Here is a 95,577-nt window from a genome sequence, read left to right as displayed (position 1 = left end):
ATATTTGGCCATAAAAAAACCACACCTCCAATTGTTAGATGGTGTCTAACAATTAGGGTGCAGTTCAATGAGTTCCACCTGCTTTTGTCATACACCGGTTGAGACAAGGGAGTGAGGAAAGTCCTGACGCATCAGCATTTCTGGATGCTCTTTCATCTATAGTTGGGAATGCCTTCTTAATATTTCCTTAAGCTATTCAAAGTGTATTTTGAATAGCCTAATAGAGAGGAAGTGAAAAGGGGGAATAATTTTGACATTGACTCTGAGAGAACTTAAGTTTGAGCATGAATTTTGGCTTCAAGTGCTTGGCGATCATTCAAGATTCATTTTGGAGTCATTAAGCCCTGTAGAGAATCGGGATATTGATCAAGCAAAGGAATTTAAGAGGATTTTCGATGGACTGCTCCTTGAGGCAAGAAGGCTGAATGGTGTAAAAGGTATGTTGTCTTTGACTGAAAGAGTAGCAAAACATGTTATTCAATTTAAGAATTTCAAGCTTTCTTTGTTGGAGAGGAGTTTGGTCAAGCAGATAAAGATTCATTTGTCGTCTACATTTCTTAACCATATGATCAATGAATTGGAGGAATATGAAAGGATAATCGCCTATTTTAAAAAAGGGGAATCGGTGCCTGTTGTCCACGAACTGCATCACCATTTGCTATGGCTGCAGGATGCTTATGGACATTCAGGAGCCATTACTGACAATATGGATGCAGTTGAAAAGAGGCTGATAGAAAAAAGCCGATTATTTACAGAGCATTTTGAGGATTTCTATTTAAAGGCTATTGAGTTTGCAGGGTATTTGCGTACAAAATTGTATGAATTTCCGGCGATGGAGCGGTTAAATAAAGATGCCAGGCTTGAGATTGAAGCTTTTCAGATGTTTTTAAATGAATTGCTTGAACTCGAAATATCAGCCAAAACGCTCGGGACTTTTCCCGCCTTGATGGCTGATCATATGTATAGAGAGGAATGCTATTATTTGTATAAATTGGCTGAGTCCACAAAGGAAAGCGCTCCTTCTTGTAATCCTGCAAAACCGCGAATTAAAGAGTAATTTGTAAGATCAAAAGGAATCGGCAGTTTCCAGCTATATAGCTACAATCTAAAAACTACTAAAAAAGCGTGCCATTACGGCACGCGTGATTTTATACAAATGTTCTTTCCGGTTTTATGGATTCAAGCCTCGTTTTCGTATCTCCATTTTTAATAAACGTATCCAATCGGCACCATGATCATTCTTTTTCGCGTCTCGGTAGGCTGCAACTAACTGTTCATTGGTCATAATTTTCATGTTTGCAAAAACCTCCTCGTGAAATTGAATAAATCTCTTTTCATACCCATTGTACCTGTTTTTGTATATTATTGAAAGCGTTTTATTGAATTTTATCTCTTAAAATATGACATTTTTCGATTAATTTAGTATACAAAAAAATGGAGTTCCCAAAAGGAACCCCATATATGGTTTTATTTCATCGAAATCCACACACTCTTGACTTCCGTATAGTTATTTAACGCATATGATCCCATTTCCCTGCCAAGCCCTGATTGCTTGAACCCGCCAAACGGAGATGCGGCGTCAAAGGCGTTGTAGCAGTTGACCCAAACGGTTCCTGCACGGAGACGGTTTGCCACATAATGTGCATTGGCAACATCACGTGTCCACAGCCCTGCTGCCAAGCCGTAATCGGAGTTATTTGCACGTTCAATCAACTCGTCAAGGTCTTCAAACGGCAATGCAGAAATAACCGGCCCGAAAATCTCTTCCTTGGCAATTGTCATGTCGTCGTTTACATCTGCAAAGATTGTAGGCTCTACGAAATAACCTTGGTCTTGGGCCTTCGCTCCACCTGCAAGGAGTTCTGCCCCTTCGCTGAGCCCCTTTTCGATGTAACTCAATACCCTGTTTTGCTGTTCGGCCGAAACCAGAGGACCCATTTCAGTGTCCTGATTCAACCCGGCGCCTTGTTTAATGCTTTTAGCATGGGAAGCCATATCGGCTACAACATTATCAAAATTTTTCTTTTGAATGAATACACGAGAACCAGCCGAGCATACTTGGCCTTGGTTGAACATAACGCCGTTTAACGCTCCTGGAATCGCCTTTGTCAAGTCTGCATCAGGGAGAATGATATTTGGAGATTTTCCTCCAAGCTCCAGTGTGACACGCTTAACAGACTTGGCGCATTGCTCCATAATTTTCTTTCCAACTTCTGTGGAGCCTGTAAATGCTATTTTGTTCACATCCGGATGGTTTACAAGTGTTGACCCGGCAGGCTCACCAAAGCCCGGAACAATATTTACTACCCCTGGCGGGAATCCTGCTTCTTCAATGAGTTCAGCTAAGTATAATGCGGAAAGCGGCGTTTGTTCCGCGGGTTTCAATACAATCGTACAACCTGTAGCTAAAGCAGCCCCTAGTTTCCACATCGCCATTAATAGTGGGAAATTCCAAGGGATGATTTGGCCGACTACACCAACAGCTTCATGTCGGGTATAGTTGAAGAATGGCCCTGCCACTGGGATTGTCTGTCCAGTAATTTTGGTCGTCCACCCGGCATAATAACGCATATGTTCGATGGAAAGCGGCAAATCCGCATTCAAGGTTTCACGAATGGGTTTTCCGTTATCAAGAGTCTCCAACTGTGCGAGTTCCTCTTTGTTCTCTTCAATGAGGTCTGCAAGCTTATACATTAAACGGCCTCTAGCCGCTGCACTCATCTTGGACCATTTGCCTTCGTCGAATGCTTTTCTCGCAGCCTTGACCGCACGGTCTATATCCTCTGCACCCGCTTCATATATTGTGGCGAGCGTTTCTCCAGTGGCAGGGTTTGGCGTGTCAAACGTTTTACCATCTGCACTTTTAACAAACTCCCCGTTAATATAAAGGTTTTTCGTCCCTTGTAAAAACTTTTCCACTTTCTCATTTACAGCCATTGTTACTTGACTCATTGAACTCCTCCTTAAAAATTTTTTTCCAAGGAAACCGGTAGAAGAAGTAGGTAACCGCTTCCAACTATTAGTCTACTATGAATATATTAAATTTACAAATAAAACGGATGAACAAGTTGTCTTCATAATTTGACAAGCTTTGAGAAAGGACAAGCATTTTTTAATAATTGTCAATTATTTCTTACAATTTTCTTTTAAACATTCTATAATGAAATTAGCTGTATAAAGTAAAGAAGGAGGCGTTGTTATGTTTGATGAAAGGGCCGCTTTACAGCTTAGATTAGAACAAATGAAAGATGCCGAGGAAAGACTTATTAGGGAAATCCAAAAAGAAAGGGCTTTCATTTTTAAACGATTACGTGAGCTGGACAAAGAGGAAAATTCCAATAAGGCTGAACAGGTAGAGCAATTACATTTTTTAGAATCTTTTAATGCTTACTTGGAAGCTCCGGATGATAGCAATGAACAAGAAAACTTGGAGTCATCCAAATCTAGAAGGGCAAGACCATCCAGAAGAAGTAAAACTACCAAAATGCGCGATACCGCTATCAGGATATTGAAGGAACAGCCGACTCCGATCAGGGGAATTGATTTAAAAAGGGCCATTGAAGAGCAGACAGGCTTCCAAATAGCAAACATGACAACTTTTATGAACACAATTTCTAAAGCCGACTCGAAAATTATTAAAATTGGCCGGGGTTTATATACGTATGATGAAGATCGACTAGCCTCGGAAACAATCATTCTCGGCACAGATGAAAATAACCAAGCAATGGGCAGTGAACAATAAGCATGCTGAAACAGCACGCTTTTTTTCTTTGGCGGTGATTTGTTAAAATAGTAATGAATCACGAATTGCAGAAATAGAAAGGATTGTTCATCTTGAAAAACATGGAGCTGCCCGAAGAAATTCAAAACATGATAGAAAAGAGGAAGAGGGCATTCTCTTATTACACAGAGGAATTGGTTGGCGAACAAGGGTTTATCGCAGATGATAAGACAATTTTACTTGATGCTGTCATTGCTCTTTCGCTCGGAAAAAACATTTTGTTGAAAGGGCCGACCGGATCAGGAAAAACCAGGATGGCAGAAACTCTATCAAATTTGTTCGGCCAGCCAATGCACAGCGTGAATTGTTCCGTTGATACAGATACGGAGGCGCTTCTTGGCTTCAAAACGATCACACAACAAGAAGGGGCAAGCAGTATTGAATTTATTCCAGGTCCTGTCATTCAAGCGATGGAAAAAGGTCATCTCTTGTATATTGATGAAATTAATATGGCCAAGCCCGAAACGCTGCCTATTTTAAACAGTATTCTTGACTATAGAAGAATGCTGACAAATCCATTGACAGCCGATGTTGTTCGTGCGAAAGAAACCTTCGGAGTGATTGCGGCAATCAATGAAGGCTACATTGGGACTGTTCCGCTGAATGAAGCATTGAAAAATAGATTCGTCGTCATAGAAATCCCGTATGTCCAAGGGGATAAATTAAGAGAGGTAATCACCCAGGAGAGCAAGTTGGAAAATGAGAGCATGATTGACCGGTTTGTTCAGCTGTCGTCTGACTTGCTAGTTCAGGTCAAGAGCGGGATTATTCCGGAAGAAGCGGCGTCAATCCGGGCTTTGATTGACACTTGTGATCTTGCAGTCTATATGGACCCAATCAGGGCCGTACGCAGGGGAATTTCTGATAAATTGGAGGAAGAGCGGGAGAAGGCGGCAGTATTGAATATTGCCTCAACGCTATTTAATTAGAGGTGTTCTTGATGTATCGCTTTATCGATTTTAATGATGAGAAAGCTGACACTTTTCTTTTGCTGGAGTTGACAGATTTAGCCAAAACCCTGGCAAGCTCCCCGTTGTTTGAGGCTGCTATTCGTGTACATTCTTATTTAAGTATGAATAATCACAAAGTGTACGTCAGTCATTTCTGGAACCACCGACCGGAACAGGACAAAAAGGCTGGTATGAAAAGTGACATTTATTTGCGTGCTTTGGGGAATAAGAAATTCACAGACTTTCAGGTGATTGATACATTTATTAGGAAGGTCCAATCATCTGGATTGTCTAATTTTTCCGCGCAGCTCCTCATGCTTGCAGAAGATTTAAGAATCGAAGAACTGTGCAAAAAAGAGCGTCCGGGAACAGTAAGTGACTTTAATATTCGCCGTAAAATATATAACGAATATTTTTCGTCACAACTAGTGGTCAACTTAGAAAAAAATTTATACCCAGATGCCCTTTTCAACTTGATTTATCTAATATTGAACTCCGGAAACCCGTTTTTTTCAATTCCTTCCTTTAATGAGGAAATTGATAGGGCCATACCAATCATTCGCGGCCAGTTGGAGCTTTTATTTGAAACTAAATCAACCAGGGACTGCATTGATGTTTGTACTAATGTTATTGAAATCACGGCCTCCGTGCTGTCGTCAGATATGATCAATGAATATTTTCATCTTCCAAATCCCGAGCAAAATATGTCTGCCGATGATACCTTTTCAGACCTTGTGAGAAAAGATCCTCTCCAAAACAATGATACAGCTGAGGAAAAAGCCGGTGGAAATGAAGAAGTTCACAGCGATAAAATGAACACATGGCATCGGGAAACAGAAAGCCCAGGAAAAAGCTTTATGCAATTTGAATTGGAGCAGGGGACTAGAACCGATATTAGCGGCGGCAGCGAGAGAGAAGGGGAGGAAGGCGACCAGGCTCTTGCACTTATTCAAGGGCGGAGCAAACAAACGGAGAATAGGGATTATTCGAGGCTTGAAATGTCCGGACAGGCAGATTCCAAGTTTGGCCAAGGAAAAAACAAATATGGCAGTGCCAATAAAAATGCACGAGCGATTTTCTTGGAGGCGAACCGGCCATACCAAGCAGCACTGTCTAGTTATTCGAAACTTGAAAATGAAGTGAAGTTTTACCATAAAAAGCTAAAAAATATCATCAAACGAATGATGGAAAAGAAAGAGACCGATCACCGAACACAATTACAAATGGGACGTCTTGGTAATAATCTTTTATCCTATTTTATAGATGAGCACCCCAAACTGTTTTATAAGAAATTTGAACCAGGCAAGGAAATAAATGCAGCATTTAGTCTTCTAGTTGACTGTTCGGCATCGATGTTTGACAAGATGGATGAGACCAAACGGGGCATTGTATTATTTCATGAAGCATTGAAAGCTGTTAGTGTTCCGCATGAAATTATCGGATTTTGGGAGGATGCGAACGAAGCGGTTACTCATGATCAACCCAATTACTTCTTTCAGGCCATTCCATTTTCCAAATCTTTGTTACATCGTTCGGGTCCGGAAATTATGCAGCTGGAAGCTATGGAGGATAATCGGGACGGGTATGCAATTAGAATTATGGCTGAACGACTCCTTAAACGAAGCGAGAAACAGAAGTTTCTTATCGTTTTTTCAGACGGAGAGCCGGCAGCATTTGATTATGATAATGGAATAGTTGATACGCATGAAGCTGTCATGGAGGTACGGAAAATGGGGATAGAGGTATTTAATATTTTTCTATCCAATTCGGGGCTGGAGCCGGAACAGAAAAGGGTTTTCGAAAATATTTACGGAAATCGTAGTATTGTTGCTCCGTATGTAGATGAGCTTCCGGAAGTGCTATTTCCATTGTTGAAAAAGTTATTGAATCAGTCTATAAATGGATAGCCCGCCAAATGGCGGGCTTTTTATATTAATGAATTAAATATTGTGGCCACTTAAGAGCCCTCGTTGTTTTCCGCTCCAGGCGGACGCTGACCGCTTTTCGTATTGTCCAGTTCTAGGCGGCAGGGGCTAGCAGACTTCGCGGACTAAGGTGCTCCAAGGCAAAGCATTTTCAGGATGCTATGTTACCTTGTCGCAAAGCCGCAGGAAGCATACTCAAGGAAGCTGCTTTCCTACGATAAGTCAACATCGCTCCACTGCGTTCCGCGTGTTTCCTTTATCTCGTCGGAGCCGCTCCAGTCTGTACGTCGATGACCAGGCGCCTCCGCTTTTCCGCGATGTCCAGCTCCAGGCGGCAGGGGCTCGAGGTCGCTTCGAAAAAAACAATGAAGGCAAATGACGCCTTCACTGGTTTTTCCTCCGACGGACAGGAGGTCCTAGTGCCGCCGGCACCACAGGACGTGGCGATTTAAGGCGGCCAGCGCTTGTCGCCCCTAAGAAGCCGCCTTCCGCTTTTCTAATCACCAACCCCTACTCGCACCACCACCACCTGATGAGCCTCCTCCGCCTGAACGGGGACCTCCAAATCCTCCACCTCCACCTCCACCGCCGCCTCTGCTTAAGATAGCAGCAAGCATTCTCAAAATGGTTAAGGTGAAAGCTCCCCCAAGAAAACGGAAATCCAGAAAAATGATGCCGGCAAAAATCATTAATAAAATAAGCATGGTCAGAGGTGAAATATTTTCTTCATTGTTATATTCGATGCCCTCTGCCTCCGCTTGTTTGTCCAGATTATATTCTTTTGAAACCTCATTGAATAGCTGTTTATAAGTATTGGTTAAAGCAAGGTTGATTTCATTCTGTTCCAAATAAGGCAGCGCGTAACTGTCAAGAATGCGCCCCACTTTTCCATCCGGCAATGCACCTTCAAGTCCGTAACCGACTTCTATTCTGATTTTGCGATCCTGAAGTGCCAGCAGCAAAAGGACACCATTATCATTTTCTTTACTGCCAAGTCCGTACTGGCGAAAAGCCTGCAAGGCGTATTCTTCTACTGATTCGTCTTCAAGTGAGTTGACTGTCAGAACAGCTATCTGCGACTGAGTGTGATCTTCCAGATATTGGCCAAGTTCAATCAGTTCATTTTTTTCGCTGTCAGACAGGATATGGGCAAAGTCTTGTACATAAATATCCCCGACAGGATCTGGTATATTTGCGGCTTCAACTTGAGAATTCGCAAGGGGATAGAAAAAAAAGATAAGGAAGGAAAGGAAGAGCAATCCTCTTCTCATTACTCTCCATTCCCTTCAAAATCTACGTTTGGAGCCTCCTCAGCCCCAGCTTGTGCTTTGAAGTACTCTTTTTTGTCGAAACCAAAAATAGATGCGACAATACGCCCAGGGAACTGTCTTACTTTTTTATTATAGATTGTCACTTGATCATTATAGTCTTTTCTTGCGACCGCAATCCGGTTTTCCGTTCCGGCCAGTTCATCCATAAGCTGGGTGAATTGTTTGTCCGCTTTTAATTCAGGATAGTTCTCCGAGATAACCAGCAGCCTGCTCAGCGCACTCGATAACGTGGCATCGGCATCCGCCTGCTCTTGTACATTTTTAGCTCCAATCAGTCTGGAACGGGCATCAGCGATATCACCCAGTACTTTTTCTTCGTGCTTCGTATAGCCCTTGACAGTGCTTACGAGATTTGGAATCAAGTCGGCCCTTCTTTGCAATTGGGTTTCAATCTGGGAATATTTTTGTTCAACATCTTCTTCTGCATTTACAAAGCCATTGTAACTGCCTAATAGCGGCACTAAAACCAGGACTAAAACAACTACAGCCCCTATGATGGCTCCCAATCCTTTTTTCATTCTCTTCACTCCTCACAAATAGTATAACGGATACGGCAGGAAAAAGTTTCAGCATTCTCTCATTTTATTTACCCAAATATTAGATGAAATATATAATACCTGTGTCATAAAGAATGAACGCACAACGGAAAAGTGGTACAATCGGTATAAACCTTGCGGAAGGAACGGATTGGAGCTGAATGAATAGATGAACATTCTTAAAGATGGATTTAACCGCCCTTTGCAAGACTTGAGAATTTCAGTGACAGATAAGTGCAACTTTCGCTGTCAATATTGCATGCCGGCAGACATTTTTGGGCCGGATTTTAAATTTCTGCCCAAAAACGAGATATTAACTTTTGAAGAAATTGAACGCCTCGCGACGGCTTTTAGCAAATTAGGCGTTACAAAATTAAGAATCACTGGTGGAGAACCACTTTTAAGAAAAGATATTGCTAGTTTAATAAAAAAGTTGATTCAAATTCAGGGCATTAAGGATATTGGTTTAACCACAAATGGTGTGCTGCTCCCTAAATTGGCAAAGGATCTCGTTGAGGCAGGCCTTCATAGGGTGAACGTCAGTCTGGATGCGTTAAATGATGATATTTTCAAGAAGATCAATGGCAGGGGAGTCAGTTCAAGTGTCGTCTTAAAAGGAATTGAAGCTGCCCGGGATGCGGGACTTGGAGTAAAGGTAAACATGGTTGTTCAAAAAGGTGTGAATGAAAGCGAAATCATTCCAATGGCTCAGCATTTTAAAGATATGGGTGTGACATTGCGCTATATTGAATTCATGGATGTAGGCAATTCAAACGGTTGGGATTTCACCAAAGTTGTAACAAAAAAAGAAATGTACGATCTGCTGTCAGAACAATTTGAACTTGAACCTGTAGATCCGGGATATTTCGGTGAAGTGGCAAAACGATATAAATATAAAAACGATGCAGAAGTTGGTTTTATCACCTCGGTTTCCGAGTCGTTTTGTTCCAGTTGTACAAGAGCTCGCATTTCTGCAGATGGAAAATTTTATACTTGTCTGTTTGCTTCAAAAGGTTATGACTTGCGCAGGCTGGTCCGAACTCATAATGATGAGGAACCGTTGATCAAGGAAATAAGTACTATCTGGAATCAGCGAACAGATCGCTATTCCGATGAACGGACAGAGGAAAGTGCGAAATCCAAAGAAAAGATAGAAATGTCCTATATCGGAGGATAACATTTGGAAGGAGCCTGATTAAGCAGTGGTGGAGAGAAGGAAGCCGATTTGGATCAAGGAAGCGATTGAAAAAGTTATGGAGTATAAGCTAAGAGGGGAAGATGAACTGGTATCTATTCACGAATGCGATGAAAGATATCTTTCAGAACCTTTAATTGCTGATCACGATGTACCTCCTTTTAACCGGTCTCCATATGATGGTTTTGCATTAAGGGCCAGGGACACGGAAAATGCTTCCCGGGAAACTCCATTATTATTTGAGGTCATTGATGAAATTGGAGCAGGACAAGTCAGCTTGAAACAAGTGGGGCACCAGCAAGCGGTCAGAATAATGACAGGAGCCCAAATTCCCGATGGAGCGGATTGTGTCATCATGCTTGAATTGGTAAGGGAAATTTCAGAGGCCGGCAATAAATATATAGAAGTGAAAAGGCGTCTTCAGGATGGGGATAATATTTCATTTCAAGGGGAAGACACACAAAAAGGCAGCCCGCTAATCGATAAAGGAGAACGGGTCAATCCAGGGATTAAAGCTTTATTGGCTACTTTCGGATACAGTCAAGTAAAAGTTGCTAAAAAGCCTACAGTAGGGATCATTGCTACAGGAAGTGAACTGCTTCGGCCTGAAGATGAGCTTGAGCCTGGAAAAATTCGTGATAGCAACGGTTATATGATTGAATCACAGGTTCTTAGAACTGGTGCGGTTTATAAAAAGTACGAAAACTGTGCTGATGACCTGGAATCGCTGTATGAGGCGATGAAAACGGCTTTGCAAGAATGCGATATTCTTATTACGACTGGAGGAGTTTCTGTCGGAGATTTTGATTATCTCCCTGAGATTTATAAAAGGATGGGAGCAAAGCTTTTATTCAATAAAATTGCCATGCGCCCAGGAAGCGTCACAAGCTGTGCCGAAATAAACGGCCGATTGCTGTTTGGCCTTTCCGGCAATCCGTCAGCTTGCTACGTTGGTTTTGAATTGTTTGTAAAGCCGTATTTACGTTATTGGATGCAGTCTGATCGTCCTTATACTCGCTATATTACAGGGGAGCTGAAAATGGATTTTCCAAAGCCAAATCCGTTCAGCAGGTTTGTAAGAGGTAAGATCAGCTATGAAGACGGTAAGGTATACGCCGAGCCAGTAGGCCTGGATAAATCAGGAGTTGTAACCTCAATCGCATGGGCGGACTCCCTAATTGTGCTGCCTGGAGGCACGAGAGGTTACAGGGCCGGTGACGAAGTGGATCTCATCCTTTTGGAAGACCAGCAGGGAAGCGGTGTGCCATGGCAGGAAAGAAAATTTTCCAAATCGTAGGGTTCCAAAATAGCGGAAAAACTACATTGATGAAAAAGCTGATCGAAGCATGTAAAGATAAGGGACTCGCGGTTGGGACAATAAAACATCATGGTCATGGTGGTCCGCCTGAACGCCTGGTGATCAATAAAGACTCCGAACAACACCGGCTGGCCGGCGCAAAAATTACTGCAGTCGAAGGAGCTGGCACTTTACATATTGAAGCCATTAAGGATCAGTGGGAGCTGGAAAATATTATAGAGATCTATCGCCGGCTCCCCATTGATATAATTTTGGTGGAAGGGTATAAAAAAATGAATTACCCGAAAGTAGTGCTTTTACGCAATGTGCAGGATGAATTCCTCTTGGAGGAGCTTACTAATATCACAGCGGTCATTTCTCGAGAACCTTTAAGGTCCGACAGGCTGTCCGTTCCTTTTTTTGAGACGGTGGAGACGGAAGATTTTGTTCAATGGTTTATAAAAAAAATAAACGAAGACTGAGGACTAAAAGCAGTCCGCAGTCTTCATTTATTTCAGTGAAGTTTTTGTTCTATTTTCTGGCAAATTTCATCTGCAGAAAGACCATTTGCATCGATGACAGGCACCTGTGTTGTCGTAGTTTGCATCCCCATAATATTGGAGTCCATTCCAGTGACCACGCAGCAGTCTACGTTGTTTACATCTGAGGCATTAGAAAGGGTTACAACTTGATAGCCTTTTTCCTCCAGCGCTTGTGATACATTTGACAAACTTTCTTCGACACCGATTCTCATTCCGCCACACCTCCTTGTTCTTATAATTCCTATTTGAATCTTTTTTAAACTGACCAAATAAGCATTTTAATTGGAGAGCTGACAGTCAGAAAGGTATAATAAAATTCGTATTTTAAATATAATCAACAGATCCAGACGACCTGTTGACCAGCGGAAGGTTTTAGTTATTTTAATGCTTGGAGGAAAAAACATGGTTCAAAATTGGGAAGTTATTGTAATGAAAGGTGATAGCGAACCGTGGTGGTTTTTTCCTGAATGGCGGAATGATATTATCGAAATGTACACTTATTCCGATTCGGAAGCTGCCATTCAGAAGTATTTTTCCTTATTTAGGCAGTTAAAAGAGGAATTCGAGCAGCTTAAGGTAAAAAAGACTTCCCTAGCTGCGTTTTGGAATAAGGAAGATGTTTCATTCTGTGAACATTGTGATGAGGATCTACAATTGTATTATGGATTGCTTATTTTATTGAACGGGGAGCCATATCAATTTCCAGATAGTGGCCATTTGGCAAATTACGAGAAAAGAGAGATAAAATGAGTACAACTACACAAATGAAGAAGCCAACACCAGCATCATCAAAACAGATTCAAACAGTTTATGGGATCCTTTTCGCCATCAGCGGGAGCCATCTCATCAATGACTCGATTCAATCGGTTGTACCCGCAATGAATCCAATCTTTGAGCAAACACTGAATTTGTCTTTTGCACAGATTGGCTGGATCGCTTTTGTCCTGAATATGACAGCATCCGTCATGCAGCCGGTTTTTGGTTATTTTTCCGATAAGAGGCCGGCTCCTTTTCTTCTTCCGGTTGGAATGTTTATGAGCACCCTCGGCTTGATTGGTTTTGCTTTGTCCCCGAGCTTTTCTATGATCCTGATGTCGGTATTCTTCATTGGTATCGGTTCGGCCGTATTTCATCCGGAAGGTTCTCGGGTTGCCTACATGGCTGCAGGAACGAAGCGTGGCTTGGCTCAGTCGATTTACCAGGTAGGAGGAAACTTCGGACAATCGCTCGCCCCCGTCTTTACCGCATTAATATTTGTCAGCTTAGGTCAAAAAGGGGCGCTTCTGTTTACAATTGTGACAATGATTGGAATTATTTTATTGCTGAATGTTTCAAGATGGTATAAAAGACAGATTCAAGAAGGATCGTTTAGCCGAAAAAATCGAATGAAAGCTCAGCAGGCCACGGCTCCTATCCATAAAAAAATAAAAACAGCGATGGGGCTCCTCGTTTTTTTAGTTTTTGCCAGATCTTTTTATGTTGCAGGTATAAATAACTTTTATCAATTTTATTTAATTGAAGATTACGGACTGACCGTCAGACATGCGCAATTGTACGTATTTATCTTTATGTTTGCCGGGGTTCTTGGTACATTTTTTGGAGGTCCACTGGCTGATCGGTTCGGTCGAAGAAATATGATCTTTCTTTCGATGGCAGGGGCGGCTCCGCTTACGGTTATTTTGCCATTTGTACCGCTGCCGCTGATTATTCCTGTGTTTTTTATCATTGGCTTTATCATATTATCAAGCTTCAGCGTATCTGTTGTATATGCGCAGGAATTGCTTCCACAAAAAGTAGGCATGGTTTCCGGATTGATTGTCGGGCTTGCTTTTGGAATGGGAGCGGTGGGAGCAGTTTTATTAGGAACATTGGCAGATATTTTCAGTATCCGATTTGTCATGATATTATGCGGGTTATTGCCATTTGTAGGCATCCTGACCTGGATGCTGCCCAGCGATGAAAAAGTACGGGAATTAACGTCAAGTTCATAATATAAAAATCATTGCCCCGGATTTTTCCGGGGTATTTTTGGTTCATTGGAAGGAGGAATAAAATACGAGTTCATCGAATAATGAAGAAAAGATGATAATTTTTTTGGGGGAGTGTTTGATGATTCAATCCGAGCCTCAGTCGACAAAAAGACGAATGAATGTTTTACATATGGATGTTATTAGTATGAAAAAAGAGCTTACGGCTAGGAATATCACTTCCAAGGAAATAACACGATTGTTTATTGAACATTTGCAGCATGTCAATCCAAAGGTAAACTGTCTAGTGGAAGATCGCTTTTCAGAAGCAATGAAAGAGGCGGAAGAGGCTGATCGACTGATTCAAAGCGGGAATGCGCTAGGAAGGCTGGCAGGAATACCGATCAGTATAAAGGAATCCTTCCATGTAAAAGGTATGAAAACGACAGGTGGTTTAAAACATCGGAGTCACATAGCAGAATCGGCAGATGCACGAGTTGTGGAAATCCTAAGGAATGAAGGCGCTATTATTCTTGGGAAAACCAATACACCGACGCTTTGCTTTTGTCAGGAGACAGACAATAAGGTGTACGGGACAACGAATAATCCGTGGGATATCGATAGGACTGCAGGCGGTTCATCGGGAGGCGAGGGGGCGCTGATTGCACTTGGCGGTGCAACAGCTGGTATAGGATCGGATATCGGCGGTTCCATTCGTTTTCCCGCTCATTTTAACGGGGTCATTGGATTTAAATCAGGCAACGAGCGTATAGATGATGAAGGCAGTTATCCTGAAGTAGTCCATCGACTGCAAAAAAGAATGCTGGGAATCGGCCCCATGGTGAAGTCAGTAAGGGACGCCAGGTTTATTTACAAAATGATCGCCAGCCACGATTATGACAGCAGTGTGGAAATGGCCAATTATGTTATTCAGACACTTCCGAAAAATTCTTATATTTTAAGTGAAATAATTGAAAATAAAATTCAAAAAGTCATTGATTTCTTAAACACCAAGCTTCAAGTGGCCACTCAAATACCTCCCTATTTTGAGGAAAGTTCTTTGTTATGGCAAGAAATCATGTCCATTGATGGAGGAAAATCCACCGCGGACGCGGCAGGATTTACTGGGATAGGCAATGTGTTAAAAAATTATTTGAAAGAGAAGCTGACAGGAAAGTCTGATTACCATCACTATATGACATGGGCGCTTATTGGAGCAAGCTTATTCAAGCCGGGGCGGATGCGGGTGGCGGAAATTCGGAGACTGATTGAAGAAGGCGACAGGCAAATTAAAGATTATTTTGACAGAAGAATTCTGATTTTACCGGTCTATCACCGGACAGCACCACATCACGGAGATCTGTATAGTGAAATCTTTTCCATCAAAAAAACTTTTAAGAAATATATGCCTTTTGTAGCTTATGCCAATGTCTGGGGATTGCCGTCGCTTACCGTTCCGGTTGGCATGGATGAAGACAGACTGCCAATGGGAATACAGCTAATCAGCAATAATGGGAACGAAGAGGCACTCTTTCAGCTTGGTGAGTTGATTGAACGGGAATTTGGCGGATATGAACGTTGTGTTTTACATGATAAAGAAATCTACATGTGATTTTTCGTAAATAATATTACTTAAAAAAAGAAGCAGCTGTAAGTACAGTTGCTTCCAAATCTTTATTAAAGTTCTTCTTTAACTTTTCCAGCTACAGGTACCCACTCTGTCCATATCTCTTCATGTTCTTTTAATAATTTAATTGCAGCATCTTGAGCGGAGGCTTTTTCATTCTGCATATAAACTAAGAAGTCATTGGCGATTTCGGTTGTAGTTTTATAATTTTTAGAAAATCAACGACTTCCGGAGCTCGTTCAGGTAATGATTTGCTTGAAATGATGTCGATCTATTGGGGACATATGCTTGATAATGGACCATTTTGAACCTTTTCATTTAATGTTATAGAGGTCAAGTTTAGTATGCAAACGCTGAAAGTGCCCGGTTTGTTTGGCTTAAGGATTTAAAAAAGCGAGTGATAAAAAAGGGTTAATGTAACAGGATAGCATGCCACTGCTTAAACTATATAAATAAGATTGTTTATCAACATATATTGGACCTCCTTTAGAAAATGCACTATTCTACAATTGGTTTTTCATGATAAAATGAAAGTAAAAAACGGTTCTTGCATTTCGTTGCGGAACTAAATATGCATTTTTTTATAAAGGAGAAAGCATCGGGGAGAAATGATTAATAAAAATTTAAAAATAAAAAAAGTGATTCAATCAACGCTGACAGCAGTGGGTATGGATTTGGAAATCCAAGAAGAGCTGTCTGGAATCAACATGAGCTATAATTTCATTCTGCATTATATCGGTTACGATGTGATTCGGATCAAATCAGCGATAAAGGAAGTGCCTGACGCTATCTCGCTTGAAGACTATATAAAAACATTTTCTCTTCATGAATTGGGGCACGCAATTGACAGGGAATCATTATTAGGGTCATTGGACAGAACCATTGAAATATATAAAATGAAGCAAAAGCACTCGATAGAAGAAAAATATCATGACATGAGCCTGCTTTCAATGTTGATTGAAGAGCATCAAATGAATATTGCTTTTGAGGAGACGGCCTGGAGAAATGCTGAAAAATTGAACAGGAAATATGGCCTCGTTGATTGGCTGACATTCAATTTCCTTAGAAACATGGGTTTGAATACTTATATAGAGACTTATGAAAAAGATTTATTGTTACTCGATGACCTTATGAACCGTGAAAGCGGACAGATCGCTTGAAAAAGCTTCAGCAACCATCATCTGAAGCTTTTTTGTCATGTAGATAATAGGCAAGGGCTAGCAGTTTCTTCCAGCAGGCTTTTTTCGATCATTGGAAAAATGATTCTTTCTTCTTTTCTGATATGACTTTCAAGATTTGTCTAATTCAGGCATTTTTCAATTTTGGTGAAGCGTATTGAAATGTTTCCGAAATTAATGTGATCGTATCACCACATGTTCCAATAGTATCTCTTTCTTTCTTGTCTGCAATGGCCGGAAGCCAAATCTCTTCTTCCTCCCGAAAAAGATTTTGTCCGGATGGATGCCAGAAATCATGAAAATCCTTTAAAATTCCTATGGTATACCTGATATTTGCTTCTCCAGCCCTCTTCAATTTTAACGCTGTATGAAGGTCAACCATATGCTGCCGTGATAGATGCTGCAAAGATTCATGCCTATTAAGGCTTTTAGGCTTACTTTCCATTTCTATCCTCTCCGTATTTAAAATTTCACTAATAAAATGAGCCAAATTTCAAAATATAAAGGAGACGTAAAACTTGATTTGCCAAGCATTATAAACGGTAGTATAATCTTAACGCAACCTACTTTTGTATCTTGCAAATATAAAATATTAGGTGGTAGTTCAGAATGACAACAAGTAAAGAGTTTAGAGTGTTATTGTATTATCATTATGTAACGATTGAAGATCCTGAGGAATTCGCAAAACAGCATTTGAAATTTTGCAAAGAAACCGGGCTAAAGGGTAGAATTCTAGTAGCAAATGAAGGAATTAACGGTACTGTTTCCGGAACGGTGGAACAGACGGACCGCTATATTGAAATGATGAATTCCGATCCCCGTTTTGCGGATATGGTTTTTAAAATAGACGAATCAGACAAGCATGCGTTTAAAAAAATGCATGTCCGTCCGCGCAAGGAATTGGTCACTCTCCGTTTAGAGGATGACATTGATCCAAGACAAATGACCGGTAAATATTTAAGTCCAAAAGAATTTTATGAAGCGATGCAAGATGAGGATACAGTCATCCTGGATGCGCGAAATGATTATGAATTTGATCTTGGGCATTTCAGAGGGGCGATCCGTCCGGATATTAAAACATTCAGGGATTTGCCGGACTGGGTCCGTGAAAATAAGGAAATGTTAGAAGGAAAGAAAGTATTGACATACTGTACGGGCGGTATCCGCTGTGAGAAGTTTTCGGGTTGGCTCGTAAGAGAAGGATTCGAAGATGTAGGGCAACTGCACGGAGGAATTGTCTCTTATGGAAAAGATCCTGAAGTGCAGGGTGAGCTTTGGGACGGACAATGCTATGTCTTTGACCAAAGAATTGCTGTTCCTGTCAACCAAAAAGAACATGTCATTGTAGGCAGAGACTATTTTGACGGTGAGCCTTGCGAGAGATACGTGAACTGTGCAAATCCGGAGTGCAACAGACAATTCCTTTGCTCTGAGGAAAACGAGCATAAATATATGCGGAGCTGTACTGACGAATGTCGTGAACATCCTCGAAATCTTTACATCAAGGAAAATAACTTGACTGAAGAAGAGGTAAAAGAACGTATTGAAAAGTTAAATGAAGAGAATACAGTGAACGCTTAATTACAAACCCGTCCATCTTATGGTGGCGGGTTTTTCCCTTTCTTTAAATAGGAAAGTATAAAATCTGACTAAAGTATTCTTTCAGGAAGATATGTTTTTATGTCTAGCTCCAGGCGCCATCGGCTCGAGGTCACAAGGAAGCTTACTCAGGGTGAATATGCTCCTGCGGCAAAGCATATTCGAGGATGCGCATGTTTCCCTCGTCGCAAAGCTGCATGAAGCAAATTCGGAGATGTTTCTCACGATGTGAATGAAACCAGCTGCTTTGCTGTGGTGGCTGAAAAGCTGCCTCCTCGCAATTCGTCTTGTGCTTGTCGCCGATAGGCGGGCGCCTTGTGCTTTTCTTAATATCATTAGTGAATTATTATGTAGATATGCGATAATGGACATATTCCTATATAGAGAGAAGCGAGGAGAATTTATGCTAAAAGAGAAATGGTTCAAAGTAGGAACCGGGCTAATTATGGCTTTCTTGATCATTTATCTGGGGACAAAAGTCAGTTTTATTTTTACTCCGTTAGTAATTATCGTACAAACGTTATTTCCTCCCATTGTCGTAAGTGGAATCCTTTATTATTTATTGCGCCCGGTTGTCAATCTGCTGGAAAAGAAAATGCCGCGGACTCTGTCGATTGCTATTGTTTTCTTAGCAATTGGCGGCTTAATGACAGCAGCAGTTTTCATTATCGGACCTGAACTGCAAAGACAGTACAACCTATTTATGGAAAATCTACCTGCTTATTCCAAAAATCTTCAAGAATGGACTCTTTCGATGATGGATAAAGAATGGTTTCACCGGTTCCAGGAAAACGATTATTTATCTGTTGAAAAAATAACGACTTATTTCGAAAACAATGCTAAAAACTTGCTTCAGGATGCTGGATTGAAAATTGCCAGCACCGTGGGTTTTGTCGCAAATATTATCATGGTGCTTGTATTGGTGCCTTTTGTGTTGTTTTTTATTCTCAAGGATGGTAAACAAGCGCCGACATTTTTATTGAAAATCCTCCCCAAGAAGCACCAGGGAGAAGCGGAAAATATCCTAAAAGATATGGATGAAGCGCTAAGTGCATATATTCAAGGACAAATGATCGTCAGCTTTTGCGTAGGATTGACAGCCTACATAGGATATCTGATTATAGGCCTTGATTATTCGCTTGTACTTGGACTAGTTGCGATGGTAACTAATGTTATACCTTTCATCGGGCCATGGATCGGAACTTTTCCTGCAGTCATTGTCGGATTGCTCGATTCTCCGTTTCAGGCATTGCTTGTAATCATCGTTATAGTCATTGTTCAACAACTGGATAGCAATATTACTTCACCGCTGGTTATGGGAAAAAAATTGAATATCCATCCATTGACAATCATTTTTGTCTTGTTGGTGGCAGGGAAATTCGGAGGCCTTCTCGGTTTAATTTTTGCTGTGCCAGTTTATGCACTTTTGAAAGTCATTGTCAGTCATATGTATCGATACCTTAAACTTGATTAAACCCGCAATTGCGGGTTTTTGTCATTTTTTACATCAAATATTTAGGCTGTTTCATCACAAAATAGTAACGTTCTTGCGAACAATGATTAACGGAGGGGATCGTCAATGACTGTTATTAATAATGTAAAGCAAACACTTACAGGGTTGAAAAGTGCCCAAGCAAGCCTGGAAGGATTTGCGCTTCAAACAGACAACAAGCAGGCAAAGCAGTTGTATGAGATGACTGCACAGCAAACACAGGCCATCATTGATGTCCTTGAACCGCGTGTTCAGGAGATTATGCAGGAAGAGCCGCAATATAACCAATAATAAACAAAAGCATAAGTTTCTGTTCATCGCGTACAGACTTGACCAAATCCGGTAACGCCTTGAACCTCGAGGCGCTAGGCGTTGGATGGATCACGGATTAATAAAAATTTGTCCACAACCAAAGCTATTTCTAAAAAACCTTAAAATAAAAGAGGAACAGAACAAAGTTGCTTCTGTTCCTTTTTGCCAAGCAGGGAGGTCTAACACTCTTGACCGTCATTTCTGATGTTAAAACAACGCTCGCCACAATGAAGGGAATACAAGCTGCTTTTAGTAAGTTAGCTTTAACATCATCAGATGCGCATGCTAAAAAAATATTTCACGAGTGCATGATGGAAACAGAACCGATTATTAACGATCTGAAGCATAGGGTTGAATTTATGATGGCAGAAGAATTGCAGTACAAAAACTCCTAAGAAGGAGGCAGAAGCTTGGATATTCCCCAATGGCTAAATATTATACTACGATCAGTTATTTTAGTTATCGTTTTATTTTTGCTAACAAAATGGCTGGGAAAGAAGCAGTTGTCGCAATTATCCTTTTTTGAATATGTAGCTGGTATTACAATAGGTAGTATCGCAGCTGAAATATCAACAGGGTTGGAAACAAATTTCTTTCACGGCTTATATAGTATGTTTATATGGACAGCCATCCCATTTTTTGCCGGGCTGCTTGCCATCAAAAGCAAAAAAGCAAGGGATTTTATTGAAGGCCGTGAAACTGTAGTAATAAAAGATGGAAAGATTCAAGAGGAAAATTTAACGTCGCAAAAATACACTGTTGAAGAATTGCTTCATCTGTTAAGAAAAAAGAATGCCTTTCAAGTATCCGATGTGGAATTTGCGGTGCTAGAAGCAAACGGAGACTTGAATGTTTTGCTTAAAAAAGAGAAACAGCCTATTACTCCGCAGGATTTAAATCTGGATATTGCGCCTGTAAAGGTACCGGAAACAGTCATATTGGAAGGACAGATTATGGATTCGGGCCTCGCAGCAAGCGGTTTGACTAGGGAATGGCTGGATGTTGAGCTGCAAAAACAAGGTATTGCGCAGGATAATGTATTTATCGGCCAAGTGGATTCCTATGGCCAGCTGACAGTAGATTTGTATGATGATAAAATCCAGTTGCCTGAACCACAAGAAAAACCGCTGTTATTAAGCTCAATGAAAAAATGCCAAGCAGACTTGGAGAGCTACGCGTTGGCGACGGAAAATGAAAAAGCTAAACAAATGTATGAAAAGCATTCCGTCAAGCTTGCAGAAATCATTCGAAAATCGGAATATCTGCTGAAAAACTAAAAAAGGGTCATCCATCAAACGGAGGACCCTTATCTTTTAGTTAAAGCCAACAATAGCATTTATTACCTAGTCCGTGCTTGCTTATGTTAAGCATACATCTGTTCAACCTGTTTTTGCAGATCATCGCTTTCCAAATATTCGTTGTAAGTCATATATTTATCAATAATTCCGGCCGGCGTTACCTCAATGATTCGATTGGCAATCGTCTCGATGAATTGATGGTCATGGGACGTAAAGATCAATGATCCTTTGAAGTTTATCAAGCCATTATTCACCGCTGTAATGGATTCCAAGTCCAAATGGTTTGTAGGTTCATCGAGAAGAAGCACATTGGCGCCGCTCAGCATCATTTTAGACAGCATACACCGCACTTTCTCTCCTCCGGAAAGAACAGATGCCTTTTTCAAAACCTCTTCGCCTGAGAAAAGCATTCTTCCAAGAAATCCTCTTAAAAAGCTTTCTGTTTCATCCTGCGGTGAAAACTGTCTGAGCCAGTCAACAAGGTTCAAGTCGCTGCCTTCAAAGAATTCTGAGTTGTCTTTTGGAAAATAAGATTGTGATGTGGTCACTCCCCATTTGTATGATCCGCTATCCGGCTCCATTTCACCTGAAAGAATTTGAAGCAATGTTGTTTTGGCGATTTCATTTTTGCCCAGAAGCACAATTTTATCATCTTTGTTCATAGTAAAGCTAATATTGTCCAGAACTTTTACACCATCAATGGTTTTAGAGAGATTGCTGACAGTTAGCAAATCGTTCCCTATTTCCCTTTCAGGGGTAAAAGCCACATAAGGATAACGTCTTGAAGACGGCTTAATATCGTCAAGAGTGATTTTATCAAGCAGTTTTTTTCTTGATGTCGCCTGTTTGGACTTTGATGCGTTTGCGCTGAACCTAGCGATGAACGCCTGCAACTCCTTGATTTGTTCCTCTTTCTTTTTATTGGCGTCCTGCGCCAATTTTTGAGCCAATTGGCTGGACTCATACCAGAAATCATAGTTCCCTACGTAGATTTGAATATTGCTGAAATCAAGGTCGGCAATATGCGTACATACCTTGTTCAAGAAGTGTCGGTCATGAGATACAACAATGACGGTATTCTCGAAGTTGATCAAAAACTCCTCAAGCCATTGAATAGCTTTGATGTCCAAGTGGTTCGTAGGCTCGTCAAGAAGCAGAATATCCGGCTTACCAAACAAGGCCTGTGCAAGAAGAACTTTTACCTTTTCGGATCCGGACAGTTCAGCCATCTTTTTAGTATGAAGTTCTTCATTAATTCCAAGCCCTTTCAATAAAATGGCTGCTTCTGATTCGGCTTCCCAACCATTGAGCTCCGCAAATTCACCCTCAAGCTCTGCTGCACGCATACCGTCAGCCTCTGAAAAATCGGCTTTCATATAGATGGCATCTTTTTCCTGCATGATCTCATACAAACGTGTGTGACCCATGATGACCACTTGCAGTACATCAACCTCTTCATATTGGAAGTGATCCTGCTTCAATACAGCGAGGCGTTCACCAGGAGTAATGGTTACATTGCCAGATTGTGCTTCAATCTCACCAGCGAGAATTTTAAGAAATGTCGATTTACCGGCTCCGTTTGCTCCAATCAAACCGTAGCAGTTGCCCGGGGTAAATTTGACATTAATATTTTCAAACAGTTTCCGGTCTCCAAAGCGAAGACCAACATTATTTACAGTAATCAAATTCAAAACCTCCACAAGAAATTCCAGTTTATTATAACACTTTTCGCACCCTAAGGGGAATTTGGCGGAAATAACTTTTCTGCCCGATATCAGCTTCTTTGTTTTTCGTCCAGTGCCACATATAATAAATGTAATATTATTTTTGGAAAATGAGGGTTGATGATGGATAAACCTTGGATATTAATTGTAGAAGACGAAGAAAAGATTGCCCGTGTTCTTGAACTTGAACTCTCTTTTGAAGGCTATAATACCGGGAAAGCATTCACTGGATCGGATGGTCTAAAAATGTTTCACGATCAATCCTGGAATCTGGTCCTACTTGATATCATGCTCCCAGAAATGAGTGGCGTCGAGGTGCTAAGAAGGATACGCGCCAACGACACACATACACCGGTAATTTTATTGACTGCCAAAAATTCCGTGGAAGATAAGGTTTCCGGGCTTGACTTGGGGGCAAATGACTACATCACGAAACCTTTCCAAATGGAGGAGGTACTTGCACGGGTCCGTGCAGCATTAAGGCTGAATCCGAAGCCAATTGAAGATTCCGTTGATGATGGCTGGATCCAGGTTGGAGATTTGAAGTTAAACGAATTATCGAGGGAAGTAAAAAGAGGGAATAAAGCTATAGATTTGACCCAGAGAGAGTTTGATCTCCTTGCGTATTTAATGCAGCATGAAAGGCAGGTATTGAACCGGGAACAGATTTTGAACGGTGTCTGGGGCTATGATTTTTACGGTGATACGAATATTGTTGACGTGTATATCCGGTACCTGAGAAACAAAATGGATAAAGGGTATGAACAACCATTGATCCATACCGTACGCGGCGTCGGCTATGTGTTGAAGGATAGCCAATGAAGCTCAAAAGCAAAATCAACTTATTTTCTGCCGCTTTATTCATTGGGCTCCTGTTATTAATCAATTGTGCGATTTATTTTACATTTAACCGCATGATGTACGACAGTGAATTGGAGAGGATTAAGGTTGAAGCTCGCCAAAAGGTAAAAGGGATGCACGAAGCGGAAACTTCTGTCCCAATCGAAAATTTGCTCAGAGCCTATATGCCGGCCAACGGCATGCTCCAAATAGTCAGATCAGACGGTACCCCTAGGGCGGCAGTAACCTCAGCCGGGAACAGTGATCTTAGAAAAATACCTGTAGAATATAAAAATAAAGAACTGGCCAATATCTTTGAATACGATCATATCCCATATGGATTCGTTTCTATGCCAGTCATTTGGAGCAGCGGCGAAGTATCTGAACTTCAGCTTACTGAAAATCTGGCAACGACAGCACACAATTTAAGGACATTGAAAATCGTCTTAATTGCAATTACTATTATTGCGTGCATTCCCGTGCTCTTAGCGTCCAGCATGCTTAGTAACTTCATCATCTCACCAATCTCCTCACTGATAAAAACGATGAAGGAGATTCAAGGGAGTGGTCGTTATAAACGTATTGACCAGCCTAAACAATCCAAAGATGAATTGTATCAGATGGGCGAAACATTCAACAACATGATTGGGCAACTGGAACAGAACTATGTTAAACAAGAGCAGTTTGTATCAAATGCCTCGCATGAACTAAAAACACCGCTGACAGTAATTGAAGCATACGCCGATCTTTTGAAAAGAAGGGGAAAAGAAACCCCGGAGTTGTTTGATGAATCAATTGAGGCTATTCAGTCGGAATCAAACAGGATGAAAGAGTTGATTGAACAACTCCTATTGCTGGCAAAACACGATGAACAGTGGAAGGTAACAGCAGAGGAAGTACATATAAACGCTTTGATTGGAGAGGCTGTCCGGTCCTTTTGTGCAGGGTATAAACGCAAGATTGAATTTGATGAAAAGGCGGATGTAACTGTAAAATCTGATGCACAGAAATTGAAGCAGTTGTTTTACATTTTAATGGATAATGCGCATAAATACAGCAAAGATACGATCTATGTTAGCGTCGAAAGAAAACGGGGCAAAGCAGTCATTGAAATCATTGACAGGGGGGGTGGCATTCCAACAGCAGAGCTCCCTAAGGTATTTGACCGTTTTTACAGAGTGGAAAAATCCCGTGCAAGAGCGTCAGGTGGCTTTGGTCTTGGCCTCTCGCTCGCCAAAGAACTGGCAGACGCAATTGGGGCAGAAGTCAAGTTGGATAGTGTGGAAGGAGTGGGAACAACCGCACAAATATTGCTTTGAAGCTGACATTCTCATCAATTTCTCATTTTCAGATGGTAAAATGCAAATAAAATTTGATGGAGCGAATCAAATGAAATTCCAAAAACGGATCATATTGATTATGGTGACTGCCTTTATTTTCATTGGTGCGGCTGTCTGGGGGTTTTCAAGCCTGGTGGCTTCAGATACATTGACGGAAACAGAGGCTGGCAAACTTGTTCAGGAAATGTATGGCGGGGAGATTGTAAGAGTAGAGAAAAGTGGAGGGATATACTCAGTCATCATCCAGATGCAATCCGGCGAATATGGGGTTTCTGTCAATGCAAAAAGTGGAGAAGTCATGAACCTCGTCAAACATGAAGATGACTTGAAGAATAAGCTTCTGACAGAGCGAGAAATTGAAAAGCTCGTCCAAGAGAAATATCCCGGAAAAATAACGCAAATTAATCAAAAATTAGAAGACGCCCATTCCTTTTATTTCGTGGTACTAAAAGAAGGAACGACTGAAATCACATTGAAAATTGACGCCTTATCTGGTGTTATAACTAAATCGGAGAAAAAAAAGGCTTTGCCCCAAAATAAAGCGGTTCATAAAATTACCGCAAAGGAAGCAGTCAAAATTGCATTGGAGCAGGTTAACGGGAAAGTGGACGATGTCGATTTGGAGGAATCCGGCGGTTTATCATACTACATGGTAGAGATTGAGCTGGATAATGACAAAGAGGCAACGGTCCAAATCAATGCAATCACAGGTGAAGTGCTTTCCGTTACTTGGGACGACTAAAATGAGCTTTCTTTCATTCTATTCTCATCATTTTCTCATTTTCCTGTAAGTGAAGTCTCATCACGGGGCGCTAATATGTAAATATAACATATCAAGGGAGGAAATTATGATGAAAAAGAAGCTATTGATTGGAAGTATTACAGGACTTCTCATTTTAGGAGGAGCAGTCAGTGCTGGAGCAACTCCGAAAACTAATTCTAAAGGAAATACGCCTTCAGTCATTTCAATGGAAGAAGCAAAAGATATTGCATTGAAAGAATTTGGAGGGAAATTAAAAAATATTGAACTGGATAAGGAAAACGGCCATCAGGTTTATGATATTGAACTTCTGTTGGAAAACAAAGGCGAAGAGATTGATTTGGATGTAGATGCAATATCAGGAAAGATTATGGACGTTGAAAGGGAAATGTATGATACAAATCATGCGTTTGAACAAGAAGATAACAGTATAGCCGTGAAAATTCCACTCTTAGAAGCCATTGAAATTGTACAGAAGGACACCACTGGAGTTGTTAAGGAATCAGAACTCGATTCAGAGGACGGCTATTATAAAATTGAAATATTAAAAGGCCAAACAGAAATTGAATACAAAGTAGATGTGAACAACGGGAATATTATTGAAAAAGAAATCGACAATGATTAAATGAATGATACGGGTAAACGCACTTAAATAGTGCGTTTTTTTATTTGAAATCCTTATATCCTCCATTTAAATACATGATATGAATTTTTCAAACCGTTTTTGAGTTATGGCCGTTATTTATAATGAAACCGTATTTATTTTTGAAAGGAGCTGTAAGCAATATGAGAAAGTCGGTTATTTTTATAGCAGCATTATTGTTGGTAACTGCTTTACTGGGTTTTTCATCGGCCGGAAAATCAAAGGAAAGAGAAACAACGCTGAGCGTATATGGTCCAGGAGGACCATTGGGACCGATCAATGAGCTTGCTGAGCAGTTTACGAAAGAAACAGGGATTAAAGTGTCTGTAACAGCGGGCCCGGAAACAAAATGGATAGAAGCGGCTAAGCAGGATGCAGATGTCATCTACGGCGGCTCGGAGTATATGCTTCGTAATCTCATGCTTAAATATCCAAGGCTCATCGATGAAAAGTCGAAAGCAGAGCTTTATCCAAGAGCAGCAGGCATATTGGTGAGAAAGGGGAACCCGAAAAACATCCAGTCTCTGGAGGATATAACAAAAAATGGAGTTAAAATTATTGACGTAAACGGTGCTGGCCAACTGGGACTTTGGGAAGATTTGGCTGGGAGAAAAGGGTTGATTTCCGGTATCAGCCGAAATATTAATCACTCCGTTTCGTCAAGTGCCGAAGCAATTGAACTGTGGAAGAAAAGCAACAAGTATGACGCCTGGATCACCTATGAATCGTGGCATTACCGTTTGTCAGACGTTACTGAACTAGTTGAACTTCCAGAAGAGGACAAGCTTTACCGCGGTACTCCTATTGCGATTGCGGCGGAGTCGGATCAAAAGAAAGCTGCAAAACAATTCATTGAGCATTTGAAAACGGAATCATCCCATCAAGTTTTTCAAAAATGGGGATGGAAATAAACGGGAAAGGAACGATGGGTCTTGAAAAAAGTGACACTGTTTTTGGCAATCTTTATCACCGCATTATTTTTGGCTGCTTGTGGAAGCGGCAGCAATGAAAGTGTAGACGATGAGCCTGACAGCGTTCAAAAAGACAAGTCCGGAGAAGAGAACATTGTAGCCGAGGAAGAGAGTGAAACCAAAGATGATAGCGGAGAAAAGCCGGTTGAAAACGGAGTTGCAGAAAGTCTTCAGCTTATGGAAAACACAGAGGTTGGAGAATATCTTGCCGATTCCAAAGGAATGACCTTGTACTATTTCGAAAATGATGAGCCGAAAAAAAGCAATTGCAGTGGAGAATGCCTTGGCAATTGGCCGGCATTTTTTGCAAAAGACTTTAATGTTCCATATGGCTTTGACAAAAAGGACTTTGGTACAATTACAAGAGAGGATATTAATGCTAAACAAGTTACATATAAGGGCTACCCTCTTTATTACTTTGCAAAGGACCAGCAAGAAGGAGATGTTAACGGCCAAGGCGTTAAAGATGCCTGGTATATCATCGCAAAAGATACTGAATTTGAAAAATAATTGAGGGGACTGCCGCTTTTTAGCGGCGGTTTTTCCATTTTTTTAGAAAAAATAGTATGGGAGTGCAGGCGCATTTGAAGGACTTAAATGATGAAGAGCTGATGAGAATGGTTAACGGAAAACACCGTCCTGCCCTGGAAGAGATTTATGATAGGTACATAAAAATGATATACGGATTTTCATATAAATTCACCAACGGAAATGTAGAAAAAACAAAAGAGATTGTCCAGCTCGTCTTTCTAAAGCTATGGGTAACAAAAAGCCGGTACCGGCCCGACAAGGGAAGCTTTGTCAATTGGCTTTTGACCATTACAAGAAATGTGTGCATTGATTATATCCGCAAAAATCATCTCTATATGGATAACCGTTTTGAGAGCGATTCCACTAGTCAAATCGATATTCCCGATCCATTTAATGGTATTGAAGACAGTCTTGTCCGAAGTGAAATTTCATTCGCCAAAAGCAAGTTGAGCACCGCACAGAAGAGAGTGATTGATTTGTTGTACTGGAAAGGATATTCTTTGACGGAAATTGCCGTCATTGAAAATGAGCCTGTAGGCACAATCAAAAGCCGGTTGCATGAATCACTAAAGCGACTTAGGAAGTATTTGGAATTGGGGGATATTTAGATGAGAGCGGAATGCGGAAAACTGCTTTACTTTATGGCGGACGAATTAAGTGGAGGGGAAAAACTCAAATATATGAAGCATTTGAAAGAATGCAAACAATGCTCTAAGGAGTTTGAGGAAATGACTGATGTCTGGAATGCATTGCAAATGGATTTTGAAGAAAAAGATGTACCGGAAACGCTGAAAGCAGATGTAATGGACTATGTTTTTAAACATGAAAGCAAAAAGGATCCACTCAAGCGTTCGGCTCATAGGACTGCCAAAATAAAAAGACAATATACTCCTTGGGCAAGCGGATTTGTACTGGTTTTGTCTATCATGGCACTTTATCTATGCTTCCATGTACTTTCAAATCAAAATAGCAATGCGGAAAAACCCTTTCCAAGTGAAATTGTAGAGACCTTCCAGTTGAGCTCGTCTGGAAAAACAAGCAGCCGCTTGACAGGAACTGCCGTCGTTCTTCAAGAGGGGGAATCCAAAAAGCTGATTGTTAGGATGGAACATATGCCTGTACTCCAAGGAGCAGAAGTATATCAAGTATGGCTCCTCAATAACGGAAAGCGCGAAAATGCCGGGATATTCAGGCCTGATGAAAGAGGAACTGGTGTACTGATATTCGAACTTGATCGTGGCATTCAGTTTGATCAAATCGGCATCACCACCGAACCCGACGAAAATAGTGATCTTCCAAGAGGAGAAAAGATTGCAGGGTCTGCCTGAGCATTACCACTTCAAGCCTAAAGGATCTTGTCGATGCATCCCGAACACTCTTTTGACCCGTTCATTTTTTTTATTCCAAAAATGGGGTATAATAGAAAGGATAACAAGAAAGGGGATCTTATTCATGGCTTATAGAAGAGGGCCTCAGGAGCCTGTTCCTGAAGAGGAAACGATTGTTTGGTCATGTACGAATGAGCAATGTTCTTGTTGGATGAGGGATGCCTTTTCTACAGAAAATAAAACTACTTGTCCGATTTGTAAATCAGAAATGACACAGGAAACCAGAGTTTTGCCAGTCATATCATGATTTAACAATGCTGCCGTTCCGCGGATTCCGCCGGAGCGGCCTTTTCATTTTTGCTTTAAAAACCTATTGACTCTAGCAGCGGGGGCTATTCCTGCAAGACAGGAAAGACGCTGGAGGGTTTGATAATAGCGGAGCATCTTGTCTTTAATACAAGATTGAAGCGTTCTGAGAGGCAGGAGCCGCAGGCAGACATGGGAAAAGCGTATTAAGTGAGACCCTAGCAGGAGGAGCGGGAGGAAGATTACCGTCCGCCTGAAGCTGAAATAACCTGTGCCGTTAAACAAAGGAAAATTTACACTAACAGCGAGCTTTTTCATTACTCCAATTCAACCCAATCCTTCTTATCTGATATTACATTTTACACGTACATTTTTCCTGGAAAATGGGGAAACTGAAATATGGATAGAGATAAGGAGGACAAGTTATGAATAACGAGCACTCAAACAATGTTTCTTTGCCAAATAACCCTAAATCATATTGGATCGAATCTACAGAAGTATCTGCCTTTCCGCCTCTAGAAAACGATATCGAAACAGAAGTGGCTGTCGTTGGCGGGGGAATCTCCGGAATTACAGCCGCCTATTTACTTGCAAAAGAAGGATTAAAAGTTACGCTTCTCGAATCGACACGTCTATTGAACGGAACCACGGGACATACAACAGCAAAAGTTACAGCTCAGCATGGTCTCATATATGATGAGTTGATCAATCATTTTGGGAGCAAAGATACTAAGCTTTATTATTCAGCAAACAAAGATGCAGCTGAATTTATTGAAAATTATATTCAAAGCAATACGATTGACTGCGACTTTCAAAAAGAGAGTGCATATATTTACTCTTCCGCAGAAAATGACAGACAAACGCTTGAGAAGGAAGCAAAAGCCTATGAGAAGTTGGGGATAGAAGGCGGGTTCATTGATAACATGCCATTAAAAATTCCGTCTATCGGTGCAGTAGAAATGAAAAATCAGTCTCAGTTCCATCCATTAAAATATTTGGCTCACATGATTAAGGATCTGACCGAAATGGGTGTTCAAATTTTTGAAGAGACAACGGCAATCAATATGGAGCACGGCGACCCTGCGGTCATTCATTTAAGAAATGACATAAGGGTCAAGGCGAAATATGTTATTTCAGCTTCTCATTTCCCGTTTCACGATGGGAAGGGATATTTTGCACGGCTATATCCAAAACGATCCTACGTGATTGCTGTTAAGCCTGCCCAAAAATTTCCGGGAGGAATGTATCTTTCGGCCGATAAACCGACACGTTCCTTCAGAAGTGTCAAGATCGACGGGGAAGAGATGGTACTAGTTATTGGAGATAGTCATAAAACTGGGCAAGGAGTACCTGAAATAGAGCATTATGAAGCGTTGGAAAAAGATGCTGTCAAATTGTTCGGCGCAAAAGAAATTTTATACAGATGGTCGGCGCAGGATTTCGTTACCCCCGACAAAGTACCATACATCGGAAGGATATCTGAAAGTTATAGAAATGTTTTTATAGCAACAGGATTCAGGAAATGGGGAATGGCTCACGGAACCTTTTCAGGAATGTTAATCAAGGATTTGATTACGGGAAAGGAAAACCCATATGAAAGGTTTTATTCGCCATCAAGATTCCCATTGGATCCAAGCCTCAAATCATTTGTAAAGGAAAACATGAATGTAGCTGCCCATTTAATCGGCGGAAAGTTCGATAGGCCAGATAAAGAAATGATGAATATTAAGGACGATGAAGGAGCAGTCATTACAATTAAAGGAAAAAGGGCAGGTGCTTATAAAGATAACAAAGGGCAGCTGTTTGTCGTGGACACAACATGTACTCACATGGGTTGTGAAGTGAACTGGAACAGCGGGGATAAAACATGGGATTGTCCATGCCATGGCTCCAGGTTTTCATATGATGGAGAAGTGATTGAGGGGCCGGCAGATCAACCATTAAAAAGGATTGACCCGGATAAAATTGACTATTCAACATCAACATGAAAGAAAGCAGGCCGTTTTTATCCATGAATAAGAAATCAAAGGGAGTTTAAAATAAGAACAGTCCAAAATCAGGTTTTGGATGAAAACATTATGGGATAAAACAGGAGGCTTGGAAATGAGAAAATTCTGGTCTACAATGATGGCTGCTGCTGGCATTGGAGCTGCAGCTTACGGTCTAAGCAGATATAGGAATGGAAAATATATGCAGCCTGTGCAATCCATGCTGAATAATGCAAAGGATATGTTTCAGAACGCCGGTAGTTCGGCCAACAACAATCCATTGATGGAAATATCTAAGGAACTGGCGCCAAATAATTTGATTAATAAAGGCAAAAAAAATCGAAACAGACACCCCATTAATCCAAGCTAACCGTCGAAAAAACCTCACAAACAGCTCGGTGAGAGACGAATAGTCCCAGCCATCAATGGAGCCTTGCCTTACTGAAAGCCCCCTGAAAAGTAATTCAGGGGGCCTCATTTTTCAATAATAATATTCAGAATTTCAATATTATATGAAACTTTGGTAGAATGAGATAATGAAAGAATGCCCTTAGGAAGGTTGGTGCACTTGTATATCATGAAAGAAACCATACTTTTCCAACAGTTAATTACAAGCAAGAAACGTCTCATTATTCCTATGACGATACTCTTTATTTTTTTTTATTTTGCTCTTCCCTTTTTAATATGGTATCTTCCGCGGTGGATAAATATTGAAGGAAAATCTTTGTTCATTCCTTGGTGGTGGCTCTTTGCCTTTTTTCAGCTTGCGGTGACATGGATTTTGGGTTGGGTTTATTGGTGTAAGGCGAAGCGTCATGATGAATTGGTTGATTATCTAAAACAGAGGACTGTCAAATGAATTATACATATTTTTTCTTTTTTCTATGCATTATTATTTGTACTCTGATCATTACCCACTGGGCTGCAAAGCGGGATCGAACCACTTCGCAATTTTATGCTGCATCGGGTCATTTGACTGGATTTCAAAATGGTTTGGCAATAGCGGGTGATTATATCAGCGCCGCCTCATTCCTGGGGATTACCGGAGCAATCTCCCTCCATGGATATGATGGCTTTTTATATTCAATCGGCTTCTTGGTTTCCTACCTGATTGTTCTGTTTTTGATTGCTGAACCGGTTAAAAATTTAGGGAAATATTCGCTGGGAGATGTTATTTGTGCGCGGTTTCCGAGTCATCAGATTCGGTTGCTGATGGCGGGAGGCACTTTTTTTATATCCATTTTTTATATGATACCCCAATTGGTTGCATCGGGCCTTTTAATCCGCCTGCTTTTAGGTATCGACTATTCCATTTCGGTCTTGGTAATCGGAAGTTTGATGACCGTGTATGTGGTTCTTGGGGGAATGGTTGCCACAAGCTGGGTGCAAATTGTGAAGACGGTGCTTCTTATGTCCGGTACTTTCCTTGTGTCACTTATGGTCCTTGCTCGATTCGATTGGCAAGTCCTACAATTGATTGAATATGTAAAGCAAGGAACTCCATTGGGGACAAGCTTTTTTTATCCTGGAAACCTATTTGATGACTTTCTGGAAATGTTCTCATTGAAGCTTGCATTACTTTTGGGTACAGCTGGCCTGCCTCATATATTAATTCGTTTTTATACAGTGAAAAATACGTTGGAAGTTCGCCGTTCAGTAATAACTGCGACTTGGATCATTGGCATCTTTTACATTATGACTCTTGTACTCGGATTAGGAACGATCGCTTTGGTAGGAATGGAGAAGTTGACACTTGCGGATCCTACCGGCAATTTGGCTGCTCCCCTTTTAGCAAAAGAGTTGGGGGGAGATTTCCTATTGGCTTTCATTTCTGCACTCGCTTTTACTACGATTGTCGCTGTCGTGACAGGTTTGGTCATATCGGCCACCATTTCCCTTTCTCATGATGTCTATCATCATATTTATAAAAAAGGGAAAGCGACAGACAAGGAACAGCTTCGAGTTGCAAAGTGGACGGCTGTTGGAATAGGAATGATAGCTACTTTATTCTCGTTGGGGTTGGAAAATATAAATGTCACTTTCCTAGTTTCATTGACCTTTGTTATTGCTGCATCTACGAATTTGCCCGTAATTTTATTGACTATATATTGGAAGCGCTTTAATCAGCATGGGGTTTTGGTGGGAATGCTAAGCGGGTTTTTATCATCAGTTCTACTTGTGCTTTTAGGACCGCATATTATGAATATTGATAATGGTTGGATTGCCCGGGAGGCCTTATTGCCAATTTATAATCCAGGAATTATCGCTATACCAATCGGGTTTTTGGGCGCAATTCTTGGCACAATCTTTTCCAAAGAGGCGCCTGATGATCAAAAGTATTTTCGGTTGCTTGTCAAAGCCCACACAGGAATTGATACAAGGAGGAACGGCTGGTGGAATTTATGACATATATTCTGGTCCAGCGACTGGGACTGTTATTGATTTTGGCATTTTTAATGACAAGGATCCCAAGCTTCCGCAGCCTGCTTGATCGTGAAATAGATGCAAAGACGGTTATATTGCATGCCATGATATATGGCCTATTTGGGATAGCTGGCACAATTTCAGGTATTGTAATTGAGAATGGTCAAATTGTATCGCAGTATATTCTTTCCCCGGTTCAGGATAATCAGTTGATTGTCAGCTCCAGTCTCGTAGCCACAGTCATCGCCGGCTTATTGGGAGGGCCTGTTGTTGGAATGGGGGCAGGCCTTATTTCCGGCATTCACCTGTATTATCTAAGTGGCATGGGAAACATCGCAGGGTGGATTGTCAATATATTGACCGGTTTACTTGTAGGAATGACAGCACGCTTTTTTTCCCATGAAAGAGTAATCTCCCCATTAAAGGCGTTGTTTATCGGTATATTTCCGCCTATTTTACAAATGGGTCTGCTGCTCATATTTAATCCGCATGATGATTTTATAAAAACTGCCGTCGATCAAATCAGCTTGCCTCTTGTTTTTTCTAATAGTGTAGCAATTGCCATCTTTACAGCGATGATTGCTGCGGCCATTAACGAACAGGAACGGGAAGCGGCATTAGAGACAAGAAGGGCGCTGCTGATCGCCGAGGATGCCTTGCCACATTTAAAAAAAGAGTCTCAATTTGATATGGCGCAGGGAATTGCAGAACTTCTATTTAAACGGTTGAAGGTTGCGGCTGTTTCGGTGTCAAACAGGGAACAGGTGTTGGCATATGTAGGGCTTGGCTCAGATCATCATAAACAGGGTGATCCCTTGCAGACAAGACTATCTCATGAAGTGATTCAAACAGGAAAATTGAAGGTGGCTTATTCCCAGGATCACATATATTGTACGCATGACAAATGTCCATTACAGGCGGCGATTATTGTTCCAATAATGGAATCAAACAAAACCAGCAAATTAATAAAGCTATACTTTCGAAAGTCACAGCATATACGGTCAGTTGAAATTGTCCTGGCGCAAGGACTGGGAAAGCTGCTGACTAATCAGCTTGCAGTCGTACAATCCGAAAAACTGCAAGCACTTATCCGTGATGCAGAGCTTCGGAATCTGGAAGCGCAGATCAATCCGCATTTCTTGTTCAACACACTTCATCTCATAGCCACTTTATTTCGGACGGACCCTGAAAAAGCCAGGCATATCACAGTACAGCTGGGCAGCTTTATGAGATTCAATCTGCGATTGGCTTCCACTTCCCTGGTGGAACTAGAAAAAGAATGCGAGCATTTGCAGTCATATATCGAAATCATTCAAGCCCGATTTTATGGCAGGCTTACCATCTGTTTTTCTCCGAATAATGATTGCAAGGGAGCAATGATCCCGCCTTCGACTATTCAGCCGCTTGTCGAAAACAGTGTTCAACATGGATTGGAAAATGTGATGCAAGGCGGGAGGATTGACGTGGAAATACGGCAAGTGAATGGTAAGGTGCATATTGCTGTCCGGGATAACGGAAGCGGTTTCTCAGACATTGATCTATCTCTTGCGGGCAACTCTCCGATAGAAAGCGAGCGTGGTGGAGGCACAGGACTCTACAATGTTAATCAGCGTTTGATAGGAATGCTTGGCGACCAGTCCCGTCTGCACATTCGAAACTTGCCGTCGGGAGGCAGTGAAGTATACTTTGAAATTCCAGATAATAAAAAAGGGAGGAAAGCGACATGACGATACGAGTAATGGTTGCCGAAGATGAGCGTCTCGTCAGAGAAGAGCTTATATATATGCTTCAGCAGGAAAAAGGCTTTCTGCTCTGTCCGAGTGCGGAATCAGGGGAACAATTGCTTGAGCTTTATGAAAAATATATTCCTGATGTCATCTTTTTGGACATTCACATGCCCAGGCTCTCAGGTGTGGATGTTGCTAAAATATTGATCAAGGAGAAAGATAATCCTCCACTTTTTGTATTTACGACAGCTTATGATAATTATGCTTTAGAAGCATTTGAAGTCGAAGCGGTCGACTATCTATTAAAACCATATGACGAATTACGCTTGAAGGAGGCTTTGGACAGGGTCAGGCGGCGGCTATCCAACTTTTCTCCATTTGCTTCATCGAATGAAGAACCTGAAAAAGCGGCTGTGGTTCCAACCCCCTCATCATCTAAACTGTTAGTAGATGATGGAGAGAAAGTGGTTGTATTATCACCTGAATCTATTTATTATGCAACACGAGTTGATAGATTTGTAGAGATACATACTGCTAATGAATATATCCTAGGAAAAATGACATTACAGGAGCTTGAGGAAAAACTGAAAGGTTTTCCATTTTTTCGTACCCATCGAAGTTATTTGGTGAATTTGGATTTCATCCAAGAAATCACACCATGGTTCAATGGAGCATACAACTTGATTTTAAAGGGCGGAAAGAAAACACGAATCCCGGTCAGCCGCAATGCACAGAAAAAGCTGTTTCAGCTGTTGGGACAATGAATGATACCGCTTACATATGGTTTCGTGCAATTCAGACGAAGTTTCAGACAATTCACGACTTTTTCCAGTTTTTGTTGCACCTCTGGTTTATATTTATTTAAATCAGGTTTTTCGAACTGATTTGATTCCAAACCGGGAGGTGCAATGAAGTGGAAAACTTTGATCAAATTGCGAATTCAAAGGAGTTTGGTGAACTAAAAAGGTCCAAATTACGCTTTATTTGGCCTGTTGTCATTTTATTTTTCTGCCTGTATTTGTCTTTTCCATTGATGGCAGCCTATGCAAAGCCCCTAATGGGAAAATTTGTTTTCGGAAATCTAACCTTTGGTTACCTTTACGGTGTATCTCTCTATTTCGTCGCCTGGGCTCTGGCATTTGTATATTTTGTTAAAGCCAAAGGCTTTGATGAAAAAGCGAAAGAAACCGTAGAGAAATATAGGCAGAGGAAGGGGGCATAGGTATGGGCGCACATGCATTTGGAATATTTTTATTCGTGGCCATTGTAGGAGCGACAATTTATATCACACTTTGGGCTGCAAAAAGAAATAAAAGTACAGCCGATTTTTATACAGCAGGACGTTCTTTAACTGGTTGGCAAAACGGGTTGGCAATCTCAGGCGACTATTTAAGTGCTGCTTCTTTTCTTGGAATTGCCGGGCTGGTGGCTTTAAACGGTTATGACGGCTTTATGTATGCCGTCGGCTGGATGGTTGGATATGTAATTGTACTCTATGTCGTTGCCGAACCTCTTAGAAATTCCGGAAAATTTACGGTGGCGGATGTTTTGGCTTCACGGTTGAAAGAAAGGCCGATCCGGATGATGACTGCCATCGTCACCTTGGTTGTTACGACGTTTTACATGGTTGCACAGATGGTGGGTGCAGGGGCAATCATCAACCTGCTAGTCGGCATCCCGTATGAGCTGGCAGTTATTATTATCGGTGCATTGATGATTATTTACGTGATGCTCGGTGGGATGCTGGCAACAAGCTGGGTCCAGATCATTAAGGCAGTTCTTTTAATGTTCGCTACTCTTATTCTTGTCCTATTAGTCGCATTAATATTTAAGTTCAGTATTTCTGGATTGTTTGGAGAAGTAGTTGACAAAAATGGCAGGGAATTCTTATCACCGGGAGTACTTTATAAAAATCCGGTTGATCTCTTATCACTGGGGATGGCGTTGATTCTGGGTACTGCGGGCCTGCCGCATATATTGATTCGCTTCTATACAGTGCCGTCAGCCCAGGAAGCCCGCAAATCAGTCATTTGGGCAATGGTATTGATTGGAATATTCTATATAATGATTGCTTTAGTCGGTTTTGCCGCTTCTGTTCTTGTCGGTTCCGATGCCATCCGGGCGGCTGATAAAGGAGGAAATATGGCTGCGCCACTACTGGCTCAGTATATCGGCGGCGGCGCAGGGACAATTGGCGGTGAAATCTTTATGTCGCTAATATCGGCAGTCTCTTTTGCTACCATTGTTGCTGTCGTTGCGGGGCTAGTTATCGCGGGATCAGGAGCCTTTGCGCACGATATTTATACAAATGTCATCAAGCGTGGAAAAGTAGACAGCAAGAAGCAGTTCATGGTCGCGAGGAATACTGCATTAGTCATCGGAGCATTGTCTATCACTCTTGGAATTTTGGCTAAGGGAATGAATGTAGCTTATTTGGTGGTATTGGCATTCGCCGTTGGCGCCAGTGCGAACCTGCCCGTTATTATCTTCGCGCTTTATTGGAAGCGTTTTAACACGGCAGGAGCTATTGCAGGGATGCTTGCCGGAATGCTTAGTGCTGTACTGCTCGTCTTCATTGGGCCAAGTGTCATGGGGGAGAATGCGATCTTCCCGCTCGCGAACCCTGGGATTATCAGTATTCCATTAGGTTTCATCACCTCGATTGTCGTTTCTCTTATCACGAAACCGGAAAATAACACAGAGAAGTACAATGAAATGGATGTAAAATCTAATACGGGATTGGGGGCTGAACTTTAATCCTCAACAAATCACAAACATATCCTCGATATTTGAGGATATGTTATTTTTTTAAAGTAATTCATTGTATTTTACTATGTATTGTAGGAATTAAATTTGCTATAATGAATTTTACTATCCGTCAGAAAGGATGTAAACAATGAAAGTAGTAAATAATATTGCTGACCTAATCGGCAATACTCCTTTGGTCAAGCTAAATAGACTTCCAAAACCGGATGGGGCCGAGGTATTGGTCAAACTGGAATATTTTAATCCCAGCAGAAGTGTAAAAGACCGAGCTGCACTCAATATGATAGTAGCCGCCGAGCGTGCGGGTCTCCTTAAGGACGGGGCAACCATCATAGAGCCGACGTCTGGAAACACCGGTATCGGATTGGCAATGAATGCTGCTTCCCGGGGCTACAAATCTATTATCGTCATGCCTGATTCTTCAACTGCAGAACGGATTAATATTTTAAAAGCTTACGGGGCTGAGGTGGTACTTACACCGAGCGAAGAAAAAATGCCCGGATCCATCAAAAAGGCGAATAAATTGGCAGCTTCGATAACAAACAGCTTCGTGCCGATGCAATTTGAAAATCCAGCAAATCCGGACATCCACCGGACAACGACTGCGAAAGAAATAATTGATGTCATTGAAGAAACCGGAAGACAGCTTGCTGCCTTCATCGGAACTTCGGGAACGGGGGGAACAATAACCGGAACCGGTGAAACATTAAAGGAGTATAACCCGGAAATTACCGTCCATGTGGTAGAGCCGGCCGGCTCGGCTGTTTTGTCAGGAGAGGAACCCGGGAAGCACAAGCTGGTTGGTACGAGTCCAGGCTTTATTCCCCCAGTATTAAACACAGGTATTTATGACGAAATATTTAAAATACAAGATAGTGAAGCGTATGAAACAGTACGCCAGCTTGCTTCAAAAGAAGGCTTGTTGCTAGGCCCATCAAGCGGGGCATCTGTTTTTGCTGCTTTACAAGTAGCAGCAAGGCTGACTCCCGAACAATCTGTCGTTTGCATTGCCCCGGACACAGGAGATCGATATTTATCCAGTGATTTATTTATGTAATAATATTTTGAGCCTTGCATAATATGGGGGCAAAGTCCAACGAAAAAACCCACTATTTTTATAAGTTTAATTGTAAATGATCTGGGAGGAGAGTTTTGATGTATCTCTCAATAAAAGGGATTGAAAAAAGCTTTGCGAATGAAAAAAAACAGGTCAAAGTGCTGGATAATATAAGCATTGACGTTGATAAAGGAAGTTTCGTTTCCATCGTAGGTCCCTCAGGATGCGGTAAGTCGACGCTTCTTTATTTAATTGCTGGACTGGAAGATGCAAACAAAGGAGAAATTCGCGTTTCCGGCAAAAAAGTAACCGGTCCGGGGCCCGAACGGGTTGTTGTTTTCCAAGAGTCCGGTCTGTTTCCGTGGCTAACGGTTTTGGAAAATGTAACATACGGCCTGCGCCTGAAAAAAATTCCGAATAAAGAAGCTAAAGAAAAAGCGGCAAGTATTTTGAAAATGGTACATTTAAGTAAATATATGGATGCCTATCCACACCAGCTTTCCGGAGGGATGAAGCAGCGCGTTTCCATTGCACGGGCGCTTGTCATGGAACCGGATATCCTTTTAATGGATGAACCGTTCTCCGCCCTTGACGAGCAAACAAGAATGGTGTTGCACAAGGAGCTGCTGGATATATGGAAAAAGACAAAAGTTACGATTTTTTTCGTAACCCATAACATCCGTGAAGCTGTGCTGCTTTCGGAGCAGGTCATTGTATTTGCTACACGTCCAGGAAAAATAAAAACAGTTGTTTCCATCCCTTCGACGAAAGATGGGATTATGCCTGACAGTGTCACCCTCCATATGGAACAAAGAATTTTATCAGTTTTAGAGGAGGAAATTGAAAAAGTTCTTAAGGAGGAGATGGGCGATGACTACAGCTTTAAGACGGATCGTCTTCATAGCGCTGATCGCAGCGATATGGGAAGTCACATCTAGATTATCCGGACTGCCGGAGTTCATGTTTCCGTCACTCGTTCAAGTGCTGGAAACCCTGTTTAACGGGTTGGTCAGCGGACAGATGAGCGCGGCCATTGTGAAAAGCTTAAGCAGGCTCCTACTGGGTTTTTCAATTGCAATCACTGTCGGACTACTCCTCGGATATTTAATCTGGCGCTTTAAACTTGTCGAAGACACACTTGGCTTTTTGGTCACTGCCTTGCAGTCCATTCCAAGTATTGTCTGGTTTCCGCTTGCAATTATATGGTTCGGTCTGAACGACCTCTCCATTTTATTTATTGTAACCATTGGAGCGACCTGGACCATGACAATCAGTGCTACAACGGGATTTAAAAACGTCCCACAGCTGTATCAGCGAGTAGCTAAAACATTTGGGTCAAAGGGAATACACTTTATCCGAACTGTAATTTTACCTGCATCGGTACCCCAGTTGATTGCAGGGTTGCGAATTGCATGGGCTTTTTCATGGCGAGCATTGATGGCTGGAGAATTGCTGGGTGCCGGTGGAGGGCTTGGGCAACTACTTGAAACCGGAAGATCCCTTGGACAGATGGACCTTGTCATTTCAGTCATGATTATCATAGCTGTCATTGGAACGATCATGGATAATATCATATTTGTTCGGTTAGAAAGATCTGTTCAAAAAAAATGGGGCGTAACCGCCTGACGGAGGAGAAATTAATTGTTTAAAAAACGATTTTTCTTTTTATTAACTGCTATTTTGTTTTCAGGTATTTTAGGAGCTTGTGCCAGCGAAGATTCTTCAGGCAAAAAAGCATCTGGCGATGAAACAGTAAAAATCGGCTACTTTCCAAACCTGACACACATCGCTACGATTGTAGCCTTAGAAAACGGTTATTTTGAAGATGAGTTTGGTGATAAAGTGACGATTGAAACAAAAACTGTGAATAACGGTGGCTTATTTATGGAAGCCATGACGACAAAAGCAATTGATGTTGGAACTGTCGGACCAGGACCTCTGTTGAACTTTTACGTAAAAAACCAAAAATTCCATATCATCTCGGGTGCTGTGAATGGCGGGGCCGTCCTTGTGGCAAGTGAAGGGAGCGAAGTCGAAAAGCTTGAGGATTTAGATGGGAAAAAAGTGGCTATTCCAGTTATTGGAAGCACTCAGGATGTAATGCTCCGAAAAGCCCTTGAAGAAGTGGATTTAAAACCAACTGCCAATGATGGGACGGTTGAACTGTATGCAGCCGCACCAGCTGATACAGCTACCCTATTTGTTCAAAACTCAGTCGATGCCGCTGCTACTCAGGAACCGTGGGGATATATACTTGAATCCCAAGCCAAAGGGAAAATGCTGCTCGATTGGGATGAATTCGCCTGGGGGAAAGAGTCGACAAATACAGTTGTCGCCTCAAGTGAGGAATTTTTGAAAAATGAAAAACATGTTTCCGCTTATTTGAAAGCTCATAAAAAAGCGGTGCAATTCATCCGAGAAAATCCAGAAGAAGCTCAAGATCTTGTTATTTCACACATCAAGACTTTGACAGGGAAAGAAATTAATAAAGATGAAACTTCAGCAGCTTTCAAGCGCTTGGAAGTAACGACAAATGTCAACGAAAAGGTTATTCAAGAAATGGCTGATATCAGTAAAGAAGCGGGTTATGTCCCGAGCAATGACATTGACGGCATGATAAGAATGGAGTTTTTAAAGGAAATTGAGAAATAGGGATTGTCTCGAAGGGGCTATTTACGGGCATGTCCTTTTATAAATAAAAGCAAAAAGACCTTTCCCATTGATGAAAAGTACATTCACGCTTATAATAGGTGGTATTAGCTTTTTCAGCAGGAGGGATTTCATTGCCAATTAACATTCCTAAACAAATGCCGGCCCGGGAAGTGCTTGAAAAAGAAAAAATATTTGTAATGGACGAAGAAAGAGCAAGCACGCAAGATATCCGTCCATTGAATATATTAATTTTGAACTTGATGCCTGAAAAAGAAAAGACGGAAGTTCAACTGCTTCGGCTGCTCGGAAACTCGCCCTTGCAAGTTAACATTACGTTTCTGCACATGGAAACGCATCAATCAAAAAATGTCAGCAAATCGCACCTTGAGCAGTTTTATAAAACGTATTCTTCTGTGAAAAATTATTATTTTGACGGAATGATCATCACAGGTGCCCCGATTGAACATTTGGCTTTTGAAGATGTCAATTATTGGGAAGAACTGACAAAGATCATGGAATGGACAAATGACCATGTTACGTCAGTCATGCATATTTGCTGGGGTGCGCAGGCCGCGCTCTATCACCATTATGGAATAGGTAAGTTTGAGCTTCCATGCAAATGTTCAGGAATCTACAAACATACAATTAACGACCAAACGATTAAACTTGTCCGCGGCTTTGACGAAGTGTACTTTGCGCCACATTCACGTTATACAAGTGTGAGCCGCAAGGAAATTTTGGAGCATCCAAATCTGCTTCTGTTATCCGAAGGGGAAGCCGGCCCATTCATCATCATCTCAAAGGATGAGAAGCATATCATGGTCACGGGTCATTTGGAATATGATACTGATACACTGGCAATTGAATATGAAAGAGATTTGAAAAAAGGATTGGACATTCAAATGCCGGAAAACTACTTTCCGAATGATAATGCAGGCGAACAGCCTATTAACATGTGGAGATCACACAGTCATCTATTATTCTCCAATTGGCTGAACTATTATGTCTATCAGGAAACACCTTATGAGCAGGATCGTAAAGTAAAAGTCGATGTTCCTGCACCAGAGGAACACAAATAAATCGCACGGGATTTTTCTTCGTGCGGTTTTTTGCGTACAGGTAATGATAAAGTGCTAAGGTTGTGAATAACTTTGTTATCCATTATGCTGCGTCTAGCTCCGACGGACAGGAGGTCCTAGTGCCAGCGAAGCGACAGGACAAGTCGGTATCGTTACATAGGAAAAGCGTCAGCTTGTACGAGGATGTAGCGCATTGAGGCGGCCAGAGTCTAGCTCCGCAAGGACCAAGCCTGCTCCTGCGCACTGATTGTGCATTTGGATATTATAATTAACAGACTTATATATAGTCATGCTATATTGTTTTTTAAAAGAGGAGGAGTTGAGCCAATGGCCATTAAGCTGAGAAAAAAGACAGAATCATTCATTTTTTATAATAACGACGGAGAAAAAATTGAACGGGAAACAGAAATTCGTCTAGATCCGTTGACAGGGGAGTCATCCCGGCTTGTATATGATGCTGGTTTGGCGATTGCTCCTACTGATTACTCCGAAGCTGCGGAAAAGACGAAAGGTGCCAACTGCCCTTTTTGTCCGGAAAACATATTCAAACTCACTCCTGTTTTTCCGGATAAGATTTCCGAGGAAGGAAGGATTATTGAAGGAGAGGCGTTGGTGTTTCCGAACCTATTTCCTTACAGTAAGCATAATGGAGTGGTTGTTTTCTCTGGAGACCATTTTGTCCGTTTAAATGAATTCACTCCTCAATTTATTATTAACGCTTTTAAGGCAGCCCAAAGATACATCCACAAGGTAGGCATAACTGATTCCCAAGCTAAGTTTGCCTCTATTAATTGGAATTATCTGCCCCTTTCAGGTGGAAGTATCATCCATCCCCATCTCCATATTATTATTTCGGACAGCGGTACGAATTATCAGACATTGACATATGAAAAAGCAAGACAATTTGAGATGGAGACAGGAAAAAGTTATTTCTTGGAACTCTATGAAACTGAAAAATCAATCGGTGAGAGATGGATTGCGGAAGCTGGAACAATAGGGTGGCTGCATGCATTCGCACCGAAAAGTCATAATGATTATATTTCGATATTCCAAAACGCCACTTCAATTGAGGATATTGAAGATGCCGATTGGCATCATTTTGCAAATGGTCTCCAAAATATTTTCTCCCTGCTTATTGAACAGGGTTTTCCAAGTTTTAATCTTGTCTTGTCCATTGATCCAGAAGAAAAAGAACCCATCCATGTACGGCTCATTCCAAGGATGACATTAGGAGCACTTGATACGAGTGACATCAACTTTTTTCAGGTACTGCATCAAGAACCGCTTACGTATAAAGCACCGGAGGTAATTGCAGCTTTGGCACGCGGCCAATTTTAAGCATGATATCAGATTCAATAATTCCACTCTCCAATAATAGAATGAAAATGTAGTAATTATGGAGGTGGTATCATGGCTGTAGTAAAAGCAAGATCATCAGATATCGACTTGTTGGCAAGGCTGCTGCGGGCCGAAGCGGAGGGGGAAGGCACACAGGGGATGCTCATGGTAGGTAACGTAGGGGTCAATCGGATCAGGGCCAACTGCTCTGACTTTGTCGGTATTCGCACCATCCCGCATATGGTTTACCAGCCACATGCGTTTGAAGCCGTGACACATGGATATTTTTATCAAAGAGCAAGAGAAAGTGAAAGAAGGCTGGCAAGACGGTCAGTAAAAGGGGAAAGGCTCTGGCCGGCCAAATACAGCCTATGGTATTTTAGGCCGCCGGGAGACTGTCCAGCCACATGGTATGACCAGCCTTTTGTCGGAAGGTATAAATTACATTGCTTTTATGAGCCGACAGGCGAAGAATGTGAAAATGTATATAAAACGTTCTAATCCTTCTTGCAAACAAGCGAAAGTCGCTTGTTTGTTTTTTTATTCAGTCACAGCTTGTTTTCTTAAAACATTTTTATATAAGAAAGCAATCCCATTTAGTAGAAAGGGTGGAAGTTTTTTGGGAAAGAAGGGCTTGATATAAAAATGATAAAAAGCATTTTTTAAGTCATCCCATTGGTCACATTTTTTCTTTTGACGAAAGCGCGCAACATCAATTATTTTTATTTCTCCATCCTGTGTTTTAAATATATTCCTTAAATGAATATCTGAAGGATTCAATCCATTTTTACGAGCTGAAGATAAAGCAAAATCAACAGCTCTAATCTCTTTTTCTGAGATAGGTATTCCATGGGTCAGACAATCAAAAAATGTATAGCCCTTAACATAGTCTATGACAATATAATTTTGCCCGCATTCATATAATGAAGGGTACGAGTCGATATGCTGGACGACTTTATACACGCATGCCTCTTCGCGTGCAATATGGCTAAGTTCAGGGAAGAATACTTTGATTACTTTGTTTGTATCCTTAATCTTGAATACAAAGGCACTTCGTCCCATCCCCACTAACAATAAAGAATTTGAATGCCCAATGACTACAGGCTTTTTGTTCCTATAAGTTATCTCTACGCTTTCTGCTAAATTTTTATATAAGTCCAAAATAGATACTCCTTTCAATGAAAAAGACGTCAATCCCATTTTTTGGTCTGACGTCTTTAAAAACAGAAAAGACCTTACCAAAAATTGGTAAGGTCTCGCAAACAACGAATATGCGTTGCCAACAGAGCCGAGGAACTTGTCCTGTATTGACGACTTTGTTGTACAGCTACTCCCCTTAGTGGAAGGAAAAACAATATTTTATTGGTTTATTATAAGGCTTATGTATACTCAAGTCAATCATTAAATAAGAGAGGTTACTGGTATAAAAGATATATGATAAAAATTTTGTATGATTATTTTTTGGAGAATCTAATAAAGCCCAATTTTTCTGAGAGATCGGGCTTTACTATTGCAATTTTCTAATGCAATTCATTTTAAGGAATGAAGTCTTCTTTACCAAAATATTCTTCAAAAAACACTTCAGCTCCTCCGGCTGCGGCAATCAATGCGCCGACTCCCTGCAACAAATCTCCTGTAATTACAATGCGCTGGCCCTCAATGATAATGTCTATATTGTCCGTCGCTACTTCTCTTGATACACCCAATGCCTCCAAAATTTGCCCAGTGGCTTGGATCCATGTTCCTGTCAATAATGTTTTCTCAGCTTCTGATTCCGGATTATCACTTATAAAATAAAGCCTCGAAAGGAGGACTGCCTCGCTAATTTGTCCGACCGCCTGAAGCCAAACCGCCGCTTCGATTTTCTTTTTAAGACTTTTTCTCAGCGCCTCTGTCTCTTGACGAGTTTTTTTTTCGTAGACTTTCTTTTTCACTTTTTCTCACTCCACAGCAACAATTGGGTTAATATTATACCTATTCCTGACGGAACGGAAATGTGAGAGTCTGTTTCATTGTCATATCAGTTAAGAAAAATGAAATGCGCCGGCCTCAAAGCATCCCGTCCTGAGCTTCAACTGCACTAGGACATCCGATCATAATTCGACTAAAAAACTTCTTTGAAGCAATAAAAAGATCCTGATCGATACTGATCAGGATTTTTATTCACTTTTTGGTAACTGCCCGGTCTTTTGGAGCAGCCCAAAAAGCAATTGCGATAGCACCCACTAAGACAATAAATGGGGCATAAAAAATCAAGAAATTATGCATCTGGATTCCTCCTTTAATTAATATGGATCTGACTTGCCCGTAACGTAATCCTTATTGAAAAGGAATAACCGCAATAATAGATACAAGGAAGGAATCAATAATCCCAAACCCGCAATGAAGGCAATCACAAGTGATATTGCCATCATTTCATTCGTAAAGCTGTCGTAGATCGTCAAATGCGGATAGAGCAAATATGGATAATGTGATATTCCGTACCCGAAAAACGCAAGGGCAAATTGTCCGGTCAACAAACCAAAGGCTCTTCCGTAGTTCTTCCTTTTCCATATGAACCACACAGTACCTAAAAACAGTAGGAATGATAAAGCGAACATCCACCATAGATTGACTAAGTTGGCAAAGTGTTCAGGATTATGGGCGCGCAGTTCCACAATTATCCCCGACGCAGTGATGATGAGCGGCAACGCCCAAATGAGCGCATATTTCCGCATTAATTCGGTTGCCTTTTTATCATTCGCTTTATTGGCATACCATGTCAAAAATACAGCAGAAATATACAATACAGCAGTTATGCTTAATACAACAATACTCCATGTCAATGGGCTTGAAAAGAGCGCCCAGTAATCAAGAACGGGATTCCCGTCAACAATTGAAACGAATCCTCCCTCTGAAATCGTCAATACAATTGACAAAGAGGCGGGGAGGAATAATCCAGATAGGCCATACATGAGTGAATATCCCTTATGGCCTCTAGACCCATATGTTTCAAAAGCATAGTAAGATCCCCGGATTGCTAATAATAAAATTGCGATACTGACAGGCACAAGAAGGATTGTTCCATAGTAAAATGCAGTTTTTGGAAAGAATCCGACGATGCCGACGAAAAAGAAAACAAGGAACACGTTTGTTACTTCCCAAACAGGTGAGAGGTATCGCTGAATGATATTCGTCAGAATATGTTGTTTACCTGCAAAAAAACTATATGCATTAAAAAAACCTGCCCCAAAATCCACTGAGGCGACAATGACATAGCCAAACAAAAATGTCCATAACACCATGATTCCCAAAATTTCTAAATTCATTGAACGACACCGCCCTTTTCTGCATTCCGCTCTTCAAGCTCGCGTTCAACTGGATTGCTTTTGAACATCCTGCTCAGCACAACAACACTACCTACGGCAAGGATGGCATAAAGACCTGCAAATAAAATCAGCATGATATCCACCTGGCCACTTGAGGTAGCCGCATCGGAAGTCCGCATAATGCCTCGTAGCACCCATGGCTGTCTGCCAACTTCGGCCATCCACCATCCCATTTCAATGGCTATGATCGAGAGGGGCCCTCCAAGAACGATAAGCCAGCGGAACCATTTCGTATTGACAAATGCTCTGCCCCACTTGGCACCCAGCCAGTAGATGAAGGAAAGAAATGTCATCCACATCCCAATGGTTACCATAATATCAAAAAGGTAGTGTATATAAAGAGGGGGAATTTCGTCCTCCGGGAATTGATCTAGACCAATTACCTCACTCTTAGGTAAATTATGAGCCAGAATACTTAGGGCATATGGAATCTTTATTGCATATTTTACTTCCCCATCGTTTAAAGTACCATATAAAATTAACGGAGCTGCTTCTTCAGTCTCAAAATGCCATTCTGCAGCCGCTAATTTTTCAGGTTGATATTCAGCTAAATATTTTCCTGAAAAATCGCCGATGATAGCTGTGGCAATAGAGAAAATCAATCCAATTTTCATTGTCAGATATAATGCTTTTTTATGATAAATATGGTTCGAACCTTTTAAAAGCCTAAAGCCGGCAATTGATGCTAAAACAAAAGCAGAAGTCATAAATGCACTTGCGACAACATGCGCCACTTTTGTAGGCATAGCTGGATTGAACATGGCGATTAACGGATTGATATTTACCAGTTCCCCATTCACAATGTCGAAACCTTGAGGTGCATTCATAAAAGCATTGACAATCGTAATAAAAACAGCGGAAAAAGCTGCTCCAATCGCTACAGGTATCAGCAACATTAAATGTTTGCGCTGATCTTTAAAGCGATCCCATGTGTACAAATAAATTCCCAGGAAAATTGCCTCAAAGAAAAAGGCGAAAGTTTCCATGAAAAGAGGTAAGGCAATGACATTACCCGCTAATTCCATAAAGTTTGGCCACAATAGCGATAATTGCAATCCGATAGCTGTTCCAGTAACAACGCCGACCGCAACCGTAATGACGAAGCCGCGAGCCCACCTTCTTGCCAATAAAATATAGTGCTCGTCATTTTTTCTGATGCCGACCCATTGCGCGATCATAATCATCAGTGGAACGCCGACTCCGATTGTGGCATAAATAATATGAAAAGAGAGGGTAAGTTCGGTCAATAACCGGCTATAAAACAAAGAATCTCCATTGAACATTAAACTTTCACCCTTTCATCAACTTCCAAAAATACGTCCAAGCATGGATAAAAGCATAATGGCTGCCACGCCAAAAGCAAGTACCATCAATATCCGCTCATGTTTTTTATACATCAGTTAAACCTCCCTGATTTTATATTACCCTTGATTACCAATATTGAACGACTATTAATGTGGCAATTTGTTAGCGGGTTTATGATAAAGTTGTGAAAAGTTGAACAAGTAGTTGATTTTCTTCGCGAGTTCACTTTTTATATGAAAAAACCTTAATGGTATATTAATATAACGTATCCCTGAACAGATACTATATTGTCCTAACGATGGTTCTAATTGTGATTAGAAGCTGGCTTTCGCTTGATCAATTGCAGCTAGATCAAAGGAATTTCTTTGGTTTTATCACCAGAATGTATTACCTGATAATAGGAGGGCTATTGATATTAAGACCTGGTTATATTAGTTAGCATTAAGCAGCTTGCATTTCCCACAAAAAATAATGAAGGATATAATGTTAGTAGTGTAGTTAAGAGACAGGAGTGATGAGATGTTAGAGTTATCTACATTAGGAACATTTATATTGGTAGTGATAGGTTTGTTTCTGGTACCTGGTCCTGCAGTTCTTTTAACTGTTTCCAGAACAATTCAAGGCGGAAGGAAAACAGGAATTCTAACGGGTCTCGGAATTGCAACCGGAGATTTTATACATACATTGTTTGCGGCATTAGGGCTGTCTGCCATCTTGATGACCTCTGCAACTGCTTTTAACCTCGTTAAATATGCAGGGGCTATTTACTTGATTTATATGGGGATAAAAGCGATTGTCGAAAGGACGAATAAGCAGAATATTGCATCCGTCTCAAAGGCACCCAGCCTTCAATCATACAGCCAAGCCATATTGGCGGAAGTATTGAATCCAAAAACAGCCATTTTCTTTCTGGCTTTTCTGCCTCAGTTCATCCATCCCGAAAAGGGTCCAGCTATTGTTCAATTCTTATTGTTGGGATTCATATTTGTAGTCATGAGCTGTCTTTACACATCCATGATAGTCATCAGCATTCGCCCTATTGGACGTTTGATGAAGCGAACCACCAATCTTGGAAAGTGGAGCGGAAAATTTGCAGGGTTGATCTATATTTGGCTAGGTGTAAAAGTAGCTTTTCAGCAACGATAAAAAACCATATTCGATCACGCTAACAGCGTATCGCATATGGTTTTTTTATGCACAAGTAAAAGAAAGTAAAAAAATATACCGAAGTTTTTCTCTTGAACAAGGATGAGCTGTGCCTAGCTCCGACGTACAGGACGTCCTGGTGCCAGTGAAGTGGTAGGGCGTCGCGCCCTGAGTCGACGACGTGGAGGACGTGCTAGTGCTACCGCAGTGACAGGATGTCGCGGATTGAGGCGGCGACGCGCAGGACGCGCTAGTGCCACCGAAGTGACAGGATGTCGCGGTCTGAGGCGGCCAGACGCCAACACTTTTCTAATAACCCCTTTTCACTTAGAAATCAACCGTCAAGAAGCATAAATGCCCCCAACCACTACTATAATCATAAAGACGAGCTTGCTCTTGCTCCATAGTATTCAAATTCTTTCATATAAAGGTTGATGGAGGGCAATAAACATGGATAAAAATTATCGGATTGCCATTATTGGGGGAGGAACGGCGGGAATCAGTACAGCTGCCAGGCTATTAAAAGATCTGAGATCACTTGCGGGAGATATTGTTATTATTGATCCCGCAGAAAAACATTACTACCAGCCGCTTTGGACATTGGTAGGTGGCGGAGAAGCCAAAAAGGAAGAGACTGAAAGAAGTATGAAAGAATTGATTCCGGAAGGGGCCGATTGGATCAAGGCTGCTGTCGCATCTTTTGAACCCGAAGAAAATCATATCCAATTGTCTGATGGACGCAGGCTGGAATATGAGTATTTGATTGTTGCTGCAGGAATAGAGGTTCATTGGGATGGAATAAAAGGACTTACAGAAACCATTGGAAAAAACGGGGTGTGCAGTAATTACTCATATCAGTACACAGATTACACATGGGATACGATTAGGAACTTCAAAGGTGGAAACGCAGTTTTTACGCATCCGGCTACACCTATTAAGTGCGGTGGCGCTCCTCAGAAAATCATGTATTTGGCTGAAGATCATTTTTGCAGGACTGGTATTAGGGACAAAACAAAAATTACTTTTGGCTCGGGCAATCCAGCGATATTTGATGTTACCAAATATCGTCTAGCATTGGAAAAGGTTTTGGAACGGAAAAAAATTGATGCTCGATTCAAACACAATTTAATAGAAGTAAGAGGAGAACAGAAGGAAGCAATCTTTGAACAAATCGAAACAAAAGAAAAGACAACTGTCGAATATGACATGCTCCATGTAACGCCGCCAATGCGGGCGCCTGCCTTTATAAGAAATAGCTCTCTCGCAGATGACTTCGGATGGGTCGATGTTCATCCTCATACGCTGCAGCATCAAAAATATGAAAATGTTTTTTCATTGGGCGATTGCTCCAATTTACCGACCTCCAAGACAGGTGCAGCTATCCGTAAGCAATACCCTGTTGTAGCTAAAAATATTTTATCATTAATGAAGGGTGAAGCACCTGGCGCCAAGTATGACGGGTACAGCTCCTGCCCGCTTGTAACGGGGTATAACACGTTAATATTGGCCGAATTCAATTATGAAAAAGAACCTACTGAATCATTCCCGGTCAATCAAGCAAAGGAACGGCGGAGTATGTACATCATGAAAAAGGACTTACTCCCGATTATTTATTGGAATGGGATGCTTAAGGGGACCATGTAGGAGGTGGGATAAATGGAAACAGCCTTGGAAAATAAAAATCTGATAGAAAAGCTGAATAACCCGGAAACAACGGATTCATTAGAGAGGCTGCTTGATCGATTGCCCGGCATCGTTGAAAAGGTGGATAAATTGGATCAACTATTAACAACAGTGGAAGCAGTATTGGAAGATGAATCGGCGATGGAAAAATTAAAAATGAAGATTGATCATACTAATATTGATGTAAATACACTTGAAACGGGTCTGCACTTGCTTGAAAAACTTCCTTTTTTATTACACGCAACGGAGAAATTTGAGCACGTCGCCCTTTTCATGGAAGAAGTCACGAAGGATGAAAAATCCATGCGCTATCTGATTGAACAGGCAGAAGGTCATCTGCAACCGCTCAAAGAACGAATTTCCACCAGTAAGCAGGTTTGGGAAACGATAAAAATCGATGCAGAAAAAAACAGGCGCCAAATTACATTATTCACTGTAATGAAATGGATGAAAGAACCCCAAGTACAGAGAGTCTTATCCTATGTTCAGGCATTCATAAATGCAGTTCCAAATAAGGAAAAAAGAAAGGAAGATTGACAGGAGTGTTATTAAGGTATTTTTACGATGAATATCTCGCACATGCCTCCTATTTGGCCGGATGTCAAAAGACGGGAGAAGCCATTGTCATCGATCCTTCAAGGAACATAGATCAATATATTCAAACTGCGAAAGCCAACGGTCTGGAAATTTCCGCTGCAGCAGAAACACATATTCATGCCGATTTTATCTCGGGGGCCAGGGAATTGGAGGCCAGGACTGGTGCAAAATTGTATTTATCGGACGAAGGTAATGCGAATTGGAAGTATGAGAATTTGATCAATGTGAACCATAGGCTATTAAAAGATGGTGACACTTTTAACATTGGACATCTGTTCTTTGAGGTCATGCATACACCCGGCCATACACCTGAAAGTATCACTTTCATGCTAACCGATACCGGTGGCGGAGCAGATGAAGCGATAGGGGTATTTACGGGAGACTTTGTTTTCGCGGGCGACGTCGGTCGGCCGGATTTGTTGGAAACTGCCGCTGGATTTGAAGGAACAGCAGAAAAGGGTGCCAAAGACATGTTTTCTTCCATTAAACGTTTCAAACAGCTGCCGGATTACTTGCAGGTATGGCCTGCACACGGTGCCGGCAGTGCCTGTGGAAAAGCATTGGGGGCTATTCCTTCTTCAACGGTAGGTTATGAGAAAAGATTTAACCCCGCATTAAGATATACGGATGAAGGCAGATTTACGAAGGACTTGCTTAAAGGCCAGCCGGAGCCGCCGAAATATTTCTCAATCATGAAAAGAGCCAATAAACTAGGAACCGCTTTAATTAAAGACATACCGGCCCCTTTAAAATCCAATAATCCATCCGATCTGTTCAAATGGCTAAAAAAAGGGATGGTTATAGATACCCGCAATGTCTTTGAATTTAGAAATGGGCATATACCTGGTACAGTAAATATTCCTTTTAATCAGTCGTTTGTAAAGTGGGCCGGTTGGCTCGTGGACTATGACGAGCCTTTATATATTTTGCCACAAGAAGGTAAAGTGAAAGATGTATTGTCTAGCCTTTATTCCATTGGAATTGATCGGATAGCCGGCTATATGAATGTAGTTTCAGCTATTAGAAATTATCCTGAACTTGAAACATATGGAGAAGTGGAGCCGAAGGGTCTTCATGATATCCCTAAAAACGTCAGTGTAATAGACGTCCGAAATCAGGATGAATGGAGTAATGGTCATATTCCAGAAGCGACCCATATCATGCTCGGGACTTTGCCCGATCGGCTTGATGAGGTACCGCGGGACAGGATGACTGTTGTCTACTGCGCATCCGGAATTCGATCAGCAATGGCAGCCAGTATATTGCAGTCAAAAGGAATTAAAGATGTCAGGAATCTAAAGGGAGGATATTCCTTGTGGAAAAAAGTGACAGCAGCAGCAATTAATTAATTTAAGGACACACGCTCCTTCCCGGTCAAACCGGGTTTTTTTATTTAGAAAATTAAGTATAATAGCTTATAATAATGCCAATATATTTGAAGGGGGAATCATATTATCATTAAATCATTGAACATCGGAAGACCACAGCTGGTGGGAAATCCATTCGGTAATGTTATTAATTCCGGAATCAGAAAAAAGCCGGTTCCTGCAGCAAGCCTTTACAAGTCCGGGTTTGAAAACGATAATGTGGCAGATCGTGATAACCATGGAGGCGATGATAGGGCCGTTTGTTTTTATCCTTTTGAACATTATGCGGAATGGAATGCCCTTTCCGGAAAAGAGCTTAATATACCGGCATTTGGGGAAAATATCACCGTTTCCGAACATCCTGAAGATCATATATGCATCGGGGATGTATATCAAATTGGCGATGCGGTACTTCAAATTACGCAAAGCAGGATTCCGTGTGCAAAAGTTGATATTTTCAATCGGATCAGGGGGCTTTTTGAGCAATTTATACGGACGGGAAAAACCGGTTATTTTGCGCGGGTACTGAAGGAAGGAATGGTGAAAGAAGATTCGGCTATCACTTTGATCGACCGTCCTGATATGACCATTTCCGTACGCGACTTGCATCATTTGTTTTTCCATGACCGGAAAAATATTAAAGAGATAGAGAGAGTAATAGCCATCGATCCGCTTGCAGAAGATATGAGAAAAAGGCTTAACAAACTTCTAAAATAAGATACAGTACTATATTTTACGACCGTTCGGCATTTAGCCCAACGGTCTTTAGTGTTTATAGGTGCCTATTCGAATGAATGATATGTAGCGCTACAACTGTATCGTTTTCAAACATTTTGACAGTCCGTTATTTTCAATCGCCTTGAATTCTATGATTAAATTGCCGACTTTAAGGTGGCATGCAATTTGCAATATTATAAACTAATCGAAAGTGAAGGGAGAGACAAACACTTGGCAAAGTCACAAATTCTTGCCATTGATGCCGGAGGCACAATGACTGACACGTTCATTATTGACGAAAAGGGGGATTTTGTTGTTGGGAAGGCTCAAACCACTCCCATGGATGAGCACATTGGTCTCATCAACTCCGCCAAAGACGCATTAGGACAATGGGATGCGGAAGTTGAAGAGGAATTTCCAAACCTTCGAGCAGGGGTTTATTCCGGTACCGCGATGCTCAACCGGCTTGTTTCCAGGGTGGGCCGCCGGGTTGGATTAGTTGTAAATAAAGGGATGGAAGATAACCACCGGATGGGGCGGGGGCTTCAATCATATCTGGGCTATTCATATTCTGACCGTATTCATATTAACACACATCATTTCGATCCTCCTTTGGTACCGAGAAAATGGACTGTTGGTGTAACCGAAAGGGTTGACATGTTTGGAAACATCGTCATCCCGCTTTATGAACATGAAATAGAACCCGCGATTCAAAAGCTGATAGATGAAGATGTTGAGGCGATTGTCATAAGTTTACTTCATTCATATAAACATCCAGAGCATGAGAGGAAAATAAGGGATATTGCAAACGACTTAATTAAAAAAGCTAAGAAAGATATCCAGGTTTTTGCCACCGTAGATTATTATCCGGTTCGTAAAGAGTCACACAGAACGAATACAACGATCGTTGAAGCTTATGCTGCGGAGCCATCCAGGAAGACATTAGAAAAAATCGACAAATCGTTGCAAGAACATGGAACTGATTTCAATTTGAGAATAATGGCCAGCCATGGAGGAACTATCAGCATCAAGGCAAATGAATTGGCAAGAACATGTGTTTCGGGTCCGATTGGCGGCATGGTGGGAGCAAAATATTTAGCAGAAAGTTTAGGTCTGAAGAACGTCGCTTGTTCAGACATTGGTGGGACAAGTTTTGATATTGGATTGATCACACATGGAGATTTAGCAATAAATTCCAGTCCGGATATGGCCAGACTCGTATTGTCCTTACCGCTTGTTTCAATGGATACAACAGGCGCAGGCACAGGCAGCTATGTACGTATTGATCCCAACTACGGAAACTTGACACTTGGTCCAGACAGTGCCGGTTCTCTCGTTGGTGTTTGTAATCCAGAGGGAGGAATAGAAACAGTCACTGTTTCAGACTGCCATGTCGTTATTGGTCTTATCAATCCTGATAATTTTATCGGCGGAGCTATTAAACTGTCTCGTGAACGCGCCTATCAAGCAGTGAAAACGCAGATTGCTGATCCCCTTGGATTAACGGTAGAAGATGCTGCTTTGGGAGTAATAGAATTATTGGAATCACAGCTCCGTAATTATCTGGAATCAATGATTTTGGGGAAAGGGTATTCGCCGTCGCAATATGTATGCTTCTCCTATGGCGGGGGAGGTCCATTACATACAGCTGGCTACACACAAGGGTTGGGCTTTGAAGATATATTGATTCCTGCATGGGCTGCCGGTTTTTCGGCGTTTGGCTGCGGTGCTGCTGACTTTGAATACCGTTATGATAAAACATTGGATCTAAATGTAGATGAAAAAGCTGAAGGCGCTGTCATCAAGAAGGCTGGAATGGAATTGCAAGACTCATGGGATGAATTGAAGGAAAAGGTGACCGAGGAATTCAGGAAAAATGATTATTCTCCTGAAGACGTTAATTTCCGTTTACTGTACCGGATGCAATACCAAGGGCAGCTAAATGACCTCGAAATCGAAGCGCCAATCAAGGAGTTTAAAGACGTTCAGGACTTTGAAACCCTAGTGGATACATTTGAAGAGATGTACACAAGGGTATATGCAAAATCTGCTTTGTCTCCTGAATTGGGATATTCAATTACAGGGGCGATCGTTCGTGGGGTCGTTGATGTACCAAAGCCTGAGATTCCCTCTGAACCTTTGTATGAGGAAACCCCTCCTAAAGAGGCTTTCTTAGGGACACGCCAGGTTTACTGGAAAGATGGATGGGAGTACGCCGACATCTATGAGATGGAAAAACTTATGCCAGGGAATCGCATTAAGGAGTTTTCTATTATTGAATCCACAGCCACAACATTGGTCGTGCCAACAGGTTTTGAAGCATATCTGGATGAGAATCGGATTTTCCACCTTAAAGAACTAAAATAATAAAATCGCGAGGAGGTATTTAACTTGGCAAAAGCGCTAGAAGATGTTTTACAGAATAAACAAAAACCGATTGGCTGGGATGGAAAGACATTAAAACAAATGCGGCATGAAATGACAGCAATTAGTAAGGAAACCGGGCATTATGCAGGATTAACTTCCTTGCCCCTCAAAGAATCAGATCCTATAAGATTCGAAAAGATCTATTCCAAACTGCGTGGCGGGGTTGTTCATGCCAGAGAGACAGCGAAAAAAGTGGCTGCTTCTCCAATTGTAGAGCAGGAAGGTGAATTGTGCTTTAGTTTATACTCTCCAGAGGCTGACTCCATTGTTACGTCGACAGGAATTATTATCCATGTAGGAACAATGGGGGCGGCTATTAAATTTATGATTGAAAATGATTATGAAGAAAATCCAGGAATTGCTGATAAAGATATTTTCTGTAATAACGATAACCACGTTGGAAATGTGCATACCTGTGATGTCCACACACTAGTGCCTGTTTTTTGGGAAGGGGAAATTATCGGCTGGGTAGGCGGGGTTACTCACGTTATTGATACAGGGGCCGCTGCTCCTGGAAGTATGCCAATGGGACCCGTCCAACGTTATGATGATGGTTATCAGGTAACTTGCCGGAAGATCGGTCAAAATGATGTTTTATCAAAGGACTGGCTGCTAGAAAGTACTCGATCTGTCCGCGCAGTGAAGTATTGGACATTGGATGAAAAAACACGTGTAGCGGGCTGTCATATGATAAGGGATCTTGTTTTAGACGTCATTAAAGAAGAAGGAATTGACACCTATAAGCAATTTATCCGTGAAATTATTGAAGATGGCCGGCGTGGTTTTGTGAATCAAGTAAAAACCATGTTAATACCTGGAAAGTACCGTCAGGTTTCGTTTAGTGATGTGCAATTTGAAGGTTTGGATCTGCCGAAATTCGCACAGGTAAATACGATCATGCATTCACCTTCAGAGATTACAGTCCATAAAGATGCCAAGCTGGAAATTGACTTTGAAGGAGCTAGCCGCTGGGGATGGCATCCGTTTAACGCAACACCTGTATCTATGACAAGTGGGATATGGGTGATGCTTTCCCAGACTCTCGTACCCAATGACCGCATAAATGACGGGGCCTATTATGCCAGTAAATTCGGCACCCCATTAGGTTCATGGTTGAATCCGGATGATATCCGATCAGCACACTCAAACACTTGGCATGCGCTTGTAGCCGCCTGGTCTCCGTTGTGGCGCGGACTGAGCCGCGCATACTACGGACGAGGCTATCTTGAGGAAGTGAATGCAGGAAATGCCCACACCTCAAACTGGCTGATGGGTGGCGGTATTGATCAGTATGGCGGTCTTTCAGCTTTGAATAGCTTTGAAACCGCTGCTTGCGGTGTAGGGGCAAGTGCCGTTAACGATGGCATCAGTCACTCGGCTGCCTTATGGAATCCGGAAGGCGACATGGGTGATATGGAAATCTGGGAACTGCTCGAACCGCTTGTTTATATCGGGAGGGAGATTTTGCCCGGTTCAGGCGGCGCAGGAAAATATCGAGGCGGTAATGGATGGCAGTCGCTCCGTTTGGGGTGGGGAGCCAAGGAGTGGACAATGTTCGTTGCGGGCGCAGGTGTTATGGCCACCGACTGCGGGTTGATGGGAGGATATCCAGCTTCATCCGGATACCGATTTACGGCATATAACACTGATTTAAAAGAGAGGATTGAAAAGAAGCTGCCGTTACCGCTTGGTGGTGATACAGATCCGGACAACCCTCTTTATGAAGAAAGTATGGAGGCAGAAGTCATTCACCGCGATCGACAAACCTGTTCCACACAAGAAGAGTTTGGGGATTATGACATAATCATGAACTACTTGAGAGGAGGCCCCGGATTTGGAGATCCTCTCGAGCGAAAGCCAAAGGATGTAGAAGAGGATCTGAATCAAAAGTATATTCTTCCGCGTTATGCTGAAAAAGTTTTCGGATGCGTTTTCACTGAAGAAAACGGCACATATGCTGTTGATTTAGATGCAACAGAGAAAAAACGCAAGGAAATTCGCAAGGAGCGTTTACAAAGAAGTATACCAACAAAGGAATGGATAAAAAAGGAAAAAGAAAACATACTCGATCAAAAAGCATCATTGCAAGTGAGAAATATGTATGCTGAAAGCTTCGCTTTAAGTGAAAAATTTACAAATGATTTCAAGGAATTTTGGAATTTGTCGGAAGAGTGGATGATCCATGAGGACGATCTTAATATGCCTAAGCTCGGCAAGCACATTAACCGTTTCAAGGCAGGAGTGAAATAGTATGGCAAAATACGATAAGAAAATGATTGGGGAACTCATTGACGGGACGCTGGAATTCTATCAATTAAAGAATATGATGTCATCACATAAAGATCGGGAACGCTTCGATATTTATCTAAGCGTTTTACAGGATCGGGTTTCTTGGGACGATCCAATCCTTCTGCCGATCGGGGAACATCTGTTTATCGTTCAAAAGCAAAATGGGGACCGAATTGTTAAGTGCGACTGCGGACATGAATTTTGTGATTACAAGGACAATTGGAAATTGTATGCAAATATTTTTGTGCGAGATACTGAAGAAAAGATGAATGAAGTATATCCGAAATTGATGTCACCGGATCCGGAATGGCAAGTTTTAAGGGAATATTATTGTCCTGGATGTGCCTCTCAATTGGAAGTGGAAGCTGTTACTCCTTGGTATCCTGTCTTAAAGGACTTTGAGCCGGATATCGATACCTTTTATAATGAATGGATCAATGTTCCATTACCAGGTAAAGCATGATGTGCATTTGGCGACGGTTTATTAACCGTCGTCTTTTGTTAAATCATTCATAACGAGAGGAGGCCAATCGTTTGAAAAAGGTTTTGACTTCATTTGAAGAAGCGGTAAAAGACATACACGATGGTGCTGTGTTAATGGTAGGCGGATTTGGATTGGTTGGTATCCCTGAAAATTTAATAATTGCTTTGGCTGAAAAGAATGTTAAGGACTTAACGGTGATTTCAAATAACTGCGGAGTCGACAATTGGGGACTTGGACTATTATTGCAAAACAAGCAAATAAAGAAAATAATAGGCTCTTATGTTGGCGAGAACAAAGAGTTCGAACGACAAATGCTATCCGGAGAAATAGAAGTGCAACTCACCCCGCAAGGATCGCTTGCTGAAAAAATTCGAGCAGGTGGAGCAGGCATTCCAGCTTTTTATACACCAGCAGGCGTAGGTACATTGATATCTGAAGGGCGGGAAGTACGAACGTTCCACGGTAAAGACTATCTGCTGGAAGAGGCTCTGACAGCTGATTTCAGTCTCATTTATGCAGATAAAGCAGACCTTATGGGTAATTTGATATTTAACAAGACAGCAAGGAACTTTAATCCGATGATGGCCGCTGCAGGTAAGGTTACCATCGCAGAGGTGGGTGAAATTGTCGAGACGGGTCAGATGGATCCCGGCACTGTTCATACACCAGGAGTTTATGTTCAAAGGATGATAGTGGGACAGCAGGAGAAGCGGATTGAACGGTTAACTGTTATGAATTGATCTATACGGAAAGGAGGAAAGTTTCATGAAACAAGACAAGGCTAAAATACGTGAATGGATTGCAAAAAGAGCAGAGAAAGAAATTAATAGCGGAGACTATGTGAATCTTGGGATAGGGATTCCGACGCTTGTCGCGAACTTTATTCCAAGAGATAAACAAGTCGTTTTACAATCGGAAAATGGGCTGCTAGGGATTGGCCCTTATCCGGCAAAAGAAGAATTGGATCCTGATTTAATCAATGCGGGAAAAGAAACGATTACTGCCATCAAGGGTGCGGCTTTTTTTGATAGTGCCGAATCCTTTGGAATGATTCGCGGCGGCCATATCGACGTGGCAATTTTGGGAGCAATGGAAGTATCTGAGAGCGGGGATCTTGCCAATTGGATGATTCCCGGCAAGATGATCAAGGGTATGGGCGGGGCGATGGACTTGGTACATGGTGCTAAGAAAATTATCGTCATTATGGAACATACCGATAAGCAAGGAAACCCTAAAATATTAAAATCCTGCACATTGCCGTTAACAGGTAAAGGTGTGGTTAATCGAATTATTACGGAACGGGCAGTAATAGATGTAACTGAAAAGGGTCTAAAATTGGTTGAAGTCTCGGAAGGTTACACAGTGGAAGAGATTAAGAGTGTAACTGAGCCCGAACTACTTGTAGACAAAAGTGTCTTTCAAAACATTAATTAATATAGGCGAAAAAACGGTTTATCTTTACTTAAAATAAGGATAAACCGTTATGTTTATTGTATTTATAATTGGTATTTTTCTAATTTACGATAAAGCGTTGTTCTTGCTATCTGACATCGTCTGGCAACTTCCGATAAGTTTCCGCTCGTTTCCTCGATTAACTGTTTAATTTTTTCCTTCTCCTGTACCTCCAGCAAGGTAAGTGAGGGGTTTTCATCAATCAGTTGCTGATTGATGGGGCGAAAATTTTGTATAGTGTCAGGCAAGGAATCCAGGGTAATATGATTGTTGCTCGAGAAAAGAACAGCATACTCAATCGTATTAGTCAGCTCCCTAATATTGCCTGGCCAATTGTAATCGTTGAGGTGCGAAAGGACTTCGTTTCCGATAGTTGGTACCGGTCTGCCATGTTTTTTTGAAAAATGGATAATATAATATCGGGTTAGGAGCGGGATGTCTTCTTTTCGCTCTCTAAGTGATGGTATTTTGAACTCCACAACGTTAAGTCTGTAATAAAGATCCTCCCGAAACTTCCCGTTTTCAATAAGTTCTTTCAAATTTCTATTAGTTGCAGCTATGATTCTAACATCGATTGGCTTCGGATGGGCAGAACCAAGCCTTACTATTTCTTTTTCCTGTAATACACGTAAAAGATGGACTTGCAAGTCAAGCGGCATTTCACCAATTTCATCCAACAATAATGTTCCGCCATGTGCTTCTTCGAATTTCCCCGCTTTACCTTTTGGATTTCCACCTGTAAAAGCACCAGCTTCATATCCGAAAAGTTCACTTGCCATCAATTCTTTAGGTATTGCTCCACAGTTAATAGCAATAAAAGGTGATTGATTACGAAAACTCTCTTTATGGATCGCTCTTGCGAACACTTCTTTACCTGTACCGCTCTCACCTGTAAGAAGGATCGGGACGCTGGTTGGAGCAGCTATTTTTGCTCTGGCAATCAGTTGGTTCATTGGCTGGGAATTTCCAATGATGCGTCCCCAATAGGTAAAATTCCTTATTTGGTTAGTTTTCTCCAAATGGAGGAGGTAACCTATCCTTTCCAATCCGTGGACAATAATTTGAACATATACTTTGATTTGTAGAGAAGGAACGTCCAGTTCCCATTCACTTTCATTACTTGTCAGCAGTGAATTTCTAATATGCTGGAATTCTGAATGTGCAGCCAATTGCCTCCAGTGATCAATTTGCAGTAAGGATCGGCACTTGGCATCGGCATGAACGATGTTTAACATCTCGTCAAGTAAAATGACGGAATCGGAATGCCACCTTTTAGTAAAGCCCTCATAGTGCTTTTGTAAATGCTCTCTATGTCTAAAGGAATGAATCTTAAAGTTTTGTTGAATCATTTTTGAGATATTTTGAACTATACTAAGTGAGTGAGGTTGAGCAAGTTGACTCGGGCCTGTCAGATCAATAATACCCAAAATCTTTCCCGAAAGAGGATCTTTTATTGGAGCTGCAGAGCAATTCCAAGGATGTACACCTTCACAATAGTGCTCATATGAAAAAATCTGGATTGGATGGCCGACCGCTAAAGAAGTTCCGATCGCATTGGATCCGGCAGCTTTTTCACTCCAGTCTGACCCGCGGATAAAGCTCATCTCTTCCGCTTGCGCTATAATTTTGGTCTCTCCTTCTAAATGGATAATCCTGCCTTTGTCATCTGCCAACGTAATAAGATGGCCAGTACCCTTAATTTGCTCATGTAATGTATGAATGATGGGGAGGGCGGCATCATAGATTTTTGAATTTGTGATAGTTTCGCATAAACTTTGATCATCTATGATTACTGATGTTTGTTTTTGCAGCGGATCGACATCATATTTTTCACACCGTTTCCAGGACTGATAAATCATTTGGCGTATTCGATTCGGCTTTTGTCTTTCGGATACAAAATAATCCCACTCGGATTCCAGTTCCCTCATTTTTATATGAAGGTTGTCAGCGGAATGAACAGCCAAATATGTATTCACCAATGTAGATGTCCCCTTTCAATAGACTCCTGATTATTGACAAAACGTTGATTCTACATACAACATCCAAAGGACAATTTAGGCATTGGCATAAGAAGTCAGTTATTATCGATTATATTTAAAATATTCCGGCACGTCAAATTGATTTTTATCTATTTTAAATATTTTGTCTTATCGTGTTGTCTGACTAATCCTTTCCAAGCCTTGACAAAGTTTTTAATCAGCTTCATAATTATAATCAAACTATGATCGTTGAACGAAGACAGAGGACTAGTAAATGGACCTTTCCGTGAAAAGAGAGCGGATTTTACAAGCTGAGAGATTCCGCCACTGGAGACCCGTTGAACCTGCCTCTCGAGTCCCATGCAAAACATGGGCGTTTCCTGGCGTTATCAGGTCAAGTGGGGTGCTTTTGCACCCAAATAATGGTGGTACCGCGGAAGCAGCGCTCTTTCGTCCTTTATATATGAGGATGGGAGAGCTATTTTATTTTCTGAATAAATTCAAGAATGATAAACGTAATAGGAGATAGACCCATGAGAAAAAAAAGGATCGTTGTTAAAATCGGCAGTAGTTCTCTGACCAATGATAGAGGGGAGATCGATCAGGATAAGTTTACGGACCATGTCCAAGCGTTGGCAGCTCTTAGAGAAGCGAATCACGAAGTGATTCTTGTTTCATCCGGGGCTGTAGCCGCCGGCTTCAGTAGTTTGGGGTATCCGACCCGCCCGGTAACTGTTAAAGGCAGGCAAGCTGCAGCGGCAGTGGGCCAAAGCCTGCTTATTCAATCTTATACTGAAAAACTGAGCGAATTTAATATCATTCCCGCCCAAATACTGCTTACTCGCGGGGATTTTTCCGATCGGTCCCGATATCGAAATGCATTTGCAACGATTAGCGAGCTTTTGGACAGGGGGCTTCTGCCAATCATTAATGAAAATGATACGGTTGCGATTGACGAGCTGACATTCGGCGATAATGATATGCTTTCCGCTCTTGTCAGCGGTTTTATCCATGCGGATATGTTGATCATTTTAACCGATATTAATGGTCTGTATGATTCCAATCCAAGGACCAATCCCGCTGCAAAGAAATTTGATTACTTGGAAGACATTACAAAGAACTTGCTTGCATCTGCTGATGAATCTGGATCAAAAGTGGGCACTGGCGGGATGAAGTCCAAATTATTAGCGGCAAAGACAGCAGTTTCCCTTGGTGTGCCGGTCTTCATCGGCAAAGGAAGCGGAAAAGAAAAATTGATTGAAATCATGCGTGGAAACGGAGACGGCACATACATTGCCAACGGAACGCTGGACCCCCTAAATACGAGCAGGCAATGGATTGCATTCCATTCTGAAACTTCAGGAAAAGTATATGTTGACCAGGGGGCAGAAGAAGCGATTCTATACAGAGGCAAAAGCCTGCTGCCTGCAGGAGTTTTCAAGGTAAAAGGGAACTTCCATAAAGGGGATGTGGTCGAGGTATTCGGTGTGAACGGATTATTGGGAAGAGGAGAAGTCACATACTCCTCCCAAGACTTGAAAGATTTAATTGAAAAAAGAAACTGTGAAGAAAAGAAAGAGACATTCATTCCGACAATTGAAGTCATACACCGCAACCGCTGGGTAAAAGTCTGATTAATAGCAATATAAATGAACAGGAGAGGAAAGCTCTATGGAACTAAAAGAAAAAGTTAGCGTAAGTGAAGTCGAAGCCAAAGGAAAAGCAGCGTTAATAGCAAGCAGGAAGCTCGTAAATCGAACTACAGAAGAAAAAAATAATGCGCTCGGCTTAATTTCCGAACAACTACTGAAAGATAAGAAATATATCTTACAGGAAAACGAAAAGGATTTGCAGGACGGAAGAGAAAAAGGCCTGACTGATTCCATCCTGGACCGTATCATGCTAAATGAACAACGAGTTCAAGATATGTCCGACGCAATTAAGCTTTTAATAGATTTAAAAGATCCTATTGGCGAAACTTTAGAGTCGATTGAAAAGGAAAACGGGATGACGATTGAGAAAAAAAGGGTCCCCGTCGGCGTAATTGGCATGATTTATGAAGCCAGGCCAAATGTAACCATTGATGCGGCCACCTTATCGTTAAAAACTGGCAATGCAGTTATTTTAAGAGGAAGCTCATCTGCAAAGCACTCAAATTTAGCGCTAGTCCAGTCGATTCACCAAGCGCTCAAAAACAGTCAGATTCCTGAGGACGCGGTCCAACTTATTGAGGACACTAGCAGGGAAACAGCCAAAGAGCTTTTCCGCCTTAACGATTACCTTGATGTATTGATTCCCCGTGGAGGTAAGCAACTGATCGAAACGGTCATCCGGGAATCCACTGTACCTGTCATTGAAACGGGTGCCGGCAACTGTCATGTGTACATCGATGAATTTGCAGATAGTGGAATGGCGGAAAATATTGTATTAAATGCCAAGCTGCAGCGACCATCGGTTTGTAATGCAATTGAATCAATTCTTGTACAAAAAGACTGGTTTGGGAAACACGGCAACGAACTGCTTCGAAAACTTGCCCAGAACAATGTGAAAATCCATGGAGACACGGATGTTTGCAAGACCTATCCACTAGCGATAGCAGCAAGTGAGGAAGATTGGGCAACGGAATTCCTGGGGCTTGTTGTGAGTGTTAAAGTGGTAAATGACGTGGATGAAGCAATTAAACACATCAACGAATATGGAACTAAGCATTCTGAAGCCATTGTAACTTCGAATGAAGAAAACGCGCAGAAGTTCCTGACAGGAGTTGATGCATCAACCGTTTATCATAATGTTTCTACGAGATTCACCGACGGATTCGAATTTGGGTACGGCGCCGAAATTGGAATCAGCACACAAAAGCTTCATGCCCGCGGGCCGATGGGACTCAACGCTCTTACATCGACGAAGTTCTTCGTATCCGGAAATGGACAGATTCGCGAGTAAAGTGATTAAATGTTAATAAGAAAAGCGCAAGGCGCACAGTCTAAGGCGACAAGCACAAGACGAATTTTGATCCTGAATAAGCTTGTGACCTTGAATGGATGCGCCTGGCCGCCTCAGGCGCGACATCCTGTCGCTTGCACTAGCGCTAGCACTAGCACTTCCAGTGCGGCGGTGCACTAGGACCTCCTGTCCATCGGAGCCGGACATAAGGCATACTTTTCTAAAAAGAAAAGAAAACTTAGTGTAACTATATACTTTGTTATCTAATGAAAATAGATTATAGGAGAGAAGGAGAGCTCGTGTTGAAGAATCAAATTGACATCCAACTAAGTACCAATCGTAAAGAAAAACCCTCTTTTTCAAACTTGAAGTTTGGAAAGACATACACCGACCATATGTTTATCATGGATTATTCCAGAGAAAAAGGATGGTATGATCCAAGAATCGTTCCGTATCAGCCAATTACGTTAGATCCGGCAGCTACGATCTTTCACTACGGACAAACAATTTTCGAAGGCCTGAAAGCATACTTATCGGAGAATGAAGAAGTATTTCTGTTCAGACCTGATGAAAATATAAAAAGGCTTAACAGGTCAAGCGTCCGGATGTGTATTCCGGAAGTGGACGAAGAGCTTGCTCTGGAAGCATTGAAAAAGCTTGTTGCCATTGACCGCGACTGGGTTCCTAATATGGAAGGAATGTCTTTATATATTCGGCCTTTTATTATATCTACTGAACCGAACTTGGACGTAACGCCATCTCAAAACTATAGATTTATGATTATCATGTCTCCTGTGGGGTCCTTCTATAAAGAAGGGATGGATCCGGTGAAAATTGCTGTCGAGAGTGACTATGTTCGTGCCGTTAGAGGCGGAACAGGTAATGCCAAGACAGCCGGAAACTATGCAGGTGCCATGCTTGTACAGGAAAAGGCCAGTGCATCCGGCTACTCACAAGTCCTATGGCTTGACGGTAATGAAAAGAAATACATTGAAGAAGTCGGCAGTATGAATGTATTTTTCAAAATCAACGGTGAAGTGGTTACACCTGAATTAAGCGGAAGTATTCTTGAAGGAATTACAAGAAAATCAGTCATCGAATTGTTAAAATACTGGGGGGTACCAGTATCTGAGAGAAGAATTTCCATTGATGAATTGCACGAGGCTTATCAAAAAGGCCAGTTGGAAGAAGCATTTGGCTCCGGTACGGCTGCAGTTATTTCACCAATCGGGGAATTGTTCTGGAATAATGAAAAAATGCTTATCAATGACGGTAAAACTGGTGATTTATCACTAAAAGTGTACAAAACATTAACCGGAATTCAAACGGACAAGGAAGAAGATCCGTTTGGTTGGCGTGTGAAAGTGGATTAATAGAGGCATCGCCTTAATTTGGAGCCGCCCTCGGGTACGGCTCCTGTTTTTATCAAAAGATTAAGAAAAGGAGCGGCTTTATGAAACCTATTCCCGACCACTTAAAGGAAGACCTTGATGTCCTGTTCATCGGTTTCAATCCAAGTATCCGGTCAAGTGAAACAGGTCACCACTATGCCAATCCGACTAACCGTTTCTGGACTATTTTATATAAAGCCGGGCTGACCGACAGGAAAGTTGACGCAGATAAGGACTTTACATTGTTGCAGAAAGGATACGGATTCACAAATATCGTATCAAGGCCAACAAGGAACGCCCAGGAAATATCATCTGCGGAATATAAACAGGGAAGAGATGAACTGATAAAGAAAATCACAACCTATCGCCCAAAGATTGCCTGCTTTGTAGGAAAAGGTGTGTATCAGCAGTACAGCCGAAGAAAAGATGTAGATTGGGGCGCACAAAAAGATCCTGTCGTACCCGGAGTTATTGAGTTTGTAGCTCCATCTTCCAGTGGGCTTGTCCGAATTAAAATGGATGAAATTGTTGTTATTTATAAACAGCTATTGAATTATTTTTAAAAAGGAAAATCCCCAGATATGATAATATATAAATATAGATTCTTTGTATAAGGGTGGTTATAGAAATGAATGAAAAAAATAACGCTAACTTGCCTCCGAAAACATGTACAATTGAGCGCCTGGTAACCGTTCCGTCAGATGTGGAAAAGGTCCTCAAAGGGGAGAAGACAGCAACCAGAAGAAATGGACGCTATGCGGATATCGGCGAAATTATGGAATTGCAAGGCGCACAATTTATTGTCGAGAATGTCTACTCTCAAAGTCTCGGCGAAATGACTGATAAACATGCAAGGCAGGAAGGATATACAAGCCTTGAAGATTATAAAAACGTCATTTTGTCCTACCATCCCGGGATGAAATGGGTACCGAGCATGAAGGTTTGGGTCCATGAATTTGCTCCATTGCAAAAACAAGCATAATAGCCGATGGCTTATAAACTGCTTTTGTTCTTTCATATTTTCAGCGCAACCTTATCCATTGGACCTTTTTTTATTATGCTTGCCTTTGTCAAAAGGTTAAGGTCTTGTGATCATTTGCAAAGAAAATTCTATATAGAAATATTCGAATTGACTATAAGGCTTGTGAAACATGCCGGACATGCACTAGTCATAACCGGAATTTTGCTTTTATACAGTGGAGGGTGGTCATGGCATGAACCGTGGATCGTGATGACACTTGTAGTGATGTTGAGTTCCATCTTTTTTCTTGCCGGAGCTTTTAAGCACACTTTTAAAAAGATGCATGAAGGCAGTTGTGACCATTCATTGTTGATTAAAAAACTGCAACACTCCATATTGATTTACATCGGTCTCCTGATGATCATGCTCTGGTTCATGGTGGTCAAACCGAGATTGTGGTAATGCACGATTTTATCGGTGTGGACCTTGGAGCACTCGAAACGGAGATGAAGGAAACGCCATAAAATAACCTTATCAATCTGGGATAGGGTTATTTTTTCATTGACCAGCTGATTTGTCCAACATAATATATATATTCCTTCATAAAATGGACAAGGAGGGGATATATGTGGGGGCTAAAGCAACTGATTTAAAGGATATGCAATCTATTCCATGAGGAAGTTATTCCTAACATATTCCTGTTTGTTTACAGGTGCTTTTCTTCAGGGCATGTCAATGTCTTTATTTTTATTTCCGCATTCCATTCCCTCCGGCGGTGCGGCTGGTATTGCCCTACTAATCAACCATTGGTTTGATTTATCGCTAGGGTTTTCGTTATGGCTTGCGAATGCCATCTTCCTGTTGTTTGCATTGAATTACTTTGGCTATACATGGACCTTTCGCACTGTGCTTTCAGTTGCAACTACATCTGCGACGATCAGTTTTTTTACCATGAAAATTCCGGTAGAGCCGAATTTTTTATTATTCGATATGGGCGCGGGAAGCCTTTTTTTCGGTCTAGGTGTCGGTCTACTTATTCGTGCCGGGGCTTCCAGCGGGGGAATGGTCATTCCTGCTTTGATGATAGCCTTTCATAAAAATTGGAGTCCTGGAAAAGTGATGATGGGAATCAACATGTTTATCTTTTTACTAACTTCTCTCGTCATAGATTATAAAATAGTCCTTTATGCAATTGTTTGCCAGTTCATGTCAACGAATGTAATCGATTATATTTATAAAATAAAATTTCATAAAATTACCTCCTTGGCAGTAAGCTGGAGGAGAAGATAAGGAGATCCCGTCGTCAGGGATCTCTGTTTTATCAAATATTAATGGACAGGCAATCATTATTCTTTACTTCAATCCTGTTCATTTGATTAATATGTCCATATTTTACATATGATAAGGCGGCTCTGATCCATGCGCCATGCCCAAAAGCTAAAATGTTTTTTCTGGTTTTGTATTTTTGTAAAAAAGATATGATTCTTTCTTCCAGATGGCGAACGGGCTCACCCAGGGTTATAGAGAGAGGGTTACCCTCCCATTGGGATCCCAGTTCTTCCGTAAGCTTTCTTTTTGGAACACCTTCAAAAGGGCCGAAGTCCAGTTCGTCAAGCAGATGCTCAATTTCTGGTTCGAATCCATAAAGAAATGCTGTTTCCTGTGTCCTTTTTAATGTACTGGCCAAAACAAGATCAAACGGTGCCCTGATTTTCAAAAGCGTCTTATTTTCCTCAATTTCTTCGCTGTCGTTTTTGGTGAGAGCTGTAATTCCAATATCACGTTTACCTTGAAGCCATGTTTTTTTATTCCATTCAGTCGGCAGATGCCTTATAAAGGTAATCTGCATTTATTTTCCTCCAGAAAGAAGGTTTCACATCTTAATCCGCATCTTTGAGCCTCCAAAATCAAAACATCGGACAACTTGACATTCCCCAAGTTGACGTTCGGTCCAATTTCATTGATGAAATACATTTGATGTTTAGGAAGAGGCGCTTCAAATATTATTTTATTGCAATCAATCTCTTTTAATAATTCATCCACCAGCTCTGACTTGATTAGACCGCTTTTATCATAAATACCCGAAGTACCGGAATCTCGTCCTTCCGTAATGACATATTTGCATCCGTTTTCAAGTAGACTTCGAACCTCGTCTACCCAATCGGAAGTGGACATATGCTTATTTGCATCTTTGGAACCGACTTCAGCAATTACATGGAAGTCCTTTTTAAGGTGGGAAACAAGGTCTAGCCGGTCATTCAAAGGTATATCAACTGTCCCGTTGGATACCTCGATCCAATCAATTTCCAACCCCTTCAAATATTCAATATACTCGGTTAGCTTGTTTTGATGATAGGCCTTTTCAAATAATGTTCCCCCGCAATATGGGGTGATATCATGTTTTTTATATAAGCTGATTTTTTTCTCGACGTTAGGTGTTACATAGGCTGATCCGATTCCCAATTTGGCGATATCAATAATATGCCCAAAGTCATATAAAATATTTTCCAGTTCTTTTGAAGGAATGCCAAAATCAACGATGGATGTAATGCCATAGGTTCTTTTTCCAGAAGTCCTTTCAGGCAAATCCAAAAATCTCATATGGAAAACGCCCCCTCCATTTTCTAGGATAGACTATTCAAAGGCTGGGCAAGAGTGCCATTTTATTGTTGAATTATTTTATTGTATTTGTATAAAAAGCAAGTATGCCGCCAAAATAAAAAAGATTTAACAGCCAGGCTGAAGGGGGGTAATAAGTTGCCAAAGCAAAAAAACAAAGGAATGACCATTACTGCAATCGCATCCATTCCCTTGATTTTAGTATTGGGAAATTCCATGTTGATTCCAATTTTGCCAAAAATGAAAAGTGAATTTGATGTGTCCCAGTTTAAAATCAGCCTGATCATTACAGTTTTTTCAATGGCGGCGGCGATTGCCATCCCTGTACTGGGCTATTTATCCGATCGCTTTTCCAGGAAATCGATAATTATCCCGGCACTCATTCTTTATGGCGGCGGAGGTATATTGGCTGGCGCAGCTTCTGCTTGGTTTTCCAGCCCGTACATATGGGTTTTGGTAGGCCGGGTCTTGCAAGGGATTGGAGCCGCCGGAACGGCACCCATTGCCATGGCTTTGACCGGAGATTTGTTTAAAGGCGGGGAGCAGAGCAAAGTCTTGGGCCTGGTCGAAGCTTCGAACGGTTTTGGAAAAGTCATCAGCCCTATTATCGGATCATTGTTGGCTCTAATTATCTGGTATGCCGTGTTTTTCGCATTTCCCATCTTTTGTATCATATCCATTCTTTTAACCATCTTCTTTGTCAAAGAAAAGAAAAAGGAAGAGGAACCTCCAAGCGTCGGGAAGTACATAAAAGGATTGGGATCGGTATTTAAGACGGAAGGGCGATGGTTGTTTGTAGCATATTTTACAGGCGCGGCATGTTTATTCACCCTGTTCGGAATTTTATTTTACATTTCGGATATCCTTGAAAAAGATCACAATATTGATGGTATTTTAAAAGGTGGAATTTTGGCCATCCCGTTGTTATTCATGACTTTGACTTCTTATTTTACAGGAAGTAAAATCGGAAAGAACATGAAGTTGATGAAGAAATTGATTGTTATCGGCTTACTTCTTATGACCGCATCATTTTCAACTTTAATCTTTTTTAAAGGGTTGATTCCCTTTTTTTCGATCCTAGTTTTCAGCAGCATCGGGACCGGGCTTGTCCTTCCCTGTATCAACAGCTTTATTACTGGATCGGTTTCCGCAGAACGAAGGGGTTTTGTCACATCACTATATGGATCGGTCAGGTTTTTGGGCGTTGCCGTTGGGCCACCGGTTTTTAGTGCGCTCATGGATTGGTCACGTTCCGGAATGTTTTTGACCACTGCAGGTATAACATTTCTCGCAATGCTTTTATGTCTATTTTTCATCCGGGTCAAGAAGAAAGAACCAAGAGGAAGCGAGACGCTGTTTGAACAATTAAAGTTTACTTAAAGGAGCGTTATAATTGGAAATTTATTTTTCACCTGAAGTTATAACTCCCCATTTTCAACTGTTAAACGTTGTGGATGCAAAAGGGAAAGCGGTTGGGAACGTTGCATTCTTATTTGATGAAAAAAAATTATATGTTCATGGTTTATTGGAAGAAAAAGGTGTTGAAGCGGATTTCAAGGATTTGGTCACTCCTTACTTGAAAGGACTAGCCAAGGCAAAAGAGGGCATGGATATATTTTCTTGCCTTTATTCCGGCTGTGAAAAGATTGATATCAATGAGGAAGTAAAGGGAGGAAATGAATAAAAGTTCATTTGATTGGAAAAGGCCGATTTATGTTGTAGCTTAAATCAGGCCTATTTTCTTTTGATTGCGCTTAACCTATCAGGCGACATAATAAAAAACACTATTTTTAAAATTGAAATACATTTCCCCTGCCATATGCTAAACTTGAATAATAATAGAATTTTCTAATAGTAAATACAGGGGGAATCAAGGGTGAAAAATGTAAATCAAATGATCAAGGAACCTGGAATTTGGGCTGGATTGAATCGTCCGGGGATATCGTTGGAGAAGGCGGATGCCGTTGTTTTTGGCATTCCGTTTGATGGAGGGGTCAGTTTTCGGGCAGGCGCTAAAGAAGGGCCTCAAGCCATTCGCGAAATCACTTACACAATTGCTCCGACTACGGAAAGATGGGAAGACCTCTCGGATTTACAAATTCTTGATTTGGGTGACGTAGAAGGAAAAGACAGGGATGAATTGTTCCTTGAGGCCGAACAAGCAGCTTATTCCATTGTGAAATCTGGAAAATTGTTGACAATGATAGGTGGGGACCATTCTACAACCATACCGGTTTTACGTGGGATCGACAGAGCGTTGAATGAGCCATTTGGCATCCTTCATATTGATTCGCACTTTGATTTGTGCGATGAGATAGGAGGAGATCCATTGTCACATGGTTCAACGGAAAGACGGGCGTTGGAACTAAAAAACATAACAGATACAGAGAGCATTTTTTTCGTAGGTGTAAGGTCTGTTGAATCAGAGGAACTTCAGTTTATCAATAACAACAAGATGAATATCATTGGAGCGGCGGAAGTACGAAAAAAAGGCGTAGAAAATACCTTACATAAAATCAAAGAAAAAATGGGAAGGTTCAATAACATATACATTACCGTAGACATAGATGCGCTTGATCCTGCTTATGCACCAGGAACAGGCACACCGCAGTTCGGCGGCTTGGATAGCAGGGAGCTTCTTGATCTTCTGTATGGGCTGTTTGAACTGCCGGTTATCGGCTTTGATGTGGTGGAAGTTGCTCCAAAGCTTGACGATTCCCTTTTATCCGCCTTTGCAGCAAGAAAAATAATAACGGAATGCTGGGGCCACCATAACAGAAAAGAAAGAAATATCACTGGTACTTATCGTTGATATTATGCGGACCATGCAATTTTAAATGCATGGTCCTTCGTCTTTTATTGATGGGAACATTCAAAAAACATGTACAAGTTGCCCGGGGATTCTTTCTTCATAATATAGTTTAGGCTAAAGTTATGGAAGGAAGTGGCTGGATGTTGATTTCAAACTGTGAAGCGAAGAAACTTAAAAATATTTACTGTAAAGTAACTTGGCAAATCAAACAAAGCATTGCCCAGTATCCAGTCGCACAAAGCATTGAAGGGATACAAAGCAGGGATAACCTACTAACTTTTATCGCTTTGCAGAACCACAACCTTGACCAATGGGACCTTTGGCTAAAAGAATATGGGCTTGCCTCCTTTGCAGATGCGCGTGCTCATACATTATTTACAATAAAAAAGGTCTTAAGGCAATTAGGCATAAACTATGAATTCGATTCCTCTTTATCTGTTCCTTCCCCTTCTGAAGCGAGTATGATTTTACAATCACGGGCAAGCCGGGTTCTGGGAAATAGTACTGATCAACGAAAGGCAAAAATCATGGTGACCCTCGATGCTAAAATGGTCCATGATACACAGCTTCTGGAAGACTTTTTGGTAAATGGCATGGATATTGTTAGGATCAACTGTGCACATGGAGATTCGGAAATATGGAAAGAACTTATTTTGACGTTGCGCAATGCGGAAGTAAATTTGAAGGCGAAAGGCAAGTGGAAGGGTTCTACGTGCAAGATTTATATGGATTTGGGCGGTCCCAAGATAAGAATTGGGTCATTTAACCATAGCGAAAAGCTTTTGACAGTAAAAACACCTGTTGATTCGAATGGAAAATTTACAGGTACAATTGAAGGATTTGTCGATTCAGGAGCAGCAGAAACAACGGTTGATATCCACTCTTTTACAATCGCAGTCAAGGAGCAAAGTTCGCTTGAATTATTGAAGATAGGTGATAAATTGACTTTTTGGGACTTGAATAACCAAAAAAGGACGTTGCGGGTCATCGATATTCTCAGTAAGACTTGTATTAAGGTTCAATTAGACTATACAGCATTGATAGGGGCAAGCACAGTTTTTATTCATGAAAAAGGCATTTACCATATCCGCTCAATGCCGTATGGGCCCGTTGAAATCCGCTTGACAAAAGGGGATAAATTACGTCTTTACCTGGATGAAAAGCGGTTGGGCCATGCAGCATCAGATAATCAGATTGCGGGCGTACCAGTTACACTTAAAAAAGCTTTTCAAAATGTAAGACCGGCAGACCGAGTGTTCATTGATGATGGGAAAATCGCAGGCATTGTTCAGCGGGTGGGAAAGGAATACATTGATCTGATGATTCTTTCCCCAGTAGATGAATACGTAAATGTCAAAGAAGGCAAAGGTGTGAATCTGCCGGACTCGCTATTAAGTATTAGTGTCCCTGCCTTGACCGATAAAGATCTTATGGACCTTCCGTTTATCGCCAGCCACGCAGATATGGTGGGAATTTCCTTTGTTCATTCACCCAATGATCTTAAGATGCTTAGGACAAAATTAGAACAGCTGTCAGCCTCTCATTTGCCGGTTATCGCAAAAATTGAAACAAAGGATGCCATCCATCATTTGGGAAGAATTCTGATTGAAGGATTAAACTTCAATGGATTCGGCGTTATGATTGCAAGAGGGGACTTGGCCATAGAGGTTGGATATGAACAACTATCATCTGCACAGGAACAGATCTTTAATCTATGTTCTGCTGCACATATACCAGTCATTTGGGCGACAGGAGTGTTAGAGAGTTTGACCAAAAAAGGCATCCCGTCCCGGGCTGAAATTACGGATGCCGCCTATGGAGCTAAAGCAAATGCCATCATGTTAAACAAAGGGAAGTATGTTTCGGAGTCCATACAACTCCTCAATCACATTTTAACGGATGAATCCCCACCGTTCATGGAACGCAAAAGCCGAACAACCCTTTTTCCGCAATTAGGTTTATTTAAATTCAATAGTGCAAGCCCTTATAATTAACATTATCTTTTCAGGTCAAGGGAAAAAATTCCACTCTTTTCAAGTTTAAACTTCCTTGTCCCTTTTAATGAGGCACGATCATGATCAGCTATTTCCTGTAATTCCTAAATCGTGATACCACCAAAAAACAAGCCGCCTGAATAATCCCTGTTCGATATTAATATCTTACTACCTTCCGAGTTTAAATCCATGCCTTTTTTAAGAGCTTGACTCCAAGCGCGATTTCGTCACTAGAAAGATCGCTGAAGCCTAGTTTAATAATCGGGGCATTAGGATGATTTTTAATAAAGTAGGGTGCGGTCGGATATACTTTTACACCATAAGAAGAGGCACGTTGGATTAACGATTCTTCTGAATGGTTCAAGTGTATTTTGATTAATAAATATAATCCAGACTGCTCGCCAATGATAGAAATATTTTCGCCGAATCGCTTTCTTAATTCGGAAACTAAGTGGAGCATTTTTCTTTTATAAACAAGCCGCATCCGTTTTACGTGGCGATTCCATTCTCCCAATTCCATAAACTTTGCCATTGTTAGTTGACTGGAGAGCGATGTGGTACTCTCAAAATGAGCATAGTATTTTTTATAGCGAGTTAAAACCGGATCTGGCAACACCATATAAGATAAACGGATTCCAGGAAGAAATGACTTTGAGAAATTCCCTAAATAAATGACTCTTGCTGAATCAATCGATGCAAGGGCAGGAAATGGTTTTTGTGTATACCGAAATTCACTATCGTAATCGTCTTCGATAATATATCCACGCACCTTGTTTACCCAATGAATAAGCATTTGGCGTTGTTGAATAGACATGCTTACTCCGAGAGGACTTTGATGGGAAGGGGTTACATAAATTAACCGTGATTTCATTTGTTCTAATTGTGAAAGGTCAGCACCTGCTTCATAAACCGGCAAAGTTTCAAATAAAAAACGATGGAATTGAAAAGCTTCTCTTGCACCGTCGTAACCAGGATCTTCAACTATAATACTATCGAATTCATTCTTTAGTATATGGCCGAGGTATACAAGCATTTGTTGGGTGCTGCTTCCTATGACAATTGAATCAGGATTTGTTTTCACTCCGCGTGATTGAAATAAATATGTGGAAATTTGTTTACGCAGACACTCTTCCCCAAACGGATCTCCGTATTGAAAGCTACCTTGTAATGTTAATGCTTGATTAGCAAATCTCCTCCAAATTTTCAACGGGAAATTTGTTTGATCAACAGCATCTGTCCTGAAATTGACTATCCAACTTTCCTTGAACTCTGTTTGCTTTTTATTATGGAAATCTGCTGTTTCCTGATTAATTACAGGTTCTATCTCATTCGCAAAATAACCTTTCCGGCCCTCGCCACGAATATATCCTTCAGCAACAAGTTGTTCATATGCCATTAAAGTTGTATTACGACTTACATGTAAGGAATCTGCAAGTTGACGAATGGAAGGCAATCGCTCATTCGCCAAAATGTCTCCTTGTTCAATAAATGATTTGAACTTCTCGTAGATTTGCTTGTATTTAGGGGAGTTATCTTTAAATGTAAAAATAGTATTATTCAATTGCAATCCCTCTGACATGTATAATTATTTATTATTGTACCTTTTTCTATGTCAGTTTGTATAGTAGGCTATTAATTAATGAAAAATTAATAAAACGAATAAAGCTACTGCAGAAGGGAATCATCTAAATTCTCTTCAGTTGGAAGAAAAGAGTATGAAAATAAGGGAAATGAGGAGAAAACACATATGTATGTACCTAAACATTTTCAAATCGATGATGAAGAAATGATGTTTGACTTTATCGAAAAATTTAGTTTTGCCACTCTATTTTCTCAGCACAACGGAGAACCATACGCTACCCATCTTCCCCTTACATTAAATAAAGATGAGAGGGCTTTATATGGTCATTTTGCCCGTCCGAATCCGCAGTGGAAGGATATTCAAATTCAAACAGTCTTAAGCGTTTTCCATGGACCTCATTGTTATATCTCTCCTTCTTGGTATGAGACCAATAAAGCAGTGCCAACGTGGAACTATGTAACTGTTCATGTTTACGGCAAAGTTGAGCTGATCAAGGATGAACACGAGTTAATGGGTTCCTTGAATGATATGGTATTGAAGTATGAAGCTCCTGGTAGTTCATACAGACTACGGGATGTAGATGCTAAATTTCTCTCTGGTATGAACAAGGGCGTGCAAGGATTCAAAATAAAAATCAATAGGATGGAAGGAAAAGCAAAGGTGAGTCAAAACCATTCCTTACAAAGACAAGAGCTTATTATTAAACAGTTGGAACAGATTCCATCTTCAAATGAGCAACAAATTGCCTCTTTGATGAAAGCGAACCTTGTAAATAAAAAGTAGCCTTACTTTTATCAATCAAGGAGGAGCCCAATTCGATCATATTTCAATAGTATGACAAGGAGGCACACTTTTTGGAGTTTTCAACTATTTGGCTATTTGTAATTGGGGCTGCTACATTGTTAATAATACCTGGACCAGCTGTGTTTTATATTATGGCAAGGAGTATAGATCAAGGGAAGAGAGCGGGCCTGGTGTCAGTTCTTGGTGTATCTCTTGGTGGTTCTGTTCACGTTTTAGCTGGAGCAATTGGAGTATCTGCGATTCTTATGACATCAGCAACAGCTTTTAATATCGTTAAATACTTAGGCGCTGCTTATCTTATCTATCTGGGGTGTAGAACTTTATTTTCTTCTGATAGAACGACTACAGAAATTCCAAAAGCCCCTCGAAAAAAACTATTAAAGGTCTTTTACCAATCAGTGCTCGTAGAAATAATGAACCCTAAGACTGCACTTTTTTTTCTAGCCTTCTTTCCGCAATTCATATCACCTTCTGCTGGATCAGTCACAATGCAATTTTTGTTTTTAGGAGCAATATTTATTATTCTGGCTTTTATTAGTGATGGTCTGTATGCAGTTCTTGCAGCAGTTATTAGAAAGCGGATTCTCGGCAGTAAAGGGCGTTTAAAGCTACAGAATCGGATAACTGGTTATTTTTTTATTGTGTTAGGGGTATTTTCCGCCTTTGCGAGCTCTTCTAAAACATAAGAAAATCATGATGCAGTTTTTTGTGTTGGCTTCAAAACAAAACGAAATAATAAGGCAGCACAGCCTAAACATGGTATTTTTTCATTTTTACTTTACTGTAATCCAATTATGTAAACTTAATCGTGCTTTTTGTACTCATCAAGACAGCTTTTACAAATACAAACTTTTATTACTTGGTCGGCAGGCAGTAGTTCGAAAATTCCCTGCGGAAATGACTCTTTGCTGCACCAACAGATTCCCAAGTTTTTATCGAGTGTGTTGCAACAGTTGTTTCCTTTCCCGCAAAAGGGGCACTTTTCCTCCTTGCTTTGCATCAATTGATCACCTCCCAAACTTATCTTGCGCATTGCAGTAAGAACGTTGTTCACTTTCTAATCGGATTTTATTATAAGGGCTATATAATCATTTTGAAACAATATATAGCTTCATGCGTATATAAAAGATAAGGAGGGTGGGGCTGTGAAATATTTTTTGATTGGTATTCTTTTGTCTGTAGTTGCATTATGTATAACAGTCATTGGAATTGATAAAGTTGTCCTTGTTAATGGAGGAATTGGACTTTTTTTCCTTGCTTTATCCATGATTACATCGGGTTCTTTAGTAAGCGGTGATCGGATGAGAGCCAATTTCACCTCCGAAACGATGGAAGAAAGACATAAAAGAACCAGTGTAAGTATGAGGCTGGTTTTACTTGGTCTTCCTAATATAGTGGCAGCTGCCTGTTTCCTCTATTTTTTTTAAATAGCAGAGAAGCTTTCCAAAAAATCGGAGCCAGGCTATTTTCGCTCTGTTGTTTTTAACCAGATTGCCCCCACTGAAACAGCAGCTGCTAACAATACAAAGGGTATGCTGTAGCCATTGAAATGATCCACCAACAAACCGAATAGAGCAGGCGAGATAACGATAAAAAATTGATTTAACGTCAATGCAAAGCTGACAGTCAACGCAATAAAACTTTTGTCAGCTGCTTCTGCAACCATGACGATAAACAAGCTGTACCAACCAATTCCAAGAAATCCGAATGTGAAGCAAAACAGTCCGATCAGCCATAATGGAAGATAATTGCCAAGTAGCAGTATGCAAATAATAATTAGTGCAGTGGCCCAAATAGTCATTTGAAGAGGTTTGCTTCGGTTTCCATTGAAAATGTTGTCGCTGACCCAGGCAAGAATGATCCTCCCAAACATGCCTCCCAGTAGTGCCAAGCTTAAAAACGTTCCTGCCAAGCCTATGCTTAATTGTAAATGATCCCTTAGGTACCCCATCAAGTGAGCAACAATAATGAGTTGCACAGAGACCATTGTGATACCAACGAAAAACACAGGATACAAGTTGGTTTTGTTTTTTATACGGTCTATTTTTTCTATAAAGGTATATCGCTTTTTCTGTTGTTCATTCTTTGCTAGGTCCTTATAGACCAAGAGGAAAATCAGACCACCCGCGATGGCAATGCTTCCTTGCATCAGCACTGCTGCTGGCAGTCCCAATTCAAAGAAAATGAAAGGGAGGATTGCAGCGGCCAATGCTCCTCCAACAGGTATGCCCGTCTGCCTGATTCCCATTGCAAGCCCCCGATGTTTTCCGGGAAACCATTTAACGATCGCGCTACTGCCCCCAGGCTGGGCTGTTCCATACCAAATACCGACGAAAAATAAATTGGTCAATAACAAAGTATAATTATTGATTGAAAAAGCGAGTAATGTATTGAGTCCTAGAAGGATGGACCCCATTCCCACTACCCATTTTTCACCATATTTATCCATTAAATCTCCAAATAAAATCATGGAAAGAATCGGTCCTAAATTGACGACAGAGACAATTAAACCGGTTTCGAATTGCGTTAGTTCGTATGCTTGCTGATAAAAGGCTGCCATCGGACCCATACCGAAAATAACGAAAGAGGCGCAGGTCTGCGACAATGTGGCAACAATAAGAACGATCCATTGATAATATTTTCTGTTTCCTGCAATACCATTAACATCCATAGGAAAATCCTCTCAATAATATACTTCAATCTTTATCTTATATCTTTTTGTGATCAATCTTGAAGGGAAAAGATTATCAATAAATTATAAAGTATAGTTAGTCAAATTGCTTTTGGACCGAAATGGGTTGTTTCCTTGCATCTATCCTAGTATTATAATAACAGCATCGGATTTATTTGAAATGAGGGTTTTACTTTGAAAAAATCAATATACGGCTTGACGATAGATCAATTGACCGAATGGCTTGTAGAGCATGGACAAAAAAAGTTCCGCGCACAACAAGTGTGGGACTGGTTATATACAAAGAGGGTAGACAGTTTTTCTGAAATGAAAAATGTGAATAAAGACTGTCTGGAACTGCTGGATCAACACTTCGAAATACAGACGTTGAAGCAGGCGGTCCGGCAGGAGTCAGAGGATGGAACGATTAAGTTTTTGTTCGAACTGGAAGACGGTAACTTGATTGAGACAGTGTTAATGAACTTCCATTACGGACTTTCTGTTTGTGTGACGACCCAGGTCGGATGTAATATCGGCTGCAGCTTTTGTGCCAGCGGACTTTTGAAGAAAAGTCGCGACTTGAACAGCGGTGAGATTGTCGGGCAGATCATGAAGGTACAAAAGTTCCTTGACGAACGTGGCATGGATGAGCGCGTAAGCCATATCGTAGTCATGGGAATTGGTGAGCCATTTGACAACTACACAAACCTGATGAACTTCTTGCGTGTCGTCAATGATCCGAAAGGATTGGCTATCGGTGCAAGGCATATCACAGTATCGACAAGTGGTCTGGCTCATAAAATCTACGACTTTGCAGATGAGAATTTGCAGGTTAATCTGGCCTTATCTCTCCATGCGCCGAACGATGAACTGCGTACACAAATTATGAAAATCAACAAAGCATTTCCAATTGCAAAGCTAATGGAAGCACTTGATTATTATTTGGATAAAACAAATCGAAGAGTAACGATCGAATATATTTTATTGAAAGATGTCAACGATCATGAGAAGGAAGCTTTGGAATTGGCGAAGCTGCTTCAAAAACGAAAGCACCTTGCCTATGTGAATTTGATACCTTATAACCCTGTCGATGAACATGGACAGTACCAACGAAGCAAGCCGGAGTCCATTCGAGCATTCTTTGATACGTTGAAGAAAAAAGGCATCCATTGCGGCGTCCGAATGGAGCAGGGAACGGATATCGACGCTGCCTGCGGACAATTGAGAAGCAAACAAATCAAACAAAGAAAATCAGTAATATAACTGTCGGAAGAACGAATGATCAATGTGAGATCATTCGTTTTTTCATTAGTTGAGCGTACTATATTGCGCCTCTTAGTGGGTTAAATTTGTTAACGTATTGATATTTGTATTCTTGTTAAGAAGAGCATTCCATAATCCACCAATTTTTGACCGTTATTAAAAGTTGAAATTTTCATAATTGGGGTCATTTATAAATATTACTATTATAAGTGTGAAGAATGAAAATTTATTGTTTTAAATATGCGCGGAGCAGAGCATTGGTAATACGCAGTGCGAAATTGTTCCGCGCTGATAGCTTTGGAAGGACGTAGACTTTTAGTTAATAAAGGAGCAGACCTATGATTCTCTCTAAGTTTTTAGACGAACTTCCAATCCCCCCTGTTTTAAAACCTCTTCAGAAAAATGAATCATATACTTATTACGAAGTCAACATGACTGAAATTAAGCAATCACTTCACAGCGAGCTGAGTGAAACAACGGTTTGGGGGTACGAAGGCTGCTATCCAGGACCTACCATCGAAGTGGCAAGCGGAGAAATCGTATTTATCAAGTGGATGAACAATCTTCCAGACAGGCATTTGTTGCCTATCGACCATACTGTTCACGGTGCCCATATGGACGTGCCGGAAGTTCGAACGGTAGTCCACGTCCACGGGGCTTGTGTTGAATGGGAAAGCGATGGCTACCCAGAGGCATGGTTTACGAAAGGTTTCAAACAAGTTGGACGCTATTTTAGAAAACAAATATATCGATATGATAATTGCAATCACGCCTGCACACTCTGGTACCATGATCATGCCCTTGGAATTACCAGGCTCAATATATATGCCGGTTTAGCAGGTTTCTATCTTATAAGGGATCAACGTGAGCGTTCACTGAATTTACCTAGTGGGAAATATGAGGTCCCCCTTTTAATACAAGACAAAACGTTTAATAACGATGGTTCACTATATTATCCGAAGCAGCGGCCAAAACCAGTTTCTGGTTTAGAAACATCCATCGTTCCTGAATTTGTCGGAGAAACTATTCTTGTGAATGGTAAAGTTTATCCGTACTTAAAAGTGGAACCACGGAAATATCGATTTAGGCTGTTAAACGCATCCAACACCCGTTTTTTTAGAATTAAGCTTGATTCTGGACAACTTATGTATCAAATATCGACGGACAAAGGTTTCATGCAGCACCCTATAGGTATTAGACAAATTTTGTTAGCACCTGCGGAACGGGCAGATGTAATCATTGATTTTTCCAATCTTGAGGGTGAGAATATCACCATGACCAACGATGCACCTACGCCTTTTCCAAGCGGTAGTCCCCCAAATGATAACACGGGTACCGTAATGCAGTTTAGAGTGATTCTCTCCTTGTCCAGTGTGGATACGAGTGCTATCCCTGCTTATATGTTTCCTTTTCACAAATTAAATGAACGGTTAGCTTTAAAAGTTCGATATCTCACATTAAATGAGACTCGGGATAAATTTGGACGTGAATTAATGCTGCTGGATAATAAACAATGGGATGCCCCCATCTCTGAAAATCCAAAATTGGGATCGACCGAGATATGGTATTTGATTAATTTGACTAAAGATTCACATCCTATTCATCTTCACTTAATTGAATTCCAAATCCTCGACCGGAGAGATTTCGATATAGAAAGATATACTAAAGAGAAAATGCTCCATTATACAGGAGCAGCGGTTCCTCCAGAACCACAAGAACGTGGGTGGAAGGATACCGTTCGGGCCAATCCTAAACAAGTAACGCGAATCATCATGAGGTTTGGACCTTATACGGGGTTGTATGTATGGCATTGTCATATGTTAGAACATGAGGACTATGAAATGATGAGGCCGTATGTCGTTATCCGATGAAGACGGTTGCTGGCCAACACCTAATTTAATGAGGAGTGGCGTGAAGGAAATGCAGTCGCTCTCCTATTTCTAATGGCATTTACTCCGTGGTCTTGTTAAATTAATATTATCAAGTTACGGAGGGATGACTATGTTTGCTGCCGGCCGAAAAGAAATGCAGTTAATGGATCAATATACTATGGATGTCATAGGTCTGCCCGGCGTTGTTTTAATGGAAAATGCCGGAACAAAAATAGCAGAAGAGGTAATCGCAAGTTCGCCCTGTGAAAATCCTCGGATCATAGTACTAGCCGGAGCGGGAAATAATGGGGGTGATGGCTTTGTAATTGCCCGCAAACTTTATGATTCAGGTTACGATTGCGTTGTTTGCTTTATTGCCGATCCGAACAAAATGAAAGGTGATGCGAAAGTTCACTTCGATGTATATAATAAACGCGGATTGCCTATTTGGTATTTTCATAATAATTCTAGTCGGAAGCTCCATAATCTATTGAGTGAAGCCGATATAATTGTTGATGCTATGTTAGGGACAGGGGTGAATGGTCCGTTACGAGAACCTGTCAGTGAAATCATCTCATTTGTTAACCGGCTTAAAAGTAAAATAATCATGTCGGTGGACATACCATCAGGATTAAACAGCGATACAGGAAAGGCCGTTGGTATGGCAGTAAAGGCTTCAAAAACAGTTTCGTTTGTTTATCCCAAAAAAGGCTTCTTTTTGCTAGACGGTCCCAAATATATAGGTGAATGGAAGGCGGTAGACATTTCGGTACCTACTTCCATTGTAGAAAACCTGGATTTGCAAATGCCGAAGGTAATTACGGAACCACTTGTAAAAGATGTCATTCCGAAAAGGCCCATTGATGGACACAAAGGGACCTTTGGCCATGTTCTTGTATTGGGAGGCTCGCGCCCTTATGTTGGCGCACCTTTGTTCACAGCCAAAAGCTCGCTGCTATCCGGAGCAGGTCTTGTAACTTTGGCTGTCCCGGAAAGTATTTATCCAATGGCTGCATCGCAAATGCCCCAAGCTTTATTTTTCCCATTACCAGAGAAAAACGGCCAATTCTCTGAACATTCCTTAGACGAAATTTAAATCAAGCTTCAAGAGTTTGACGTAGTGGCAGTCGGCCCGGGCATGGGCAGATTTCCCGAGGGGGAAAAATGGCTGGAGAGATTGTTTTACTCCCTAACAGGCCAGCCGATCATAGTCGATGCCGATGCACTGTATCTCTCAAGAAATATTTTGGAAATGATAAGAACTTATAGCGGCGATGTAATATTCACTCCACATCCAGGAGAAATGGCTGGACTGTTGAACATGACCGTCAGTGAGGTGGAGTCTGACAGAATCGAAGTTGCGTCCTCTTTTGCAAAGAAATATGATATCTATTTATTATTGAAAGGCCACCGTTCGATCATTGCTTCACCTGATGGTGAAATTTTTATCAACCCGGCGGGCAATGATTCATTGGGGAAGGGGGGCAGCGGAGATGTCCTAACAGGATTGATTGCCTCATTTGTAGCACAGGGAGCCACCCCATTAAACGCAATGGTAGCAGGCACCTATTTGCATGCAAAAGCTGGAGAAGAAAAATCAAATTTATTATCTAATTATGGAGTGACTCCTCCTGATTTGATAGATGGGTTGAGAGAGCAGTTAAATATCATAATTTGAATGGATTCAGAAGCCGGCCCTTAGGAATTTCCTGGCGGCAATTTCCAAGTTGGACATATTAATTGGTAATTATATAGTATACAAATAAAATGAAATTATTTGAAGAGGTGGCACGGGGGTATGTTGGCAGCAATTTTTCACGGAATTTTTCTTGCATTCGGACTAATCATTCCATTAGGAGCTCAAAATGTTTTTGTTTTCAATCAAGGGGCAGTGCAAGCCCGCTTCAGGGGAGCAGTTCCCGTCGTTATAACGGCGGGCCTTTGCGACACACTTCTGATAGTTCTTGCGATTTTAGGAGTATCAGTCATTGTACTGACAATGCCTATATTGCAGGTAATATTGTTTGCGGTCGGTTTCTTATTTCTGCTTTATATGGGGTGGACTGTCTGGAACAGCAAACCGCCGGAAGCGAATAAAAACGAAAAGCCGTTGTCTCCGAAAAAGCAAATCATGTTCGCTTTATCTGTTTCCTTGCTTAATCCGCATGCCATCATAGATACGATCGGTGTCATCGGTACAAGTTCATTAAGCTACCAGGGAGCGGAAAAAGCAGCTTTTGGACTTTCAACAATATTAATTTCTTGGATGTGGTTTTTTGGGCTGGCTACAGCAGGGAAGATTGTCGGAAACATTGATACCGAAGGAAGATTGGTATACATAATTAATAAAATTTCCGCACTGATTATTTGGGGAGTTGCTATTTACATAGCTTATCTTCTTTTTAAAATGATATGATTTCCTTTGAAAAAATAATATAATAATAGAGTGCCGAAAATCCGGCGCTAAATTGACGAAAATTCGGCACATAATATTTGAATAAGAGTTTGATTGAAAAAGGAGATGCGATTTCCGTGCTACTGAATTTGACCGATACAAAAGATAAGGAAATTCTCCACTCAATTTTAAGTACGATAGATGAAGGAATCCATGCAGTTGATGCAAATGGTATAACTATGTTCTATAACCATGTAGCAGCAAAGCTCGATGGGGTGGAAGGAGACGAGGTCCTAGGGAAGCACGTGCTCGACGTTTTTCCATCTCTGACCGGGGATACAAGTACATTGCTAAAGGTTATCCATACGGGTGAACCAATCCATAACCAGCACCAGTCATACTATAATATACGCGGCATGTTGATAGATACGGTAAATACGACCTTGCCCATAAAAGTGGACGGAGAAATAGTCGGAGCCGTTGAAATTGCAAAAGATTTGACAAGGGTCAAACAGCTGTCGGAAAAGCTGCTTGATTTGCAGGCTAAGGTGGAACCGGCTAATAGTAAAAACAAGTCACCTAAAGGGGCATCCGGAGCAAATTATCAGATGATGGATATTATTACAAGCGACGCCTCTTTTAAAAAATTAAAAGAAAAAGCAATGAAGGTCGCTCAAACATCCTCTCCCATCTTGGTATACGGTGAAACAGGGACCGGCAAAGAGCTGTTTGTCCAAGCGATCCATAATGCTTCGCCCCGCAAGACCGAACCGTTCATTGCGCAAAACTGTGCTGCCATTCCATCGTCATTATTGGAAGGGATTCTGTTCGGAACTGTGAAAGGAAGCTATACAGGTGCTTCTGACCGTCCAGGTCTGTTTGAAATTGCAAACGGCGGAACGTTATTCCTTGATGAAATCAATTCCATGCCGCTTGATATTCAGGCAAAATTATTAAGGGTGCTTGAAAACGGACTCATTCGCAGGGTGGGAGGAACAAGAGAGAATGCAGTCAACGTAAGAATTATTGCGGCTATGAATGAACCTGCAGAAAAGTGTATCGAGGAAAAAACACTCCGTTCAGACCTGTATTATCGTTTGAATGTAGTCAGCTTGGACATCCCGCCGCTCAGGGAGAGAAGAGGGGATATCACGCGCCTCGCAGAGCATTTTGTTCGTAAATATAACTTCCAGTTCGGAAAACTAGTTACAAAAATAACCGAGGATGTATTGGACTTGTTCAATATTTATTCGTGGCCTGGTAACGTCAGGGAGCTGGAGCATGCCATTGAATCAGCCATGAATATCATGGATGGCCACGAAATTACAAAAGATCATATACCTCACCATATCGTTAATTACAAAAATGCCGGTGTGGAACACTTTGAGAGCACGTCTCTAAAGCCATTGAGAGACGCTTTGATGGAAACGGAGCGAAGCCTGATTTCTGAGGCATTAAGTAAAACGGGTGGAAATATCCAACAGGCTGCAAAATTATTGGACATCCCGCGACAAACACTGCAATATAAAATGACAAAATTAGCCGACAAGAACTAAACCGCCGAAAATTCGGCGGTTTTTTTGTACTTTGTCATACTATACGTTCTAAAAAATTCGGCTATTTTGGGGAAAGTCCTGTAATATCGGGGCTTTTTCTCCTTTTGTTAACAGAATTATCCGGTTGGCACGAAAGTTGCAATATTAAATCAGCGAGTTCCGCAAAAAAGAAAAAGATTCACCGGCCCGCTTGTAAACGGTGTCATCTTTTTCTTAATTATTTTGGATTCTCTTGATAAAAAAGATAGAAAAGTATTGGGAGGAGAATAATTATGAGTTTAGACATTTCACAAGTAGAAAAGATGATTGATAAAAAATTAGATCACGGCAAAGCGCCATTATACGAGGCTTTGTGTCAATATGAAGAAAGCAAGCGTACATCCATGCATGTACCGGGGCATAAGGATGGACGTGTTTTCGACCAAAAAGGATACGATCACTTTTATGATGTATTAAAAATAGATGCTACGGAATCGGTGGGAATTGACGATCTGCATCATCCAACTGATTTCATCGCGGATGCGCAGGCTCTGGCAGCAGAAGCTTTCGGATCTGATCATACATTCTTCCTGGTTGGCGGCAGTACGATAGGAAATATTGCAGCAGCACTGACTTTATGCGGCCCTGGAGACAAAATACTAGTTCAGCGAAATATGCATAAATCAGTATTCCACGGTTTGCTCTTGGCGGGAGCACATCCGATTTATATAGCACCGGCAATTGAATCAACGACAAAAGCAGCAATGGTTTCGGATATTTATTATATTGAAGAAGCTTTGAAGCAGCATCCTGATGCGAAAGCCGTCTGGATCACCAACCCGAACTATTATGGGATGAGCCAAAATGTTTCACAGCTGGCTGAGACGTGCCATAACGCGGGCGTCCCCCTTGTATGTGATGAAGCACATGGTGCCCATTTTGGACAGTCGGAGGCAGTACCTCCATCTGCACTTTCTCAAGGAGCAGATCTCGTTGTTCAATCCACCCATAAAATGTTGACCGCGATGACAATGGCTTCCATGCTTCATGTCAAAGGAAACCTTATTAACCGCGAACGGCTGGCCCAAGTGCTTGGCATGATTCAATCAACGAGCCCTTCTTATCCATTGCTTGCTTCATTGGATCTGGCAAGAAGGTATTTGGTTGAAAAAGGAAGAGATGAACTCAAGGTAACAGTGGACCGTCTTGAAAAAAGAAGAATCAACCTTGTTGATGAACTAAATGCACTCACCATTTGGGAAGGAAGTATCGAGGTTCATCGAAGGGACCCGTTAAAATGGATCATTTCCTGCAAAGATGAAACTGTTACTGGATATCAATTACTGGATCTATTTTATGAAGAAGGCTGCACAGCAGAAATTAGTGATCCCCGCAATATCGTCTTTTTGTTTTCATTAAATGAAAATGAAGAGGATATTGAAAAAGTGGTGGATGCAATCAAGGCCATTGACCGGAAATTGCAGCAGATGGCATTTACTAAGCAAGAGACGAAAGATATCGTTCTTTTCGCTGAAGAGGGGACTTTGCAAAAGCCGGCTGTATCGTTGGGAACAGCATTTCACAAGCCGCGTCATCGGATGACGCTGGAAGAAGCTATTGGATCATACTGCGCAGAAACGGTTCTTCCATATCCACCGGGGATTCCGCTTCTAACGCCAGGCGAGGAAATAACAAAGACACATGTGGATACAATCAAACAGTTGCATGAGATGGGTGCATATTTCCAAAGTCCTTCCGACGATACAATGCAAACTATATACGTAATAAAGTAACAAATAAACCGGCCGTTTTCTTTTATTTTGAACACGGCCGGATCATCCAGGGTTGTTCTTGCGAGTTGAATGAAGGACGTTAGGAAAAATGGAAATACTATATCATTCCTTCAATAAACATCGTATAAATTGTACAGACAGCATGTAAAAGGAGGAAATCGGCTTTATGTCAAACCATGCCGCCGAAACAACTATTACCGTAAATAATGAAACGAAAAACTCGCCGGGATCTCAACCTGGCCAGCAATTAAAAAGAAATTTGAAGTCAAGACACTTAACGATGATCGCATTAGGCGGCACAATTGGAACCGGGCTGTTTTTAGCAAGTGGAACAGCCATTCATACAGCAGGACCAGGAGGGGCTCTACTTGCTTACGGTGCAATTGGCTTCATGGTTTACTTTGTCATGGTAAGCTTGGCAGAAATGTCCGCTTACATGCCAGTGGCCGGATCATTCAGTACATACGGTTCCAGGTTTGTCGATCCTGCACTAGGCTTCGCTTTGGGATGGAATTACTGGTATAACTGGGCGATTACAATAGCATCCGAATTGGCAGCAGTTACTTTGATCATGAAGTTTTGGTTCCCTGAAAGCCCTTCCATCCTTTGGAGCGGTTTATGTCTAGTGCTGATCTTTATGTTGAATTATCTTTCCGTCAAAGGCTTCGGGGAATCCGAATATTGGTTTTCCATGATAAAAGTTGTAACCGTTATCGTATTTCTCATTGTTGGGGTGCTGATGATTTTTGGAATTATGGGTGGAGAGTATATCGGCTTTAAAAATTTCAATGTCGGTGAAGGACCATTTAACGGAGGCTTCATGACCATTTTGGGAATTTTTATGGCAGCAGGGTATTCTTTCCAGGGAACTGAACTGTTCGGCGTGGCAGCTGGTGAAACGGATAACCCATCCAAGTCCATCCCAAAGGCCGTTCGTTCGGTATTTTGGCGGATACTTCTATTTTACATTTTTGCCATTTTCATTATCAGCCTGATTATTCCGTATACGACAGAAAGTTTGGCAAGCAATGATGTAACCGTAAGCCCTTTCACTCTTGTTTTTGATCAGGCAGGTGTTGCTTTTGCAGCATCAGTAATGAATGCCATTATTTTGACGTCCGTTTTGTCAGCAGGAAGTTCAGGATTGTATGCATCAACACGTATGCTATGGGATTTGGCAAGAGAAGGAAAGGCTCCGAGATTTCTGGGCAAACTTGATAAACGCGGTGTGCCCGTCAGGGCTTTAGTGGCTACATCGCTCGTCGGATGTCTTGCATTCCTTGCCTCATTCTTCGGTGATGGGGCCGTGTATATTTGGTTGTTGAATGCTTCAGGGATGTCAGGCTTTATCGCATGGGTTGGGATTTCGTTAAGCCACTACCGTTTTCGCAGAGCCTATGTAGCACAAGGTCGGAGTCTTGACGATCTTCCGTACCGGGCGAAATGGTTCCCATTTGGGCCGCTGTTTGCCCTTGCTCTTTGTATTTTCGTTATCCTTGGCCAAAATTACAGTGCTTTTACAAACGGAAATATCGACTGGAATGGTGCGCTCATTTCTTATATTGGGCTTCCGTTATTCATCGCTGTTTGGTTAGTGTACAAGTTTACGAAAAAGACAAAGGTGGTTCCTTTGGAGCAATGTGATTTCAGTGTTGACAAAGACATTGAGGAGCAACGAAATGAAAAGCTGAAATTGACAGTAAAAAAAGGTGGATATAACAAGTAACTCAGTTAGCCGCAACCTGTATTCCTGAACATGTTGCGGCTTTAATGATGCCCGAATGTTGAATGCCCACTTATTTAATATTAAAAGAATAAACTAATTTATTTTCCAATAAAATGAAACCAAACCACGCTTTTAAGGAGTGGTAAAAATGGGAGTCATTGACGGAAAAGGGTTCATAACCCGAATAAATCAGATGGGTACAGAGATTTGGTTCGACGGAAAAAAGTAGAGGGAATGATCTCCGAGCATCATGCCTTTAAAGGGCTGATTCAAACAACGTCATCCTTATATGATTTACAAAACAAACCGCAATTAAAAAATGAAATGACGTTTTCAGTCCAGGGAAAAAAAGATTCCTTTGGACTTTCCTACTTGCAGCCAAAAACAAAAAAAGATCTTGAACGAAGGAGGAAAATGATAGAAAACTGGGCTCGGCACACTCACGGAATGGTCGGAAGAAGCCCTGATTATATGAACACTGTCATTATGAGCTATGCCTCATCCGCTGAGTTATTAAAAGGTAAAGAAAATTGCTTTCCCGAAAATATTCAAGCCCTATATGAAAGGGCGAGGAATGAAGACCTGTCTTTTACACATACCTTTATTACCCCCCAGGTCAATCGTTCCCAGATTAATTTAGGCTGTTCGGGTGAGCCCGTTTCAGCAAAGGTAGTCGATAAAAATAATAAGGGGATTGTCATAAAAGGCGCACGCTTGCTTGCTACTCAGGGAGGATTGACTGATGAATTGCTGGTCTATACCACGCCCAGAATATTTTTTGATTCTGATGAGGCATTTGCCTTTTCAATCCCTTCAGATACGAAAGGCCTTAAATTTATTTGCAGGGAATCATTCGTGGGAGGAAAATCAGCTTTCGATCATCCTCTCAGCTCAAAATATGAAGAAATGGATTCCATTGTTGTCTTTGACAATGTACTAGTTCCGTGGGAAAAAGTATTTTTTTACGGTAATGAGGATGCGGCAACCGACTTCAAGCTTCAAAGTTCTTTTCATTCCTTTGCATATCATCAAGTGATTATAAGACAGATAGTAAAAACAGAGTTTATCCTGGGAATCGCACAACTTTTGGTGGATACAATTAATATTGGCGAATATCAACATATACATGAAAAGCTTTCAGAAATCATCATTGGTCTTGAAACATTGAAAGCTTTGTTAGTGAAGTCGGAAAGAGATGCCAATGTGGATGAATGGGGAATTATGCGCCCCAGCCTTATCCCTTTACAAGTTTCAGCTAATATTTTCCCGAAAATTTATCCCCGCTTTTGTGAAATTATCCAGATGATAGGAGCGAGCGGGATGATTACATTACCCACAGAAAAAGCTCTTAAAAGTCATATTGGAAAAGATATTGATAAATACCTTCAGGGATATAACAGATCCGCCGTGGAACGGACAAAGATTTTTCGGCTGGCATGGGATCTTACAATGAGTCCATTTGGAACAAGACAAACCCAATATGAAAGATTCTTTTTTGGCGATCCGGTAAGATTATCCGGCTATTTATACAAAAACTATCCTAATAAGAACATAAATGACATCAATAATTTCCTAAATTCATAATGCTAATTGACTATACAGAAAAATTATAATAATATCAATTTATATTCCGATGATATAACGACACCTCTTTCAATGAAAAGAGGGTTTTTTCATCATTAATACAAAGCGTTGTCAATCATCGAATATTATTACTGATTAAGGGGAGGGATAGCGTGCCTAAAACGGAAAAGTTTCTGCTGCGAAAGACTAGGCATGATGATATTGAAGAAATCGTTCAGGTTTCCAACCTAGTGTTTGGCCCGGATATTGCTTTTATTCCAGAAGAGTTGGAAAGCCAACTGAGCATTTTTCCGGAAGGACAGGTTTGCCTAAAGGACAAAGTTGAAGATAGAATTGTCGGTTTTTGTTCCAGCTTGATTGTCAATTTCGAAGAATACGGAATAAATCATTCGCTCGATGAGATTACAGATAATAATTTTATCCGGAATCATGACCCTAATGGGAAAACTCTTTATGGATTTGATGTAACAGTACACCCTGATTACAGAGGTATGGGTTTGGGCAGGAAATTATATGAAGCCCGACAAGAAATTTGCCGAACGCATCAACTGGACAATATTATGTTTGGAGGACGAATCCCGAATTTTCATAAGTATGCCGATAAGCTTTCTGTAAACGAATACATAGATCAAGTAATCAAAGAAAAGATTTATGATCCTGTCCTTACTTTCCAGTTAAGAAACGGTTTTAATGTAGTCGCAGTCATGGAGAATTATCTTCCGGAAGACCATGAATCTTTAAAATATGCAACCTTGATGGAATGGATCAATCATTAATAGACCAGTAGAATAGACAACGATGAATGGGGGATATAATATGAATCTTACTAAAGTTTCTAAAGAAAAAGAAGTGAACGAAATGGACCACACAAAAGCCCCACTTTATGAAGCACTATGTTTATACGAAGAGACAAACCGCACCTCTATGCACGTGCCGGGGCATAAAGACGGCCGTGTATTTGATAAAGCCGCACAACATCATTTTTCCGATATATTAAAAATCGATGCCACCTGTATAAAAGGAATAGATGACTTGCATCAGCCCACCGATTCGATTTTAGAAGCACAGAGATTGGCAGCCGATGCTTTTGGTGCAGATCAGACATTCTTTCTCGTTGGCGGAAGCACGATTGGAAACCTAGGAATTGCACTGACAATGTGCAGCCCAGGGGATAAAATTCTCGTCCAGCGCAACATGCACAAGTCGGTTTTTAATGGTTTATTGTTTGCAGGGGCCCACCCAATTTATATTGCTCCCGCCATCGAGCCGACAACAAAGGCGGCCATGGTTTCAGATATTGCACATATAGAGAAGGCACTGATGGAAAATCCAGATGTAAAAGGCGTTTGGGTTACCAATCCTAATTATTACGGAATGAGCCAGGATATTACCCGTTTAGCGGAAGTTTGCCATCAGGCAGGTATTCCATTAATTGTTGACGAAGCACACGGAGCACAATTTGGCCAAGTTGACGAAGTTCCACCTTCAGCCCTATCAATGGGTGCAGATATTGTCATCCAATCAACCCATAAAATGCTGACATCCATGCATATGTCGTCCATGCTTCACGTAAAAGGAGATATCATAGACCGCGAGCGGCTGGCTAGAGTCCTTGGAATGATCCAATCGACGAGTCCATCTTATTTGCTTCTTGGTTCATTGGACCTTGCCCGAAGGTATTTGGTGGAGAATGGACGGAATCATTTAAAAGAAACGGTTACCAGGCTGGAAAAGAGAAGGAAAGAATTATCATTGGAACTGAAGTCACTTTCAATTTGGGGAGGAAGCCCGGAAGTTCATCGCAGGGATCCATTAAAATGGATTATCTCCAGCAAAAACGAAGCTATATCGGGCTATCAATTATTCGATTTATTTTACGATCAGGGTGCAGTGGCGGAAATCAGCGATCCGCGCAACATCGTTTTTCTTTTTTCCTTAAATGAAAATGAGGAGGATATTGAAAAAGTAGTAGACGCCATTAAAGTGATCGATCAAAAATTACAGGAACTGGCAATCATCCCTCATGAAAATAAAGATATTATCATGTTCGAAGAGGAAGGTACGTTATATCAGCCGAAAATGAGCCTTCAGGAGGCCTTCCACAAGCCTCGTCATAAGATAAGGCTGGAAGATTCCATCGGATCATTATGCGGTGAAACCGTCCTGCCGTATCCACCGGGTATTCCGCTTTTGAATCCTGGTGAGGAAATAACAAAAAGGCATGTGGATACAATTAAGCAGCTGCATGAAATGGGAGCGTATTTCCAAAGCCCTTCAGATGACACTATGGAAACTTTATATGTGATCAAATAGAC

Annotated in this window: 90 protein-coding genes and 2 pseudogenes; 74 read left to right on the top strand and 18 right to left on the bottom strand. The window is 41.3% G+C overall.

Annotation, left to right across the window (positions count from 1 at the left end; genetic code table 11):
- The first annotated feature begins 250 nt into the window (after positions 1 to 250).
- A complete protein-coding gene (locus D4T97_RS14730) occupies positions 251 to 1,057 on the top strand; it encodes a DUF2935 domain-containing protein (RefSeq protein WP_126051510.1) in 807 nt (268 codons plus the stop codon).
- A 114-nt stretch (positions 1,058 to 1,171) separates the two neighbouring features.
- Here D4T97_RS14730 and sda read toward each other — a convergent pair whose 3' ends face one another.
- Together sda and D4T97_RS14720 are read right to left on the bottom strand one after the other, a co-directional pair.
- A complete protein-coding gene (sda, locus tag D4T97_RS14725) occupies positions 1,172 to 1,294 on the bottom strand; it encodes a sporulation histidine kinase inhibitor Sda (protein ID WP_120072471.1) in 123 nt (40 codons plus the stop codon).
- A 173-nt stretch (positions 1,295 to 1,467) separates the two neighbouring features.
- Positions 1,468 to 2,952: an aldehyde dehydrogenase family protein gene (locus D4T97_RS14720; RefSeq protein WP_126051509.1), complete on the bottom strand. Its 1,485-nt coding sequence runs from the start codon at positions 2,950 to 2,952 to the stop codon at positions 1,468 to 1,470.
- Positions 2,953 to 3,199: 247 nt separating this feature from the next.
- Between D4T97_RS14720 and D4T97_RS14715 the strand changes: the two genes are divergently transcribed.
- The 3 genes from D4T97_RS14715 to D4T97_RS14705 all read left to right on the top strand — a co-directional run bounded on the left by D4T97_RS14715 (position 3,200) and on the right by D4T97_RS14705 (position 6,638).
- Positions 3,200 to 3,742, top strand: coding sequence for a Rok-like winged helix domain-containing protein (locus D4T97_RS14715; RefSeq protein ID WP_126051508.1), 543 nt, complete (start codon positions 3,200 to 3,202; stop codon positions 3,740 to 3,742).
- Positions 3,743 to 3,843: 101 nt separating this feature from the next.
- Positions 3,844 to 4,710 (top strand): ATP-binding protein, encoded by an 867-nt coding sequence (locus D4T97_RS14710; RefSeq protein WP_126051526.1) that lies wholly within the window; start codon positions 3,844 to 3,846, stop codon positions 4,708 to 4,710.
- A gap of 11 nt (positions 4,711 to 4,721) precedes the next feature.
- Positions 4,722 to 6,638: a vWA domain-containing protein gene (locus tag D4T97_RS14705; protein ID WP_126051507.1), complete on the top strand. Its 1,917-nt coding sequence runs from the start codon at positions 4,722 to 4,724 to the stop codon at positions 6,636 to 6,638.
- 518 nt (positions 6,639 to 7,156) lie between these two features.
- On the opposite strand, the gene D4T97_RS14700 is transcribed toward D4T97_RS14705, so the two are convergent.
- A complete protein-coding gene (locus tag D4T97_RS14700; RefSeq protein ID WP_126051506.1) occupies positions 7,157 to 7,927 on the bottom strand; it encodes a TPM domain-containing protein in 771 nt (256 codons plus the stop codon).
- Positions 7,927 to 8,505 (bottom strand): LemA family protein, encoded by a 579-nt coding sequence (locus D4T97_RS14695; RefSeq protein WP_126051505.1) that lies wholly within the window; start codon positions 8,503 to 8,505, stop codon positions 7,927 to 7,929. The genes D4T97_RS14700 and D4T97_RS14695 overlap by 1 nt, the downstream gene beginning before the upstream one ends.
- 187 nt (positions 8,506 to 8,692) lie before the next feature.
- Here D4T97_RS14695 and moaA point away from each other — a divergent pair, with 187 nt between their 5' ends.
- From moaA to mobB, 3 genes are read left to right on the top strand one after another with little or no spacing between them, the layout of a single operon-like run.
- Positions 8,693 to 9,700 carry a GTP 3',8-cyclase MoaA gene (gene moaA / locus D4T97_RS14690; RefSeq protein WP_126051504.1) on the top strand — a complete coding sequence of 336 codons (1,008 nt, stop codon included), beginning with the start codon at positions 8,693 to 8,695 and terminating at the stop codon, positions 9,698 to 9,700.
- 25 nt (positions 9,701 to 9,725) lie between these two features.
- A complete protein-coding gene (locus D4T97_RS14685) occupies positions 9,726 to 11,015 on the top strand; it encodes a molybdopterin molybdotransferase MoeA (RefSeq protein WP_126051503.1) in 1,290 nt (429 codons plus the stop codon).
- Positions 10,985 to 11,497: a molybdopterin-guanine dinucleotide biosynthesis protein B gene (gene mobB, locus D4T97_RS14680; protein ID WP_126051502.1), complete on the top strand. Its 513-nt coding sequence runs from the start codon at positions 10,985 to 10,987 to the stop codon at positions 11,495 to 11,497. The genes D4T97_RS14685 and mobB overlap by 31 nt, the downstream gene beginning before the upstream one ends.
- A gap of 32 nt (positions 11,498 to 11,529) precedes the next feature.
- Here mobB and D4T97_RS14675 read toward each other — a convergent pair whose 3' ends face one another.
- Positions 11,530 to 11,769 carry a YkuS family protein gene (locus tag D4T97_RS14675; RefSeq protein ID WP_126051501.1) on the bottom strand — a complete coding sequence of 80 codons (240 nt, stop codon included), beginning with the start codon at positions 11,767 to 11,769 and terminating at the stop codon, positions 11,530 to 11,532.
- Between the two features lie 190 nt (positions 11,770 to 11,959).
- Here D4T97_RS14675 and D4T97_RS14670 point away from each other — a divergent pair, with 190 nt between their 5' ends.
- The 4 genes from D4T97_RS14670 (at position 11,960) to D4T97_RS14655 (ending at position 16,311) form a co-directional block, all read left to right on the top strand.
- A complete protein-coding gene (locus D4T97_RS14670) occupies positions 11,960 to 12,307 on the top strand; it encodes a DUF1033 family protein (RefSeq protein ID WP_126051500.1) in 348 nt (115 codons plus the stop codon).
- Positions 12,304 to 13,548 carry an MFS transporter gene (locus D4T97_RS14665; RefSeq protein ID WP_126051499.1) on the top strand — a complete coding sequence of 415 codons (1,245 nt, stop codon included), beginning with the start codon at positions 12,304 to 12,306 and terminating at the stop codon, positions 13,546 to 13,548. Before D4T97_RS14670 ends, D4T97_RS14665 begins: the two co-directional genes overlap by 4 nt.
- A gap of 118 nt (positions 13,549 to 13,666) precedes the next feature.
- Positions 13,667 to 15,136 carry an amidase gene (locus D4T97_RS14660; RefSeq protein WP_126051498.1) on the top strand — a complete coding sequence of 490 codons (1,470 nt, stop codon included), beginning with the start codon at positions 13,667 to 13,669 and terminating at the stop codon, positions 15,134 to 15,136.
- Between the two features lie 623 nt (positions 15,137 to 15,759).
- Positions 15,760 to 16,311: an integrase gene (locus D4T97_RS14655; RefSeq protein ID WP_126051497.1), complete on the top strand. Its 552-nt coding sequence runs from the start codon at positions 15,760 to 15,762 to the stop codon at positions 16,309 to 16,311.
- A 145-nt stretch (positions 16,312 to 16,456) separates the two neighbouring features.
- On the opposite strand, the gene D4T97_RS14650 is transcribed toward D4T97_RS14655, so the two are convergent.
- Entirely contained in the window at positions 16,457 to 16,774 is a 318-nt protein-coding gene (locus tag D4T97_RS14650) for a hypothetical protein (protein ID WP_126051496.1), read from the bottom strand.
- 164 nt (positions 16,775 to 16,938) lie between these two features.
- Here D4T97_RS14650 and trhO point away from each other — a divergent pair, with 164 nt between their 5' ends.
- The 5 genes from trhO to D4T97_RS14625 all read left to right on the top strand — a co-directional run bounded on the left by trhO (position 16,939) and on the right by D4T97_RS14625 (position 21,009).
- The gene (gene trhO / locus D4T97_RS14645) at positions 16,939 to 17,910 is read left to right on the top strand and encodes an oxygen-dependent tRNA uridine(34) hydroxylase TrhO (protein WP_126051495.1); all 972 of its coding nucleotides are present in this window, start codon (positions 16,939 to 16,941) and stop codon (positions 17,908 to 17,910) included.
- Positions 17,911 to 18,331: 421 nt separating this feature from the next.
- Complete coding sequence (locus D4T97_RS14640) at positions 18,332 to 19,402, top strand: AI-2E family transporter (protein ID WP_126051494.1); 1,071 nt, start codon at positions 18,332 to 18,334, stop codon at positions 19,400 to 19,402.
- Positions 19,403 to 19,507: 105 nt separating this feature from the next.
- A complete protein-coding gene (locus D4T97_RS14635; RefSeq protein WP_126051493.1) occupies positions 19,508 to 19,711 on the top strand; it encodes a DUF1657 domain-containing protein in 204 nt (67 codons plus the stop codon).
- Between the two features lie 209 nt (positions 19,712 to 19,920).
- Positions 19,921 to 20,127 (top strand): DUF1657 domain-containing protein, encoded by a 207-nt coding sequence (locus tag D4T97_RS14630; protein WP_126051492.1) that lies wholly within the window; start codon positions 19,921 to 19,923, stop codon positions 20,125 to 20,127.
- 21 nt (positions 20,128 to 20,148) lie between these two features.
- On the top strand, positions 20,149 to 21,009 hold the full coding sequence (locus D4T97_RS14625) for a DUF421 domain-containing protein (protein WP_126051525.1): 861 nt from the start codon (positions 20,149 to 20,151) through the stop codon (positions 21,007 to 21,009).
- An 86-nt stretch (positions 21,010 to 21,095) separates the two neighbouring features.
- Here the strand turns inward: D4T97_RS14625 and D4T97_RS14620 are convergent, their stop codons facing one another.
- Positions 21,096 to 22,715 (bottom strand): ABC-F family ATP-binding cassette domain-containing protein, encoded by a 1,620-nt coding sequence (locus D4T97_RS14620; RefSeq protein WP_126051491.1) that lies wholly within the window; start codon positions 22,713 to 22,715, stop codon positions 21,096 to 21,098.
- A 162-nt stretch (positions 22,716 to 22,877) separates the two neighbouring features.
- Between D4T97_RS14620 and D4T97_RS14615 the strand changes: the two genes are divergently transcribed.
- From D4T97_RS14615 to D4T97_RS14500, 24 genes are all read left to right on the top strand, one after another.
- A complete protein-coding gene (locus D4T97_RS14615; RefSeq protein WP_126051490.1) occupies positions 22,878 to 23,576 on the top strand; it encodes a response regulator transcription factor in 699 nt (232 codons plus the stop codon).
- Positions 23,573 to 24,913: a sensor histidine kinase gene (locus D4T97_RS14610; protein ID WP_126051489.1), complete on the top strand. Its 1,341-nt coding sequence runs from the start codon at positions 23,573 to 23,575 to the stop codon at positions 24,911 to 24,913. The genes D4T97_RS14615 and D4T97_RS14610 overlap by 4 nt, the downstream gene beginning before the upstream one ends.
- A 70-nt stretch (positions 24,914 to 24,983) precedes the next feature.
- Positions 24,984 to 25,676: a PepSY domain-containing protein gene (locus D4T97_RS14605; protein WP_235872264.1), complete on the top strand. Its 693-nt coding sequence runs from the start codon at positions 24,984 to 24,986 to the stop codon at positions 25,674 to 25,676.
- Positions 25,677 to 25,785: 109 nt separating this feature from the next.
- Positions 25,786 to 26,319 (top strand): PepSY domain-containing protein, encoded by a 534-nt coding sequence (locus D4T97_RS14600; RefSeq protein ID WP_164525586.1) that lies wholly within the window; start codon positions 25,786 to 25,788, stop codon positions 26,317 to 26,319.
- Between the two features lie 161 nt (positions 26,320 to 26,480).
- Positions 26,481 to 27,248 (top strand): extracellular solute-binding protein, encoded by a 768-nt coding sequence (locus D4T97_RS14595; protein WP_126051487.1) that lies wholly within the window; start codon positions 26,481 to 26,483, stop codon positions 27,246 to 27,248.
- A 21-nt stretch (positions 27,249 to 27,269) separates the two neighbouring features.
- Complete coding sequence (locus D4T97_RS20805; RefSeq protein WP_235872263.1) at positions 27,270 to 27,818, top strand: hypothetical protein; 549 nt, start codon at positions 27,270 to 27,272, stop codon at positions 27,816 to 27,818.
- Positions 27,819 to 27,892: 74 nt separating this feature from the next.
- Positions 27,893 to 28,447, top strand: a complete 555-nt coding sequence (locus D4T97_RS14585) for an RNA polymerase sigma factor (RefSeq protein ID WP_126051486.1) — start codon at positions 27,893 to 27,895, stop codon at positions 28,445 to 28,447.
- On the top strand, positions 28,448 to 29,167 hold the full coding sequence (locus tag D4T97_RS14580; protein ID WP_126051485.1) for an anti-sigma factor: 720 nt from the start codon (positions 28,448 to 28,450) through the stop codon (positions 29,165 to 29,167).
- A gap of 124 nt (positions 29,168 to 29,291) precedes the next feature.
- On the top strand, positions 29,292 to 29,474 hold the full coding sequence (locus tag D4T97_RS14575; protein WP_126051484.1) for a cold-shock protein: 183 nt from the start codon (positions 29,292 to 29,294) through the stop codon (positions 29,472 to 29,474).
- 424 nt (positions 29,475 to 29,898) lie between these two features.
- Entirely contained in the window at positions 29,899 to 31,461 is a 1,563-nt protein-coding gene (locus D4T97_RS14570; protein WP_126051483.1) for an FAD-dependent oxidoreductase, read from the top strand.
- 115 nt (positions 31,462 to 31,576) lie between these two features.
- Positions 31,577 to 31,831, top strand: coding sequence for a hypothetical protein (locus D4T97_RS14565; RefSeq protein ID WP_126051482.1), 255 nt, complete (start codon positions 31,577 to 31,579; stop codon positions 31,829 to 31,831).
- Between the two features lie 174 nt (positions 31,832 to 32,005).
- Positions 32,006 to 32,320: a DUF485 domain-containing protein gene (locus D4T97_RS21125; RefSeq protein WP_126051481.1), complete on the top strand. Its 315-nt coding sequence runs from the start codon at positions 32,006 to 32,008 to the stop codon at positions 32,318 to 32,320.
- Positions 32,317 to 33,867 carry a solute symporter family protein gene (locus D4T97_RS14555; protein ID WP_126051480.1) on the top strand — a complete coding sequence of 517 codons (1,551 nt, stop codon included), beginning with the start codon at positions 32,317 to 32,319 and terminating at the stop codon, positions 33,865 to 33,867. Before D4T97_RS21125 ends, D4T97_RS14555 begins: the two co-directional genes overlap by 4 nt.
- The gene (locus D4T97_RS14550) at positions 33,864 to 35,612 is read left to right on the top strand and encodes a LytS/YhcK type 5TM receptor domain-containing protein (RefSeq protein WP_328588775.1); all 1,749 of its coding nucleotides are present in this window, start codon (positions 33,864 to 33,866) and stop codon (positions 35,610 to 35,612) included. The genes D4T97_RS14555 and D4T97_RS14550 overlap by 4 nt, the downstream gene beginning before the upstream one ends.
- On the top strand, positions 35,609 to 36,376 hold the full coding sequence (locus D4T97_RS14545; RefSeq protein ID WP_126051478.1) for a LytR/AlgR family response regulator transcription factor: 768 nt from the start codon (positions 35,609 to 35,611) through the stop codon (positions 36,374 to 36,376). Before D4T97_RS14550 ends, D4T97_RS14545 begins: the two co-directional genes overlap by 4 nt.
- Before the next feature lie 149 nt (positions 36,377 to 36,525).
- Positions 36,526 to 36,834 carry a DUF485 domain-containing protein gene (locus tag D4T97_RS14540; RefSeq protein WP_126051477.1) on the top strand — a complete coding sequence of 103 codons (309 nt, stop codon included), beginning with the start codon at positions 36,526 to 36,528 and terminating at the stop codon, positions 36,832 to 36,834.
- A gap of 2 nt (positions 36,835 to 36,836) precedes the next feature.
- Positions 36,837 to 38,369 carry a solute symporter family protein gene (locus D4T97_RS14535; RefSeq protein WP_126051476.1) on the top strand — a complete coding sequence of 511 codons (1,533 nt, stop codon included), beginning with the start codon at positions 36,837 to 36,839 and terminating at the stop codon, positions 38,367 to 38,369.
- A gap of 139 nt (positions 38,370 to 38,508) precedes the next feature.
- Complete coding sequence (cysK, locus tag D4T97_RS14530; protein WP_126051475.1) at positions 38,509 to 39,435, top strand: cysteine synthase A; 927 nt, start codon at positions 38,509 to 38,511, stop codon at positions 39,433 to 39,435.
- 98 nt (positions 39,436 to 39,533) lie between these two features.
- Positions 39,534 to 40,373: an ABC transporter ATP-binding protein gene (locus D4T97_RS14525; RefSeq protein ID WP_126051474.1), complete on the top strand. Its 840-nt coding sequence runs from the start codon at positions 39,534 to 39,536 to the stop codon at positions 40,371 to 40,373.
- Complete coding sequence (locus tag D4T97_RS14520; RefSeq protein ID WP_126051473.1) at positions 40,306 to 41,061, top strand: ABC transporter permease; 756 nt, start codon at positions 40,306 to 40,308, stop codon at positions 41,059 to 41,061. The genes D4T97_RS14525 and D4T97_RS14520 overlap by 68 nt, the downstream gene beginning before the upstream one ends.
- Before the next feature lie 15 nt (positions 41,062 to 41,076).
- On the top strand, positions 41,077 to 42,087 hold the full coding sequence (locus D4T97_RS14515; RefSeq protein WP_126051472.1) for an ABC transporter substrate-binding protein: 1,011 nt from the start codon (positions 41,077 to 41,079) through the stop codon (positions 42,085 to 42,087).
- A gap of 131 nt (positions 42,088 to 42,218) precedes the next feature.
- Positions 42,219 to 43,166, top strand: coding sequence for a homoserine O-acetyltransferase MetA (metA, locus tag D4T97_RS14510; RefSeq protein WP_126051471.1), 948 nt, complete (start codon positions 42,219 to 42,221; stop codon positions 43,164 to 43,166).
- 327 nt (positions 43,167 to 43,493) lie between these two features.
- Positions 43,494 to 44,504 carry a hypothetical protein gene (locus D4T97_RS14505; protein ID WP_126051470.1) on the top strand — a complete coding sequence of 337 codons (1,011 nt, stop codon included), beginning with the start codon at positions 43,494 to 43,496 and terminating at the stop codon, positions 44,502 to 44,504.
- Positions 44,505 to 44,576: 72 nt separating this feature from the next.
- Positions 44,577 to 45,005 carry a cell wall hydrolase gene (locus tag D4T97_RS14500; protein ID WP_126051469.1) on the top strand — a complete coding sequence of 143 codons (429 nt, stop codon included), beginning with the start codon at positions 44,577 to 44,579 and terminating at the stop codon, positions 45,003 to 45,005.
- Positions 45,006 to 45,044: 39 nt separating this feature from the next.
- Here the strand turns inward: D4T97_RS14500 and D4T97_RS14495 are convergent, their stop codons facing one another.
- The 5 genes from D4T97_RS14495 to D4T97_RS14480 all read right to left on the bottom strand — a co-directional run bounded on the left by D4T97_RS14495 (position 45,045) and on the right by D4T97_RS14480 (position 49,155).
- Positions 45,045 to 45,665 (bottom strand): serine/threonine-protein kinase, encoded by a 621-nt coding sequence (locus D4T97_RS14495; RefSeq protein ID WP_126051468.1) that lies wholly within the window; start codon positions 45,663 to 45,665, stop codon positions 45,045 to 45,047.
- 374 nt (positions 45,666 to 46,039) lie between these two features.
- Complete coding sequence (locus D4T97_RS14490; RefSeq protein WP_126051467.1) at positions 46,040 to 46,438, bottom strand: hypothetical protein; 399 nt, start codon at positions 46,436 to 46,438, stop codon at positions 46,040 to 46,042.
- 229 nt (positions 46,439 to 46,667) lie between these two features.
- Positions 46,668 to 46,772, bottom strand: a complete 105-nt coding sequence (gene cydS / locus D4T97_RS21120) for a cytochrome bd oxidase small subunit CydS (RefSeq protein WP_408021616.1) — start codon at positions 46,770 to 46,772, stop codon at positions 46,668 to 46,670.
- A gap of 17 nt (positions 46,773 to 46,789) precedes the next feature.
- Entirely contained in the window at positions 46,790 to 47,812 is a 1,023-nt protein-coding gene (locus D4T97_RS14485) for a cytochrome d ubiquinol oxidase subunit II (protein WP_126051466.1), read from the bottom strand.
- Positions 47,809 to 49,155, bottom strand: a complete 1,347-nt coding sequence (locus D4T97_RS14480) for a cytochrome ubiquinol oxidase subunit I (RefSeq protein ID WP_126051465.1) — start codon at positions 49,153 to 49,155, stop codon at positions 47,809 to 47,811. The genes D4T97_RS14485 and D4T97_RS14480 overlap by 4 nt, the downstream gene beginning before the upstream one ends.
- Positions 49,156 to 49,696: 541 nt before the next feature.
- Between D4T97_RS14480 and D4T97_RS14475 the strand changes: the two genes are divergently transcribed.
- The 10 genes from D4T97_RS14475 (at position 49,697) to D4T97_RS14430 (ending at position 61,321) form a co-directional block, all read left to right on the top strand.
- The gene (locus tag D4T97_RS14475) at positions 49,697 to 50,323 is read left to right on the top strand and encodes a LysE family translocator (RefSeq protein ID WP_126051464.1); all 627 of its coding nucleotides are present in this window, start codon (positions 49,697 to 49,699) and stop codon (positions 50,321 to 50,323) included.
- Positions 50,324 to 50,773: 450 nt separating this feature from the next.
- On the top strand, positions 50,774 to 51,967 hold the full coding sequence (locus tag D4T97_RS14470; RefSeq protein ID WP_126051463.1) for an FAD/NAD(P)-binding oxidoreductase: 1,194 nt from the start codon (positions 50,774 to 50,776) through the stop codon (positions 51,965 to 51,967).
- Between the two features lie 12 nt (positions 51,968 to 51,979).
- Positions 51,980 to 52,543, top strand: coding sequence for a hypothetical protein (locus D4T97_RS14465; RefSeq protein ID WP_126051462.1), 564 nt, complete (start codon positions 51,980 to 51,982; stop codon positions 52,541 to 52,543).
- Between the two features lie 5 nt (positions 52,544 to 52,548).
- On the top strand, positions 52,549 to 53,952 hold the full coding sequence (locus D4T97_RS14460; protein ID WP_126051522.1) for a rhodanese-like domain-containing protein: 1,404 nt from the start codon (positions 52,549 to 52,551) through the stop codon (positions 53,950 to 53,952).
- A gap of 141 nt (positions 53,953 to 54,093) precedes the next feature.
- Positions 54,094 to 54,687: an MOSC domain-containing protein gene (locus D4T97_RS14455; RefSeq protein ID WP_164525584.1), complete on the top strand. Its 594-nt coding sequence runs from the start codon at positions 54,094 to 54,096 to the stop codon at positions 54,685 to 54,687.
- 231 nt (positions 54,688 to 54,918) lie between these two features.
- The gene (locus D4T97_RS14450; RefSeq protein WP_126051460.1) at positions 54,919 to 57,054 is read left to right on the top strand and encodes a hydantoinase/oxoprolinase family protein; all 2,136 of its coding nucleotides are present in this window, start codon (positions 54,919 to 54,921) and stop codon (positions 57,052 to 57,054) included.
- 24 nt (positions 57,055 to 57,078) lie between these two features.
- Positions 57,079 to 59,364 (top strand): hydantoinase B/oxoprolinase family protein, encoded by a 2,286-nt coding sequence (locus D4T97_RS14445; RefSeq protein ID WP_126051459.1) that lies wholly within the window; start codon positions 57,079 to 57,081, stop codon positions 59,362 to 59,364.
- 1 nt (position 59,365) lies between these two features.
- Complete coding sequence (locus D4T97_RS14440) at positions 59,366 to 59,866, top strand: acetone carboxylase subunit gamma (protein WP_126051458.1); 501 nt, start codon at positions 59,366 to 59,368, stop codon at positions 59,864 to 59,866.
- Positions 59,867 to 59,937: 71 nt separating this feature from the next.
- Positions 59,938 to 60,627, top strand: coding sequence for a CoA transferase subunit A (locus D4T97_RS14435; protein WP_126051457.1), 690 nt, complete (start codon positions 59,938 to 59,940; stop codon positions 60,625 to 60,627).
- Between the two features lie 25 nt (positions 60,628 to 60,652).
- On the top strand, positions 60,653 to 61,321 hold the full coding sequence (locus D4T97_RS14430; protein WP_126051456.1) for a CoA transferase subunit B: 669 nt from the start codon (positions 60,653 to 60,655) through the stop codon (positions 61,319 to 61,321).
- A gap of 62 nt (positions 61,322 to 61,383) precedes the next feature.
- Here the strand turns inward: D4T97_RS14430 and D4T97_RS14425 are convergent, their stop codons facing one another.
- Positions 61,384 to 63,315, bottom strand: a complete 1,932-nt coding sequence (locus tag D4T97_RS14425) for a sigma-54-dependent Fis family transcriptional regulator (RefSeq protein WP_235872266.1) — start codon at positions 63,313 to 63,315, stop codon at positions 61,384 to 61,386.
- Between the two features lie 536 nt (positions 63,316 to 63,851).
- On the opposite strand from D4T97_RS14425, the gene proB reads away from it, so the two are divergent.
- The 7 genes from proB (at position 63,852) to D4T97_RS14390 (ending at position 69,903) form a co-directional block, all read left to right on the top strand.
- Complete coding sequence (gene proB / locus D4T97_RS14420; RefSeq protein WP_126051454.1) at positions 63,852 to 64,952, top strand: glutamate 5-kinase; 1,101 nt, start codon at positions 63,852 to 63,854, stop codon at positions 64,950 to 64,952.
- Between the two features lie 37 nt (positions 64,953 to 64,989).
- The gene (locus tag D4T97_RS14415) at positions 64,990 to 66,261 is read left to right on the top strand and encodes a glutamate-5-semialdehyde dehydrogenase (protein WP_126051453.1); all 1,272 of its coding nucleotides are present in this window, start codon (positions 64,990 to 64,992) and stop codon (positions 66,259 to 66,261) included.
- A 299-nt stretch (positions 66,262 to 66,560) separates the two neighbouring features.
- Complete coding sequence (locus tag D4T97_RS14410) at positions 66,561 to 67,634, top strand: branched-chain amino acid aminotransferase (RefSeq protein ID WP_408021615.1); 1,074 nt, start codon at positions 66,561 to 66,563, stop codon at positions 67,632 to 67,634.
- A gap of 80 nt (positions 67,635 to 67,714) precedes the next feature.
- On the top strand, positions 67,715 to 68,215 hold the full coding sequence (locus tag D4T97_RS14405) for a mismatch-specific DNA-glycosylase (RefSeq protein ID WP_126051451.1): 501 nt from the start codon (positions 67,715 to 67,717) through the stop codon (positions 68,213 to 68,215).
- 65 nt (positions 68,216 to 68,280) lie between these two features.
- Positions 68,281 to 68,634 carry an ASCH domain-containing protein gene (locus D4T97_RS14400; protein WP_126051450.1) on the top strand — a complete coding sequence of 118 codons (354 nt, stop codon included), beginning with the start codon at positions 68,281 to 68,283 and terminating at the stop codon, positions 68,632 to 68,634.
- Between the two features lie 6 nt (positions 68,635 to 68,640).
- Positions 68,641 to 69,075 (top strand): hypothetical protein, encoded by a 435-nt coding sequence (locus D4T97_RS14395; RefSeq protein ID WP_126051449.1) that lies wholly within the window; start codon positions 68,641 to 68,643, stop codon positions 69,073 to 69,075.
- A gap of 210 nt (positions 69,076 to 69,285) precedes the next feature.
- Entirely contained in the window at positions 69,286 to 69,903 is a 618-nt protein-coding gene (locus D4T97_RS14390) for a YitT family protein (RefSeq protein WP_126051448.1), read from the top strand.
- A gap of 31 nt (positions 69,904 to 69,934) precedes the next feature.
- Here D4T97_RS14390 and D4T97_RS14385 read toward each other — a convergent pair whose 3' ends face one another.
- Positions 69,935 to 70,462 (bottom strand): histidine phosphatase family protein, encoded by a 528-nt coding sequence (locus D4T97_RS14385; RefSeq protein ID WP_126051447.1) that lies wholly within the window; start codon positions 70,460 to 70,462, stop codon positions 69,935 to 69,937.
- The gene (locus tag D4T97_RS14380) at positions 70,444 to 71,214 is read right to left on the bottom strand and encodes a phosphosulfolactate synthase (RefSeq protein WP_126051446.1); all 771 of its coding nucleotides are present in this window, start codon (positions 71,212 to 71,214) and stop codon (positions 70,444 to 70,446) included. Before D4T97_RS14380 ends, D4T97_RS14385 begins: the two co-directional genes overlap by 19 nt.
- Before the next feature lie 180 nt (positions 71,215 to 71,394).
- Between D4T97_RS14380 and D4T97_RS14375 the strand changes: the two genes are divergently transcribed.
- The 4 genes from D4T97_RS14375 (at position 71,395) to D4T97_RS14360 (ending at position 76,038) form a co-directional block, all read left to right on the top strand.
- Positions 71,395 to 72,612, top strand: a complete 1,218-nt coding sequence (locus D4T97_RS14375; RefSeq protein WP_235872265.1) for an MFS transporter — start codon at positions 71,395 to 71,397, stop codon at positions 72,610 to 72,612.
- 13 nt (positions 72,613 to 72,625) lie between these two features.
- Positions 72,626 to 72,916: a hypothetical protein gene (locus D4T97_RS14370; protein WP_126051444.1), complete on the top strand. Its 291-nt coding sequence runs from the start codon at positions 72,626 to 72,628 to the stop codon at positions 72,914 to 72,916.
- A gap of 192 nt (positions 72,917 to 73,108) precedes the next feature.
- Positions 73,109 to 74,044 (top strand): agmatinase, encoded by a 936-nt coding sequence (speB, locus tag D4T97_RS14365; protein WP_126051443.1) that lies wholly within the window; start codon positions 73,109 to 73,111, stop codon positions 74,042 to 74,044.
- Positions 74,045 to 74,184: 140 nt separating this feature from the next.
- On the top strand, positions 74,185 to 76,038 hold the full coding sequence (locus D4T97_RS14360; protein ID WP_164525583.1) for a pyruvate kinase: 1,854 nt from the start codon (positions 74,185 to 74,187) through the stop codon (positions 76,036 to 76,038).
- A gap of 181 nt (positions 76,039 to 76,219) precedes the next feature.
- Here the strand turns inward: D4T97_RS14360 and pdxR are convergent, their stop codons facing one another.
- Positions 76,220 to 77,599, bottom strand: a complete 1,380-nt coding sequence (pdxR, locus tag D4T97_RS14355; protein WP_126051441.1) for a MocR-like pyridoxine biosynthesis transcription factor PdxR — start codon at positions 77,597 to 77,599, stop codon at positions 76,220 to 76,222.
- Positions 77,600 to 77,785: 186 nt separating this feature from the next.
- Here pdxR and D4T97_RS14350 point away from each other — a divergent pair, with 186 nt between their 5' ends.
- Positions 77,786 to 78,403: an FMN-binding negative transcriptional regulator gene (locus tag D4T97_RS14350; protein WP_126051440.1), complete on the top strand. Its 618-nt coding sequence runs from the start codon at positions 77,786 to 77,788 to the stop codon at positions 78,401 to 78,403.
- 71 nt (positions 78,404 to 78,474) lie between these two features.
- Positions 78,475 to 79,110, top strand: coding sequence for a LysE family translocator (locus tag D4T97_RS14345; protein ID WP_126051439.1), 636 nt, complete (start codon positions 78,475 to 78,477; stop codon positions 79,108 to 79,110).
- 116 nt (positions 79,111 to 79,226) lie between these two features.
- On the opposite strand, the gene D4T97_RS14340 is transcribed toward D4T97_RS14345, so the two are convergent.
- Positions 79,227 to 79,424: a cysteine-rich CWC family protein gene (locus D4T97_RS14340; RefSeq protein WP_126051521.1), complete on the bottom strand. Its 198-nt coding sequence runs from the start codon at positions 79,422 to 79,424 to the stop codon at positions 79,227 to 79,229.
- Between the two features lie 145 nt (positions 79,425 to 79,569).
- Here D4T97_RS14340 and D4T97_RS14335 point away from each other — a divergent pair, with 145 nt between their 5' ends.
- Positions 79,570 to 79,851 carry a DUF5316 domain-containing protein gene (locus tag D4T97_RS14335; protein ID WP_126051438.1) on the top strand — a complete coding sequence of 94 codons (282 nt, stop codon included), beginning with the start codon at positions 79,570 to 79,572 and terminating at the stop codon, positions 79,849 to 79,851.
- Positions 79,852 to 79,886: 35 nt separating this feature from the next.
- On the opposite strand, the gene D4T97_RS14330 is transcribed toward D4T97_RS14335, so the two are convergent.
- A complete protein-coding gene (locus D4T97_RS14330; RefSeq protein WP_126051437.1) occupies positions 79,887 to 81,095 on the bottom strand; it encodes an MFS transporter in 1,209 nt (402 codons plus the stop codon).
- 195 nt (positions 81,096 to 81,290) lie between these two features.
- Between D4T97_RS14330 and rlmN the strand changes: the two genes are divergently transcribed.
- The 10 genes and pseudogenes from rlmN to D4T97_RS14275 all read left to right on the top strand — a co-directional run bounded on the left by rlmN (position 81,291) and on the right by D4T97_RS14275 (position 95,575).
- Complete coding sequence (gene rlmN / locus D4T97_RS14325) at positions 81,291 to 82,358, top strand: 23S rRNA (adenine(2503)-C(2))-methyltransferase RlmN (RefSeq protein ID WP_126051436.1); 1,068 nt, start codon at positions 81,291 to 81,293, stop codon at positions 82,356 to 82,358.
- Positions 82,359 to 82,696: 338 nt separating this feature from the next.
- The gene (locus tag D4T97_RS14320; RefSeq protein ID WP_126051435.1) at positions 82,697 to 84,229 is read left to right on the top strand and encodes a multicopper oxidase family protein; all 1,533 of its coding nucleotides are present in this window, start codon (positions 82,697 to 82,699) and stop codon (positions 84,227 to 84,229) included.
- A gap of 124 nt (positions 84,230 to 84,353) precedes the next feature.
- Positions 84,354 to 85,907: pseudogene (locus D4T97_RS20800) on the top strand (NAD(P)H-hydrate dehydratase).
- A gap of 120 nt (positions 85,908 to 86,027) precedes the next feature.
- Complete coding sequence (locus D4T97_RS14305; RefSeq protein WP_126051432.1) at positions 86,028 to 86,645, top strand: LysE/ArgO family amino acid transporter; 618 nt, start codon at positions 86,028 to 86,030, stop codon at positions 86,643 to 86,645.
- Between the two features lie 122 nt (positions 86,646 to 86,767).
- The gene (locus D4T97_RS14300; RefSeq protein ID WP_126051520.1) at positions 86,768 to 88,180 is read left to right on the top strand and encodes a sigma-54 interaction domain-containing protein; all 1,413 of its coding nucleotides are present in this window, start codon (positions 86,768 to 86,770) and stop codon (positions 88,178 to 88,180) included.
- Positions 88,181 to 88,452: 272 nt separating this feature from the next.
- On the top strand, positions 88,453 to 89,952 hold the full coding sequence (locus D4T97_RS14295; protein WP_126051431.1) for an aminotransferase class I/II-fold pyridoxal phosphate-dependent enzyme: 1,500 nt from the start codon (positions 88,453 to 88,455) through the stop codon (positions 89,950 to 89,952).
- Positions 89,953 to 90,118: 166 nt separating this feature from the next.
- Positions 90,119 to 91,678: an amino acid permease gene (locus D4T97_RS14290; RefSeq protein WP_235872262.1), complete on the top strand. Its 1,560-nt coding sequence runs from the start codon at positions 90,119 to 90,121 to the stop codon at positions 91,676 to 91,678.
- A gap of 148 nt (positions 91,679 to 91,826) precedes the next feature.
- Positions 91,827 to 93,262, top strand: a pseudogene (gene hpaB / locus D4T97_RS14285) (4-hydroxyphenylacetate 3-monooxygenase, oxygenase component).
- Between the two features lie 152 nt (positions 93,263 to 93,414).
- On the top strand, positions 93,415 to 94,038 hold the full coding sequence (locus tag D4T97_RS14280; RefSeq protein WP_126051430.1) for a GNAT family N-acetyltransferase: 624 nt from the start codon (positions 93,415 to 93,417) through the stop codon (positions 94,036 to 94,038).
- A gap of 40 nt (positions 94,039 to 94,078) precedes the next feature.
- Positions 94,079 to 95,575, top strand: a complete 1,497-nt coding sequence (locus tag D4T97_RS14275) for an aminotransferase class I/II-fold pyridoxal phosphate-dependent enzyme (protein WP_126051429.1) — start codon at positions 94,079 to 94,081, stop codon at positions 95,573 to 95,575.
- Positions 95,576 to 95,577: the final 2 nt, after the last annotated feature.

This window comes from Siminovitchia acidinfaciens (assembly GCF_003605385.1).
Taxonomy (GTDB): Bacteria; Bacillota; Bacilli; order Bacillales; family Bacillaceae_C; genus Siminovitchia; species Siminovitchia acidinfaciens.
Note: the sequence above shows the minus strand (reverse complement) of the source record. Positions and strands in the feature narration are given on the sequence as shown.

Coding starts and splice junctions, on each gene's coding strand:
- D4T97_RS14550 (WP_328588775.1), top strand. CDS start 33,864: ATGACATATATTCTGGTCCAGCGACTGGGACTGTTATTGATTTTGGCA.
- D4T97_RS14320 (WP_126051435.1), top strand. CDS start 82,697: ATGATTCTCTCTAAGTTTTTAGACGAACTTCCAATCCCCCCTGTTTTA.
- D4T97_RS14505 (WP_126051470.1), top strand. CDS start 43,494: ATGGCCATTAAGCTGAGAAAAAAGACAGAATCATTCATTTTTTATAAT.
- D4T97_RS14545 (WP_126051478.1), top strand. CDS start 35,609: ATGACGATACGAGTAATGGTTGCCGAAGATGAGCGTCTCGTCAGAGAA.
- mobB (WP_126051502.1), top strand. CDS start 10,985: ATGGCAGGAAAGAAAATTTTCCAAATCGTAGGGTTCCAAAATAGCGGA.
- D4T97_RS14305 (WP_126051432.1), top strand. CDS start 86,028: ATGTTGGCAGCAATTTTTCACGGAATTTTTCTTGCATTCGGACTAATC.
- cysK (WP_126051475.1), top strand. CDS start 38,509: ATGAAAGTAGTAAATAATATTGCTGACCTAATCGGCAATACTCCTTTG.
- D4T97_RS14660 (WP_126051498.1), top strand. CDS start 13,667: ATGATTCAATCCGAGCCTCAGTCGACAAAAAGACGAATGAATGTTTTA.
- D4T97_RS14340 (WP_126051521.1), bottom strand. CDS start 79,424: ATGCAAAGCAAGGAGGAAAAGTGCCCCTTTTGCGGGAAAGGAAACAAC.
- D4T97_RS14330 (WP_126051437.1), bottom strand. CDS start 81,095: ATGGATGTTAATGGTATTGCAGGAAACAGAAAATATTATCAATGGATC.
- D4T97_RS14605 (WP_235872264.1), top strand. CDS start 24,984: ATGAAATTCCAAAAACGGATCATATTGATTATGGTGACTGCCTTTATT.
- D4T97_RS14655 (WP_126051497.1), top strand. CDS start 15,760: ATGATTAATAAAAATTTAAAAATAAAAAAAGTGATTCAATCAACGCTG.
- D4T97_RS14465 (WP_126051462.1), top strand. CDS start 51,980: ATGGAAACAGCCTTGGAAAATAAAAATCTGATAGAAAAGCTGAATAAC.
- D4T97_RS14360 (WP_164525583.1), top strand. CDS start 74,185: ATGTTGATTTCAAACTGTGAAGCGAAGAAACTTAAAAATATTTACTGT.
- D4T97_RS14440 (WP_126051458.1), top strand. CDS start 59,366: ATGGCAAAATACGATAAGAAAATGATTGGGGAACTCATTGACGGGACG.
- D4T97_RS14615 (WP_126051490.1), top strand. CDS start 22,878: ATGGATAAACCTTGGATATTAATTGTAGAAGACGAAGAAAAGATTGCC.
- D4T97_RS14565 (WP_126051482.1), top strand. CDS start 31,577: ATGAGAAAATTCTGGTCTACAATGATGGCTGCTGCTGGCATTGGAGCT.
- D4T97_RS14600 (WP_164525586.1), top strand. CDS start 25,786: ATGAAAAAGAAGCTATTGATTGGAAGTATTACAGGACTTCTCATTTTA.
- D4T97_RS14290 (WP_235872262.1), top strand. CDS start 90,119: ATGTCAAACCATGCCGCCGAAACAACTATTACCGTAAATAATGAAACG.
- D4T97_RS14380 (WP_126051446.1), bottom strand. CDS start 71,214: ATGAGATTTTTGGATTTGCCTGAAAGGACTTCTGGAAAAAGAACCTAT.
- D4T97_RS14405 (WP_126051451.1), top strand. CDS start 67,715: ATGAAACCTATTCCCGACCACTTAAAGGAAGACCTTGATGTCCTGTTC.
- D4T97_RS14430 (WP_126051456.1), top strand. CDS start 60,653: ATGAAACAAGACAAGGCTAAAATACGTGAATGGATTGCAAAAAGAGCA.
- D4T97_RS14535 (WP_126051476.1), top strand. CDS start 36,837: ATGGGCGCACATGCATTTGGAATATTTTTATTCGTGGCCATTGTAGGA.
- D4T97_RS14705 (WP_126051507.1), top strand. CDS start 4,722: ATGTATCGCTTTATCGATTTTAATGATGAGAAAGCTGACACTTTTCTT.
- D4T97_RS21125 (WP_126051481.1), top strand. CDS start 32,006: ATGCCCTTAGGAAGGTTGGTGCACTTGTATATCATGAAAGAAACCATA.
- D4T97_RS14700 (WP_126051506.1), bottom strand. CDS start 7,927: ATGAGAAGAGGATTGCTCTTCCTTTCCTTCCTTATCTTTTTTTTCTAT.
- D4T97_RS14665 (WP_126051499.1), top strand. CDS start 12,304: ATGAGTACAACTACACAAATGAAGAAGCCAACACCAGCATCATCAAAA.
- D4T97_RS14720 (WP_126051509.1), bottom strand. CDS start 2,952: ATGAGTCAAGTAACAATGGCTGTAAATGAGAAAGTGGAAAAGTTTTTA.
- D4T97_RS14470 (WP_126051463.1), top strand. CDS start 50,774: ATGGATAAAAATTATCGGATTGCCATTATTGGGGGAGGAACGGCGGGA.
- D4T97_RS14555 (WP_126051480.1), top strand. CDS start 32,317: ATGAATTATACATATTTTTTCTTTTTTCTATGCATTATTATTTGTACT.
- D4T97_RS14500 (WP_126051469.1), top strand. CDS start 44,577: ATGGCTGTAGTAAAAGCAAGATCATCAGATATCGACTTGTTGGCAAGG.
- cydS (WP_408021616.1), bottom strand. CDS start 46,772: ATGCATAATTTCTTGATTTTTTATGCCCCATTTATTGTCTTAGTGGGT.
- D4T97_RS14480 (WP_126051465.1), bottom strand. CDS start 49,155: ATGTTCAATGGAGATTCTTTGTTTTATAGCCGGTTATTGACCGAACTT.
- D4T97_RS14670 (WP_126051500.1), top strand. CDS start 11,960: ATGGTTCAAAATTGGGAAGTTATTGTAATGAAAGGTGATAGCGAACCG.
- D4T97_RS14610 (WP_126051489.1), top strand. CDS start 23,573: ATGAAGCTCAAAAGCAAAATCAACTTATTTTCTGCCGCTTTATTCATT.
- D4T97_RS14710 (WP_126051526.1), top strand. CDS start 3,844: ATGGAGCTGCCCGAAGAAATTCAAAACATGATAGAAAAGAGGAAGAGG.
- D4T97_RS14275 (WP_126051429.1), top strand. CDS start 94,079: ATGAATCTTACTAAAGTTTCTAAAGAAAAAGAAGTGAACGAAATGGAC.
- D4T97_RS14395 (WP_126051449.1), top strand. CDS start 68,641: ATGGCTTATAAACTGCTTTTGTTCTTTCATATTTTCAGCGCAACCTTA.
- D4T97_RS14350 (WP_126051440.1), top strand. CDS start 77,786: ATGTATGTACCTAAACATTTTCAAATCGATGATGAAGAAATGATGTTT.
- proB (WP_126051454.1), top strand. CDS start 63,852: ATGAGAAAAAAAAGGATCGTTGTTAAAATCGGCAGTAGTTCTCTGACC.
- D4T97_RS14375 (WP_235872265.1), top strand. CDS start 71,395: ATGACCATTACTGCAATCGCATCCATTCCCTTGATTTTAGTATTGGGA.
- D4T97_RS14570 (WP_126051483.1), top strand. CDS start 29,899: ATGAATAACGAGCACTCAAACAATGTTTCTTTGCCAAATAACCCTAAA.
- D4T97_RS14400 (WP_126051450.1), top strand. CDS start 68,281: ATGAATGAAAAAAATAACGCTAACTTGCCTCCGAAAACATGTACAATT.
- D4T97_RS14485 (WP_126051466.1), bottom strand. CDS start 47,812: ATGAATTTAGAAATTTTGGGAATCATGGTGTTATGGACATTTTTGTTT.
- D4T97_RS14415 (WP_126051453.1), top strand. CDS start 64,990: ATGGAACTAAAAGAAAAAGTTAGCGTAAGTGAAGTCGAAGCCAAAGGA.
- D4T97_RS14635 (WP_126051493.1), top strand. CDS start 19,508: ATGACTGTTATTAATAATGTAAAGCAAACACTTACAGGGTTGAAAAGT.
- D4T97_RS14525 (WP_126051474.1), top strand. CDS start 39,534: ATGTATCTCTCAATAAAAGGGATTGAAAAAAGCTTTGCGAATGAAAAA.
- D4T97_RS14385 (WP_126051447.1), bottom strand. CDS start 70,462: ATGCAGATTACCTTTATAAGGCATCTGCCGACTGAATGGAATAAAAAA.
- trhO (WP_126051495.1), top strand. CDS start 16,939: ATGACAACAAGTAAAGAGTTTAGAGTGTTATTGTATTATCATTATGTA.
- D4T97_RS14295 (WP_126051431.1), top strand. CDS start 88,453: ATGAGTTTAGACATTTCACAAGTAGAAAAGATGATTGATAAAAAATTA.
- D4T97_RS14520 (WP_126051473.1), top strand. CDS start 40,306: ATGACTACAGCTTTAAGACGGATCGTCTTCATAGCGCTGATCGCAGCG.
- D4T97_RS14675 (WP_126051501.1), bottom strand. CDS start 11,769: ATGAGAATCGGTGTCGAAGAAAGTTTGTCAAATGTATCACAAGCGCTG.
- sda (WP_120072471.1), bottom strand. CDS start 1,294: ATGAAAATTATGACCAATGAACAGTTAGTTGCAGCCTACCGAGACGCG.
- D4T97_RS14715 (WP_126051508.1), top strand. CDS start 3,200: ATGTTTGATGAAAGGGCCGCTTTACAGCTTAGATTAGAACAAATGAAA.
- D4T97_RS14650 (WP_126051496.1), bottom strand. CDS start 16,774: ATGGAAAGTAAGCCTAAAAGCCTTAATAGGCATGAATCTTTGCAGCAT.
- D4T97_RS14580 (WP_126051485.1), top strand. CDS start 28,448: ATGAGAGCGGAATGCGGAAAACTGCTTTACTTTATGGCGGACGAATTA.
- D4T97_RS14640 (WP_126051494.1), top strand. CDS start 18,332: ATGCTAAAAGAGAAATGGTTCAAAGTAGGAACCGGGCTAATTATGGCT.
- moaA (WP_126051504.1), top strand. CDS start 8,693: ATGAACATTCTTAAAGATGGATTTAACCGCCCTTTGCAAGACTTGAGA.
- D4T97_RS14475 (WP_126051464.1), top strand. CDS start 49,697: ATGTTAGAGTTATCTACATTAGGAACATTTATATTGGTAGTGATAGGT.
- D4T97_RS14390 (WP_126051448.1), top strand. CDS start 69,286: ATGAGGAAGTTATTCCTAACATATTCCTGTTTGTTTACAGGTGCTTTT.
- D4T97_RS14695 (WP_126051505.1), bottom strand. CDS start 8,505: ATGAAAAAAGGATTGGGAGCCATCATAGGGGCTGTAGTTGTTTTAGTC.
- D4T97_RS14575 (WP_126051484.1), top strand. CDS start 29,292: ATGGCTTATAGAAGAGGGCCTCAGGAGCCTGTTCCTGAAGAGGAAACG.
- D4T97_RS14595 (WP_126051487.1), top strand. CDS start 26,481: ATGAGAAAGTCGGTTATTTTTATAGCAGCATTATTGTTGGTAACTGCT.